Origin of the sequence: Paraburkholderia lebeckiae (assembly GCF_050436325.1) — a bacterium.
GTDB classification, from domain to species: Bacteria; Pseudomonadota; Gammaproteobacteria; order Burkholderiales; family Burkholderiaceae; genus Paraburkholderia; species Paraburkholderia tuberum.
In genome coordinates, this window is the sequence record NZ_JBNDLZ010000003.1 from 1556258 (window position 1) to 1671600 (window position 115343).

104 protein-coding genes, 1 tRNA gene and 3 pseudogenes (1 of these 108 cut by a window edge) are annotated in these 115343 nt (G+C 64.1%); 42 read left to right on the forward strand and 66 right to left on the reverse strand.

Features of this window, described 5'->3' with window-relative positions; all coding sequences use genetic code 11:
* Positions 1-51, reverse strand: the 5' portion of a protein-coding gene (locus OKW44_RS25010) for a nitrate reductase associated protein (RefSeq protein ID WP_018419410.1). 426 nt of this gene lie to the left of the window's left edge; the window shows 51 of its 477 coding nt (coding positions 1-51); its start codon is at positions 49-51; the stop codon falls past the left edge of the window.
* Positions 52-209: 158 nt separating this feature from the next.
* Here OKW44_RS25010 and fdhD point away from each other — a divergent pair, with 158 nt between their 5' ends.
* Positions 210-1094, forward strand: coding sequence for a formate dehydrogenase accessory sulfurtransferase FdhD (gene fdhD / locus OKW44_RS25015; protein WP_018419409.1), 885 nt, complete (start codon positions 210-212; stop codon positions 1092-1094).
* Positions 1095-1161: 67 nt separating this feature from the next.
* Here fdhD and OKW44_RS25020 read toward each other — a convergent pair whose 3' ends face one another.
* The 18 genes from OKW44_RS25020 to OKW44_RS25105 form a co-directional block, all read right to left on the reverse strand.
* Positions 1162-1932 (reverse strand): enoyl-CoA hydratase, encoded by a 771-nt coding sequence (locus OKW44_RS25020; protein ID WP_026225598.1) that lies wholly within the window; start codon positions 1930-1932, stop codon positions 1162-1164.
* 116 nt (positions 1933-2048) lie between these two features.
* Complete coding sequence (locus OKW44_RS25025) at positions 2049-3248, reverse strand: acetyl-CoA C-acyltransferase (protein WP_018419407.1); 1200 nt, start codon at positions 3246-3248, stop codon at positions 2049-2051.
* A gap of 28 nt (positions 3249-3276) precedes the next feature.
* On the reverse strand, positions 3277-5712 hold the full coding sequence (locus OKW44_RS25030) for a 3-hydroxyacyl-CoA dehydrogenase/enoyl-CoA hydratase family protein (RefSeq protein ID WP_018419406.1): 2436 nt from the start codon (positions 5710-5712) through the stop codon (positions 3277-3279).
* 85 nt (positions 5713-5797) lie between these two features.
* On the reverse strand, positions 5798-7585 hold the full coding sequence (locus OKW44_RS25035) for an acyl-CoA dehydrogenase C-terminal domain-containing protein (protein ID WP_018419405.1): 1788 nt from the start codon (positions 7583-7585) through the stop codon (positions 5798-5800).
* Between the two features lie 98 nt (positions 7586-7683).
* Complete coding sequence (locus tag OKW44_RS25040) at positions 7684-8283, reverse strand: TetR/AcrR family transcriptional regulator (protein ID WP_018419404.1); 600 nt, start codon at positions 8281-8283, stop codon at positions 7684-7686.
* Between the two features lie 282 nt (positions 8284-8565).
* The gene (clsB, locus tag OKW44_RS25045) at positions 8566-9825 is read right to left on the reverse strand and encodes a cardiolipin synthase ClsB (protein WP_018419403.1); all 1260 of its coding nucleotides are present in this window, start codon (positions 9823-9825) and stop codon (positions 8566-8568) included.
* Entirely contained in the window at positions 9822-10337 is a 516-nt protein-coding gene (gene nudB / locus OKW44_RS25050; RefSeq protein ID WP_018419402.1) for a dihydroneopterin triphosphate diphosphatase, read from the reverse strand. The genes clsB and nudB overlap by 4 nt, the downstream gene beginning before the upstream one ends.
* Positions 10338-10557: 220 nt before the next feature.
* Complete coding sequence (aspS, locus tag OKW44_RS25055) at positions 10558-12357, reverse strand: aspartate--tRNA ligase (RefSeq protein ID WP_018419401.1); 1800 nt, start codon at positions 12355-12357, stop codon at positions 10558-10560.
* A gap of 75 nt (positions 12358-12432) precedes the next feature.
* Positions 12433-13089 carry a DUF502 domain-containing protein gene (locus OKW44_RS25060; protein ID WP_026225597.1) on the reverse strand — a complete coding sequence of 219 codons (657 nt, stop codon included), beginning with the start codon at positions 13087-13089 and terminating at the stop codon, positions 12433-12435.
* Positions 13090-13164: 75 nt separating this feature from the next.
* Entirely contained in the window at positions 13165-13482 is a 318-nt protein-coding gene (locus OKW44_RS25065; protein WP_018419399.1) for an FmdB family zinc ribbon protein, read from the reverse strand.
* Positions 13483-13655: 173 nt separating this feature from the next.
* On the reverse strand, positions 13656-14276 hold the full coding sequence (locus OKW44_RS25070) for a methyltransferase domain-containing protein (protein ID WP_018419398.1): 621 nt from the start codon (positions 14274-14276) through the stop codon (positions 13656-13658).
* A gap of 6 nt (positions 14277-14282) precedes the next feature.
* A complete protein-coding gene (gene ubiB / locus OKW44_RS25075; RefSeq protein WP_018419397.1) occupies positions 14283-15860 on the reverse strand; it encodes a ubiquinone biosynthesis regulatory protein kinase UbiB in 1578 nt (525 codons plus the stop codon).
* 15 nt (positions 15861-15875) lie between these two features.
* Entirely contained in the window at positions 15876-16520 is a 645-nt protein-coding gene (locus OKW44_RS25080) for a ubiquinone biosynthesis accessory factor UbiJ (RefSeq protein ID WP_018419396.1), read from the reverse strand.
* 174 nt (positions 16521-16694) lie between these two features.
* Positions 16695-17696 carry a Tim44 domain-containing protein gene (locus OKW44_RS25085; RefSeq protein ID WP_026225596.1) on the reverse strand — a complete coding sequence of 334 codons (1002 nt, stop codon included), beginning with the start codon at positions 17694-17696 and terminating at the stop codon, positions 16695-16697.
* A gap of 37 nt (positions 17697-17733) precedes the next feature.
* A complete protein-coding gene (ubiE, locus tag OKW44_RS25090) occupies positions 17734-18465 on the reverse strand; it encodes a bifunctional demethylmenaquinone methyltransferase/2-methoxy-6-polyprenyl-1,4-benzoquinol methylase UbiE (protein WP_018419394.1) in 732 nt (243 codons plus the stop codon).
* A gap of 66 nt (positions 18466-18531) precedes the next feature.
* Complete coding sequence (locus tag OKW44_RS25095; RefSeq protein ID WP_018419393.1) at positions 18532-18945, reverse strand: gamma-butyrobetaine hydroxylase family protein; 414 nt, start codon at positions 18943-18945, stop codon at positions 18532-18534.
* A gap of 98 nt (positions 18946-19043) precedes the next feature.
* Positions 19044-19472 carry an HIT family protein gene (locus OKW44_RS25100; protein ID WP_018419392.1) on the reverse strand — a complete coding sequence of 143 codons (429 nt, stop codon included), beginning with the start codon at positions 19470-19472 and terminating at the stop codon, positions 19044-19046.
* Positions 19473-19505: 33 nt separating this feature from the next.
* Positions 19506-23609 carry a DUF3683 domain-containing protein gene (locus OKW44_RS25105; RefSeq protein ID WP_018419391.1) on the reverse strand — a complete coding sequence of 1368 codons (4104 nt, stop codon included), beginning with the start codon at positions 23607-23609 and terminating at the stop codon, positions 19506-19508.
* 554 nt (positions 23610-24163) lie between these two features.
* Here OKW44_RS25105 and ilvA point away from each other — a divergent pair.
* Genes ilvA through queF form a run of 3 tightly spaced genes read left to right on the forward strand, consistent with a single transcriptional unit; the run spans position 24164 to position 27434 of the window.
* Positions 24164-25687: a threonine ammonia-lyase, biosynthetic gene (gene ilvA / locus OKW44_RS25110; RefSeq protein WP_018419390.1), complete on the forward strand. Its 1524-nt coding sequence runs from the start codon at positions 24164-24166 to the stop codon at positions 25685-25687.
* A 23-nt stretch (positions 25688-25710) separates the two neighbouring features.
* The gene (locus tag OKW44_RS25115) at positions 25711-26613 is read left to right on the forward strand and encodes a 5'-nucleotidase (protein WP_018419389.1); all 903 of its coding nucleotides are present in this window, start codon (positions 25711-25713) and stop codon (positions 26611-26613) included.
* Positions 26610-27434, forward strand: a complete 825-nt coding sequence (gene queF, locus OKW44_RS25120; RefSeq protein ID WP_018419388.1) for an NADPH-dependent 7-cyano-7-deazaguanine reductase QueF — start codon at positions 26610-26612, stop codon at positions 27432-27434. The genes OKW44_RS25115 and queF overlap by 4 nt, the downstream gene beginning before the upstream one ends.
* Before the next feature lie 92 nt (positions 27435-27526).
* Here queF and OKW44_RS25125 read toward each other — a convergent pair whose 3' ends face one another.
* From OKW44_RS25125 to OKW44_RS25135, 3 genes are all read right to left on the reverse strand, one after another.
* A complete protein-coding gene (locus OKW44_RS25125; protein WP_008923846.1) occupies positions 27527-27913 on the reverse strand; it encodes a RidA family protein in 387 nt (128 codons plus the stop codon).
* A gap of 71 nt (positions 27914-27984) precedes the next feature.
* Positions 27985-29466 carry an N-acyl-D-amino-acid deacylase family protein gene (locus OKW44_RS25130; RefSeq protein ID WP_018419387.1) on the reverse strand — a complete coding sequence of 494 codons (1482 nt, stop codon included), beginning with the start codon at positions 29464-29466 and terminating at the stop codon, positions 27985-27987.
* Between the two features lie 3 nt (positions 29467-29469).
* Positions 29470-30360, reverse strand: a complete 891-nt coding sequence (locus OKW44_RS25135; RefSeq protein ID WP_018419386.1) for a MurR/RpiR family transcriptional regulator — start codon at positions 30358-30360, stop codon at positions 29470-29472.
* 153 nt (positions 30361-30513) lie between these two features.
* Between OKW44_RS25135 and OKW44_RS25140 the strand changes: the two genes are divergently transcribed.
* A complete protein-coding gene (locus OKW44_RS25140) occupies positions 30514-31791 on the forward strand; it encodes an amino acid deaminase (protein WP_018419385.1) in 1278 nt (425 codons plus the stop codon).
* Positions 31792-31895: 104 nt separating this feature from the next.
* Here OKW44_RS25140 and OKW44_RS25145 read toward each other — a convergent pair whose 3' ends face one another.
* Entirely contained in the window at positions 31896-32396 is a 501-nt protein-coding gene (locus OKW44_RS25145) for a MarR family winged helix-turn-helix transcriptional regulator (protein WP_018419384.1), read from the reverse strand.
* A gap of 30 nt (positions 32397-32426) precedes the next feature.
* Positions 32427-34022, reverse strand: coding sequence for an MDR family MFS transporter (locus tag OKW44_RS25150; protein ID WP_026225595.1), 1596 nt, complete (start codon positions 34020-34022; stop codon positions 32427-32429).
* A gap of 138 nt (positions 34023-34160) precedes the next feature.
* Between OKW44_RS25150 and OKW44_RS25155 the strand changes: the two genes are divergently transcribed.
* Positions 34161-35000 (forward strand): EcsC family protein, encoded by an 840-nt coding sequence (locus tag OKW44_RS25155; RefSeq protein ID WP_018419382.1) that lies wholly within the window; start codon positions 34161-34163, stop codon positions 34998-35000.
* Here the strand turns inward: OKW44_RS25155 and OKW44_RS25160 are convergent.
* The 8 genes from OKW44_RS25160 to OKW44_RS25195 form a co-directional block, all read right to left on the reverse strand.
* Positions 34967-35935: an alpha/beta hydrolase gene (locus tag OKW44_RS25160; protein WP_018419381.1), complete on the reverse strand. Its 969-nt coding sequence runs from the start codon at positions 35933-35935 to the stop codon at positions 34967-34969. The genes OKW44_RS25155 and OKW44_RS25160 overlap by 34 nt on opposite strands.
* A gap of 132 nt (positions 35936-36067) precedes the next feature.
* Positions 36068-36502: a CHRD domain-containing protein gene (locus tag OKW44_RS25165; protein WP_026225594.1), complete on the reverse strand. Its 435-nt coding sequence runs from the start codon at positions 36500-36502 to the stop codon at positions 36068-36070.
* Between the two features lie 352 nt (positions 36503-36854).
* Entirely contained in the window at positions 36855-41267 is a 4413-nt protein-coding gene (locus tag OKW44_RS25170) for an ATP-binding protein (protein WP_018419379.1), read from the reverse strand.
* A gap of 245 nt (positions 41268-41512) precedes the next feature.
* On the reverse strand, positions 41513-42259 hold the full coding sequence (aqpZ, locus tag OKW44_RS25175; RefSeq protein ID WP_018419378.1) for an aquaporin Z: 747 nt from the start codon (positions 42257-42259) through the stop codon (positions 41513-41515).
* Between the two features lie 242 nt (positions 42260-42501).
* Positions 42502-43146 carry a response regulator gene (locus OKW44_RS25180; RefSeq protein ID WP_018419377.1) on the reverse strand — a complete coding sequence of 215 codons (645 nt, stop codon included), beginning with the start codon at positions 43144-43146 and terminating at the stop codon, positions 42502-42504.
* A 108-nt stretch (positions 43147-43254) separates the two neighbouring features.
* A complete protein-coding gene (locus tag OKW44_RS25185) occupies positions 43255-43944 on the reverse strand; it encodes a response regulator (RefSeq protein ID WP_018419376.1) in 690 nt (229 codons plus the stop codon).
* Between the two features lie 136 nt (positions 43945-44080).
* The gene (locus tag OKW44_RS25190; protein ID WP_018419375.1) at positions 44081-44749 is read right to left on the reverse strand and encodes a response regulator; all 669 of its coding nucleotides are present in this window, start codon (positions 44747-44749) and stop codon (positions 44081-44083) included.
* Between the two features lie 267 nt (positions 44750-45016).
* Positions 45017-46381, reverse strand: coding sequence for an MFS transporter (locus tag OKW44_RS25195; RefSeq protein ID WP_018419374.1), 1365 nt, complete (start codon positions 46379-46381; stop codon positions 45017-45019).
* A 95-nt stretch (positions 46382-46476) separates the two neighbouring features.
* Between OKW44_RS25195 and OKW44_RS25200 the strand changes: the two genes are divergently transcribed.
* The gene (locus tag OKW44_RS25200; RefSeq protein WP_018419373.1) at positions 46477-47364 is read left to right on the forward strand and encodes a LysR family transcriptional regulator; all 888 of its coding nucleotides are present in this window, start codon (positions 46477-46479) and stop codon (positions 47362-47364) included.
* An 81-nt stretch (positions 47365-47445) separates the two neighbouring features.
* A pseudogene (locus OKW44_RS25205) lies at positions 47446-47976 on the forward strand (c-type cytochrome); the annotation flags it as partial.
* A gap of 45 nt (positions 47977-48021) precedes the next feature.
* Here the strand turns inward: OKW44_RS25205 and OKW44_RS25210 are convergent.
* The gene (locus OKW44_RS25210) at positions 48022-49668 is read right to left on the reverse strand and encodes a methyl-accepting chemotaxis protein (RefSeq protein WP_018419371.1); all 1647 of its coding nucleotides are present in this window, start codon (positions 49666-49668) and stop codon (positions 48022-48024) included.
* A gap of 261 nt (positions 49669-49929) precedes the next feature.
* On the opposite strand from OKW44_RS25210, the gene OKW44_RS25215 reads away from it, so the two are divergent.
* On the forward strand, positions 49930-50730 hold the full coding sequence (locus OKW44_RS25215; RefSeq protein ID WP_018419370.1) for a bestrophin-like domain: 801 nt from the start codon (positions 49930-49932) through the stop codon (positions 50728-50730).
* A 152-nt stretch (positions 50731-50882) separates the two neighbouring features.
* Here the strand turns inward: OKW44_RS25215 and OKW44_RS25220 are convergent, their stop codons facing one another.
* Together OKW44_RS25220 and OKW44_RS25225 are read right to left on the reverse strand one after the other, a co-directional pair.
* Complete coding sequence (locus tag OKW44_RS25220) at positions 50883-51416, reverse strand: single-stranded DNA-binding protein (RefSeq protein ID WP_018419369.1); 534 nt, start codon at positions 51414-51416, stop codon at positions 50883-50885.
* Between the two features lie 146 nt (positions 51417-51562).
* The gene (locus OKW44_RS25225; RefSeq protein WP_085952326.1) at positions 51563-52750 is read right to left on the reverse strand and encodes an MFS transporter; all 1188 of its coding nucleotides are present in this window, start codon (positions 52748-52750) and stop codon (positions 51563-51565) included.
* Positions 52751-53048: 298 nt separating this feature from the next.
* Between OKW44_RS25225 and uvrA the strand changes: the two genes are divergently transcribed.
* The 3 genes from uvrA (at position 53049) to OKW44_RS25240 (ending at position 58553) form a co-directional block, all read left to right on the forward strand.
* Complete coding sequence (gene uvrA, locus OKW44_RS25230) at positions 53049-55922, forward strand: excinuclease ABC subunit UvrA (RefSeq protein ID WP_018419367.1); 2874 nt, start codon at positions 53049-53051, stop codon at positions 55920-55922.
* 34 nt (positions 55923-55956) lie between these two features.
* Positions 55957-57042, forward strand: a complete 1086-nt coding sequence (locus OKW44_RS25235) for an AI-2E family transporter (RefSeq protein ID WP_018419366.1) — start codon at positions 55957-55959, stop codon at positions 57040-57042.
* Between the two features lie 284 nt (positions 57043-57326).
* The gene (locus OKW44_RS25240; RefSeq protein ID WP_018419365.1) at positions 57327-58553 is read left to right on the forward strand and encodes a PepSY-associated TM helix domain-containing protein; all 1227 of its coding nucleotides are present in this window, start codon (positions 57327-57329) and stop codon (positions 58551-58553) included.
* A gap of 58 nt (positions 58554-58611) precedes the next feature.
* Here the strand turns inward: OKW44_RS25240 and purU are convergent, their stop codons facing one another.
* The 5 genes from purU to OKW44_RS25265 form a co-directional block, all read right to left on the reverse strand.
* Positions 58612-59481, reverse strand: coding sequence for a formyltetrahydrofolate deformylase (gene purU, locus OKW44_RS25245; protein WP_018419364.1), 870 nt, complete (start codon positions 59479-59481; stop codon positions 58612-58614).
* 84 nt (positions 59482-59565) lie between these two features.
* Positions 59566-60474: an NUDIX hydrolase gene (locus OKW44_RS25250; protein WP_018419363.1), complete on the reverse strand. Its 909-nt coding sequence runs from the start codon at positions 60472-60474 to the stop codon at positions 59566-59568.
* A 73-nt stretch (positions 60475-60547) separates the two neighbouring features.
* Complete coding sequence (locus tag OKW44_RS25255; RefSeq protein WP_018419362.1) at positions 60548-61162, reverse strand: LysE family translocator; 615 nt, start codon at positions 61160-61162, stop codon at positions 60548-60550.
* Between the two features lie 174 nt (positions 61163-61336).
* Positions 61337-61903: an adenine phosphoribosyltransferase gene (locus OKW44_RS25260; protein WP_018419361.1), complete on the reverse strand. Its 567-nt coding sequence runs from the start codon at positions 61901-61903 to the stop codon at positions 61337-61339.
* Between the two features lie 81 nt (positions 61904-61984).
* On the reverse strand, positions 61985-63982 hold the full coding sequence (locus tag OKW44_RS25265) for a monovalent cation:proton antiporter family protein (protein ID WP_026225593.1): 1998 nt from the start codon (positions 63980-63982) through the stop codon (positions 61985-61987).
* Positions 63983-64188: 206 nt separating this feature from the next.
* On the opposite strand from OKW44_RS25265, the gene kdsD reads away from it, so the two are divergent.
* The 11 genes from kdsD (at position 64189) to OKW44_RS25320 (ending at position 73634) form a co-directional block, all read left to right on the forward strand.
* On the forward strand, positions 64189-65172 hold the full coding sequence (gene kdsD / locus OKW44_RS25270) for an arabinose 5-phosphate isomerase KdsD (RefSeq protein WP_018419359.1): 984 nt from the start codon (positions 64189-64191) through the stop codon (positions 65170-65172).
* Positions 65172-65732, forward strand: coding sequence for a KdsC family phosphatase (locus OKW44_RS25275; RefSeq protein WP_026225592.1), 561 nt, complete (start codon positions 65172-65174; stop codon positions 65730-65732). The genes kdsD and OKW44_RS25275 overlap by 1 nt, the downstream gene beginning before the upstream one ends.
* A complete protein-coding gene (lptC, locus tag OKW44_RS25280; protein ID WP_018419357.1) occupies positions 65729-66316 on the forward strand; it encodes an LPS export ABC transporter periplasmic protein LptC in 588 nt (195 codons plus the stop codon). Before OKW44_RS25275 ends, lptC begins: the two co-directional genes overlap by 4 nt.
* A gap of 39 nt (positions 66317-66355) precedes the next feature.
* Positions 66356-67027 (forward strand): lipopolysaccharide transport periplasmic protein LptA, encoded by a 672-nt coding sequence (gene lptA, locus OKW44_RS25285; RefSeq protein WP_018419356.1) that lies wholly within the window; start codon positions 66356-66358, stop codon positions 67025-67027.
* A 17-nt stretch (positions 67028-67044) separates the two neighbouring features.
* Positions 67045-67821, forward strand: coding sequence for an LPS export ABC transporter ATP-binding protein (lptB, locus tag OKW44_RS25290; protein ID WP_085952330.1), 777 nt, complete (start codon positions 67045-67047; stop codon positions 67819-67821).
* A gap of 195 nt (positions 67822-68016) precedes the next feature.
* A complete protein-coding gene (locus OKW44_RS25295) occupies positions 68017-69534 on the forward strand; it encodes an RNA polymerase factor sigma-54 (protein WP_018419354.1) in 1518 nt (505 codons plus the stop codon).
* Positions 69535-69703: 169 nt separating this feature from the next.
* On the forward strand, positions 69704-70060 hold the full coding sequence (gene hpf / locus OKW44_RS25300) for a ribosome hibernation-promoting factor, HPF/YfiA family (RefSeq protein WP_008921708.1): 357 nt from the start codon (positions 69704-69706) through the stop codon (positions 70058-70060).
* Positions 70061-70402: 342 nt separating this feature from the next.
* Positions 70403-70918, forward strand: coding sequence for a PTS sugar transporter subunit IIA (locus OKW44_RS25305; protein ID WP_084754016.1), 516 nt, complete (start codon positions 70403-70405; stop codon positions 70916-70918).
* An 80-nt stretch (positions 70919-70998) separates the two neighbouring features.
* On the forward strand, positions 70999-71967 hold the full coding sequence (gene hprK, locus OKW44_RS25310) for an HPr(Ser) kinase/phosphatase (RefSeq protein ID WP_008921706.1): 969 nt from the start codon (positions 70999-71001) through the stop codon (positions 71965-71967).
* Positions 71968-72065: 98 nt separating this feature from the next.
* On the forward strand, positions 72066-72959 hold the full coding sequence (gene rapZ, locus OKW44_RS25315) for an RNase adapter RapZ (RefSeq protein ID WP_026225590.1): 894 nt from the start codon (positions 72066-72068) through the stop codon (positions 72957-72959).
* A gap of 39 nt (positions 72960-72998) precedes the next feature.
* On the forward strand, positions 72999-73634 hold the full coding sequence (locus OKW44_RS25320; RefSeq protein WP_026225589.1) for an LON peptidase substrate-binding domain-containing protein: 636 nt from the start codon (positions 72999-73001) through the stop codon (positions 73632-73634).
* Positions 73635-73702: 68 nt separating this feature from the next.
* Here OKW44_RS25320 and mutY read toward each other — a convergent pair whose 3' ends face one another.
* Together mutY and mutM are read right to left on the reverse strand one after the other, a co-directional pair.
* The gene (mutY, locus tag OKW44_RS25325) at positions 73703-74836 is read right to left on the reverse strand and encodes an A/G-specific adenine glycosylase (RefSeq protein ID WP_018419350.1); all 1134 of its coding nucleotides are present in this window, start codon (positions 74834-74836) and stop codon (positions 73703-73705) included.
* Positions 74837-74843: 7 nt separating this feature from the next.
* Complete coding sequence (gene mutM, locus OKW44_RS25330) at positions 74844-75674, reverse strand: bifunctional DNA-formamidopyrimidine glycosylase/DNA-(apurinic or apyrimidinic site) lyase (protein ID WP_026225588.1); 831 nt, start codon at positions 75672-75674, stop codon at positions 74844-74846.
* 87 nt (positions 75675-75761) lie between these two features.
* On the opposite strand from mutM, the gene OKW44_RS25335 reads away from it, so the two are divergent.
* The 8 genes from OKW44_RS25335 to hisC all read left to right on the forward strand — a co-directional run bounded on the left by OKW44_RS25335 (position 75762) and on the right by hisC (position 83021).
* On the forward strand, positions 75762-77603 hold the full coding sequence (locus OKW44_RS25335) for a tetratricopeptide repeat protein (RefSeq protein ID WP_018419348.1): 1842 nt from the start codon (positions 75762-75764) through the stop codon (positions 77601-77603).
* Entirely contained in the window at positions 77603-78235 is a 633-nt protein-coding gene (gene lolB / locus OKW44_RS25340) for a lipoprotein insertase outer membrane protein LolB (RefSeq protein WP_018419347.1), read from the forward strand. The genes OKW44_RS25335 and lolB overlap by 1 nt, the downstream gene beginning before the upstream one ends.
* Before the next feature lie 91 nt (positions 78236-78326).
* Complete coding sequence (ispE, locus tag OKW44_RS25345) at positions 78327-79208, forward strand: 4-(cytidine 5'-diphospho)-2-C-methyl-D-erythritol kinase (RefSeq protein ID WP_018419346.1); 882 nt, start codon at positions 78327-78329, stop codon at positions 79206-79208.
* 52 nt (positions 79209-79260) lie between these two features.
* A tRNA-Gln gene (locus OKW44_RS25350) sits at positions 79261-79337 on the forward strand.
* A gap of 62 nt (positions 79338-79399) precedes the next feature.
* On the forward strand, positions 79400-80356 hold the full coding sequence (locus OKW44_RS25355; RefSeq protein WP_018419345.1) for a ribose-phosphate pyrophosphokinase: 957 nt from the start codon (positions 79400-79402) through the stop codon (positions 80354-80356).
* A gap of 163 nt (positions 80357-80519) precedes the next feature.
* Positions 80520-81137: a 50S ribosomal protein L25/general stress protein Ctc gene (locus tag OKW44_RS25360; protein WP_018419343.1), complete on the forward strand. Its 618-nt coding sequence runs from the start codon at positions 80520-80522 to the stop codon at positions 81135-81137.
* 148 nt (positions 81138-81285) lie between these two features.
* Positions 81286-81891: an aminoacyl-tRNA hydrolase gene (gene pth / locus OKW44_RS25365; protein WP_018419342.1), complete on the forward strand. Its 606-nt coding sequence runs from the start codon at positions 81286-81288 to the stop codon at positions 81889-81891.
* Positions 81892-81941: 50 nt separating this feature from the next.
* Positions 81942-83021, forward strand: a complete 1080-nt coding sequence (gene hisC, locus OKW44_RS25370) for a histidinol-phosphate transaminase (RefSeq protein ID WP_018419341.1) — start codon at positions 81942-81944, stop codon at positions 83019-83021.
* 78 nt (positions 83022-83099) lie between these two features.
* Here hisC and OKW44_RS25375 read toward each other — a convergent pair whose 3' ends face one another.
* Together OKW44_RS25375 and OKW44_RS25380 are read right to left on the reverse strand one after the other, a co-directional pair.
* On the reverse strand, positions 83100-83357 hold the full coding sequence (locus tag OKW44_RS25375) for a YfhL family 4Fe-4S dicluster ferredoxin (RefSeq protein ID WP_018419340.1): 258 nt from the start codon (positions 83355-83357) through the stop codon (positions 83100-83102).
* A gap of 33 nt (positions 83358-83390) precedes the next feature.
* On the reverse strand, positions 83391-84161 hold the full coding sequence (locus OKW44_RS25380; protein WP_239499027.1) for a hypothetical protein: 771 nt from the start codon (positions 84159-84161) through the stop codon (positions 83391-83393).
* A 1424-nt stretch (positions 84162-85585) separates the two neighbouring features.
* On the opposite strand from OKW44_RS25380, the gene OKW44_RS25385 reads away from it, so the two are divergent.
* Positions 85586-85933, forward strand: coding sequence for a transcriptional regulator (locus tag OKW44_RS25385; protein WP_026225587.1), 348 nt, complete (start codon positions 85586-85588; stop codon positions 85931-85933).
* A gap of 35 nt (positions 85934-85968) precedes the next feature.
* Here OKW44_RS25385 and OKW44_RS25390 read toward each other — a convergent pair.
* From OKW44_RS25390 to rsmD, 3 genes and pseudogenes are all read right to left on the reverse strand, one after another.
* Positions 85969-86111: pseudogene (locus OKW44_RS25390) on the reverse strand (porin); the annotation flags it as partial.
* Positions 86112-86778: 667 nt separating this feature from the next.
* Positions 86779-87288 (reverse strand): pantetheine-phosphate adenylyltransferase, encoded by a 510-nt coding sequence (coaD, locus tag OKW44_RS25395; protein WP_018419336.1) that lies wholly within the window; start codon positions 87286-87288, stop codon positions 86779-86781.
* 100 nt (positions 87289-87388) lie between these two features.
* On the reverse strand, positions 87389-88003 hold the full coding sequence (gene rsmD / locus OKW44_RS25400; protein WP_018419335.1) for a 16S rRNA (guanine(966)-N(2))-methyltransferase RsmD: 615 nt from the start codon (positions 88001-88003) through the stop codon (positions 87389-87391).
* 250 nt (positions 88004-88253) lie between these two features.
* Here rsmD and ftsY point away from each other — a divergent pair, with 250 nt between their 5' ends.
* Positions 88254-89405 carry a signal recognition particle-docking protein FtsY gene (gene ftsY, locus OKW44_RS25405; protein ID WP_018419334.1) on the forward strand — a complete coding sequence of 384 codons (1152 nt, stop codon included), beginning with the start codon at positions 88254-88256 and terminating at the stop codon, positions 89403-89405.
* A 105-nt stretch (positions 89406-89510) separates the two neighbouring features.
* On the opposite strand, the gene maiA is transcribed toward ftsY, so the two are convergent.
* Positions 89511-90155, reverse strand: coding sequence for a maleylacetoacetate isomerase (gene maiA, locus OKW44_RS25410; RefSeq protein ID WP_018419333.1), 645 nt, complete (start codon positions 90153-90155; stop codon positions 89511-89513).
* 34 nt (positions 90156-90189) lie between these two features.
* Positions 90190-90888 carry a fumarylacetoacetate hydrolase family protein gene (locus OKW44_RS25415; RefSeq protein ID WP_018419332.1) on the reverse strand — a complete coding sequence of 233 codons (699 nt, stop codon included), beginning with the start codon at positions 90886-90888 and terminating at the stop codon, positions 90190-90192.
* Between the two features lie 222 nt (positions 90889-91110).
* On the opposite strand from OKW44_RS25415, the gene ybiB reads away from it, so the two are divergent.
* Positions 91111-92082 (forward strand): DNA-binding protein YbiB, encoded by a 972-nt coding sequence (gene ybiB / locus OKW44_RS25420; RefSeq protein ID WP_018419331.1) that lies wholly within the window; start codon positions 91111-91113, stop codon positions 92080-92082.
* A 29-nt stretch (positions 92083-92111) separates the two neighbouring features.
* Positions 92112-92335: pseudogene (locus OKW44_RS25425) on the forward strand (hydroxymethylglutaryl-CoA lyase-like TIM-barrel protein); the annotation flags it as partial.
* 197 nt (positions 92336-92532) lie between these two features.
* Here OKW44_RS25425 and OKW44_RS25430 read toward each other — a convergent pair.
* Positions 92533-92916, reverse strand: a complete 384-nt coding sequence (locus tag OKW44_RS25430; protein ID WP_008921685.1) for a nuclear transport factor 2 family protein — start codon at positions 92914-92916, stop codon at positions 92533-92535.
* Between the two features lie 41 nt (positions 92917-92957).
* Positions 92958-93530, reverse strand: coding sequence for an acyloxyacyl hydrolase (locus OKW44_RS25435; RefSeq protein WP_026225584.1), 573 nt, complete (start codon positions 93528-93530; stop codon positions 92958-92960).
* A 352-nt stretch (positions 93531-93882) separates the two neighbouring features.
* On the opposite strand from OKW44_RS25435, the gene rpoH reads away from it, so the two are divergent.
* From rpoH to cydB, 4 genes are all read left to right on the forward strand, one after another.
* Positions 93883-94818: an RNA polymerase sigma factor RpoH gene (rpoH, locus tag OKW44_RS25440; RefSeq protein ID WP_026225583.1), complete on the forward strand. Its 936-nt coding sequence runs from the start codon at positions 93883-93885 to the stop codon at positions 94816-94818.
* A gap of 408 nt (positions 94819-95226) precedes the next feature.
* Complete coding sequence (gene cydP, locus OKW44_RS25445; protein WP_018419327.1) at positions 95227-95487, forward strand: cytochrome oxidase putative small subunit CydP; 261 nt, start codon at positions 95227-95229, stop codon at positions 95485-95487.
* Positions 95477-97069, forward strand: a complete 1593-nt coding sequence (locus OKW44_RS25450) for a cytochrome ubiquinol oxidase subunit I (protein ID WP_018419326.1) — start codon at positions 95477-95479, stop codon at positions 97067-97069. The genes cydP and OKW44_RS25450 overlap by 11 nt, the downstream gene beginning before the upstream one ends.
* Positions 97070-97103: 34 nt before the next feature.
* On the forward strand, positions 97104-98240 hold the full coding sequence (gene cydB / locus OKW44_RS25455) for a cytochrome d ubiquinol oxidase subunit II (protein WP_018419325.1): 1137 nt from the start codon (positions 97104-97106) through the stop codon (positions 98238-98240).
* Positions 98241-98386: 146 nt separating this feature from the next.
* On the opposite strand, the gene nagE is transcribed toward cydB, so the two are convergent.
* The 5 genes from nagE to OKW44_RS25480 all read right to left on the reverse strand — a co-directional run bounded on the left by nagE (position 98387) and on the right by OKW44_RS25480 (position 105852).
* Positions 98387-100201: an N-acetylglucosamine-specific PTS transporter subunit IIBC gene (nagE, locus tag OKW44_RS25460; protein WP_018419324.1), complete on the reverse strand. Its 1815-nt coding sequence runs from the start codon at positions 100199-100201 to the stop codon at positions 98387-98389.
* Positions 100202-100333: 132 nt separating this feature from the next.
* Positions 100334-102901: a phosphoenolpyruvate--protein phosphotransferase gene (gene ptsP / locus OKW44_RS25465; RefSeq protein WP_026225582.1), complete on the reverse strand. Its 2568-nt coding sequence runs from the start codon at positions 102899-102901 to the stop codon at positions 100334-100336.
* Positions 102902-102939: 38 nt separating this feature from the next.
* On the reverse strand, positions 102940-103956 hold the full coding sequence (locus OKW44_RS25470) for an SIS domain-containing protein (protein ID WP_026225581.1): 1017 nt from the start codon (positions 103954-103956) through the stop codon (positions 102940-102942).
* The gene (gene nagA, locus OKW44_RS25475) at positions 103940-105043 is read right to left on the reverse strand and encodes an N-acetylglucosamine-6-phosphate deacetylase (protein WP_018419321.1); all 1104 of its coding nucleotides are present in this window, start codon (positions 105041-105043) and stop codon (positions 103940-103942) included. Before nagA ends, OKW44_RS25470 begins: the two co-directional genes overlap by 17 nt.
* A gap of 74 nt (positions 105044-105117) precedes the next feature.
* Complete coding sequence (locus OKW44_RS25480) at positions 105118-105852, reverse strand: GntR family transcriptional regulator (RefSeq protein WP_026225580.1); 735 nt, start codon at positions 105850-105852, stop codon at positions 105118-105120.
* Positions 105853-106218: 366 nt separating this feature from the next.
* Here OKW44_RS25480 and OKW44_RS25485 point away from each other — a divergent pair, with 366 nt between their 5' ends.
* Positions 106219-107145 (forward strand): bifunctional helix-turn-helix transcriptional regulator/GNAT family N-acetyltransferase, encoded by a 927-nt coding sequence (locus OKW44_RS25485; protein WP_018419319.1) that lies wholly within the window; start codon positions 106219-106221, stop codon positions 107143-107145.
* Between the two features lie 77 nt (positions 107146-107222).
* Here the strand turns inward: OKW44_RS25485 and OKW44_RS25490 are convergent, their stop codons facing one another.
* Positions 107223-108035, reverse strand: coding sequence for a MetQ/NlpA family ABC transporter substrate-binding protein (locus OKW44_RS25490; protein WP_026225579.1), 813 nt, complete (start codon positions 108033-108035; stop codon positions 107223-107225).
* A gap of 272 nt (positions 108036-108307) precedes the next feature.
* Between OKW44_RS25490 and OKW44_RS25495 the strand changes: the two genes are divergently transcribed.
* Entirely contained in the window at positions 108308-108598 is a 291-nt protein-coding gene (locus OKW44_RS25495) for a YciI family protein (RefSeq protein WP_018419317.1), read from the forward strand.
* Positions 108599-108673: 75 nt separating this feature from the next.
* Here the strand turns inward: OKW44_RS25495 and OKW44_RS25500 are convergent, their stop codons facing one another.
* Genes OKW44_RS25500 through OKW44_RS25520 form a run of 5 tightly spaced genes read right to left on the reverse strand, consistent with a single transcriptional unit; the run spans position 108674 to position 112793 of the window.
* Positions 108674-109303 (reverse strand): SCO family protein, encoded by a 630-nt coding sequence (locus OKW44_RS25500; protein WP_018419316.1) that lies wholly within the window; start codon positions 109301-109303, stop codon positions 108674-108676.
* Between the two features lie 4 nt (positions 109304-109307).
* Complete coding sequence (gene cyoE, locus OKW44_RS25505; RefSeq protein WP_026225578.1) at positions 109308-110213, reverse strand: heme o synthase; 906 nt, start codon at positions 110211-110213, stop codon at positions 109308-109310.
* A 5-nt stretch (positions 110214-110218) separates the two neighbouring features.
* Entirely contained in the window at positions 110219-111328 is a 1110-nt protein-coding gene (locus OKW44_RS25510) for a COX15/CtaA family protein (RefSeq protein WP_018419314.1), read from the reverse strand.
* 22 nt (positions 111329-111350) lie between these two features.
* Positions 111351-112025 (reverse strand): SCO family protein, encoded by a 675-nt coding sequence (locus OKW44_RS25515; protein ID WP_018419313.1) that lies wholly within the window; start codon positions 112023-112025, stop codon positions 111351-111353.
* A gap of 51 nt (positions 112026-112076) precedes the next feature.
* Positions 112077-112793, reverse strand: coding sequence for an SURF1 family protein (locus OKW44_RS25520; RefSeq protein ID WP_018419312.1), 717 nt, complete (start codon positions 112791-112793; stop codon positions 112077-112079).
* 111 nt (positions 112794-112904) lie between these two features.
* Between OKW44_RS25520 and OKW44_RS25525 the strand changes: the two genes are divergently transcribed.
* Positions 112905-113114, forward strand: a complete 210-nt coding sequence (locus OKW44_RS25525; protein ID WP_008921867.1) for a twin transmembrane helix small protein — start codon at positions 112905-112907, stop codon at positions 113112-113114.
* 160 nt (positions 113115-113274) lie between these two features.
* Here the strand turns inward: OKW44_RS25525 and OKW44_RS25530 are convergent, their stop codons facing one another.
* The 4 genes from OKW44_RS25530 to OKW44_RS25545 form a co-directional block, all read right to left on the reverse strand.
* Entirely contained in the window at positions 113275-114132 is an 858-nt protein-coding gene (locus OKW44_RS25530) for a cytochrome c oxidase subunit 3 (RefSeq protein WP_018419311.1), read from the reverse strand.
* A 125-nt stretch (positions 114133-114257) separates the two neighbouring features.
* Positions 114258-114467, reverse strand: a complete 210-nt coding sequence (locus tag OKW44_RS25535; protein WP_018419310.1) for a DUF2970 domain-containing protein — start codon at positions 114465-114467, stop codon at positions 114258-114260.
* A 50-nt stretch (positions 114468-114517) separates the two neighbouring features.
* Complete coding sequence (locus OKW44_RS25540) at positions 114518-115156, reverse strand: cytochrome c oxidase assembly protein (RefSeq protein ID WP_018419309.1); 639 nt, start codon at positions 115154-115156, stop codon at positions 114518-114520.
* Between the two features lie 42 nt (positions 115157-115198).
* A complete protein-coding gene (locus tag OKW44_RS25545; RefSeq protein ID WP_018419308.1) occupies positions 115199-115333 on the reverse strand; it encodes a cytochrome oxidase small assembly protein in 135 nt (44 codons plus the stop codon).
* Between the last annotated feature and the right edge of the window lie 10 nt (positions 115334-115343).

The following is a 115343-nucleotide window of genomic DNA, read 5'->3' on the forward strand; positions in this document are numbered from 1 at the left end:
CGAAGACGCGACTTCGAAGTCGAACAGAAGCGGTGCTTCGTTGAGTCCCATGTCAGTGCTCCTTGTCGGTGACGGACAGCGTGCGGGCGTCGCTTGAGGTATTTTAGAACCTTATTCGCGCGACGGCGCCCAGCGCGGCGGCCGCCGCGAAGCATACGGCGAGGCCGGCGCACCCTTTGACGCGCGGCATGATACAGGAGTAAAGCAGCTTGAACGGACAGGAAAACGATCGCGCAACCGTGGGGGCGAAGGCCCAGCCCCACGCCCGGGACAGCGACGAACAACCCGGCGTAGTGCAACTCGAAGTGCGCCGCCATCGTGGCGCGGCGGTTGAAACCGCCACCGATCACGTCGGCCAGGAGTGGCCCGTCGCGCTCGTGTTCAACGGCATCTCGCACGCGGTGATGATGTGCACGCCGCGCGATCTCGAAGCGTTCGCGGTCGGCTTCGCGATTTCGGAGGGGATCGTCGAGCGCGGCAGCGACATTCAGGACATCGAGGTCGAACTGCACGAGGACGGCGAGCTGCCGCATGCCGAGGTGCAATTGCAGGTCGTGCAGCAGGCATTCGCCGGTTTGAAGGAAAAGCGCCGCGCGCTCGCCGGGCGCACCGGGTGCGGCGTGTGCGGCATCGAAAGCATCGATCTGCTGGATCTGAAACCGCAGCGTGTACCCGACACTGGCTTCTTGCAGCGGCTCGCGCCTGATGCGATCGCACGCGCCGCGCGCGCGCTGCCCGAGCACCAGGCGCTCACTCGTTTGACGGGCGGACTGCACGCGGCCGCGTGGTGCGACGCGCAAGGCGCGATCCACCATGCGTTCGAGGACGTCGGCCGCCACAACGCGCTCGACAAGCTGATCGGCCAGCTCGTGCTCGATCGCGCCGATACGCGTGACGGTTTCGTGTTTCTGTCGAGCCGCGCGAGCTACGAGCTGGTGCGCAAGGCCGCGCGCATCGACGTGCCGATGGTCGCGACGATCTCGGCGCCGTCGTCGCTCGCGATTGCGATCGCGCGTGAGGCGGGCGTGCGGCTCGTGAGCTTCTGCCGCGAAGGCAGCTACGTCGATTACGACACGTGGCACCAGCAAGTTTGAGCGATTGACGCGGCGCAGCGACGATTCACGGCTAACCCACACGAAGCCCGCCTGCGTCGCACACCCCTCAGTCGAACCGCCGAAAATCCGGCTTGCGCTTCTCGAAGAACGCCTTGAACGCCTCGCGCGCTTCGGGCGCAAGCAGCATCTTGCCGAAGTGCACGGCTTCCTCGGTCATCTGGGTCTGCAGTTCCTGCTGGCTCGCGCGCTTCATCAGGCTCTTCGTCACGCGCAACGACGACGCCGGCAGCGTCGCCAGCTTCGCGGCCTGCGACGCCGCGAACGCGTCGACTTCGCCCGCCGGCAGCACGCGATTCACGAAGCCCATGCGGTGCGCTTCGGCCGCGTCGAACGCCTCGCCGAGCAGCAGTTTTTCCGCCGCCGCCTGATAGCCGGCCACGCGCTGCAGCAACAGGCTCGACGCTGCTTCCGGGCACAGCCCGAGCTGCGTGAACGGCAGCGAAAAGCTCGCGGTGTCGGCCGCGTAGACCAGATCGCAATGCAGCAGCAGCGTCGTGCCGATGCCGACCGCCGGCCCCGCGACCGCCGCCACCACCGGTTTTTCCGCAGAACCCAGCGTGCGCAGGAACTGGAACACCGGCGAGGTTTCGCCAACCGGCGGCGACTTCATGAAGTCCTCGAGATCGTTGCCCGCGCTGAACATGCCCGCGCTGCCGCGAATCAGGATCGCGCGCACCGACGCGTCGCCCTGCGCTTCTATGAGCGCGTCGGCCATCGTCTGATACATCGCGGCCGTGATCGCGTTTTTCCTGGCGGGCCGGTTGAAGCTGATGGTCAGCACCGCGTCGGCGCGCTCGACCAGAATATCCGTCGTCATCCCGTTCATCTCCTTGTGCTCCTGCTGAATGTAAAAACGGTTCGCAAGCCGGGCGGCCTGCGAACCGTTGCGCGGTCCCTGGTGGATCACAGAGGGATCCCCGTTCGATCAGCGGCTCACAGACGCTCGATGATGCCCGCCGCGCCCATGCCGGTACCGACGCACATCGTCACCATGCCGTACTTGTAGTTGCGGCGGCGCAGGCCGTGCACCACGGTCGCCGCACGAATCGCGCCGGTCGCGCCGAGCGGATGGCCCAGTGCGATAGCGCCGCCGAGCGGGTTGATCTTCGACGTATCGAGGCCGAGGTCCTGGATCACCGCGAGCGACTGCGCGGCAAACGCCTCGTTCAGCTCGATCCAGTCGAGGTCGTCCTGCTTCAGGCCGGCGGCTTTCAGCGCGGCCGGAATCGCTTCCTTCGGGCCGATGCCCATGATTTCCGGCGGCACGCCGCGCACCGCGAAGCTGACGAAGCGCGCGAGCGGCGTCAGGTTGAACTGCTTGAGGATTTTTTCCGACACGACGATCAACGCGCCCGCGCCGTCCGACGTCTGCGAGCTGTTGCCGGCCGTGACCGAGCCTTTGTTCGCGAATACCGCGCGCAGCTTCGCCAGGCCTTCCATCGACGTGTCCGTGCGCGGACCTTCGTCAAGCGACACGTCGCGCGCCTTCACGCTGATTTCGCCGGTCGCGAGATCGGGAAACCGCTCGGTGAGCGTGTACGCGGCGATTTCGTCGTTGAATTCGCCGGCTTGCTGCGCGGCGATCGCGCGGCGGTGCGATTCGACCGAGAACGCGTCCTGCGCTTCGCGGCTGATCTTCCAGCGCTCGGCGACCTTCTCCGCGGTCAGGCCCATGCCGTACGCGATGCCGACGTCTTCGTTGCGATCGAAGATATGCGGCGACAGCGACGGCTTGTTGCCCATCATCGGCACCATGCTCATCGATTCGCAGCCGCCCGCGATCATCGCATCGGCCTCGCCGACGCGGATGCGGTCCGCGGCCATCGCGAGCGCGGTCAGACCCGACGCGCAGAAGCGGTTCACCGTGACGCCGCCGACCGTGTTCGGCAGGCCCGCGAGCAGCGCGCCGATTCGCGCGACATTCAGACCCTGCTCCGCTTCCGGAATCGCGCAACCGACGATCGCGTCTTCGATCACGCCGGTGTCGAGGCCGGGCACCTGAGCGACGGCCGACCTGATCGCGTGAACCAGCAGCTCATCCGGACGTGTGTTCCTGAACATGCCGCGCGGCGCCTTGCCGATCGGCGTACGGCTCGCGGCGACGATGTATGCGTCTTGCAATTGCTTTGCCATTTGGGAATCTCCTTTGTCGGCAAGTCGCTCAGTTGCGCACCGGCTTGCCGGTCTGCAGCATGCCCATGATCCGTTCCTGCGTCTTCTGCGTGCCGAGCAGCTCGACGAACGCGCGACGCTCGAGTTGCAGCAGCCATTCTTCGTCGACGAGGCTGCCCGCTTCGACGTCGCCGCCGCACATCGCTTCCGCGATGCGGCTCGCGATCAGGAAATCGTGCTCGCTGATGAAGTGGCCGTCGCGCATGTTGACGAGCGACGCCTTGATCGTCGAAATCGCCGAGCGGCCCGCGACCGGCACTTGCGTCGCGCGCAGCGGCGCACGGTAGCCCGCCGCGGCGAGGGCGCGCGCTTCCTTCTTCGCGACGTCGAGCAGTTCGAACACGTTGAAGACGATCGTGTCGGAAGGCTTCAGGTAGCCCATCGCGCGGGCGTCGAGCGCGGAGGTCGACACCTTCGCCATCGCCGCGTTCTCGAACGACTTCTGCATGAACTTCAGCAGATCGTTCGTCGCGCCGACCTGGCTTGCCGCTTCGGCCGCGCGCAGCGCCGCTTCCTTCAGGCCGCCGCCCGCCGGCACCAGACCCACGCCGACTTCGACGAGACCCAGATAGCTCTCGATGTGCGCGACGCGCTTCGCGCTGTGCAGCGCGAGTTCGCAGCCGCCGCCGAGCGCGATGCCCGAGATCGCCGAAATCACCGGCACGTTCGCGTACTTCACGCGCAGCATGCCCTGCTGGAATTTCTTCACGAACGGCTCGATGCCCTTCGCGCCACCCATCATAAACGCGGGCATCGCTTCTTCGAGGTTCGCGCCCGCCGAGAACGGACCGCCCGGCGTGCCGAGCTTCAGCGATGTGGGCTGCCACACGACGAGGGCCTTGTAGTCCTTCTCGGCCAGTTCGATCGCCTGCGTGAGCCCTTCGATCACCGCCGGTCCGATCGTGTTCATCTTGCTCTTGAACGACACGATCAGCACGTCGTCCTCGCCCGCGCGATCGTCGACCCATGCGCGCACTGCATCGGTCTCGAACAGCGTCTTGCCGTAGGTCTTCGGATCGGCGCCGGTTTCGCCGACGAGCGGCGCGCGGAACACCTGCTTGCTGTACACGTCGAGCGACGAGCGCGGCACGAAGGTCTGCGTGGCCGGCGACCATGAGCCTTCAGCCGTGTGCACGCCGCCCTTCTCGTCAACCGCGCCTTCGAGCACCCATGACGGCAGCGGCACGTTGGCGAGCGCCTTGCCCGCCGCGATGTCTTCCTGCACCCATTCGGCGACCTGCTTCCAGCCGGCCGTCTGCCAGCCTTCGAACGGACCTTCGTTCCAGCCGAAGCCCCAGCGGATCGCGAGATCGACGTCGCGCGCGTTGTCGGCGATCGATTCCAGATGGACGGCGATGTAGTGATAGACGTCGCGGAAGATCGACCACAGGAACTGCGCCTGCGGGTGCTGCGTTTCGCGCAACAGCTTCAGCCGCTCGGCAGCCGGACGCTTCAGGATGCGGCCGACGAGTTCGTCTGCCTTCCCGCCTCCGTCGATATACGCACCCGTGTTCGGATCGAGCACCTTGATCGCCTTGCCTTCCTTCCTGTAGAAGCCGGCGCCGGTCTTCTGACCGAGTGCGCCCTTCTTCGCCAGTTCGGCGAGCACGGCCGGCGTTTCGTAGACCGGCAGAAACGGATCGTCCGGCAGCGTGTCCTGCATCGTCTTGATCACGTGCGCCATCGTGTCGAGACCGACCACGTCGGCGGTGCGGAACGTCGCCGACTTCGCGCGGCCGAGGCGCGCGCCGGTCAGGTCGTCCACTTCGTCGAAACGCAGGCCGAACTTCGCGGCTTCGGCAATCACCGCAAGGATCGAGAACACGCCGACGCGGTTCGCGATGAAGTTCGGCGTATCTTTCGCGCGCACGACGCCCTTGCCGACCACGCTGGTCAGGAAGGTTTCGAGCTGATCGAGAATTTCCGGACGCGTTGTCGCGGTCGGGATCAGTTCGACCAGATGCATGTAGCGCGGCGGATTGAAGAAGTGCACGCCGCAGAAGCGCGCCTTCAGTTCGTCCGCGAAACCTTCGGACAGTGCGGTGATCGACAGCCCCGACGTATTGGTCGCGAAAATCGCGTTCGGGCCGAGGAGCGGCGCGACCTTCCTGTACAGGTCGTGCTTCCAGTCCATGCGTTCGGCGATCGCTTCGATCACGAGGTCGCATTCGGCGAGCTTCGCGATGTCGTCGTCGTAGTTCGCGGGCTGGATGTATTGCGCGTCGTCCTTCACGCCGAATGGCGCCGGCGACTGCTTTTTCAGATTCTCGATCGCCTTCAGCGCGATCCCGTTCTTCGGGCCTTCCCTGGCGGGCAGGTCGAACAGCAGCACGGGCACCTTGGCGTTGATCAGGTGCGCGGCGATCTGCGCGCCCATCACGCCGGCGCCGAGCACGGCTACCTTGCGAATGATCAGATTGCTCACGTCGTTTCTCCGGAGAGTTGTGCGATGGCGCGAAGCGTCAGTCATGCTTCGCGCGATGTGTGTGGCCTCGCTCGATGTGCGAGCGTCAGAACAACGCTTCTTCGACGTCCATCATCGGCTTCGAACCGGCGCGCGCCTGGCGGATCGTCATCGCCGTTTCGGGCAGCAGCTTCGCGAAGTAGAAACGCGCGGTCGCGAGCTTCGCCTTGTAGAACGGATCGCCCGACGCCTGTTTGTCGAGCGCGATACGAGCCATGCGCGCCCAGAAGTACGAGAACACCAGATGGCCGACCGTGCGTAGATACGGCACCGCCGCGGCGCCGACTTCGTCCGGGTTCTGCATCGCCTTCATGCCGATTTCCATCGTCAGTTTCTGCACCTTTTCGCCGATGTCCGCGAGCGGGTTCACGAACTCCTGCATCTCCGGCTTGATGCCTTCGGCTTCGACGAATTCGGCGACGAGCTTGCCGAACTTCTTCATCTTCGCGCCCATGTCGCCGAGCACCTTGCGGCCGAGCAGGTCGAGCGACTGGATGCCGTTGGTGCCTTCATAGATCATGTTGATGCGCGCGTCGCGCACGTACTGTTCCATGCCCCATTCGGCGATGAAGCCGTGGCCGCCGTAGATCTGCATCGCGTGATTGGTGCCTTCGAACGCGTTGTCCGACAGGAACGCCTTCAGGATCGGCGTGAGCAGCGCGACGAGGTCGGCGGCTTCCTTGCGCTCCGCTTCGTCGGCGTGCGACAACTCCTTGTCGATCTGCAGCGCCGACCAGTACGTGAACGCGCGGCCGGCTTCGGCGTAGGCCTTCTGCGTGAGCAGCATGCGGCGCACGTCCGGATGCACGATGATCGGATCGGCGGCCTTTTCCGGCGCCTTCGGGCCGGTCAGCGAACGCATCTGCAGCCGCTCTTTCGCGTACGTGAGCGAGTTCTGATATGCGACTTCGGTGAGACCGAGGCTCTGCATGCCGACGCCAAGACGCGCGGCGTTCATCATCACGAACATCGCGTTCAGGCCTTTGTTCGGCTCGCCGACCATCCAGCCCTTCGCGTTGTCGAGATTGATCACGCAGGTCGCGTTGCCGTGGATGCCCATCTTGTGCTCGATCGAGCCGCACTTCACGCCGTTGCGCTCGCCGGGCTCGCCCGCTTCGTTCGGCACGAACTTCGGCACGATGAACAGCGAAATCCCCTTGGTGCCCTTCGGCGCATCCGGCAGACGCGCGAGCACGAGGTGAACGATATTCTCCGCCATGTCATGCTCGCCGCTCGAAATGAAAATCTTCGTGCCGCTGATCGAGTACGAGCCGTCGCCATTCGGTTCGGCCTTCGTGCGCAGAATGCCGAGGTCGGTGCCGCAATGCGGCTCGGTCAGACACATCGTGCCGGTCCAGACGCCTGCGACGAGCTTCGGCAGATAGCGCTGCTGCAGTTCCGGCGTGCCGTGCGCGTGCAGGCATTCGTACGCGCCGTGCGACAGGCCCGGATACATCGTCCACGCCTGATTCGCCGAGTTCAGCATTTCATAGAGCGCGTTGTTGACGAACGCGGGCAGCCCCTGGCCGCCATATTCCGGGTCGCAGCCAAGCGCCGGCCAGCCGGCTTCGACGTATTGCCGATAGGCTTCCTTGAAGCCCTTCGGCGTGGTCACGACGCCGTCGCCGGCATACGTGCAGCCTTCCTGGTCGCCGCTGTGGTTGAGCGGGAACAGCACTTCGGAACAGAACTTGCCCGCTTCCTCGAGCACCGCGTTGATCGTGTCGGCGTCGAGTTCGGCGTGCTTCGGCATTTGCCGAAGTTCGGCCTCGACGTTGAGCAGTTCGTGCAACACGAATTGCATGTCGCGCAGCGGCGCGGCGTACTGTCCCATGACTCTCTCTCCCTAGTTTGACAAAAAGCCAGGCCGTTGCCCGGGTCCGTGGTCGGACCTTCTGCGCCGCGCGTTTCCGGTAGATTCCGGCGACGCCGCTAACGGCTTTCGCTTTGATACGAATCAATCAGTTTTTCCAGCGCGGCCCACGTGAGACGCACCGCATCCGGCAGATGCAGAAAGCGCGCGTCGTGATGCAGGCCGAGCGTGACGCTATACAGTTCGAATAGCATCAGCTGCGGGTCGGTATCGGCGCGCAGATGCCCTTCTTCCACCGCTTGCGAGATCGCGCGCGTGAGCGCCGCACGCCACGTCGTCACGCTCGACACCAACTGCTCGCGCACCTGGCTGTCCGCGCGGTCGTCGTATTCGACGGCGCCGCTGATGTAGATGCATCCGGTCGTGACTTCCTGAATGCGTTTCTCGATCCAGCGGGAAATCATCGCTCGCAAGCGCGGCAGACCACGCGGCTCGCGCAGGCTCGGGAAAAACACCTCGTCTTCGAAACGGCGGTGGTATTCGCGCACGACCTCGATCTGCAGATCCTCGCGCGACCCGAAATGCGCGAACACACCGCTCTTGCTCATCTGCATGCGCTCGGCCAGCAAACCAATCGTCAGACCTTCGAGTCCGTCTCGGCCTGCCAGATCGAGTGCTGCGTCAAGAATCGCGGCTCGGGTTTGTTCGCCTTTTCGCATAGCTGTTTTACCGTTCTAATGTGACCGAATTGAAAATCGAACGGCCGTACTATTATTGAATGCTTGCCGTCCGCGAAACAAGGACTTTATTAGAAACCGGTTTCTAACCGGCTTCTAATTTTGCGGCTTTCGACCATCAGATCAATCAGATTTTTAGAGGCGTTTGCCTTGAATCGATGGTTGCCGATTGGCGCGCGCGTGTTCTATTTTTTCGCCCCGGTTCGCTGGCGCCGATTGATGGCCGACATGATGCGGCAAGCGCGGGCTCTCGTGCGAGCGGTATTAGTCGTAGCCGCCCACCGTCAGCAGCTTCATCGCGATGCGGTAGCTCGTGTACGCGATCCAGCTCAGCGCACGCACGCGCGCCGGTCGCGATTCGTAGTGCGCTTCATCGATTGGGCGCGCGTCCGTGAACGCGTCGAGGATCGCGTCGCGCAGTTTGGGGATCGACGGATCGTTCACGAGCACGACGTTCGCTTCGTTGTTCAGCATCAGGCTGAGCGCATCGAGATTCGACGAACCGACCGTGCCCCAGTTCGAATCGACCACCGCGACCTTGCCGTGCAGCAGCGTCTTCTCGTATTCGGCGATCTGCACGCCCGCGCGCAACAGCGCGTGGTACAGGAACGGCACGGCGTAATCGAGCGCCTTGAACTCCTTGCGCCCGATGATCAGCTTCACGACCACGCCGCGCCGCGCCGCGAACACCAGCGCGCGACGCAGTTTGCGCCCCGGCATGAAGTACGGATTCGCGAGCAGGATTTCGTGGCGTGCCTGGCCGATCGCGGCCAGATAAGCTTTTTCGATCGCGCGGCGGTTGATCAGGTTATCGCGCGCGACGAATGCGACGCACGGCTCGCCGCCGGCCCACAGTGCCTCGTTGCGGCGTCGCCGGCGTCTGCGCAGACTGCCAAGCGAGTTGGCGTCCTGCGGCGACAGGTCGGGCTTCATCGAATCGAGCGGCCGATGGCCGACGCGAATCCGCCGCCACTGCACCTCGATTGCATCGCGCACGTCGGCGACCACCGGCCCGCGCAGCTCGACCGCGAAGTCCCAGCGCCGGTACGGCAGCTTCTCGCCGTTGTTCTCGTAATCGTCGACGATATTGATGCCGCCGCAATACGCGATCTGATCGTCGATCACCGCGAGCTTGCGGTGCGTGCGAGAAAAGCCGAAGCGGCCGAACAGATGCGGGTTGTAGATGCGATGCTCGATGCCGCCAGCCGGCCATTGCTCGAACATCTTCAGGCGCGCGGTGCCGACGCCATCGGTGATCACGCGCACTCTGACGCCGCGCGCGGCAGCGCGAAGCAGCGCCTCGCTGACCGCGTGGCCGGCTTCGTCGTCGCAGAAAATGTAGGTTTCGAGCGCGACGTTGTGCTCGGCCGCGTCGATGCGCTCGATCAGCGCATCGAAGAAATCGTCGCCGGAGCGCAGCAGCTCGACTTCGTTGTTACTGGTGAAGCGGTAGCGCTGCCAGTAACGACGGCCGAGCAACGTGTGGCGCAGACGCGCGAAACGGCCCGAGCCGCCTGCGCTCACTGGCCACGCTCCCCGGCCAGCGGGCCGGATTGCGGGTCGACCAGGCGTGCGGCGAGCCGCCGCGGCAACTGCAGGATCGCATCGGCATTCGACGACGAAAAGCAGCGCGATGCGGCCTCTTCATATGGCAGCCACATATACGCGGTGTGTTCGCGCGGCGCGAGCGTCACGTCGATGCACTCGGGGACCTGCAGGCTGAACCAGTGCTCGGTGTTGTAGAGCACGCCCGCTTCGTAGCGGTAACGAAATTCCGGGTAGATCTCGTAGTCGATCGAGTACTGCCAGTCGAACAACCCGCTGCGCGGCACCAGTGCGCCGCCGATCATGATGCCGGTTTCCTCGCCGACTTCGCGCACCGCGGTGTCGGCGAGCGGTTCGTCGAGCCGGTCTTTCGAACCCGTCACCGACTGCCAGAACGCCGCATGATCGGCGCGCTCGAGCAGCAGCACGTCGAGCGCAGGCGTATGAATGATGACGAGGACGGACTGCGGGATTTTCGGCGGTTTCGGCATGGCTCAAACTGGGCGCGACGAGACGCGCGGTACATGTCGGATGACGGTCGAAAGGGTCTGGAAAGCGGCGGCTTCACTTTAACGCAAAAAATGAAAAAGGCGCTGAGGTGGAGATCACCTCAGCGCCTTTTCGTTTCGCTCGTGTGGTTTTTTTGCGGCCGCCGGCCCGCTGGCCGGCACACGCAAGACCGCTGGCTGGCCGCGCGCGGCGGCCGCGGTTTTACGCCTTCGGTTCCGGCGTACGCAGACGGATGTGCAGCTCGCGCAGCTGACGCTCGTCGACTTCGCTCGGCGCCTGCGTGAGCAGATCCTGCGCGCGTTGCGTCTTCGGGAACGCGATCACGTCGCGGATCGAGTCGGCGCCGGCCATCATCGTAACGATGCGGTCCAGACCGAACGCGATACCGCCGTGCGGCGGCGCGCCGTATTGCAGCGCGTCGAGCAGGAAGCCGAACTTTGCCTGCGCTTCTTCCGCGTTGATCTTCAGCGCACGGAACACCTTGCTCTGCACTTCCTCACGGTAGATACGCACCGAGCCGCCGCCGATTTCCCAGCCGTTCAGCACCATGTCGTAGGCCTTCGCGAGGCAGCGCGCGGGGTCCGTTTCGAGGTACTCGAGGTGCTCGTCCTTCGGGCTCGTGAACGGGTGATGCGCGGCGACGTAGCGGTTATCTTCCTCGTCGTATTCGAACATCGGAAAGTCGACGACCCACAGCGGCTTCCAGCCGGACTCGACGAGACCGTTGGCCTTGCCGAATTCCGAATGACCGATCTTCAGACGCAGCGCGCCGAGGCTGTCGTTGACGACCTTCGCGCGATCCGCCGCGAAGAAAATGATGTCGCCGTCTTGTGCGCCAGTGCGCACGACGATCGCCTTCAGCGCTTCGTCGTGCAGGTTCTTCACGATCGGGCTTTGCAGACCGTCACGGCCCTTCGCCGCTTCATTGACCTTGATCCATGCGAGGCCCTTCGCGCCGTAGATGCGCACGAATTCCGTATAGCTGTCGATGTCGCCACGCGACAGCTCGCCGCCCTTCGGCACGCGCAGTGCCGCGACGCGCCCGTCCTTCGTGTTGGCCGGGGTGCTGAACACCTTGAAGTCGACGTCGCGCATCGCGTCGGTCAGCTCGGTGAATTCGAGCTTCACGCGCAGGTCCGGCTTGTCCGAACCGAAGCGGCGCATCGCTTCCGCGTATTCCATGACCGGGAATTTCTCGTCGAGCTCGACACCGATCGTCGTCTTGAACACGTGACGGATCATCGCCTCGAACAGATCGCGGATTTCCTGTTCCGACAGGAACGAGGTCTCGCAGTCGATCTGCGTGAATTCCGGCTGACGGTCGGCGCGCAGGTCTTCGTCGCGGAAGCACTTGGTGATCTGATAGTAACGGTCGAAGTTCGCGACCATCAGCAGCTGCTTGAACAGCTGCGGCGACTGCGGCAGCGCGAAGAACTGGCCCGGGTTCGTACGCGACGGCACGAGGTAGTCGCGCGCGCCTTCCGGCGTGCTCTTCGTCAGCATCGGCGTTTCGATGTCGATGAAGCCCTGCTCGTCGAGGTACTTGCGCACTTCGATCGCGACGCGGTAGCGCAGACGCAGGTTGTGCTGCATCTGCGGACGGCGCAGGTCGAGCACACGATGCGTGAGGCGCGTGGTTTCCGACAGGTTGTCATCGTCGAGCTGGAACGGCGGCGTGACCGACGCGTTCAGCACGATCAGCTCGTGGCACAGCACTTCGATCTTGCCGCTCTTCAGCGAGGCATTGGTCGTGCCTTCCGGACGGCCGCGCACGACACCCTTGACCTGCACGCAGAACTCGTTGCGCACGCCTTCGGCGACCTTGAACATGTCCGCGCGATCCGGGTCGCAGACGACCTGAACGAGCCCTTCGCGATCGCGCAAGTCGATGAAGATGACGCCGCCATGGTCGCGGCGGCGGCTTACCCAGCCGCACAGCGAGACGGATTGGCCCAGCAGTTCTTCGGTCACCAGACCGCAGTATTCAGATCTCATCGACATGATGTTTGTCTTTCGTTTTACATTGGTTGAACAGCGCGCCGCGGACGATCCTGCATGTAGCGTTGCGCGCCGGCATTAGAGCGGAGGCTCGACGGTGGCGCGGCGCACCGGCGCCGGCGGCGGCGCGGACGGCGCCACGACGCCCATCGAGACAATGTACTTGAGCGCAGCGTCGACCGTCATGTCGAGCTCGATCACTTCGCTTTTCGGCACCATCAGGAAGAAGCCGGACGTCGGGTTCGGCGTGGTCGGCACGTATACGCTGACGTAATCTTCCTTCAGATGGTTGGCCACGTCGCCGCCCGGGATGCCGGTCAGAAACGCGATCGTATAGGACCCGCGGCGCGGGTACTCGATCAGCAGCGCCTTGCGGAATGCATTGCCACTGCTCGACAGCAGCGTGTCGGACACCTGCTTCACGCTGGTGTAGAGCGGGCCGACCACCGGAATGTGCGCGACCAGCAGTTCCCACCACTTCACGAGCTTCTGCCCAATGAAGTTCTGCGTCAACAGCCCGACGACGAAGATGAACGCGAGCGTGAGCACCGCGCCGAGGCCCGGCAAGCGATAGCCGATAGTGCGTTCCGGCTGCCACGAGGTAGGCAGCAGCAACAGCGTCTGGTCCATCGTGCCGATGATCAGACCGAGCACCCACAGTGTGATGGCCAGGGGCACCAGCACCAGCAGGCCGGTCAGAAACACCGATTTGAGTGTGAATTTCTTCGTCGTCATGTGTACCGCCAGAAAGCTGCGCGGGCCGAAGCCCATGCGCGGTAGATACGCCGCCCGCGGGGGGCGGCAGTCCCACTAGGCGCTGCCGGAACCGCTCGGGCTCGTGGCGGCGGGCGCTGCGGCGGGCGCCGCGGGCGCGGCAGCCGATGCAGCCGGGGCAGCGGCTGCGGCCGGCTCGGACTTCGCTTCCGACGCGGCCGGTGCGCTCGTGCTGCCGCGGAAATCGGTCACGTACCAGCCGGAGCCTTTCAACTGGAAGCCGGCGGCCGTGAGTTGTTTGCTAAAGGTGTCTTTTCCGCACTCGGGACACTGCGTCAACTGGGGGTCGCTCATCTTCTGGAGCACGTCCTTCCCGAAACCGCATGACCCGCAACGATAAGCGTAGATCGGCATGATCCTTTCTTACTCCAAATGCCTGCTGAAATCTTGTAAACGCTTGCAAAGCCTTGAATTATAGCCGCAAACGATGTCCGTTCCCCGGATTTCGGGAAGCGGACGCACTACGCGCCCGCCACCGCGCCAGATGGGGACGCCCTCCGGACCTCTCAAGAGCGGCGCGCGTGGCGTTAGCCGCGACGCCGCCAGGCGAGCCAGCGCTCGCGTCCGGCGAATACGGCGATCGAGTCGTCGACCGCTTCGTCTTCGACCAGCTCGAAGTATGGCGTGAGCAGCGCATCGAGCTCGCCGCGTTCGACGCCGAACGGCGGCCCTTTCGGCGTCGCGCCGATGAAAAAGATGCCCGCCAGCAACCCGCCGGCCGGCAGCAGTTCGCCCATGCGCTGCGCGTAGTCGGCGCGGCGCTCCGGCGGCAGCGCGCAGAAGAATGCGCGCTCATAGATCCATGCCGGTGCGAACGGTGGCGCATAGGTGAAGAAATCCGCCTGCTCGACCAGCGATGCATGCGCGCCGAGCTGCTCGCGTGCCGCCGCGACGGCGGCTGCCGAGAAGTCGATCGCGCGTACCGGGATGCCCCGGCGCGCGAGCCATACCGCTTCGTGCGCGCTGCCGCAGCCTGGAATCAGCACGGCGACGTCGCGGTGCCGGTCGGCGAACGCGCGAAACGCGGACGGCACGCCCGCCTGATCCCACGGCGTGAAATGACGCTCGAAGCGTTCGTCCCAGAACTCGGGCGAGCTGGGATCGCGGGTCGCGAAATCGGGCGCGGAGGGTTGGATCGGATCGCTCATCGGAATCTATCCTCCATAAGCCAGTACCAGGAACGCACGCGCCAGCATCGCGCCGACGCCGACCGCCACGCCGAACAGCAGCAGGCCTTGCAGCAGACGGTTGGTGCGCTTTTGCTCGAGCAGGATCTGGCGGATCACGTCGTCGTTCGCGCCGCCCACCGGATGATGGTGCTCGGCCAGCATGTTATGGACGAGGCGCGGTAACTGCGGCAGCGTCTTGCTCCACTGCGGCGCCTCGATCTTCAGACGCTCGTACCAGCCGCGCAAGCCGATCTGCTCGTTCATCCAGCGCTCGAGATAGGGCTTCGCGGTCTTCCACAGATCCAGTTCGGGATCGAGCGAACGGCCGAGGCCTTCCACGTTCAGCATTGTCTTTTGCAGCAACACGAGCTGCGGCTGGATCTCGACGTTAAAGCGCCGCGACGTCGAGAACAGACGCAGCAGCACCTGGCCGAGAGAAATGTCCTTCAGTGCGCGATCGAAGTACGGTTCGCAGACCGCGCGGATCGCGCTTTCGAGCTCCTCCACACGGGTGGTCGGTGGCACCCAGCCCGACTCCAGATGCAACGTCGCGACGCGATGGTAGTCGCGCTTGAAGAACGCGAGGAAGTTCTGCGCGAGGTAGTTTTTGTCGAAGTCCGACAACGCGCCGATGATGCCGAAGTCGAGCGCGATGTAACGGCCGAAGTGCGCGGGATCGAGGCTCACCTGAATGTTGCCGGGGTGCATGTCGGCGTGGAAAAAGCCGTCGCGGAACACCTGCGTGAAGAAAATTTCGACGCCCTCGCGCGCGAGCTTCGGAATGTCGACGCCCGCCGCACGCAACGTATCGACCTGGCTGATCGGCACGCCGACCATGCGCTCCATCACCAGCACCGTGGGCGTGCAGAACTCCCAGTACATCTCGGGCACGAGCAGCAGGTCGAGCCCCTGGAAGTTGCGCCGCAACTGGCTGCCGTTGGCGGCCTCGCGCATCAGGTCGAGCTCGTCGTGCAGGTATTTGTCGAATTCGGCGACCACCTCGCGCGGCTTCAGGCGTTTGCCGTCGGCCCACAGACGCTCGGCCCACACGGCGATGTCGCGCAACAGCGCGAGGTCGGAATCGATCACCGGCAGCATGTTCGGGCGCAGCACCTTCACCGCGACCGCCTTGCCCGCATGCTGGCCAGCCTTCACCTTCGCGAAGTGGACCTGTGCGATCGACGCGCTCGCGACCGGCACCCGCTCGAAATCGTCGAACAGTACGTCGACCGGCGCGCCGAGCGACTTTTCGACGAGCGCGATCGCGACCGCCGAATCGAACGGCGGCACCTGGTCTTGCAGCTTGGCAAGTTCGTTGGCGATATCGACCGGCAGCAGATCGCGACGGGTCGACAGCACCTGACCGAACTTGACGAAGATCGGCCCGAGGCTTTCGAGCGCGAGCCGCAGACGCACGCCCGGCGGCGCATCGAACTTGCGACCAAGCGTCGTGATGCGCAGCAGCAGACGCACGCGCCGGTCGTTGATGCGGCTCAACATCATTTCGTCGAGGCCGAAGCGGATGACCGTGAAAAATATCTTGAGAAAACGCAGAAAACGCATGGCTGGGCCCGGTGACTAGCGCGTGGCGCGCGACGTGGCGGCGCCGCCCGGCGTTTGCGCGCCGCGGGCTTCGACCTTCTGTTCGATGCGCTCGATGCGCTTTTCGACGCGCGCGAGCGAATCGCGCGCGCGCGCCAGCTCGACGCTGAAGTCAGCGAGCGCGGTGCGGCGCACCAGCTGCGGATTTTCGTCGAGCAGGTACTCGGCGGCGGTATCGAGCAGATTGCGACCGGTGCGCTGCACATGCTCGCCGACTGAGCGGACTAGCGACGTGATGCGCCACGCGGGTCCATCACCGATCAGCTTCGCGAGATCTTCCTCCGGCTCCCAGCGCAGATGCTCGGCGAGCTTCGCAATCACGGTCGCGAACTCGGCGTCGCCCTCGATCTTCACGTGCTTCATCACCGCGGCCTGGCCACCTTGCAGGAAGGCCGGCAGTGCGTCGGACGGCACCGAGATCGTCACGTCGAACTGATGCGCATCGGCTTCATCGAGCGTACCGAGATAGCCGTCGGGCTGCACGAGCAGCGCGAGCACAACCGGCTGACATGACAGGCGAGCGGTCTTGCCCGCGTACGGGGCGAGGCGCTCGCGGGCCCACGATTCGCGGAGGAGCAGATGATTGACAGCAGCAGCGAAGGGCTTGGCGGCGAGGGTCATCGAAGGTGGCAAGAAAAAACCCGCGCGAGCGAGGTGCTTGCGCGGGCTCCCATTGTAACGTCCGTTCGCTTCGCGGCCTGCTATGCCGAACGGCCTAAGCCATGCGCGAAGTCAGGAATCGCTATGCCGTGGCCGGCTCTTTTCGAGGCAAACGCGACTCGATGCTTCGGCATGTCAGTGTTGCTCGACCTGCTGGATGCCGGCAAGCAGCCAGCCTTCGCCAGTGCGGTTCGCCTTCGTCAGATTCCAGACTTCGACGAACGGCTCGGCCGCCGCGCCCGGCTCCTCGCGGATCAAACCGGAGAAGCGCACGCTCGCGAAGTATTCGTTCGCGCGCTCCTCGACGCCGAGCAGCTCGGCGTTCAACTGCACGACGTCGGTCTGGTTCGGCTGCGTGCCGCGCGACGCGAGATCGACGCGCACTTCGGCGAACATTTCCGGCGTCGTGAATTCGCGGATGTCCTCGACGTTGCCGACGTCCCACGCCGCCTGCAGGCGCACGAAGTACACCTTGGCATTACGCAGAAACGCTTCCGAATCGAAGCCGGCCGGCACCGACGGCGTCGCGCCGAGCGATGGCGTGGTCAACGGGTTGCCCTGCGGTTCGAGATACGAGCCGGTGGGCGGCGCCGTGTAACGCGGCTCCTGAATATAGTCGGTGCCTTTCGTGTTCAGCGACGGCGCCGTGCCCGCGTAGGCAGGCTGCGCCGCATCGCGCTTACGGCCGGTGAAGCGGCGGATGAGCCAGATCACCACAATCGCGATCAACGCGATCACGATCACGTTCGCGAACATGCCGGCGAACGCCTCGCCGAGCCCGAAATGCGACAGCAATGCGGCGATGCCGAGACCGGCCGCGAGACCGGCGATGGGCCCGAGCCAGCGATTGCGGTTCGGCGCGGCGGGCGGCGTGGGCTTAGTCGCAGGCGCCGCCTGCGCGCTCTGCTGCGTGGCCTGATTGTTCTGCGCCGGCTGGGACGGCGGCGTCGTCTGGCGCTGCTGCTGCAGACTGTTCGATTGACGGCCGAAGCTGCGGCCTCCGCCCATGCGGCGTGCTTCGGCGTCGAGAGAGGCAAGAGTGCCGGCCATCAGCAGACCGACCATCGCGATCAGTCCGATTCTTCTCGCCAGCGCCCCCTTAACCTTACGAGTGGATAACAAATTCGAATCGGACATTTCGCACTTTCCTTTAAAAATCGATGGGTTAGGGACTCTAGTATTTGGTCCCCACATGCAAAGCTACCACGCCAGCTGACAAATTGTAATATTTGACGCCATCGAGACCAGCTTGTTCCATCATAGTTTTCAAAGTTTCCTGGTCCGGATGCATGCGGATCGATTCCGCCAGGTACTGGTAGCTTTCCGCGTCCTTGGCGAAGCGCTCGCCGAGCCACGGCAACACCTTGAACGAATACAGATCGTAGACCTTCTTCAGCGGATCCCATACCTTCGAGAACTCGAGCACGAGCAGCCGCCCGGCCGGTTTCAGCACACGACGCATCTCGGCGAGCGCGATGTCCTTATGTGTCATGTTGCGCAAGCCGAACGCGACCGTCACGACGTCGAAGTAGTTGTCCGGAAACGGGATTTTCTCGGCATCGCACAGCAGCGCCGGCGTGATGATGCCCTTGTCGATCAGCCGGTCGCGGCCCACGCGCAGCATCGATTCATTGATGTCGGTATGCCAGACCTCGCCGGTTTCGCCCGCCTGTTTCGCGAATGCTTTCGACAGGTCGCCCGTGCCGCCCGCGATGTCGAGCACCTTGTAGCCCGGCCGCACGTTCGCCTGGGCGATCGTGAACACCTTCCACGCCCGGTGCAATCCGCCCGACATCAGGTCGTTCATCAGGTCGTAGTTGGCGGCCACCGAGTGGAACACCCCCGCCACCTTCTGCGCCTTGTCCTGTTCGTCGACCGATTGAAAGCCGAAGTGGGTTTTGCTCATCGCGCTCGTCCTTTCGCGTGTTCTTGAATGTTGCGCCGCTCGAGCGGCGTTCGGGGGCGAATCGTATCAGTGACAGTGCCCGTGCGCAGCGGCGGCGGGCACCATCGGCGTGTCGCGGTCGATGCCGGCCGCTGCCAGCTTGGCGAGATACGCGCGCCAGAGTTCATCCTGACGCACGGCCATGTCGTACAGCAGGTCCCACGAATAGATGCCGGTGGCGTGTCCATCGGAGAAGGTCGGCTGCAGCGCGTAGTTGCCGACGCCTTCGATCATCGTGATCGTCACGTCGCGCTTGCCGGTCTGCAGCGTTTCCTGGCCGGGCCCGTGGCCCATCACTTCCGCCGACGGCGAATACACGCGCAGCAGTTCGAACGGCAGCCGATACGCTTCGCCGTTCGCGTACTGCAGTTCGAGCACGCGCGACTTCGAATGCAAGATCACGCCTGTCGGCACCGGCGTCTCGGGAGTCAATCCGCTCATGTTGGCCTCATCAGATAAACGGCAGGTGATAACGTCGGATCGGCCGCCTCGCACGCCGACGGCAGTCCGGCGATGCGCGGCGACGGATTCAGCGACGCTCAGCCCAGCGCCTGTTCGATTTCCTGCCGCACGGCTTCGCGCAGCAGCGTGGCTTGCGCGCGGCGCGACGACAACATCGCTTCGGACACCGTGCGCTGGCGCGGCGCCCAGATCGGCAGGGGGAAATGCGCGTCGTTCGAGAAACGCGGAATCACGTGCCAGTGCACGTGCGGCACCTGGTTGCCGAGGCTCGCGAGATTGACCTTCGCGGGCTGCATCACGCGTCGCTGCGCACGCTCGACCGCGTACACGGCCTTCATCACGTGATCGCGCTCGTCGGCAGAAAGATCCGAAAACTCGGCAACGTGAGCGTTCCAGATGACCCGGCAAAAGCCCGGGTAGTCGTGTTCGTCGGCGAGGACGACTCGCAGCGCGTCGCCCTGCCACAGCACATCGCCGCCGTCTTCACGGCAAAAAACGCAGTCCATCGTCGTCCTCGGCAAAAATCGTTGGTCGTGCCATTAAACCAGCACGCGCTCGATTCCGCCATTGTTCGCCCGTTGAACGTAGTCCGCCATCCAGTTTTCGCCGAGCACGTGACGTGCCATCTCGACCACGATGTAGTCCGCCTCGGTACCCGCGTCTTCGTTGTAACGCGACAGCCCTTGCAGGCACGACGGGCAGCTCGTAAGGATCTTGACGTCGGTCGAACCCGCGTTTCCCTGATTAGGCTGCGGACCGTCGCCGGCCTTCAGCACCGAACCGTTCGGCGCGCCCGCGGCGCCGGCCGATGCATTGGCCGGATTGATCGCGTTCGCGCCCGCTTCGGCGACGAGAGGGATGCCGCGCAGCTTCGCCGCGCCCTTGCGGATTTCTTCTTCCTTGCGGAAGCGCACCTGGGTCGAGATGTCGGGACGCGTGACCGCGAGCGTGCCCGATTCGCCGCAGCAGCGGTCGTTCTTCTCGATCTTGTAGCCGTCCTGCTCCGAACCCATCAGCTGATTGACGAGCTTGACCGGGTCCATCGTCTTGATCGGCGAATGGCACGGGTCGTGGTACATGTAGCGCACGCCGTTCACGCCATCGAGCTTGATGCCTTTTTCCAGCAGATACTCGTGGATGTCGATGATCCGGCAGCCCGGGAAGATCTTTTCGAATTCGTAACCGGCGAGCTGGTCGTAGCACGTGCCGCACGACACCACCACCGTCTTGATGTCGAGGTAGTTCAGCGTATTGGCGACGCGGTGAAACAGCACGCGGTTGTCGGTGACGATCTGCTCGGCTTTGTCGTACTGGCCCGAGCCGCGCTGCGGATAGCCACAGCACAGGTAGCCCGGCGGCAGCACGGTCTGCACGCCCGCCTCCCATAGCATTGCCTGGGTCGCGAGACCAACCTGCGAGAACAGCCGCTCGGAGCCGCAGCCCGGGAAGTAGAACACCGCTTCGGTGTCGGCGGTGGTCGTCTTCGGATTGCGGATGATCGGGACGATCTTGTTGTCCTCGATATCGAGCAAGGCGCGCGCGGTCTTCTTCGGCAGGTTGCCCGGCATCTTCTTGTTCATGAAGTGGATCACCTGCTGCGTGATCACCGGCTTGCCGACCGTGGCGGGCGGATGCGCGGTCTGCTTCTTCGCGAACTTCTTCAGCACTTCGTTGCCGAGGCGCTGCGCCTTGTAGCCGACGCCCATCATCGCGGTGCGCGCGAGGTTGATGGTCTGCGGGTTGGTCGCGTTCAGGAAAAACATGCCCGCGGCGTTGCCCGGGTTGAACTTCTTCTTGCCCATCTTGCGCAACAGGTTGCGCATGTTCATCGTCACGTCGCCGAAGTCGATCTTCACCGGGCACGGCGTCACGCACTTGTGGCAGACAGTGCAGTGATCGGCGACGTCGTTGAACTCGTCCCAGTGCTTGATCGACACGCCGCGGCGCGTCTGCTCTTCGTACAGGAACGCCTCGACCAGCAAGGACGTGGCGAGAATCTTGTTGCGCGGGCTGTACAGCAGGTTCGCGCGCGGCACGTGCGTCGCGCAGACGGGCTTGCACTTGCCGCAGCGCAGACAGTCCTTGATCGACTCGGAAATCGCGCCGATATCGGACTGCTGCATGATCAGCGATTCGTAGCCCATCAGGCCGAAGCTCGGCGTGTACGCGTTGCGCAGGTCCGCGCCTTCGAGCAGCTTGCCCGCGTTGAAGCGGCCATGTGGATCGACGCGCTGCTTGTACTTGCGGAATTCGCCGATCTCGTCGTCGGTCAGGAATTCGAGCTTCGTGATGCCGATGCCGTGCTCGCCGGAGATCACACCGTCGAGCGAACGCGCGAGCTTCATGATGCGCGCGACCGCCGTGTGCGCGTCCTGCAGCATCTCGTAGTTATCGGAGTTGACCGGCAGGTTCGTGTGGACGTTGCCATCGCCCGCGTGCATGTGCAGCGCGACGAACACACGGCCGCGCAGCACCTGCTTGTGGATCGCCTGGGCTTCGTCGAGAATCGGCTCGAACTCGCCGCCGTTGAAAATCTGCCGCAATTCGGCGCGGATTTCCTGCTTCCACGACACGCGAATCGTGCGGTCCTGCGCGAGGTGGAATACGGTTGCGTCAGGTTGCGCGTCGACGCGATCAGCGAACTTTTCGGCGAGCGACTCGTAGCCGAGGCCGACCAGGTAGTGCTGCGCCTCGCGCAGCGACAGGTCGAGCTTGCCGCGCACGAATTCCCAGCGCGTGCGCACGCGCGCGAGCAGGTCGAGCGCCTGCTGCACGCGATCTTCGAGCAGCTCGGCGCTCGGAATTTCGTTCGCGTCGTCGCTCTTGCCGAGCGGCAGCTTGCCGCCCTTGAAGAACGCTTCGAGCGCGTCGACCAGTTGCAGCTTGTTCTTCAGCGACAGCTCGATATTGATGCGTTCGATGCCGTCCGTGTATTCGCCCATGCGGTCGAGCGGAATCACGACGTCTTCGTTGATCTTGAACGCGTTGGTGTGCTTTGCGATCGCGGCCGTACGGCTGCGGTCGAGCCAGAAGCGCTTGCGGGCCTCGGCGCTGACGGCGACGAAACCTTCGCCGCTCTTGCCGTTGGCCATGCGCACGACTTCCGAGGTGGCCTGAGCGACCGCGTCCGCATCGTTACCGACGATATCGCCGATCAGCACCATCTTCGGAAACGCGTTGCGTTTGCTCTTGGTCGCATAGCCGACCGCGCGCAGATAGCGCTCGTCAAGATGCTCGAGACCCGCGAGAATCGCGCCGCCCTGGCGCGACGTCTCGAACAGGTAGTCCTTGATTTCGACGATGCTCGGAATCGCCTCGCGCGCCTGGCCGAAGAACTCGAGACAGACGGTGCGCGTATGCGCAGGCATCTTGTGCAGCACCCAGCGCGCGGACGTGATGAGGCCGTCGCAGCCTTCCTTCTGCACGCCCGGCAGACCGGCGAGGAATTTGTCGGTGACGTCCTTGCCGAGGCCCTCCTTGCGGAACACACGGCCCTTGATGTCCAGCGCTTCGGTGCGCAGCAGTTTCTCGCCCGGCGCGTAGTTGCCGTCGAACCATTTGAGCTCGAAACGCGCGACTTCAATGTCGTGGATCTTGCCCATGTTGTGCTCGAGACGCGTGACTTCGAGCCAGTTCCCTTCCGGGTCGACCATGCGCCACCACGCGAGGTTATCGAGCGCCGTGCCCCACAGCACCGCCTTCTTGCCACCCGCGTTCATCGCGACGTTGCCACCGACGCAGGACGCGTCGAGCGAGGTCGGGTCGACCGCGAACACGAAGCCGGCCTGCTCGGCCGCTTCGGTCACACGTCGCGTGACGACGCCCGCGCCCGAGAAAATCGTCGCCACCTTGCGATCGACGCCCGGCAATTCGGTCATTTCAACCGGGCCGAGCTGTTCGAGCTTTTCGGTGTTGATGACGGCCGAGAACGGCGTGAGCGGCACCGCGCCGCCCGTGTAGCCGGTGCCGCCGCCGCGCGGAATCACGGTCAGGCCGAGTTCGAAGCAGGCCTTGATCATGCCGGCGATTTCGGCCTCGGAGTCCGGCGTCAGCACGACGAACGGGTATTCGACGCGCCAGTCGGTCGCGTCGGTCACGTGCGAGACGCGCGACAGGCCGTCGAACTTGATGTTGTCTTTCTGCGTGACCTTGCCGAGCACGCGCGTGGAACGGCGGCGCAGGTCGTAGGTCTGCTGGAATTCGCTGGCGAATTGGTCGATCGCGCGGCGTGCGGCCTGCACCAGTTTTTCGACGCGCGCGGCGCGATCGACGCCGGCTTCGTCGCCGTGTTCGCGCAGATCGGCGCGGCGGCGCTTTTCGATTTCGGCGAGGCGGTGATTGAGCGCCTCGATCAGCAGCGCGCGGCGCTTCGGATTGTCGAGCAGGTCATCCTGAAGATACGGATTGCGGCGCACGACCCAGATGTCGCCGAGCACTTCGTACAGCATGCGCGCCGAGCGGCCGGTACGGCGTTCGGCGCGCAATTCGGCGAGCGCATCCCAGGCTTCGTTGCCGAGCAGCCGGATGACGATTTCGCGGTCGGAGAACGACGTGTAGTTGTAAGGAATTTCGCGCAGACGCGCTTCGGGATCGGCGGCCACCGCGGCGGCGCCGTGCGGATCGAAAACTTGAGGTGCGTTCATGTTTGGACGACTCGGTAGGTCGGCCTGGCGCGCTCGTCACGAGGCGTCGGCCAACAATGCGCGTGGGGCGCAATGCTTGAAATCTTCTAGGGCTTCCAGGGGCGCGAACACGACCGGCGGCCAACTCACGGCAGTCGCTTCGCGGCGCTCAGAGACAGCTACACGATCGCGCGTGGCGGATATGCCGCTCCGCCGCGGGGCACGATTCGCGCGGAACGGGCATTAAATGGGCGATCCGAGGCTGCCAGTGCATCTTCCGATCCTTATTCCAAAATGGAATTCTACCGCATCATCCTGCCACGCGTTGCCGGCGGGAATCGGGGCGGCGGCGGGGGTTCGGGGGATTTGGCGGTGAGTTTGGCGCTATTTCGCACGCCGTCTCATTGGCCGACCGGACGGCTTGGCAAACTTCGATCATGCAGTTCACAAACGTTCACAAAAGGCCGGGCTAGGGGCGTGCCACCCTTCCCCGGCGCGCGCGGAACGGCCGGAGCGGGCACCGTTGGCGCTATCATTGACGTTTTCCCGTCTTAACAGCGCACCGCGCCACCCGCATGGCTTCCCACGACTACCTGAAAAAGACCCTGACCGCGCGCGTCTACGATGTGGCGCGCGAGACCGAACTCGAACGCGCGCCGAACCTGTCGGCGCGGCTGCGCAACCCGGTCTATCTGAAGCGCGAGGACAATCAGCCGGTGTTCTCGTTCAAGCTGCGCGGCGCATACAACAAGATGGCGCATATTCCGGCCGAGGCGCTCAGTCGCGGCGTGATCACCGCGTCGGCGGGCAATCACGCGCAGGGCGTGGCGTTGTCGGCGGCACGCATGGGCGTGAAGGCGATCATTGTTGTGCCGGTGACGACGCCGCAGCTCAAGGTCGACGCGATCCGCACGCACGGCGGGCCGACCGTCGAGGTCGTGCAGTTCGGTGAGTCGTATAGCGACGCCTATGGTCACGCGGTCAAGCTGCAGCAAGAGCGCGGCCTGACTTTCGTGCATCCGTTTGATGATCCCTACGTGATCGCCGGCCAGGGCACCGTCGCGATGGAAATCCTCAGCCAGCACCAGGGCCCGATTCACGCGATCTTCGTGCCGATCGGCGGCGGCGGTCTCGCGGCCGGTGTCGCTGCATACGTGAAATCGGTGCGCCCCGAGATCAAGGTGATCGGCGTGCAGACCGATGATTCGTGCGCGATGGCCGCGTCGTTGCAGGCGGGCGAGCGCGTGACGCTGAACGAAGTGGGCCTGTTCTCCGACGGCACCGCGGTGAAGCTCGTCGGCGAAGAGACCTTCCGTCTGTGCCGCGAATATCTCGACGAAGTGCTGCTGGTGAACACCGATGCGCTGTGCGCCGCGATCAAGGACGTGTTCCAGGACACGCGCAGCGTGCTCGAACCGGCGGGCTCGCTCGCGGTGGCCGGCGCCAAGCAGTATGCCGAACGGGAAGGCATCGAGAACCAGACGCTGATCGCGATCACGTCGGGCGCGAACATGAACTTCGACCGCATGCGCTTCGTCGCCGAACGCGCGGAAGTAGGCGAAGCGCGCGAAGCGGTCTTCGCGGTGACGATCCCCGAAGAGCGCGGCAGCTTCAGGCGCTTCTGCGAGCTGCTCGGCACGCGCAGCGTCACCGAGTTCAACTACCGGATCGCCGACGCGAACTCGGCGCATATTTTCGTCGGCGTGCAGATCCGCAATCGCAGCGAATCGGCGCAGATCGCCGGCGCCTTCGAAGCGCACGGTTTTGCCACCGTCGACCTGACCTTCGACGAACTGTCGAAGCAGCACATCCGCTACATGGTCGGCGGCCGCTCGCCGCTCGCGCGCGACGAACGACTGTTTCGCTTCGAGTTTCCCGAGCGTCCGGGCGCGCTGATGAGATTCCTGTCGTCGATGGCGCCGAACTGGAACATCAGCCTGTTCCATTACCGCAACCAGGGCGCGGACTACAGCTCGATTCTGGTCGGCATTCAGGTGCCCGGGAGCGACCATGTGGCGTTCGAGCGCTTCATCGAAACGCTCGGCTATCCGTGCTGGGAAGAGACGAAAAATCCCGTCTACCGTCTCTTCCTCGCCTGATCTCTTCGGACCGGAACGCAACGATGGCGCTTTCGCTCGTCGACAAACTGGTGGTCGCAATCTCGTCGCGCGCGCTGTTCGACTTCGAGGAGGAGAACCGTGTCTACGAGGCCGGCGACCTGAAGGCTTACGAAGCGTTGCAGCGCGAGCGTCTGAACGTGCCCGCGAAACCGGGCGTCGCGTTTCCGCTGATTCGCAAGCTGCTTGCGCTGAACGCCGGCGGTCATCGCGTCGAAGTGGTGATCCTGTCGCGCAGCGATCCGATCAGCGGTCTGCGCGCGTTTCATTCCTGCCGCGAACACGGGCTCGCGATCGAGCGCGGCGTGTTCACGCGCGGCCGAGCGCCGTTCGGTTATCTGAAGCCGCTGAACGCTTCGCTGTTTTTGTCGGCGAATCAGCAGGACGTGCGCGATGCGCTCGCCGCTGGCTTCCCAGCCGCACGCGTGTTGCCGGAATCGGCGAAAATGGCGAGCAAGTACCCGGACGAAATCCGCATTGCGTTCGACGGCGACGCGGTCTTGTTTTCCGACGAAGCGGAACGCATCTTCCAGCAAGACGGCCTGCGCGCGTTCGTCGGTCACGAGATCGACAACAAGCATCTGCCGCTCGCGGACGGTCCGCTCAAGCCGCTGCTCGAAGCACTGCACCGGTTGCAAAAACTCGCGGACGCGGCCGCGCCGATGCGCATTCGCACGGCGCTGGTGACGGCGCGTTCGGCGCCCGCGCATGAGCGAGCGATCCGCACCCTGATGGCATGGAACATCGAAATCGACGAAGCGATGTTCCTCGGCGGCCTCGACAAAAGCGCATTCCTGCGCGAGTTCGAGCCCGACTTTTTCTTCGACGACCAGATCGGCCACTGCGAATCGGCCCGCGTCGTAACGGCGACAGGGCACGTGCTGAGTGGCATCGTGAACGCATCATGACACCCGAACAATCCCCGCTCGGCAAGTCCTCGACTTACACCGAACAATACGATCCGACGCTGCTGTTTCCGATTGCGCGCAGCCATGCGCGCGAGGCGATCGGCATTACCGCGCGACTGCCGTTTTTCGGCACCGACATCTGGAACGCCTACGAGCTGTCGTGGCTGAACGCGCGCGGCAAGCCGCAGATCGCGGTCGCGACGTTCTTCGTGCCGGCCGACTCGCCGAACATCGTCGAGTCGAAATCGTTCAAGCTGTATCTGGGCTCGTTCGCGCAGACAGCGTTCGCCTCGGCCGAGAGCGTACGCGACACGATCAGGCGCGACGTGTCCGCGTCGTGCGGCGCGACCGTGTCGGTACATCTGAGCACACCGCATGAATTCGGCAAGCTGAAAATGGAAGAATTCGACGGCCTGTCGCTCGACCGGCTGGAACTCGAGGCGAGCGTCTATCAGCCGGACGCGTCACTTTTGAGCGCGGCGCACGACGAAGCGCCGGTCGAGGAAACGCTGTTCTCGAACCTGCTGAAGTCGAACTGCCCGGTGACCGGTCAGCCGGACTGGGGCAGCGTGCAGATCCACTACACAGGCCCGCAGATCGATCACGCGGGCCTCTTGCGATACATCATCTCGTACCGCAATCACACCGGGTTTCATGAGCAATGCGTCGAGCGAATCTTCGTCGACATCATGAAGATGTGCAAACCGCTGAAGCTCGCCGTCTATGCGCGCTACACGCGTCGCGGCGGGCTCGACATCAACCCGTTCCGCACCAACTACAACCTGCCGATGCCGGACAACATGCGGCTCGCGCGGCAGTAATTCCAAGAAAAAAAACAGCGGTAAACGCGACGAGGGCACCGCAGGCCATTACGACCTGCGGCGCCCTCGTCACATGAAAGCCATCAAAGCGATCAGGCCGCCGGCTTCTTATAAGCGACGCAATCCACCTCGACCTTGCAGTCGATCACCATCGACGACACCACGCACGCCCGCGCCGGCGGATTCTCGCCAAAATACTCGCGAAACACCTTGTTGAACGACGCGAAGTCGCGCGGATCGTCGAGCCACACGCCGCAACGCACGACGTGCTCGGCGCCATAGCCCGCTTCCTTCAGAATCGCGAACACGTTCTGGATCGCCTTGTGCGATTGCTCGACGATGCCGCCGTTGATCACTTCGCCGTTTTCCATCGGCGTCTGGCCCGACACGAACAGCCAGCCGTCCGCCTCGACCGCGCGCGCGAACGGCATCACCTGACCGCCCGTTCCCTTTCCGCCTTCCACGCCATATCGCTTCATCGTCACACTCCTTAAAAAGTCGGGCACGCGCGGCGCCCTCGCCGCGCGTGCCGCCATCAATCGATAAAAAATCAGAACGCGCCCTGCGCATCGCCCTTCGACGGCGCGCCGCGCGTGACGAACCGGCCAGCCCGCTCGCCCGTCACCGCGCCATCGCGATACGACAGCACGCCGTTGACCCACACCGCGTCGATGCCGGCAGCGGGCTGCTGGGGCTTGTCGAACGTCGCCACGTCATGCACTTTCGCCGGATCGAACAGCACGAGGTCGGCGTGATAGCCGATATGCACTTCACCGCGTTGCGCGAGTCCGAAGCGGCGCGCGGACAGGCTCGTCATCTTGCGCACCGCTTCCTCGAGCGGCAGCAAAGCGGCATCGCGCGCATAGTGACCGAGCACGCGCGGAAACGCGCCCCACAGTCGCGGATGCGGCAGCGGGTCGTTCGGCAGGCCGTCGGAACCGACCATCGTAGCCGGATGCGACAGGATGCGCCGCACGTCGTCTTCGGACATGTTGTGATAGACCGCGCCGGCCGGTTGCAGGCGCTTGCCCGCCTCCTGCTGCGAGACGCCCCATTCGGCCGCGACTTCCTTGATCAGCTTGCCCGCCATTTCCGGATGCGGCTCGGACCACGTGATCGTGATGTCGATGTCGCCTGTCACCTGCTTCAGATCGAGCGTCGACGAGCTGCGGTTGTACGGATAGCAGTCGCAACCGACCGGCTGCCCGCCGCGCGCGCCTTCGAGCGACTTCAGCACTTCGACGCTGCGCCCCCAGTTCGACGGCCCCGCGCACTTCAGATGCGAGATCACGACCGGCACACGCGCATGACGACCGACGCGGTAGGCCTCGTCCATCGCCTCGAGAATCGCGTCGAACTCGGTGCGCATATGGGTCGTGTATAGCGCGCCCGCGGCCGCGAGCGGCTCGGCGAGCGCCATCACTTCCTCGGTCGGTGCGGCGAACGCCGAACCGTATGCGAGCCCCGAGCTGAGACCGAGCGCGCCGTGCGCGAGCGCTTCCTCGAGCTGCGCGCACATGCGCTCGATTTCCTCGGCAGTCGCCGCGCGATCGAGCCGGTCCATCTGGTTATTACGCAACGCCGTGTGGCCGATCAGCGCGCCGACGTTCACCGCCGGCCGCGCGGCGTTCACCGCGTTCACATAGTCGGCGAAGGTCGGGTACTGGAACGCGTCGCGCTCGCCGAGCAGGTTCATCGGATCGGGCGGATCGCCCTTCAGCGATACCGGCGACGCGCTGATCCCGCAATTGCCGACGATCACCGTCGTCACGCCCTGGGTGATCTTGGGCAGCATCTGCGGCGAGCGGATCACATGCGTGTCGTCGTGCGTGTGTACGTCGATGAAGCCCGGCGCGAGCGCGCGCCCGTCGGCCTCGATCACCTCTTCGGCGAGCCAGTTCGACAGATTGCCGATCGCGGCGATGCGCCCGTCGCGGATCGCCACGTCGCGCTCGACGGGCGGCGCGCCCGTGCCGTCGTACAGTTGCGCGCCGACGATCAGCGTGTCGGCGGCTTCGGGATGCGAATGCATGGATCAATCTCCTAACGGTTGTCGATCGCCGCCGCCGCGGTGCGCGTCGAGCGCGTGCTTCATGCGGCGCAGCAATTCGCGGCTTTCGTCGCCCTGACTGACGGCAAGTTCGGTGACGAGCACATCGAGCGCCATCATCATCGCGTAACGGGACGACGACGGCTTGTAAATGAAATCGGTTTCGAACGCTACGATCGGGATCAGCCAGTTGGCGAGCTTCGCCAGCGGCGACGCGGGCGCAGTCAGCGCGACCACCGTCGCACCGTAGCTGCGCGCGATCTTGCAGTTCTCGACCATCTCGGGCACGCGCCCCGTGGTGGACAGCGCGATCACGACGCACTCGCGCGACACCGTGCTAGCCACCATGCGCTGCAACAGCCCGTCCTGATAGGTTGCGACCGGGCGGCCGAGGCGCACGAGCCTGAAACGCATTTCGTCAGCGAGCGCGGTCGAGCCGCCGCCCATGCCGAACACGTAGATCATGCGCGCATTGCGCAGCGCGGCCGCCGCTTCGGCGAGCGGCGCCTGGCGCAGCAGTTGATGATTGTGCGCGAGCGCCGTTTGCAGCTCGTCGAAGACCCGCGTGGCGATCGGCTCGGGTGCGTCGCTCGCGGTGTCGCGCTCGAGAAACCGCTGACCGACCGCGGCCGCCTGCGCGAGCCGCAGCTTGAGTTCGCGCACGTCGCGGCAGCCGACCGCCTTCGCGAAGCGCGTGACGGTCGCGATGCTGACCTCGGCCTGCTGTGCCAGCGCGCCGATGCTCGCGCGCGACGCGCCGGTCAGATCGTCGAGGATCAGCGCGGCGACCTTGCGTTCGGCCGAGCGCAACTCTGGCGCGCACTCGGCAATGCGCGCGACGATGTCGAAAGCGAGCGGTTCGGCGCTACGGTTCATGGCAGGCGGTGGGGTTCGCGGCACGGCTTTCGCGGCCCTCCGGGGGCCTTCGAAACCCATGGTACTAAATAACATTCTTTCAGACATCGTACTTTCGATAACATGGTAAAGTCAAATCTGACTCAATTTACCCGGACGATGGAGCACGGAGACATGAAAGTTACAAACTATCAGGGCGCGACGATTGATCCTTATAGCAAGGGCTTGGGCATGGTTCCGGGCACGAGCGTCCAGTTGAAGGACGCCGCGCGCCTCGAGTGGAACCTGCTCGCCGAGGACGTCAGCCTGCCGGCTGCCGTACTGTACGAGGATCGCGTCGAGCACAACCTGAAGTGGATGCAAGCGTTCGTTGCCGAATACGGGGTCAAGCTCGCGCCGCACGGCAAGACCACGATGGCGCCGCAACTGTTTCGCCGTCAGCTCGAAACCGGTGCGTGGGGCATCACGCTCGCCACCGCTCATCAGGTGCGCGCGGCGTACCACGGCGGCGTCTCGCGCATCCTGATGGCGAATCAGCTGGTGGGCCGTCACAACATGATGATGATCGCCGAATTACTCAGCGATCCGGATTTCGAATTCTTCTGCCTCGTCGATTCGGCTGAAGGCGTCGAGCAACTCGGCGAATTCTTCACCTCGGTGAAGAAGTCGCTGCAGGTGCTGCTCGAACTCGGCGTGCCGGGCGGACGCACCGGCGTGCGCGACGAAGCGCAGCGCAACGCGGTGCTGGACGCGATCGCGCGCTATCCGGACGTGCTGAAGCTTGCGGGGGTCGAACTGTACGAAGGCGTGCTGAAGGAAGAACCCGAGGTGCGTGCGTTCCTGCGAGGCGCGGTCGCGGTCACGCGCGAGCTCGTCGAGCAAGGGCGTTTCGCGCGCTCGCCCGCTGTGCTATCGGGCGCGGGATCGGCGTGGTACGACGTGGTCGCCGAAGAGTTCGCGCAGGCGACGCAAACCGGCAAGGTCGAGGTCGTGCTGCGCCCGGGCTGCTATCTGACGCACGACGTCGGCATCTATCGCAAGGCGCAGACCGACATTTTCAAGCGCAATCCGGTCGCGAAGAAAATGGGCGAAGGCTTGCTGCCGGCGCTGCAATTGTGGGCGTACGTGCAGTCGATTCCCGAGCCGGATCGCGCGATCATCGGCCTCGGCAAACGCGACTCCGCGTTCGACGCAGGCATGCCGGAGCCGGCGCGCCACTATCGCCCGGGCCAGCAAGCGCCGCGCGACATCGCCGCGAGCGAAGGCTGGGAAATCTTCGGTCTGATGGACCAGCACGCGTATCTGCGGATTCCCGCCGGCGCCGATCTCAAAGTGGGCGACATGATCGCGTTCGACATCTCGCATCCGTGCCTGACGTTCGACAAGTGGAAGCAGGTGCTGGTCGTCGATCCGCAGTATCGCGTGAAGGAAGTGATCGAGACGTTCTTCTGATCGGACCACGCCGCGCTGACTGAAGCGCGATCTGTTCCGCTAAAGAAAAAGGCTGTGCGCCCTTGGGCTCACAGCCTTTTTTATCGCCACGCGCGAAGTAGCGATCACATGCGTTGCGCCGCCTCGTCGCCAGCGGTATCCTGCGGTGCGGCGGCCACGGTCGCGACGCTGGCGTTGGCCGTCACCTCGCCGATGCGCGTCTCCAACATTTTCAGCGCGCCCGACAATGCCGCGAGCGCCTCATCCGGCAACCCGGCCATCGTGTCGTGCAAGAACGCATTGCGACGCGGCAGGCTCGCTTCGGTCGCGGCGTTGCCCGCTTCGGTCAGGCGCACGTTGGTCACGCGGTTATCGCGCGTATCCATGCTGCGCGCGATCCAGCCCAACCCTTCGAGCGCCTTCAGCTGTCGCGTGAGCGCGCCAGGATCGACGCGCAACCGCTCGACGAGCCGCTTCTGCGACGACTCGCCGGCCTGCTCGCGCAGCGCGAGCAGAATGCGCCAGCGTGGCAACGGATGCCCCACCTGGGCCTCGAATGCCGACATGAACGCCCGATACGTGCGACCAAATTGCTGCATGACTGCAACGCGGTCCTGTTCTTCCATAATCTGCCCGTCCAACACCAAGTCCAAAAATCAATCTGCGTGAATCACCGGCTCGAGCTTGCGCTGCAGCTTGACCCGCGGAACGCGGCGGGTTTGCCACACCGACACGACGGCGATCACCGCGGCCATCGCGAGACCCAGATGAATCGCCCCGACCAGCGACTCGCGCGCGCTTTCGAGCAGCATCGCGCCGTTGTGGCCCGCGTGCGTCAACTGATTGACGAGCGTGGTCTGCGCATCGCGGTTGATCAGAATCTGCGGATCGCCGAGATCGGCGAACCAGTGCGACGCGCCCGCGCCTTCGAGCGCATTGCGCACACCGCTCTTGTACATGTGGGTCACGAGCGTGCCGGTCAGCGCCGTGCCGATCATGCCACCGATCATCCGCAGCGACTGCAGCAGCGCGGTCGCGATGCCGAGGTGTTCGCGGCCCGCGGTCTGCTGCGCGAAGATCGTCAGGTTCGGCATCACGAAGCCGAGCCCGAGGCCCCCGACGACCATGAACGACATCAGCACCCATTGCTGCATCGAACGGGTCGCGACGACGATGCCAAGGCATGACAACGCGACCATCGCAAAGCCGATGTACAGCATCAGGTTCGGATTCTTCACCCGCGACACGACGCGCCCGTTCGCGATACTGCCGATCGTGATGAACACGACGAGCGGCGTGATCACGAGGCCGGCCTCTTTCGGCGACATGCCGAAGCCGCCCTGGAACAGCAGCGGTGCGTAGAACAGCAGCGAGAACATCGTGAAGCCGCCGAGCACGGCCAGCGTGAACAGCGCGGCCAGACTGCGGTTGCGGAACATGTCGACGGGCAGGATCGCGGTCGGGCAGCGCTTTTCCCATTTCCACAGCGAGATGGCCGACGCGACGGCGAGCCCGAGCAGCGCGAACGCGCTCAGCGTGATGCCGTGCTTCGGCAGCAATTCGACGGACAGCTGCAGTGAGCCAAGCGCGATCGCGATCAGCAGCGCGCCGGGCCAGTCGAGCCGCATTTTGCCGGTATGTTCGACGTGTCGCAGATGCGGCAGGAAACGCCAGACGAAAAACAGCGACAGCAGCCCGACCGGCAAATTCACATAGAACACCGAGCGCCAGCCGTAGTACTGCGTGAGAAAACCGCCGAGCGACGGGCCGACCGCATTGGCGATCCCGAACGCCGAGCTCATCAGCACCTGCCAGCGCAGCCGCACGACGGAATCGGGGAACAGATCGGGAATGCATGCGAACGCGGTGCCGACGAGCATGCCGCCGCCAATGCCCTGCAACCCGCGCGCGAGCACGAGAAACAGCATGTTGTTGGCCGCGCCGCACAGCACCGAGGCGCCGGTAAACACGACGATCGAGGCAATCACGAATGGCTTGCGCCCGTAATAATCGCCGAGCCGCCCGAAAATCGGTACGGTGATCACCGAGGTCAGCAGATACGAGGTTGCGACCCATGCGTACAACTCGAAGCCTCGGAGTTCGGACACGATCGTGGGCAGCGCGGTGCCGACCACGGTCTGGTCGAGCGCGACCAGCATCGTGACGAATGAGATGCCGAGCATGGCCAGCAGGGATTCGCGGAACGGTAAGACTTGCCCACTCGAATGGTGGGCGGCGGTATGGACAGCCATTTTTGATGGAGCAAAAGTTGACGTGTCAAAAGATTGGGCATCATACCACGGTGCGACGCTCCAACCGGGACGGAACGCGTCTTGCAACGCGGTAGACTGACCTTGAAGTATCCAGGACACAACATGCCAGGGAGACCCATGCAGCCGAGTTCGCTCGCAGCACCATCCTTATCGGAGCAGGATCTCGCCGCGCTGCGGCGCGCGAAACACCAACTCGAAAGCCCCGCGCTCACGATGAAGCTCGCGAGCGTCGTCGGCGCGCCGATCGAGAAGCTGCTGTCGCGCATTCCGGCGTTCGCCAACCAAAAAGTGTCCGATGCGACGCAGGCCGCGTTGCGCAAATGTCTGTCGATCGCGCTACGCACGCTCGGCCGGCGCGACGACGCCAAGCTTCTCGCGCCCGACAAGCCGAACAACCTGCTGCACAAGTTCGCGGTCGCGACCACCGGCGCGGCCGGCGGCGCGTTTGGATTGGTCGCGCTGCCGGTCGAGCTGCCGGTCACGACTACGCTGATGTTCCGCTCGATCTGCGACATCGCGCGCAGCGAGGGCGAGGACCTAAGCTCGGTCGACACGCAGCTGCAATGCCTGACCGTGCTCGGCATGGGCGGTACATCGAGTGAGGACGACGACGCCGACCTCGGCTACTTCTTCATGCGCGGTGCGCTAGCGCAGGCGGTGTCGAAGGCGTCGTCCGAGGTGGCCAGCAAGGGCTTTACTACCCACGGCTCGGCGGCGCTGCTGCGGCTGCTCAACGCAATCGCCGCACGCTTTTCGGTGCAGGTCAGCGAACAGATCGCTGCCAAATCGATTCCCGCGATCGGCGCGGTGCTCGGCGCGATGGTCAACACCGTGTTTATCGATCACTTCCAGCAGGTCGCGCATGGGCACTTCACCGTGCGGCGGCTCGAGCGGCAATACGGCCACCAAACGATCGAAGCCGTCTATCGGACGCTCGACGTCACGCTCGACGCCTGAGCCCTGTTCGCGGCGCGGCTCGTCGCGCGCCGGACGAACGCGGCCGCGCGATCGAGCGCGCGGTTCGCCTCCGGCATGAACGGCGCGAACATCGGCCACACGTGCGGCAGGTTTTTCCACACCTCGCATTCGCAATCGACTCCTGCCGCGCGTGCGTTGTCGGCGACGCGGCGCGCGTCGTCGAGCAGCACCTCGGTGCTGCCCGCCTGCAAGAACAGCGGCGGCAGACCGCGCAGGTCCGCGTAAACCGGCGACGCGTACGGATGCGTGGCCGGCGCGTCGCCGAGATAGACCTTGGCCGCGCGCCCGATCGAGGCGCCACAGAACATCGGATCGACGCTGTCGTTGGTGCGCAGGCTCGCGCCGGTCGTCGCCAGATCGGTCCACGGCGAGAACAGCAGGCCGCCAGCGGGCATCGGTGCGCCGGCGTCGCGCAGCGCGACCAGCGTGGCGAGCGCGAGGCCGCCGCCGGCCGAGTCGCCGGCGACCACGATCGAGCTCGGTGCGATGCCCATCGCGAGCAGTTGTCGATAGGCGGCGGTGGCGTCGTCGAGCGCGGCCGGAAAGCGATGCTCGGGCGCGAGGCGGTAGTCGAGGGAGAAGAGCCGCGCGTCGGCGCGGGTAGCGAGAGCGAACGTTAGCGACCGATGCGTGCGCGGCGAGCAGAAGTAGTAGCCTCCGCCGTGGCAATACAGGACCGTCGGCTCCGCGCCGCCGGCCGTGCCGCCGTCCACGCGTTCCAGCCATTCGCCGACGAGCGGCGCGTCGCCCGCGCCATACGTTTCGCGAAGATGCCAGCCGCGCGGCACGCGTGGCGACCACACGCGCTTCGAGGTCAGCGCGCGCGCCCTTTCGACGTTGATAGACGGTTTGAGGGTTTCGGGCCGGAACTGCCTGCGCAAATACCAGCAAGCGAGCGCGCTTTGCCAACTCATCGGGACATGCTCCTTCGTTGAAGTCCCGTCATGGTACGGGCAGTGGCGGGGACGCCGTCGGTTGGCGGGTTCTAACGGTGTGAAGCTGCTTGTGGCCGCGGCACGCACGCTCGGCCCACGCGAGGCCCACGCCTAGTTCGCCGGCAACACCTGCCCGCGAATTTCGCCCGTCGGATTCTGCGCGGTATGAACATTGAAGTACCACTGCCCCGCCATCAGATCCGTGACCTGCTGCTCGGTCAGCTTCGCCGTGCCTTTGATCGGACTCGCGAGGCCATTCTTCTCGATCGGCACCTGGACCTTCCCGTTCTGGCCAACCGGCGCGGGACCGTGGAAATGCGCGGCGGTGACCGGACTGCTCAAGCCTTCGTAAGTAACAGTCCACTGCAGCGATTGGGTGGACGTGTCGAAGGTCGCATTCAGCACGCCGTGCCCGTGACTCACGCGCGGCGGCACTTCGCTCGACGGCTGGAGATTCGCCTTCAGCGCGACCGTATCCGCGAACGCAGCGCCCGACGCAAGCGCCCACACCACCAGGGCCAGATTCAATTTTCGCAGCGAAATCATGGTCTTCTCCGGACATTGACGCGCCGTCGCGGCACCCGTGTCGGCCGTGCGGAGCTTCCACATACTAGTGCAAATCATTTGGAGCCGGTGAGGTTGGGGTGGTGGCTTGCGCGGGCCGCCTTAATTCGAACCGGACTGTGATTAAAACAGAAGGCCCGATGGGCAAACTGCGCAATGCGCAAAGGCGTTCGTCAGATATGCCTAAAATACAGGCGAAAACGTAGCGCGAAATCGTTCTAATCGATTTGATCGAAAAGTTAATTGCGCGATTTGTAATAAATAAATGACGCTATTCCTGGTATGCTTCGATTTGCGAGAAGTGACTCCTTCATCGAAGGATGTCTCCAAACCTTTAACGCGGCTTCGGCCGCGTTTTTTTTCGTCCCGATTTTGGTCGCGGCCGTTTGAATCGGCCGCGTATTCGCGCGAGGTCACCGCCCGCCGCCTGCTCGGCGAGCAATGCGGCCTGCTGTTCGATGCCATCGAGCATCGCCTCGCATTGGCGGATTAGCGCATGCCCCTCGTTACGCAACTGCTCGGCCGACTTCGCGACAATGTCGCGACGATAGGCTTCGAGCGCGTGTACGAGTGGCTGATACTGCAGCACGCTGGCCGCCCCCATCACCCGATGCAGCCACTCGGGCACCCGCCCCATGTCTTCGCGTTCGAGTAACGTCGCAAGCGCGTTGAAGTCTTCGCGCATCGACGAGACGAATGAACCGAGCAACGCCTTGACCGTCGACCCGCTTCCCCATAACTGCGTCATGTGTGCCAGTTCGATGGGCACGTACGGTTCGACACCGACGCGCCGAGTGATCTGCCGCTCGCCGGCCAGCGCAGACGATTCGCGACCGCATGTTTCTGCCGGCTCGGGGTGCCGAACGGTGTCGGTGCCAAACCAGCGGCTCAGGTGGTCGCGCAACGTGGCGAGCCGAGTCGGCTTGATCAGACTGTCGTCCATGCCGGCTTCGCGACACAAACTCAGGTCGTCGGGCGCGGTGTTGGCCGTGATGCCAAGTATCGGCAGACGCTGCGCGCCGCCGCGCAGTGCCTCCGCTTCGCGGATACGGCGAGTCAGTTCGTAACCGGACAGGTTCGGCATGTGACAGTCCGTGATCAGGCAGCCATAGCTCGTGCGCTCCAGTGCGAGAAGCGCTTCGGCGCCGTCGTTCGCGACGTCGCACGCGAACCCCAGCAGGGCGAGTTGATGGCGGATCAACTCCTGATTGACTGGGTGATCTTCCGCGACAAGAATCAGTCGCCCGCTCGCGATCGCGCGTTCACGATCAAGCCGCGGCGCGACGCCATCGGTCGAGAACGGCACGCCTGTCGCTCGCGGTGTCATCGGGGACATCGACGAGAGGCCCGTCATCGCGGCCGCGCATGCGGCGCCGAGGCCGCGCCACGAAATCGGATTGACGCTCACGCGCACCTTGTCGTCGAGGATGCGGTAACCCGTCGGCTTCGGTTTTTCGGTCAGCGTGACGACACGCGCATTTGCGCCGATCTGTACGGGCAACGTGACGTCCTCGCCGACAAACAGCAGATCCGCGCGGCTCAGCACGTCGCTTTTGCCCTGCGTCGCCGCAGCGGCCGAGAGGCTGCGCAGTTCGAGCCCGAGCGCCTCGCCGAAGTGTACGAGGGCTCGGCCGATGCGCGGATCTCGCGTGATCACGACGGCGCTTTTGCCGCGCAGACCGTTGATCGAATAACGCTGTTCGACGATCGGCATCGTCAGCCGCACGATCATCCTCGTGCCATGGCCGGGTTCGCTGCGCAGCGCGAGCGTGCCGTTCATCAGGTCGATCAGCTTGCGGCAGATCGTCAGCCCAAGGCCCGTGCCGCCGAAGCGCCGCGTGGTGGACGACTCGGCCTGCACGAACGGCTCGAACAGGCCCGCCTGCACGTCCGGCGCGATGCCGATGCCGGTGTCCTCAACGGTCAGCTCCAACGTCTGCGAATCCGCGCGATCTTCGACGACCGCTACGCTCACACCCACCTCGCCCTTCGGCGTGAACTTGATCGCATTGCCGAGCAGATTGAACAGAATCTGGCGCAGACGCACGCTGTCGCCACGGAGCGTCGCTGCGGCGTCGGTCGCGATTTCGACGCGCACTTTCAGCCCTTTTTCGTGGGCGCGCCCCGCAAGCAGGCCGACCGCGTTATCGACGAGCTCGCGCAGATCGATCGGCTCGGCTTCGAGCGTGAGCCGCCCCGCCTCGATCTTCGAATAATCGAGCAAATCATCGAGAATCTGCAGCAGCGCGCCCGCCGACTCATGGATCATGCCGAGCATTTCGCTCTGATCGGTACTGAGCGGCGTGCGCTCGAGCACTTCGACGAGACCGAGCACACCGTTCATCGGGGTGCGGATTTCGTGGCTCATCATCGCGAAGAAGTCGTCCTTCGCGCGCGAGGCCGCCTCGGCCACATCGCGTGCCCGCGCGAGTTCCTCCGAACGCGCGCGCTCGACGCTCGCATCGACCCAATAGCCGCTCCAAACGACGCTGCCATCGGCTTCTCGCCGCGGCACCAGCTCGGCCCGCACCCACTTTAGTTGACCGGCGTTTTCCAGGCGGAACTCCATATGCACTGGGGAGGCACAGCTCGCGGAACGCTCCAGCTCGGCGACAACGCGCGGCCGATCCAGCTCCGACACTCGTTGGAAATCGACTCGTGCCCCCCCATGCCAATCACCCTCGCCGAGCAGATGCCGCGTGTCGCCGCCGATGTACGGGAAGGAATACGCGCCGGATGGCGAGCGCCGCAACTGGAACACGACGGCGGGCAACGAGCGCGTGACGTCGAACAGGCGCCGTTCGGTCTCGCGAGCACGCATTTCAGCGCGCCGGATGTCGGTGATGTCGACCATCGTGCCAAGCACGTACGCCGGCTGCCCATCGCTGGCCTCGCAGACGCTCGTCCAGAAAATCCCATGCCGCGTCTCGCCAGCGCCGTCCTCGAACTCGAGTTCGACTTTCGCGATGCCGCCGCCGCGCAGGATCTCGCCCGTGATGTCGTCTAGCACGCGGCTGTTTGCGTTACCCCATGTGCCGACCTCGGTCGTCGTGCGCCCGAGCACGTCCTTCCGCTCCAGCCCGCACGCTTTCTCATAGGCCTCGTTGATCGCGATGTACCGTCCGTCCAGGCCTTTCGCGATGAGCGGATACGGCACCGTCTTCATCATCGTTTCCTGGAAGTTCAATTGCAGTGCGAGTTCGCGCTCGGTCTGCTTGCGTAGCCGGACTTCGCGTTGCAGCAGCACGTACGCGCGCAACGTGACCAGCAGCACGACGCCGATGCCGATCAGCACCGGCAGCAGCCGCACCGCAGTCACGCTCCATACGGCGTTGTCCGGCGCGGCGGGACTCACCCACTTGCGCCGGATGCGCTGCTTTTCGGCTGCCGGCATCGCCTGCAATGCGCGATCGATCAGCTTGACGAGCGGGCTCAGATCCTCGCGCACAGCAAAATACAACGAGTCGGATTCGCCGAGCGAGTCGAGCACCCTGAGCGCGCCGACGTAGTGCTGCCGCAGTTGCACGTTGATCGCGGCCGCGTTGCCGACCAGCACGTCGGCCTCGCCGCTCGCGACCATGCGCAGCGCCTCGCCCAGGCTCGCCGCGACGACGATGTGATCGACCGGCACCGCTTCCAACGCGAGCGGGACCGAGCCGGCCACGTGCGGCGACATCACAACGCGGCACGACGTGATGTCGTCGAACGAGCATGGGGGCGGCGCGCCGCTCCGCCCGACGATCACCAGCGGATCGCTCTCGTACACACGGCTATGGTCGGCGCCTACCAGAAGCGCGCCGCGACTCGATGTGGAGGACAGCATCGCGAGGTCGCCACGCTGGAACGCTTCAACGGCGGCGGCCCAGTCGGCCATGCGCGCGCGGTTGAACACGACACCGAGCGTGCTGCTCAGGTACGCGAGGTAATCGGCGGTCAGACCGACGGGGCGACCTGCGGAATCAATATAGCTGAAGGGCGCCCAGTCGTTGTCGAAGCCGACCTGCAACGGCGGCAGCGAACGCAGCCAGTTCTTCTCGTCGGGTGTCAACGTGAAGCGTGGTGCATCCGGCGCGGGCGCCGCGTTGAAGTTGCCCGACAGCCAGCGCGCGCGTATCGCGGCAGTCTCGGCGGGATTCATCGACACGAGCGCGCGGTTCAGCTGATCGCGCAAAGCAGGCTGGCGAGGCGATACGGCAAAGCGCAGGTCGAGCGCTTTGCCGCCTTGCTCGAACGCTACGCGCAGATTGCGATACGCGTCGGTCGCCAGTTCGTATTGCACGACCGGCGTGAAGCCGAAGTAGACGTCTGCATCGCCATGCAGTAGCGCGTTCAGCGCTTCGTGCGTGCTCCCGAACGAGACGATACTCGCGCGAGGAAAACCTGCGCGCAACAAACGCTCACGCGCAAAACCGCGCTCGATCGCGATACGCGCGCCAGCGAGGTCAGTGGGGTTCACATGCCGGGTGTCGTCGCGACGCACGACGGCCGAGGCGAACGAGTGGAAGTAAGGAGCCGTAAAGCTGAGGCAGCGCTCGCGCTGCGGTGTGCGCGCTATGCTCGTCAGCAGGTCGACCTCGCCGGCGCAAGCCGCGGCGACCAGCTTGGCCATATCGGGAAAGCTCTTCGTCTCGATGACGACGTTCGGCCCCACGAGCGCGCGCAACAGGTCGCCGCTGACGCCGGCGAGCCGGCCGCCCAGCGGAATGTCGAACGGCGCCCAGCCTCCTTCGAGAATGCCGACCGTCAATCTGGCAGGAAATGCAATGGGTGACGACGCGGAAGAACCCGCTCCCACTGCGGAAATTACGGGTGACTGTGACGCAGCGCCGGCAGGCCCGGCCATGCAGACCGCATCCGTAACCGCCAGCAGAAAAAACGCGAGCCAACGCGTCATTGAGTAGCGTTGCGAGCGCGGCCACAGACACCGCGACAAACGCCGCAGCCCCGATGTCAGCACCGCATCGACCGGAAGTGGTGAGTACCGTCCCTCGCTCACGAAACGTCACCCTGCCCGTCCACCAGCGACACCGAGGACGAATCGGCTCCGCCGTCCAGAAACGAAAACAGCGCGCCAGCCACGATTGCTCCAGCCAACGGCGCGGCCCAGAACAGCCACAACTGATCCAGCGCCCAGTTGCCGACGAACAGCGCCTGCGCGGTCGAGCGTGCGGGATTGACCGCTCCATTGGTGATCGGAATGGACACCAGGTAGACGAGCATCAGACATGCGCCGGTGATGAACGGCGCAATCGTTGCCACCTCTTTTCGAACGACGACCAGCAGGCATACTCCGACGAACACGAACGACAGCACGAATTCCACGACGAGCGCCGCATGCAATGGATAGTCGGCGGGCGAATGAGCGCCGAAGCCGTTCGCCGCGAATTCACTCGCGGAGAGTTCGAAACCTGGCCGGCCGCTGGCGAGGTAGGCGAGAAGCGCCGCGGCGACTATTGCGCCCCAGATTTGCGCAGCGATATAGGGCAAGACATCACGCACGGGAAAGCGCTGCGCGATCGTCAGGCCGATGGTGACGGCAGGATTGAAATGCGCGCCGGAAAACTTGCCGAAGACATAGCTGCCGATAGCAAGCGCAAGACCGAACGCCAACGACATTTGCAACGCGCCAGTGGCCTGCAGCACGCCTGTGGTGTCCAGCACCGTACTGCCGCAGCCGACGAACACGAGCCATGCCGTACCCACACCCTCGCTGCACAATCGCTTGCCTAGCGCAACCATCTCTATCCCGTCCATCAAGTATGAGGCACAGACGCCAAACGATCGCGCGAAGACGTCTGCACCGGATTCCCCTGATCCATTGGTAATCGGATCACGGACTCGCCACTTGGCAGTTGCGGCGCAAGGCGCGCAATGACAGGCGGCCAAGATTATTGGGTGCTCCCTACGTCACGGCAATCAGATAAGTCTGATAAGGGTTACCTCAAAGCCATCGAGAAAGAATTTGTGACCATTGCTGCGCCTCATATCAGCCCAACCTGAGTGGCGTAGTTGATCAGGTCGGCTTCTGTTTCCAGTCCGAGCTTGCGCATCGCGCTGCGTTTTTGCGTGCTGATGGTTTTGTCGCTACGTCGCAGACGTGTGGCGATCTCGTGCACCGCGAGACCTCGCACATAGAGTTGAAACACCTCCCACTCGCGTGCGCTCATCACACCGCCGCGCCGGGGCGGAGCAGGCTCCGCGGCTGCGAGTGCGGCCCGAACCTGTTCCGATAGATGGGTGCCCCCGGCGGCAACGGCTTCGATTGCGTCGATCAATGCGTCCACGGCGTCGCGCTTGTCGACGATTCCAGTCACGCCGATATTGCGCAAGCCGGCCAACACATGCGCGCGCCCAATCATGGTCAGCACGACCACGTGGGGATGCGGCGTGCGCCGTAGCAGCCGACGCAATAGCGGCACCGCGCTGGTGTCTCCGTCGAGTCCCGGCATGCCGATGTCCGACACGACGACGTCGCATGCGCAGGCATCGAGCAGCTTCGCGAGACCACGGGTGTCGGCAGCTTCGCCGACAATTTCGATATTCGGCTTGTCGCGCAGCAGAGATCGGACGCCCGCGCGAATGGAGTCGTGATCGTCTGCCACGACGACGTGAATCTTGTTTGTCATTCTTTTCCGTGACTTTTTTATGGTGTCGATCGGGCATACCGCACGAAATGTGTCCCCCGGTTATGCCGATATATTCGCCGCGCGCCTGCGCAGAATGTTGCCGCCCGCTTAACGGCTTTGACCAAGCCCTTCTGGCACTACGCCATACTGGACTGCGAAGCGAAACAGTTCGGCGTCGCTATTGAGCGACAGCTTGCGCATGGCCGTGCACTTCTGCGCGCTGATCGTCTTCACACTACGTCCCAGCCGCGCGGCGATTTCCGTGACGCCGAGTCCTGACGCGTACTGCGTAAAAACCTCGAACTCTCGGCGAGACAGGGTGGCGCGCACGAAGTCGAGACGTTGCGTCAGCGTGACATCGGCCAGCATGGCGCGTACCGCCGGACCGACAAAACATTCGCGCGCCAGCGCCATGACCACCGCCACGTGGATCAGATCGATACGATCACGTTTGCTCAGCAGCCCATCCACGCCGAGCGACATCACTTTGCGCAGCGTCGCCGCCTCCGTCTCCATTGTCAGAATGACGAGCGCCACGTTGGGATAGCGCGCCTTCAACTGCCTGACGACGTCGAACCGGTTGTCGTTGTTCCCTCCTGGCATGTAAAGGTCCATCAGCACGATATCGCAAGGACTGCGATCGACTTCGATGAACAGTTCGGCGACATCCGCCGCACGGCCAACCACCTTCAGGTTCGGATAGTTGCCAATCAGATTTTCTATAGCCAGCAGAACCAGCGGATGATCATCCGCAATGATCGTTCGAACAGGCGTTCCTGATGCAGCCATGAGGTTCATCGTCTGGCGCTCCTCGATACTTTCATTTCTCGACACCTTGTTATGAGTGACCGGCGCTCACGCAATGGTCGAGCAATTCTTTTGCGACAAACATCAGAGCGCTCTGAAATGGAACGAACAACCGTATGCCTGATGCTTAGTCTTCCGATTCGAGGAGGACCGTGCCGCAGGCGCGCACACAGGAAAAAAGCGCGGGGTCGTCGTTGACGCCAAGCCGCGCCATCGCTTCGCGCTTGTGCCGGCTCACCGTGCGGCGATGGCAGCCGAGCGCCGCCGCGATCTGCACGATGGACTCGCCGTTCACGAGCCTGCGCAGAATGTCGGTCTGCCGCTTCGACAGCAGCAGGGCCGACACGAACCGACCGTTGTCCGGCTGCAAACGCGCGAGCGTTTCGACTACCGAGCGGCCCAGGTAGCGCGCGCCGCGCGCACTGTCGCAGACGGCTTGCGGCAGTTCCTCGAGCGACTCGGCTTTGCCGATCACACTGACCGCAGCATCGGCGACGACGACACGCAACATCGCGGCATTCGTCTGCCCGGTCACGACGACGACGCGCAATGACGGCCACTCGCCACGAATGCGCTGGATTAGGCCGCGTCCGTCGCCAATCTCGCCGGCAGGTTCCGGCATGGAAAGATCGACGACGAGCACGTCGCACGGTGTGTGTTGCAGCAATGCGATCAACGCAGTGGGAATCTGCGCCTGACCGACGACGGACAGACCTTCGTGCGCCTCCAGTGTCGACTTCAGGCCAAGCAGGACGAACGGGTGATCGTCCGCCAGAATGATTCGAAGATTTGCCACGATTAGTCTCGCTCGTTACAAGAATGGTCGAAATGCGCGCGGCAGTAGCTGTGCAGGCGGCAGGCGTCGACCTGCGTCGTGGCACTCAAGCAACGTGCCGCAAAAGCCATCTGATCACCCTCGCAAATTCACGACAATCGGAGCGCTCCTAATCCAGCTCAATCATCGGGATAATTTACAGTTCTACCAAGCAATATGCGCACCGTGATTCGAATCGAATCAAAATCAATTCGGCCACGCAAAGCGGGCGCTGTTCGCCCCCACGTCTCACGCTGCATCGCAAGCACGCGTCGCGCGCATCGCACGCGTCGACGCGGCGCGCGGAAACACCGGCAATGCGAGCAACGCGCAAGCGCTCGCCACCGTCCACACCAGCGGCCATGCTCCGATAGACAGCAGCGCCGGAATCGCGAGCGGCGTCACGAACAGAGTGAGGAACACGCAGGTGTTGCCCAGTGCGAGCGCGGTGCCCGCGCGGCGAGTACCGGCGAGCGTCGCGAGTTCGGTGAACGCGACGCCGTGCCACGCCGACGCGCTAACTCCGCCGAGTACGATCATTAGCGCGAACGGCGCGACCGCCCCGGCGCGACGCAGGCCGATGAGCCCGGTCGCGAGCGCGAGCAGCACGAACAGCACGGCGGTCAACAGACTGCATGCCCGCATATACGCGCGGCGATTGCCGCGCCGGTCGGTCCACGCGCCGCTCCAGACCCGCGCGATCGCGGCGCCAGTCTGCACCGCGGCCATCGTCGCGCTGATCGCGAACACGCCTGCACGCCCGAAGTCGTGCAGGAACACCGTGCCGAATGTGATCACGGCAATCTGCGGCATGCATAGCGCGCCCGCGCCGAGCGCGACGCGCCAGATCGCGATGTCGCGCAATGGGGAGATCATCGGCTGCGGTGCGCTGACGCTCAAGGAGTCCAACCCCCAACCGTCCGCCGCCGCGGCACGGGCCGTCGCAGCCGCGCGCGCTCCTTTGGGCGCCAGCGTATCGTCCGCGTGTGCAGGCTCGTGCAACCAGCGCCACGCGAACCATGCTGTGATCGCGCACGCCAACGCCAGCACCGCATAGGCGCTCGCAAAACCAAAGTGCGAGGCGAGCACCGTCAGGACCACTGCGCCGAGTCCACCGCCCGCCGGCACGGCGGTTTGGCGGATGCTCATCGCGAGGCCGCGCTCGCCTTCGCGAAACCACGCCATCACCGCTCGGCCGCTCGATCCGTTGACGCTGCCGCCCAGCAGTCCGACCAACAGCAGCCCGAGCGCGAGCGGGACGATGCCGGGCACATGCGCGCCGCCCGGCGACACGAACAGCGCGAGACCGGCGAGCGCGACCGCGGTCGACAGCAAGCCGAGCAGCAGCACCCGGCGATCGCCCCAGCGGTCGGTCAACAGCCCCCACGGCAACTCGCTGACCGCAATGCCCAGGCCGAGCATGCCGAGCACGAGGCCGAGCCCGTGGTTGCCCAGGTGGTAGTCCGAGCGCAGGAACACCGCCGTCGTCGGAATCCCCGAAAATGCCGCCGAAAAGCTCGCATTCGCGGCAAAACCAACGCCGAGCACCTTCCAGCGATGCCGCGCGCCGCGCTCGCCGGTGCCGGCCAACGCTGTCATCGATCCGTTTTCCATCACACCCTCCGCGTGTCATTCGGGGGTATGCTACGGCTGGACATTCCATCGGCAAAGCCGGAAATTTAGATCTCCACCATCGGATAAACCGAATCATGAGCCAGCGTGGTTTCGACCTTGCGCAGTTGCGGACCTTCGTCGCCGTCGCCGAATCGGGCGGGGTGTCGGCAGGCGCGGAGCGCGTGTTCCTGTCGCAGTCGTCGGTAAGCGAGCAGCTGAAGAAGCTCGAGGAGCGCGCCGGCCAGCCGCTCCTCGTGCGCGGCCGGCAGGGTGTGAGTCCGACGTCCGCGGGCGAGCGCCTGCTCGAGCATGCGCGCCGCATCATCGCGATGAGCGAAGCGGCCTTCGACGACCTGCAAGGCCGCTCGCTCGACGGCGAGCTGCGCATCGCGATCACCGATTACTACCGGCCGCACGATATCGCGCGCATCCTCAAGACGTTTTCGGAACAGCATCCGCGGCTGAAGCTGCACGTGACGGTGCTGCCGAGCGCGGTGATCGACAGCGGCGCGGACGATTACGCGTCGTTCGACATCGGTTTGTCGGCGCGGCTCGTCACAGGCCAGCTGCGTGCACGCGGCGCGGGTGCCGGTGCCGCGAGCATCGTCGTGCGGCGCGAAAGGCTGCTATGGGCCAGTTGCGCCGATGCCGCCACCCGCCCCACCGCGCCGTATCAACTGGTGCTGCTGCCGTCGACGTGTCAGTTGCAGCGCTTCGTCGTCAAGCTGCTCGACGAACACAAGGTACCGTACGTGGTGTCGCATTCGGCGTCGGGCGTCGCGGGCCTGCAACTCGCATTGAAGGCGGGGCTCGGGATTTCCTGTCTGAACGAGTCGTCGCTCGGCGGCGGCGTGGTGGCGTGTGCCGCGAACTTCGGCTTGCCACCGCTGCCCGCCATCGAGTTTCATCTGCTGCCGCGGCGTCCGGGCGAAAGCGAGTTGGTCAGCAATGCACGTGATGCGCTCGTGCGGCTGTTCGCATGACGCACAAATGAAATTCACAGCAAAATTTATCGATCGACATCAGCTAATCACATTTACATGATGCATTGCGATCGATAAAGCCGCGGCGCGACGATCGCGACGCAGCACTGCTCGATGTGCGACGGCGTACTCGGCACCGTGCAGGTCACCGCGCCGGCGCTCGCCGGGCAGTACGCCGACGTGACCTACAAGGAATTGCGCGACTTCCAGAGCGGCCAGCGGCAAAGCGCGGTCATGCAGGCAATCATCGCGGGACGCAGCGATCAGGATCTGCACGATCTGGCGGCGTACTACGCGTCGCTCCCGCTCCCCGCGGCGGCCGAGAAGACCCGAGCCGGCGAAGGACCCGATGCGACCGCAACCAGGCTTGTGATGCAGGGCGACCCGCGACGCAATATCGCACCGTGCGCCGCATGTCATGGCCAACTCGATCGCAAGGGCTCGGCGCCGTGGCTCGGCGGACAGTCGGCGGCCTATCTGGCCGCGCAGTTGCAGGCGTTCGCGTCAGGCGCGCGGCGCAATGACATCAACGAGCAGATGCGCAATGTCGCGCGGCAAATGACGCCCGAGGAAATCAATGCCGTGGCGAGGTATTACGCGGCCATGCAGTAGTGGGACGGCGAGAGGTCGCGGGTTGACGCGGCGCAACGGCTCGCGTCACGCCGCGACAAACTCGCTGTCCAGTCTCCGCTCGTCGGCAACACCGGCCAGCTTCGCGCCGGGCGCTGGAGCACGGCTGCGCGATTCGCTGCCGGTCCGGAACACCGCCACCGCCGTCGACAGGCGCCGCGCCTGATCTTCCAGCGAACTCGCCGCCGCGGCCGCCTGCTCGACGAGCGCCGCGTTCTGCTGCGTGACCTCGTCCATCTGACCGACCGCGCGATTGACCTGATCAATGCCGGTGCTCTGTTCGAGCGCCGCCGCCGCGATCTCGTTCATGATGGAACTGACGCGCGCGATCGCGCCGACGATGTCGTTCATCGTCGTGCCCGAGCGCTCGACGAGCTGCGAGCCCTGCTCCACGCGGGTGGTCGACGCGTCGATCAAGCCCTTGATCTCCTTGGCCGCCGCCGCGCTGCGTTGCGCGAGCGAGCGCACTTCGCTCGCGACAACCGCGAAGCCGCGTCCCTGCTCGCCTGCTCGCGCCGCCTCGACAGCGGCGTTCAGCGCGAGGATGTTGGTCTGGAATGCGATCCCCTCGATTACGCCAACGATATCGGCAATCCGCCGCGAATCGTCGACGATGCCGTGCATCGTGCCGACCACCTGCTCGGTCAGCTCGCCGCCCTGCGCGGCCAGCGTCGAGGCGCCCTGCGCGAGCGAGCTCGCCTCTTTCGCGTTGTCGGCCGTCTGCTTGACCGTCGTGGTCAGCTCTTCGATGCTCGCGGCCGTTTCCTCGAGCGCCGCCGCCTGCTCCTCGGTGCGTTGCGACAGATCGGCGTTGCCGGCCGCGATCTCGCTGACGCCGGTATCGATCGATTCGGTACCTTGACGAACCGCGTTGACGGTCGCGATCAGCGACTCCTGCATCTTGCGCAGCGCGGCCGCGAGACGGCCCATTTCGTTGTCGCTGAGCACCTCGATGCGGCCGCTCAGGTCGCCGTTGGCGATGCGCTGGAACTGCGCGATCGTCGCATCGACCGGCGCGACGATTGCACGCACGAGCACGAAGCGGGCGAGCAAGCTGCCGACCAGCGACAGCGCAATGCCGATCGCCACCGCCGTGCTGATCGCATAGAACAGGTCCTGCGCATCCTTGTAGCGCTGTGCGCCGTGATCGAGCTGCAACTGCTCGAGCGCGAGCATGGCCTTCTCGTACGCGCTGTACAGCGACGGCAATTTATGCGCCTGCAATAGCTGGAAGGCGTTGGTATCGCCCGACTTCAGCGCGGCGAGCGTCGGGTCGACGCCGTCGTGCAGGAACGCGTCGCGCTTCTGCTGCATGTCGGCGATCAGACGCTGCTCATCGGCATCCGTGCCCGCATGGCTCAAATAGTGGGCAAGCCGCTCGTCAGAGGCTTTGCGGTACTGATCGAAGCGCTTGAGCACGGCGCTTGCGCCGTCCTGATCGTTCAGCGCGACGAGCGACGCGTACGTGGCGAGCGCGAGCCGCAGGCGCAGCAGTTGGCCGGCGCTGCCTTCGAGGTCGGCGACGGCGGGCGTGTCGACCGTGTACATCTGTTGCAGCGACGCGTTCGACGAGCGCAGCGACAACAATCCCGCGGCCGCGCCGAGCAGCAGCACGATGCCGAAGAACACGATCATCAGGGTGAGGCTGGTGCGAATCGACAGCTTTTTCAACATCGGACTGGTCTCCTTGGGCTGCCCGGCCGTTCGTTCAGTATCGTTGACGATAGCTGCACGGCCACGCAGGCTGCGCCCACGCCGTTCGGCCCGGTCCGCAACTTATCTGAAAATTAAGCAAACAGCACATTCGGGACAACGGCGTATCGGCCGAAAACTTTATGGTTGATCGCTCGCCCGGCTTGCGTTACATCAATAAAGTCTCGAAGCCCGTTTGCTGAAGCTCTTCTGTCGAAGCCCCTTCCTGCCCGGAGCGCGCCCATGTCGGAAATCGGTTCGGCCGTACTCGTGTTCGCGCTGCTACTGATCGCCACCGGCCTCGGCGTCGGGGTGCGGCCGCTGCTGCCGGAAGAGCACAAGGCACACGAGACCGTACAGCTCGTGCAGCTCGTGATCGGCATGCTGGTGACGTTCGCCGCGCTGGTGCTGGGTTTGATGACGGCATCGGCGAAAGCGAGCTTCGATACCGCGTCGAACGATATGCGCAGCTATGCGGCAGAGCTGATCGAATTCGACGCCACATTGCGCGAGCTCGGCAGCGCGGCCGACGAATCGCGGCGCCTGTTGCGCCAGTACACGGCGGCGGCGATCGCTTCGACGTGGCCGCACGAGCCCGCGCCGAGCGGCGACTATCCGCACGATCTTGGTCCGCCGGACAATCCGCAGCAACTCGAAAACGTGCGTTTGGGCGACATGCTGACCACGGTGGGGCGGCAATTGCGACAACTGCGCACGCAGGATGCGTTGCAGCAACGTGCGCTCGATGACGCGTTGACGCAGTACCGGCGCGTCATCGACGCGCGCTGGAAAATCATCGAGGAAGCGCACAGCTCGATTTCGCGGCCGTTCTTCAAGACGTTGACGTTCTGGCTAAGCGTGATCTTTCTGAGCTTCGGGTTGATCGCGCCGCGCAATGCGCTGGCGCTGGTGACGATATCGCTGGGAGCGGTGTCGATTGCTTCGGCGGTTTATGTGATCGTCGATCTCGACACGCCGTTCACCGGGCCGATCGTGATTTCGAGCCTGCCGTTGCGGGATACGTTGGAGCATTTGAGGCGGTGAGTTTCTGACGGAATGCTCCATCCGCGCGTGTGACGTAAAAAAAAAAGCCGGCAAACAGAAGGCAGAAAGGCCCGCTTTCCTGGCGGAAAGCGGGCCTGTGTTTTTGTTTCGATCAGCGGGATGGTGGCCGGCTCGGCATCGAGCCGGAACGATCAGAACGGAATATCGTCGTCCATCTCGTCGAAGCCGCCGCCAGCCGGCGCGCTCGGACGGCTCGCACCGCCACCGCCGCTACCGCCACGCGAACCGCCGCCCGACGACATCGCGCGACCACCACCACCGCCGCCGCTACGCTCCGACGGCTCGCCACGGCTATAACCGCCTTCATCGCCGCCACCCATCGACGCGCCGCCGCGGCCGCCGAGCATCTGCATCTGCTCCGCGACGATCTCGGTCGAGTAACGATCGGTGCCGTCCTGCGCCTGCCACTTGCGCGTGCGGATGCGCCCTTCGAGGTACACGGACGAGCCCTTCTTCAGATATTCCGCCACGATTTCCGCGAGGCGGCCGAAGAACGCGACGCGGTGCCACTCGGTGGCTTCCTTCATCTCGCCCGACGCCTTGTCCTTGTAGCGGTCCGTCGTCGCAAGGCGGATGTTCGCCACTGCGTCGCCGCTCGGAAGATAGCGGACTTCCGGATCGGCGCCGAGGTTGCCGACCAGAATGACCTTGTTCACGGATGCCATGAATTTCTCCTGTTGATTCCTGTTGCAGGCGGCGCGGCACTACTCAGTTCGCGTCTCACGGCCGGCAGGCCCGAGACCAGAAGAGCGCCTCTGCCCGCCGCCGGGTGAGTTCTGGATGATTCGGGAGGTGCCCCGAGTACGCTGTGTTATGCCTTGCGCGGCGGCTGTTTCATCTTTGCGGCGATTATAAGCCAGCAAAATACCAGCCCGGAGCAGGCGAAGAAAACCGCGCTCTGGCCGTTCACCTTCAGCAGCCAGCCGCCGACCATTCCGCCCAGCGCAAGACCGATCGACTGCGTGGTGTTGTACACGCCAGCCGCGGCTCCCTTGCGGGTACCGGGCGCGAGCTTCGACACCAGCGAAGGCTGCGAGGCCTCGAGAATATTGAAGCCGAGAAAGTACACGAACAGGATCGCCGCCACACTCAGAATCGTATGCGGAGCAACGCCCAATAACAACTGGCCGATCAGGATAAGAGCGATCGCCGACAGCAGCACGATCTTCATCTTGCCGCGCTTCTCGGCGGCGATGATCGCCGGCACCATCATCACGAACGACAGCCCCATCACCGGCAGATACACCTTCCAGTGTGAAGCGACCGGCAGCCCGCCCGCTTCGAGAATGCGCGGCACGACGAGGAACAGCGCGGTTTGCGTGGCATGCAGCACGAGCACGCCGAAATTCAAACGCAGCAACTCGACGTTGTGCAGCACTTCGGCGAACGGCGCGCGCACATGCACCGGCTTCGGCGCATTGGGCACGACCCATATCACGACGCCGATCGCGAGAATCGAGAACACGCCGACCAGCGTGAAGAGCCCGCTCATGCCGAGCCAGTGGAACACGATCGGCGCGCCGACGATCGCGACCGCGAACGACACGCCGATGCTGCCGCCGACCATCGCCATCGCCTTCGTGCGATGTTCCTCCGAGGTCAGATCGGCGATGAACGCGATCACCGCCGACGACACCGCACCCATCCCCTGAATCACCCGGCCGACGATGATCCACGTCATGTCGTGCGCGGCCGCCGCGACGAAGCTGCCGATCGCGAAGATCAGCAGGCCCGTCGCGATCACCGGCTTGCGGCCGACCTTGTCGGAGATCCAGCCATAGAAGATGTAGAGCATCGACTGCGTGACGCCATACGCGCCGAGCGCGATGCCGACGAGCAGCACGTTTTCGCCGCCGGGAATGGTCTTCGCGTAGATCGAGAACACCGGCATGATCATGAAGAGACCCAGCATGCGCAGCGCGAAGATGGCGGCAAGCGACACGGTCGCGCGCAATTCGGGCGCGCTCATGCGTGTGGAGATGGCGGACGGATTGGACATCGAAGCGTTGTTTGAATGAACCGGGCGGCGAGCCCGTGGGGACAGCCTTGGCCGCCCGCACAATGGAGCGGAACGAACAGGCGGGCGGCCAGCCCCGGCATATCGGCGGGTCCGCGCCGACGAGACGCGCAAAGCCCGTGCCCCACCGACCCCGCCCCTCGCGGCATCTTGTACTCACGGAAAACGGCCCCAGTTACGCCTTTTTCCCGCTGTCAGCACGCCGTAACGGCGGTCTGGAAAAGTCGTTATAGTAGCAGGTTTGGCCTCTTTCCCTTTCCGCAGTTCATGGAATAAATCCGTGGAACAAATCCGTATTCGTGGGGCTCGCACCCACAACCTGAAGAACGTCAATCTCGACCTACCGCGTCACAAGCTCGTCGTTATCACGGGGCTTTCGGGCTCCGGCAAATCGTCGCTGGCGTTCGATACGCTGTATGCGGAAGGCCAGCGGCGCTACGTCGAAAGTCTGTCCGCCTATGCGCGGCAGTTCCTGCAGCTGATGGAAAAACCGGACGTCGACCTGATCGAAGGCTTGTCGCCGGCTATCTCGATCGAGCAGAAGGCGACCTCGCACAATCCGCGCTCGACGGTCGGCACCGTCACCGAAATCCACGATTATCTGCGCCTGCTGTTCGCGCGCGTCGGCACGCCCTACTGCCCCGATCACGAGATTCCGCTCGAAGCGCAAAGCGTGTCGCAGATGGTCGACGCGGCGCTCGCGCTGCCTGAAGAAACGCGCGTGATGATCCTCGCGCCCGTCGTCAGCGATCGCAAGGGCGAGCACACGGATCTGTTCGAGGACATGCAGGCGCAAGGCTTCGTGCGCTTTCGCGTGCGCTCGGGCGGCGGCACCGCCAACGAAGGCACCGCGAAAATCTACGAAGTCGACTCTCTGCCGAAGCTGAAGAAAAACGACAAGCACACGATCGACGTCGTGATCGATCGTCTGCGCGTGCGCCCCGACGTGAAGCAGCGCCTCGCCGAATCGTTCGAAACGGCGCTGCGTCTCGCCGACGGCCGCGCGATCGCGCTCGAAATGGATACGGACAAGGAGCACCTGTTCAGCTCGAAGTTCGCCTGTCCGATCTGCTCGTATTCGCTGCAGGAACTCGAGCCGCGCCTGTTCTCGTTCAACAACCCGATGGGCGCGTGCCCCGAATGCGACGGCCTCGGCCAGATCACGTTCTTCGATCCGAAGCGGGTGGTCGCGCATCCGTCTCTATCGCTCGCAGCGGGCGCGGTGAAGGGATGGGACCGGCGCAACCAGTTCTACTTCCAGATGCTGCAGAGCCTCGCGGCGTTCTACGACTTCGACATCGACACCGCGTTCGAGGATCTGCCGGAGAAAGTCCGCAAAATCCTTCTGTACGGTTCCGGCAAGCAGGAAATTCCGTTCTCGTACATCAACGAGCGCGGCCGCACGTCGGTGCGCGAGCACGTGTTCGAAGGGATCATCCCGAATCTGGAGCGGCGCTACCGCGAAACCGATTCGTCCGCGGTGCGCGAAGAGCTCGCCAAATACCAGAATAACCAGCCATGCCCGGCGTGCGCGGGCACGCGGCTGCGTCGCGAGGCGCGCTTCGTGCGCATTGGCGCGGACGGCGACGCGCGCGGCATCTTCGAAATCAGCGGCTGGCCGTTGCGCGACGCGCTCGGCTACTTCCAGACCCTGCGCCTCGAAGGCTCGAAGCGCGAGATCGCCGACAAGGTCGTCAAGGAGATCGTCGCGCGTCTGATGTTCCTGAACAACGTCGGGCTCGATTACCTGTCGCTCGAACGCAGCGCGGAAACGCTGTCAGGCGGCGAAGCGCAACGCATTCGCCTCGCTTCCCAGATCGGCTCGGGGCTGACCGGCGTGATGTACGTGCTCGACGAACCGTCGATCGGCCTGCATCAGCGCGACAACGACCGCCTGATCTCGACGCTCAAGCATCTGCGCGACCTCGGCAACTCGGTGATCGTCGTCGAGCACGACGAGGACATGATCCGCATGGCCGACTACGTGGTCGACATGGGCCCGGGCGCGGGCGAGCACGGCGGCATGGTGATCGCCGAGGGCACGCCGAAAGAGGTGCAGAAGAACGCGGCGTCGCTGACGGGCCAATACATGTCCGGCGCGCGCACGATCGAATACCCCGACGAGCGCAAAGATCCCGACGAGCGGCGCCTGCGCATCGTTGAGGCGTACGGCAACAATCTGCACAACGTCACGCTCGATCTGCCGGTGGGTCTGCTGACCTGCGTGACCGGCGTGTCCGGCTCGGGCAAATCGACGCTGATCAACGACACGCTGTATCACGCGGTCGCGCATCATCTGTACGGCTCGGCCACAGAGCCGGCGCCGTACGAGTCGATCGAGGGCCTCGAGCACTTCGACAAGGTGATCAACGTCGACCAGTCGCCGATCGGCCGCACGCCGCGCTCGAATCCGGCCACCTACACGGGCCTTTTCACGCCGATCCGCGAGCTGTTCGCGGGCGTGCCGGCCGCCAAGGAGCGCGGCTACGATCCGGGCCGCTTCTCGTTCAACGTGAAGGGTGGGCGCTGCGAATCGTGCCAGGGCGACGGCGTGCTGAAGGTCGAAATGCACTTCCTGCCCGACGTGTACGTGCCATGCGACGTGTGCCACGGCAAGCGCTACAACCGCGAAACGCTCGATATCCAGTACAAAGGCAGCAACATAAGCGAAGTGCTCGACATGACGGTCGAGCACGCATACGAGTTCTTCAAGGCCGTGCCGGTCGTCGCGCGCAAGCTGAAAACCCTGCTGGACGTGGGCCTCGGCTATATTCGCCTAGGTCAGTCGGCCACCACGCTGTCGGGCGGCGAGGCGCAGCGTGTGAAACTGTCGCTGGAACTGAGCAAGCGTGATACCGGTCGCACGCTATACATCCTTGACGAACCGACTACCGGCCTGCACTTTCACGATATCGCGCTGTTGCTGGAAGTCATACACCGGTTACGTGACCAGGGTAATACCGTCGTGATCATCGAACATAATCTCGATGTAATCAAAACTGCGGACTGGGTCATCGATCTCGGCCCCGAAGGCGGCGCCGGCGGCGGGCAAATCGTCGCCCAGGGCACGCCCGAGCAGGTCGCGAAGTCGAAGGCCAGTTTTACCGGCAAATATCTGGCGCCGCTGCTCAAGCGCGCCGCCACCACAAAGTAACGCTGCACTACCGAGGTTGGAGACGGGATAAGCCATGACCAAGCGTAATCAGGCGCGCGAAGAAGATCGGGTGCAGGACCTGCGCCCGCGCCCGGTCAGGCTGACCAGCGACATGAGTCTGCCGAAGCTGTCGGCGGTCGAGATCGGCAGCTACGTGGTGATGCTGTTCGGCATGTGGGCGGTGATCGAACTGAAGTTGCTCGGCGCGCTGCTCGCCGGGCTGCTGGTGTTTCAGCTCGTGCATACGATCGCGCCGCGCATCGAGCGTCACATGTCGAGCAAGCGGGCGCGCTGGCTCGCGGTGGTGATTCTGTCGACGGTGATCGTCGGCGCGCTGACGGGACTCACGCTCGGCATCATCTCGCATTTCGAGAACGACGTGCCGAGCGTGCAGGCGCTGCTCGATCAGGCCATGCAACTGGTCGACCAGGCGCGCGGCAGGATTCCCCAATTCGTCGCGAACTATCTGCCGGTCGACACCGAGCAGATGAAGACGAAGGCCGCGGAACTGATGCACACGCACGCGAACATGCTGCAGCAAAGCGGCACGACCGTGGCGCGCGCGTTCACGCACGTGCTGCTCGGCATGATCATCGGCGCGATCATCGCGGTCGGCGCGCAGAAGCATATCCAGCGGCTGCCGCTGTCCACCGCGTTCGTCACGCGCGTCACGCGTTTTGCCGACGCGTTTCGCCGCATCGTGTTCGCGCAGGTGAAGATCTCCGCGCTTAACACGGTGTTCACCGCGATCTTCCTGCTCGTGATCCTGCCGGTTTTCCATGACCGGCTGCCGCTGTCGAAGACGCTGGTGCTCGTCACGTTCATCGTGGGTCTGCTGCCGGTGATCGGCAATCTGATCTCGAACACGATCATCGTCGCGGTCGCGTTGTCGGTGAGTTTTCCGGCGGCGATCATGTCACTTGTGTTCCTGATCCTGATTCACAAGCTCGAGTACTTCCTGAACGCGCGGATCGTCGGCGGGCAGATCGAGGCGCGCGCGTGGGAGCTGCTGATCGCGATGCTGCTGATGGAAGCGGCGTTCGGTCTCGCCGGGGTCATCGCGGCGCCGATTTTTTATGCGTACATCAAGCGGGAGCTGATTTATTTGCGGTTGGTGTGAGTTGGGCCGAATCGAGTACCAAAAGTCAGCACTCACTAGCGCTCTGCAGCACACGCGGCAGTCCACGCAGGCGACGAATGCGCAAGCGGCACTTCGGTGCCGCTTTTTTTTGCTTCCCGCGACCTTTCATCGTCGCCTCTTGCTGACAGAAAACTTGCAGCCGACCGCGCCAACCCCTAAGATGCGAACAATTCCTATTTACACCCAGTCCGCATCGTGACGTTTCGCCTGATCTCCCAACCGCGTCTCCGCCTAGGTCCCTGTTGCGCGTTGCCGGCTCGCGCATGAGACGCCAGCTTGTCCGCCTGCACCGCTGGTTCGGCGTCGCGACCGCACTGTTTCTGTTCGTCGCGGGCCTTACGGGCGCGATCATCGCGTGGGACCACGAGCTCGATGCCGCGCTGAACCCATCGTTTTACCAGGCTCGCACGGCCGGGCCGACGCTGTCCGGCCTCGAACTGGCGAATCGCGTCGAAGCCGCCGATCCGCGTCTTCGGGTGACCTATCTGCCGCTCGCGGTCGAACCGGGCCACACGCTGCAGATGATGGTGCTGCCGCGCACCGATCCGGCGACGAAGCAGCCCTATCCGCTCGATTTCAATCAGATCGCCGTCGATCCCGTCACCGGCGAGATCCAGGGACGCCGCGAGTGGGGCGCCGTGTCGGTCGCGCGACTCAACCTGATTCCGTTCATCTACAAGCTGCACTACACGCTGCAGCTGCCGTTTACCGGCGGTGTCGACCTTGGCACCTGGCTGATGGGGATCGTCGGCATCGTGTGGCTCTTTGACAGCGTGATTGCGCTGTGCCTGTCGTTTCCGAGCCTGAAGGCCTGGCGCAAGTCGTTCACGTTCCGCCTGAAACGCGGCGGCTATGCGTTGACGTTCGATCTGCACCGCTCCGGCGGCGTATGGATCTGGGGCCTGCTGGCGATCGTCGCGCTGACGTCGATTTCGATGAATCTGTCGTCCCAGGTGGTGCGGCCGATCGTGTCACGACTGTCGACGCTGACACCCGATCCGTTCAGCAACCCCGAAATCCTGCGCGCGCCGCAACCCGGCGATCAGGTGCTGAGCCGCGAGCGCATCGTCGAACTCGCCGGGCAGGCCGGCAAGGAAATGCATGTCGCCGCGCCGCCGGGCGGGCTCTACTACGCCGAATTCATGCACGCGTATGGCGTCGGCTTCTACACGTCCGGCAACGACCACGGCGACACCGGCCTCGGCAACCCGTGGATGTATTGGGACGCCGCCACCGGCAAGCGGCTCGCCGCGCGGATTCCCGGCCAAGGCACGGCCGGCGACATCTTCCTGCAGGTGCAGTTTCCGCTGCACTCGGGGCGCATCCTCGGTCTCGGGGGCCGGATTCTGATCAGCGCGGTGGGGGTGGCGGTGGCCGTGCTAAGCGTCACGGGCCTGCTGATCTGGCTGAAGAAGCTGAACGCGCGGCGTCGTTCCGCGCAAAACGCGAATCTCGCGAGAAGCACGGGCGGCGCGGCAGCGCGTTCGTAACACGAGCAGGTAAAGGGCCGCGCCGACCTCGACCGGCGCAGTGTTACTGGCGCGGCTCCTAGCGGAACACCACCGTCTTGCTGCCGTTCAGCACGACGCGATGCTCCACGTGCCACTTCACCGCGCGCGCGAGCGTCACACACTCGACGTCGCGGCCGATCGCCGTCAGTTGTTCCGGCGTCATGCTGTGGTCCACGCGCTCGACTTCCTGCTCGATGATCGGGCCTTCGTCGAGATCGGTCGTCACATAGTGGGCGGTTGCGCCGATCAGCTTCACGCCGCGGTCGAACGCCTGGTAGTAAGGCTTCGCGCCCTTGAAGCTCGGCAGGAACGAGTGGTGGATGTTGATCGCGCGGCCGGCGAGCGCCTCGCACAGACTCGGCGACAGAATCTGCATGTAGCGCGCGAGCACCACGAGGTCGGCCTGATGCTCGTTGATCACTTCGAGCACGCGCGCTTCCTGCGTCGTTTTCGCTTCGGGCGTGCCGCCGAGCAGCGGGAAATGATGGAACGGGATGTCGTAGCTCGCGGCGAGCTGGTAGAACTCCTTGTGGTTCGAGATGATCGCCGGGATGTCGATGTTCAACTGACCGGTGCGGTAGCGGAACAGCAGATCGTTCAGGCAGTGGCCGATCTTCGACACCATGATCACGACGCGCGGCTTCACGTTCGCGTCGTGCAATTCCCAGCTCATGCCGAACTGCTCGGCGAGTGTCACGAACGACGCGCGCAGCGCGTCAAGCCCCGGATCGCCGCCCACCTGCTGAAAATGCACGCGCATGAAGAACTCGCCGGTGCGGCTGTCGCCGAACTGTGCGGAGTCGAGAATATTGCTGCCCCGCTCGAACAGAAAGCCCGACACGGCGTGAACGATGCCGGGCCGGTCGGCGCACGACAGTTTGAGGATAAAGCTGTGATCGGTCGACATGACCTCGGTGACTCCCTTCTTCAATGCGTGGTTTGTTTCAGTGGGTACTGGCTGCACGGGTTGAGCTTGACTGATGAGCCTGAGCTAGGCCAGCGCCGGCGGCGCGAACAGCGCGTCGATGCCCTCGCACGCGTCCTCGTCGATCCAGCGGCGGCGCAGCAGGCAATCGAGCGTCGCGAGGCTGGCATCGACGGTCAGTGCGCCTTCCTCGATCCAGCGCGCGACTTCGTCGATGCGCGCGAGCCGGTGTTCGCCCACTTCGCCGTCCTGGTTGCACGGCGCGAAGTCGGCGGGCAGCGCGAGGTCGTAGATGAAGATCTGCTCGGCCTGCGTGCCTTCCGGCAGCGATTGCAATACATGCGCGGTGCGGCCCGCGACCGCGCTCGCCGCGATCTCCGCCGGAATGCCCGCCTCTTCCCAGCACTCCTTGACGATCGTCTCGGCGATGCCGAAACCCCAGCCGATCCCGCCTGCGACGACGTTGTCGAGCATGCCGGGGTCGGTCGCCTTGGTGTCGCTGCGGCGCGCGATCCACAATTGCGGCGCGCCACGGGGCGCCCCGCCAAAGGGCGCTCCGCCAAAGGACGCCCCGCCAAAGGACGCCCCGCCATCCGTATATTCTACGACGCCGTTCAGATGCACCGCGTAGGTCATCGTGCCGAAAAAGCGCGACGCCGCGCGCTCGATATACGCGAGCGGCGGCGCGTCGAACGCATCGCGGATCGCGTACGTCTCGTTGCGCCAGCCGGGGATGCGACCATCGGCGGCAAGCGCGCCGATCACGGAAGCGAGCGCCGCGCTGCGCAGATCGACGGTATCGAACGTGGCGGAGAGCGTCACGCCGTCGTTCGCCATCTCGAAAACGTCGGGCCAGCGCGCGAGCAGCGGCACGTCGCGCTCGCGAATCCACCCGACCGGTTCGGCGCCGATCAGAAACGGCCGATGCGCGTTCGCGTCGAAGCGGCGCGCGGAGGTGATGCAAGGCAAAGTCATCGGAAAACTCCAAACTGTCCGCCGTCGTGGCGAACCGGGGCAAAGCAGGAGCGGGCGGATTGCATGACGAGTGTCAGTCGCGCAAGGCGACGCGAATCCCGATCGCGATGAACGTCGCGCCGGCCACGCGATCGAGCCACAGGCCCACGCGCGGCCGCCGTCTGAGCCAGCCGCCGATGATCCCCGCGCACACGCCGAATAGCGAAAACACCACGACGGTCTGCAGCATGAACAGCGCGCCGAGCTCCAGCATCTGCACGGTGACGCTCTGCGCGCCGTCCGGCTGCACGAACTGCGGCAGAAACACGACGAAGAACAGCGTGACCTTCGGATTCATCAGATTGCCGAGCACGCTCTGGCGAAACACCGTCGAAAGCGGCTGCGGCGCACGCTCGTGCGCGGTCGCGAGGCCCTGGCTGCGCAGCGCCTTGATGCCGATCCACACCAGATACGCGGCGCCGGCAAGCTTGATCGCTTCGAACGCGAGCGGCGACGAGCGCAGCAGCGCGGCGACGCCGAGTGCCGCGAGTGTCGTATGAAACATGATGCCGGCGGCAAAGCCGAGCGCGGCGACCAGGCCGGCCGCGCGGCCCTGCGAGATGCCGCGCGCGAGCACCTGCAGATTGTCCGGGCCGGGCGCCACGGTGATCGCGATCGAGGTGGCAAGAAACAGCAGGAAATTGGGCATCGTGGTGGCCTTCTGGTTGGGCGACTGGTGAACCCTGATGGGTGAGCCATATCGTTGAGCCCGGTTGGCTTTGCTCGGCCAACGGGGCTTGTGCGGCTCGTGCGAATTTAGCCGCTGGTCCGGCGGGAAACGCTACCGCGCGTCACGGCACGCGCCGTGACTACCTACCCCGGTTCAATGACCGTCGAAACTCGTCACGGTATAGAGCGCAAGACCGCCCTCGCCCAGCAGCTTCGAGCCGCCCAGCTCCGGCAGATCGACGATCGCCGCGCCTTCCACGACGACCGCGCCGAGCCGATCGAGCAGCAGTTTGCCGGCCATCATCGTGCCGCCGGTCGCGATCAGATCGTCGATGATCACGACGCGGTCGCCCGGCTCGCACGCATCCTCGTGAATCTCGACGGTCGCGGTACCGTATTCAAGTTCATACGATTGCGAGATCCGCTTGTACGGCAGCTTGCCCGCCTTGCGAATCGGGATGAAGCCAATGCTCAACTCATGCGCGACGATCGGCCCGATGATGAAGCCGCGCGCATCGAGCCCGGCAATGTACTCGAGCTTCGCGTCGATATAGCGCTGCACGAACAGATCGATCAGCACACGCAGCGACTTCGGCTCGCGCAGCAGCGGCGTGATGTCGCGGAACTGCACGCCCGGCTGCGGCCAGTCGGGCACCGTGCGAATGTGACTTCTGATGTAGTCGGCCGCATCGAGCGGCGCGCTCGCGAGCGCCTTGGACATGATGTCTCCGGATGGACCTCGACAGGTCCGGTGAAAAGCTTGAATCAGGGTCGCCCGGCAGAACGGGCCCGGCTCACGGGTTCAGGCCGCGGCCGCGCGGCGATGCTTCGACAGCCGCTCCTCGGCTTGCGCCAGTTGTTCGGGCAGACCGCGCAGCACCACGATGTCGCTCGCGCGCAGTTTCGTCGACGGGTCCGGTTCGACGCCGCGGATGCCGTGCCGGCGGATCGCGGTCACTTCGACACCGAGTTCGTACAGGCCCACCTCGGCGAGCGTACGGCCCACCGCGTCGGCGCTCTCGTCGACCGGCACCGATTGTAGCCGCACCTGCTCGTGGCCGTCGTCGTCGTCGATATCGTCGGCGCCGTGGAAATAGCCGCGCAACAGCGAATAGCGTTCGTCACGCATCTCCTCGACGCGCCGCACCACGCGCCGCATCGGCACACCCATCACGACGAGCGTATGCGACGCGAGCATCAGGCTGCCCTCGACGATCTCCGGAATCACCTCCGTCGCGCCGGCGGCGAGCAGTTTCTCCAGATCGGCATCGTCGACGGTGCGCACGATGACCGGCAGCGTCGGCTCCATCTCGTGAATGTTGTGCAGCACGCGCAGTGCCGACGGTGTGTTCGCGTAGGTGATTGCGATCGCGGCCGCGCGATGCAGGCCGGCGGCCAGCAGCGACTCGCGCCGCCCCGCGTCGCCGAACACGACCGATTCGCCGGCTGCCGCGGCCGCCGCGACACGGTCGGGATCGAGGTCGAGCGCGACATACGAGAGCCCTTCATGCTCGAGCATGCGTGCGAGGTTCTGCCCGGCGCGGCCATAGCCGCAGATGATTACGTGGCCGCTCTGCTTCAGGCTTTGCGTGGCGATGCGGGTCATCTGCAACGACTGCATCATCCATTCGGTCGACGACAGCCGCAGCACGACACGATCCGCGTTCTGGATCATGAACGGCGCGGCGAGCATCGACAGCAGCATCGCGGCGAGAATCACCTGCAACAGCGTCGCGTCGACGAGATGCCGGTCGAGGATCAGGTTCAGCAGCACGAAGCCGAACTCGCCCGCCTGCGCGAGACCGATGCCAGTGCGCATCGCGACGCCCGGCGTCGCGCCAAACAGCCGTGCAAGGCCGGTAATCATGACCATCTTCAGCAGTACCGGGCCGAGGAAAAAGGCCAGCACGACGAGCGGATGCTCCCAGATCACGCGCGGATTGAGCAGCATGCCGGTGGTCACGAAGAAGAGCCCGAGCAGCACGTCGCGAAACGGCTTGATGTCCTCTTCGACCTGATGCCGATACGGCGTCTCGGCGATCAGCATGCCGGCGATGAACGCGCCGAGTGCGAGCGACAGCCCGAATTTGTCGGTGATGAACGCGGCGCCGAGCGTCACCAGCAGCAGATTGAGGACGAACAGCTCCTGCGAGCGGCGCCGCGCGACCACGTTGAACCAGCGCGTCATGAAGCGCTGCCCGACGATCAGCAGTAGCGCGAGGGCCACGACGATCTTGATCGCCGCGACGCCGAGCGCGCTGACCAGATTCTCGGAGCGGCCGCCGAGCGCCGAAATGATGATCAACAGCGGCACCACCGCGAGATCCTGAAACAGCAGCACGCCGAAGATATTGCGGCCGTGCTCGGTTTCGATTTCGAGCCGCTCCGCGAGCATCTTGCTGACGATTGCCGTCGACGACATCGCCAGCGCGCCGCCCAGTGCGACGCTCGCCTGCCACGTGATATGCACCCAACGCTCGAGCAGGAAGCCGAGCGACACGGCCACCGCGACCGTGCCGATCACCTGCAGCAAGCCGAGTCCGAATACGAGCCGGCGCATCGTGCGCAGCTTGGCGAGCGAAAACTCGAGCCCGATCGAGAACATCAGGAACACGACGCCGAATTCCGCGAGATTCTGCGCCCCCGCCGAATCGGGAATCAGCCCGAACGCATGCGGCCCGACGACGATGCCGACCGTCAGGTAGCCGAGCATCGGCGGCAGATTCAGGAAGCGAAAGATCACCACGCCCGCCACCGATGCCAGCAGCAGAAACAGCGTCATTTCGAGCGGGGAAATCATCGGCAAAAACGCATGGGTGAAGCGTCCTCGTTCGTCAGCGGAACCGCGCACGAGAACGCCGTGCGACATGATTGATTGGGCCGGCAAAAAAGCTGCAAAAAGGCGGCAAAGCAGCTGAAAAAGGGATTGTCGACAGGCCGATGCAGACAGCGGCTCGGCACAGCAGGCCCGGCGCGGCGAACAGGCGCCTTTGCTATACTCCGCGAATGATAGCGAAAATCAATGGCGACAGGGCACTCACGCTTGCTCGCGACGTACTCGACATCGAAGCGGACGCCGTGCGCGCGCTTCGCGACCAGCTCGACGGCAGTTTCGTCGGCGCGGTCGATTTCATCCTGGGTTGCCGTGGACGCGTGGTCGTCTCCGGCATCGGTAAATCCGGCCACGTGGCCCGCAAGCTCGCGGCCACGCTGGCAAGCACCGGCACTCCCGCGTTCTTCGTGCATCCGGCGGAAGCAAGCCACGGCGACCTCGGCATGGTCACCGCCGACGACGTATTTGTCGCGCTGTCCAATTCGGGCGAAACCGAGGAGCTGATGGCGATCCTGCCGCTCATCAAGCGGATCGGCGCGAAGCTGATCGCAATGACGGGCCGCCCGGGTTCCAGCCTCGCGCAACTCGCGGACGTGCATCTGAATTCCGGCGTCGCGAAGGAAGCCTGCCCGATGAATCTCGCGCCCACCGCCAGCACCACCGCCGCGCTCGCGCTCGGCGATGCGCTCGCGGTCGCGGTGCTCGACGCGCGCGGCTTCGGCCGCGACGACTTCGCGCGCTCGCATCCGGGCGGCGCGCTCGGCCGACGCCTGCTCACCTACGTGCGCGACGTCATGCGCACCGGCGACCAGTTGCCGCAGGTCACCCCCGAGGCAACCGTCAGCGATGCCCTCTTCCAACTGACCGCGAAGCGCATGGGCATGACCTCCGTCGTCGACCGCGAGGGCCGTGTAACGGGAATCTTCACCGATGGCGACCTGCGCCGCGTGCTCGAACGCGACGGCGATTTCCGCCAGTTGCCGATCGCCTCGGTGATGACCGCGGGCCCGCGCACGATCGGGCCGGATCATCTCGCGGTCGAAGCCGTGGAACTGATGGAGCGCTATCGTATCAATCAGATGCTGGTCGTCGACGAAACGGGCAAGCTGATCGGCGCGCTCAACATGCACGACCTGTTTTCGAAGAAGGTGATCTGATGGCCGTTGCTCCCCCTACCGCTACCGAACGCGCAAGCCGCGTGAAGCTGATGATTTTCGACGTCGACGGCGTACTGACCGACGGCGGCCTGCTGTTCACGGCGGAAGGCGACACGATGAAAGGCTTCAACTCGATGGACGGCCACGGCATGAAGCTGCTGCGCCAGGCCGGCATCGAAACGGCGCTCATCACCGGGCGCAAGTCCGGCATCGTGGCCGCGCGGGCGAAAGAAATGAACATCGCGCACGTCTACCAGGGCGTGCAGGACAAGCCACAAGCGTTCGCCGACCTGCTGCGGCAAACCGGCCTCACCGCCGAGGACTGCGGCTACATGGGCGACGACTGGGTCGATCTCGCGGTGATGCTGCGCGTCGGCTTCGCGGCCGCGCCGGCCAATTCGCATCCCGAAGTGATCGCGCGCGCCCACTGGGTAAGCGAGTCGCGCGGCGGTTACGGCGCGGCGCGCGAAGTGTGCGACACGCTGCTGCGTGCCCAGCACAAATATGAAGCACTGCTCGCGGCGGCGTGCAGCGGCGAGCAACGGGGCCTCGTGGGATGAACCAGTTTCGCCTGACTTCGCTGATCCCGCTCATCGCGATGGCGGCGCTCGCCGGCATCACATGGTGGCTGCTGCAAGCCACGTTGCCGCGCAAGACCGACGACGAGGTGCGCCCGAAGGAACACACGCCGGACTACTTCGCCGACAACTTTTCGGTGTCCGAGCTCGACCAGTCGGGAGCGACGCAGTACCGGCTGACCGCGCAGTCGCTGGTCCATTACGAGGACGACGAAATGAGCGACCTCGTCAAGCCGGCGATGCGTGCGTTCCAGCCCGGCAAGCCGATCGTCACCGCGACCGGCGACACGGGCACGGTCAACGCGGATGCGTCGATCGTCAATCTGTACCAGAACGCGCGCATCCTGCGCGCGCCCGGCGGCGGCGATCCGCAGATGCAGGCCGATTCCGAGCATTTCAGGGTCCTCGTCAACGACGATGTGATCGAGACTGAAAAGCCAGTTAAACTTCAGCGCGGCATGTCCGTGATGACTGCCAGCGGCATGAAATACAACAATGTCACCCGGTTTATGCAACTGTTCGGCAATGTAAGAGGCGCAATCGCCGCGTCCGATTCCGGCCACTAAGCCAACGCATACCGGGTAATCCATTCCAGGCGTGACTGCATGAACGAATCGCACCCCCGTTTTGATACCGGCCGTTCGCGCGCGTTGTCCGCGTGCCGCGCCGCACTCGCTGCGCTCGTCGTCGCGCTGCCGCTCGTCGGCTTCGCGCCGCTTGCGCACGCGGACCGCGCCGACAAAGACAAGCCGCTGAACATCGAAGCGGACAACATGACTTACGACGACCTGCGTCAGGTCAGCATCTTCACCGGCCACGTGGTGGCCACCAAAGGGACGATCCTGATCAAGGCCGATCGCGTCGAAGTGTCGCAAGACCCGCAGGGCTACCAGTTCGCGACCGGCACCTCGAGCGGCGCCAATCTGTCGTATTTCCGCCAGAAGCGCGAAGGGCTCGACGAATACATCGAGGGTACGGCCGTCCGTATCGACTACGACGGCAAGCAGGATCTGACCACGCTGACCACCAACGCGACGGTGCGCCGCCTGCAGAGCATGACGACGCTGCTCGACCAGGTGCACGGCAGCGTGATCACCTACGACGGCCAGAACGACTTCTATACCGCGAAGGCAGGCAAGGACGTCGCAGGTCCGGGCAACCCGACCGGTCGCGTGCGCGCGATGCTGTCGCCGCGCAACGCCGGCGCCGCGCCGCTGACCGGCGCGTCGGCCACGCTCACACCGTCCAACTCGATCCAGGGAGCGCCGAACCAGTGAGCACCATGAGCAGCACCATCGCGCCCCTCCCCCATCGGAAGCCGGCCGGCACCAGCAGTTCGCTGGTCGTGCGCAATCTGAAGAAGCGCTATGGCTCGCGCACGGTCGTCAAGGACGTGTCGCTCGACGTGAAGAGCGGCGAAGTGGTCGGCCTGCTCGGCCCGAACGGCGCCGGCAAGACCACGTCGTTCTACATGATCGTCGGCCTCGTGCCGCTCGACGCCGGCGAAATCGATCTGGACGGCAAGTCGATCAGCCTGCTGCCCATTCACAAACGCGCATCGCTCGGCCTGTCATATCTGCCGCAGGAAGCGTCGGTGTTCCGTAAGTTGAGCGTCGAGCAGAATATTCGCGCGGTGCTGGAATTGCAGCACGACGAAAACGGCAAGCGCCTCGGCAAAGACGTGATCACGTCACGCGCCGAAGCGCTGCTCGACGAGCTTCAGATCGCGCATCTGCGTGAAAATCCGGCGCTGTCGCTGTCGGGCGGCGAGCGTCGTCGGGTTGAAATTGCGCGCGCGCTGGCAACCAATCCGAGCTTCATTCTGCTCGACGAACCGTTCGCCGGCGTCGACCCGATCGCGGTGCTGGAAATCCAGAAAATCGTCAAGTTCTTGAAGCAGCGCAATATCGGCGTCCTGATTACCGACCACAACGTGCGCGAAACGCTAGGTATCTGCGATCACGCATACATCATCAGCGACGGCAGCGTGCTGGCCGCCGGCGCGCCTAGCGACATCATCGAAAACGAAAGCGTGCGGCGCGTCTATCTGGGCGAGCACTTTCGCATGTAAGCACACACGGCGTCCCCGGCCACGCAAGCGCGCGCGGCCGGCCGCGGCGCCATTTTTTTGCGGCACCTGCACATTCGTTGTCTGGCGGCGCAGGGTGGCGCCGCGCGGCGCGCCAAATTGGGTGTACCCAAAAATTGCGAGTGCCGCAAGGTATCGCGGTCGTGGCAAACTCTCTACAATGAAACTCAACTTGCCATGAAAGCCAGCCTCCAACTCCGCCTATCGCAGCATCTTGCGCTGACGCCGCAACTGCAACAGTCCATCCGGCTGCTTCAGTTGTCGACGCTCGAACTGCAGCAGGAAGTCGCCATGGCGATCTCGCAGAATCCTCTCCTCGAAAACGAAGACGAGTGGATCGCGAGCCCGTTGCGGGTGGCAGCCGACGGTTCCGTGATCGCCCAGACACCGGGCTCCTTGGCGCCGGCCGATCCGATGGCCGGCAACGGTTCGGCATCGTCCGAGGGCAGCGGCGAGCGAGCCGAAAGCGGCGAGCCGCAGGGTGTCGACGAATACAATGGTCTTTCGGGCGACGGCGGCGGCGATACCTCGCAGTGGAACCTGGACGACTACGGCCGCTCCGGCAACGCGTCGGACGACGACGACCTGCCCCCGCTGCAAATCCACGAATCGAGCACGTCGCTGCGCGACCACCTGATGGCGCAACTACGTGTGACCCAGGCGAGCCAGCGCGACCGCGCGCTCATCACGTTCCTGATCGAATCGCTGGACGACGACGGCTATCTCGCCGCCACGCTCGAAGAAGTGCTGGCCGACCTGCCCGAAGAACTCGAAGTCGACGTCGACGAGCTGAACGCCGCGCTTGCGCTGCTGCATAGCTTCGACCCATCTGGTGTCGGCGCGCGCTCCGCGTCCGAGTGTCTGAAGCTGCAGTTGCTGCGGCTCGAGCCATCGCCCACGCGCACGCTTGCGCTAGACATTGTCGGCCACTACCTGGAGTTGCTCGCCGCGCGCGACTTCACGCGGCTGCGCAAGCACCTTAAGGCCAGCGACGACGATCTGCGCGACGCGCATGTGCTGATCCGCTCGCTCGAACCATTTCCGGGCGCGGCCTACGGCAAGGCCGAGGCGGACTACGTGGTGCCCGACATCATGGTGCGCAAAACGGCACAGGGCTGGCAGGTGGAGCTGAATCCCGAGGTAGTGCCAAAGCTGCGGATTAACCATCTGTACGCGAATATTCTGCGCAATAACCGCGGCGATCCGGGGAGCGGTTCGTTGCGCCAGCAACTGCAGGAAGCACGCTGGCTGATCAAAAATATCCAACAGCGTTTCGAGACGATCCTGCGAGTTGCACAGGCAATTGTCGAGCGTCAAAAGAGCTTTTTTGTGCACGGCGAAATTGCCATGCGCCCCTTGGTTTTGCGGGAAATAGCTGATACGCTGGGCCTACACGAGTCGACTGTCTCGCGTGTGACAACCGGTAAATACATGCTGACCCCATTCGGGACGCTGGAATTCAAGTACTTTTTCGGCTCACACGTTTCGACGGACACCGGCGGCGCGGCCTCCTCCACGGCCATTCGCGCGCTGATCAAACAACTGATAGGAGCGGAAAACCCGAAATCGCCACTTTCAGACAGTCGCATAGCCGAACTGCTGGCGGAACAGGGCTTCGTGGTCGCACGGCGCACCGTTGCGAAATACCGTGAGGCGCTCAAAATCCCGGCAGTCAACCTGCGCAAGTCTCTGTAGCCCGCCGCGTTTTGCAGCGGGCATTTCCGGCCGCTCCGCACCTGGCGGACAGGCCGGCCGCTGCGACCTGCCAGATGTCCGTCACCGGGGGGCGACACAGGCAAGCCGTCAGATCGACCGGACCTTTGTCATTGTGCGGACCAAGCGGCCATTAGCTTGGAGAAGCACTATGAATCTCAAGATCAGTGGACACCACCTCGAAGTAACGCCTGCGTTGCGCGAATACGTGATCACCAAACTGGACAGGGTGCTAAGACATTTTGATCAGGTCATCGACGGCAGTGTGGTCCTCTCGGTCGACAACCATAAGGAAAAGGAAAAGCGTCAAAAGGTGGAAATCAACCTCCATCTAAAGGGTAAGGATATCTTCGTCGAGAGTTGTGACAGTGATTTGTACGCTGCGATCGATCTGATGATCGACAAGCTCGACAGGCAGGTGATACGCCACAAGGATCGTCTGCAAGGCCATCAGCACGAAGCGATCAAGTATCAGCCGGCGCCGCAACTGGACGTGCCGCCGCAATAGGAGAAATTAGAGGGAATTCCTCATTTCCCTTGAACTCGTCGAGCCGCCCGCGACCGGGCGGTTTTTCGCTTCAGGGCCCGGTTCCCCGCTCACCACCGGTGCGTCTCGCCGAGGCCGACCCCAACCATTCCCGCAGACGTTTGCGCAGCGCGACATGTGCCGCAGCGCAAGCGCTGAAAAACCTGATACGCATAGATGGCGCGCCGCACCATCGGCCGTCACCCTGTTCTATAATGTTCCGGTTACCATCGGGGTCAAGCCAGCTCTGATGAAGTACGGCCGATCGAAATCTAACGCTTTCGCGATCGACTCTGACCGTCCGTCTTCGCCAGCATCGAACGAATGGAACGTCACTCAACCGCCCCGGTGGGGAGAACTCAGGCCACGTTTTCGCCTGTCAACATGAATCGTTTAGCCAAATTTCTTCCCCTCGAGAACGTCGTCATCGGACTATCGGTCACCAGCAAGAAACGCGTGTTCGAGCAAGCGGGCCTGATCTTCGAGAATCAGAACGGCATCGCCCGCAGTACCGTCACAGACAATCTTTTTGCGCGAGAACGACTCGGCTCGACCGGGCTCGGCGAAGGCGTCGCGATTCCGCATGGGCGGATCAAGGGCCTCAAGCAGCCGCTCGCCGCATTCGTCAGACTCGCCGAACCCATCCCCTTCGAAGCGCCGGACGGCCAGCCGGTCTCGCTGCTGATCTTCCTGCTCGTCCCCGAACAGGCCACTCAGCAGCACCTCGAAATTCTTTCCGAGATTGCGCAATTGCTGTCCGATCGCGACGCCCGCGAGCGGCTGCACACTGAAGAAGAACGCGAGTCGTTGCATCGCCTGCTTACTCAGTGGCAACCTTGATGCAACGGCGGCGGTAGTTCATGCACGCACACACACGCAGGTAAGGCCCGGCAAGCGGCTCACACTGGAGTCACTGACTCATGGATACGTCCAGCATCAACGCCCAGAGCATTTTCGACGACAACGCCGCCATGCTGAAGCTCAGCTGGCTCACGGGGCATGAAGGCTGGGAGCGCGGCTTTTCTTCGGAATCGGTCGCCAATGCCACGTCGAGCGCCGACCTCGTCGGCCACCTGAACCTGATCCACCCCAACCGGATCCAGGTGCTCGGCGACGCTGAAATCGACTACTACAAACGTCAGACCGACGAAGACCGCTCGCGCCACATGGCCGAGTTGATCGCGCTGGAGCCGCCGTTTCTCGTCGTCGCGGGCGGAGTCGCGGCGCCGCCGGAGCTGGTGCTGCGCTGCACGCGCTCGTCGACGCCGCTATTCACGACGCCGACCTCGGCGGCCGCGGTGATCGATAGTCTGCGTCTTTACATGTCGCGCATTCTTGCGCCGCGCGCGACGCTGCACGGCGTGTTTCTCGACATCCTCGGCATGGGCGTGTTGCTGACCGGCGACTCGGGCCTCGGCAAGAGCGAGCTCGGCCTCGAACTGATCAGCCGCGGCCACGGTCTCGTCGCCGACGACGCTGTCGACTTCGTGCGCCTCGGCCCGGACTTCGTCGAAGGACGCTGTCCGCCGCTGCTGCAAAACCTGCTCGAAGTTCGCGGCCTCGGTCTGCTCGACATCAAGACGATCTTCGGCGAAACGGCGGTGCGCCGAAAAATGAAACTGAAGCTGATCGTGCAACTGGTGCGCCGCCCCGACGGCGAATTCCAGCGGCTGCCGCTGGAAAGCCAGACCGTCGACGTGCTCGGCCTACCGATCAGCAAGGTGACGATCCAGGTGGCCGCCGGCCGCAACCTCGCGGTGCTGGTCGAAGCGGCCGTGCGCAACACGATTCTGCAGCTGCGCGGTATCGACACGCTGCGCGATTTCATGGATCGGCAACGTCTCGCCATGCAGGATCCCGATAGCCAGTTTCCCGGCAAGCTGATCTGAAGCCCGCCACAGCGCCATGAAGCGCCCGCAGAAGGCAGGCCGCGGGCACGCGCATGGAGGCCAGATGCTATGATGAAATCTACGCTTTCGACGACTCCATGCGCATAATCCTGATCACCGGTATCTCCGGCTCCGGCAAATCCGTTGCCCTGAACGCGCTCGAAGACGCGGGTTATTACTGCGTCGATAATCTGCCGCCGCGTTTCCTGCAGCAACTCGCCACCTACCTCGCCGAGGACGGCCAGGATCGTCTCGCGGTCGCGATCGACGCGCGCTCCGGTTCGTCGCTCGACGAAATGCCCGCGATGATTCGCGACCTCAAGCGCTCGCACGACGTGCGCGTGCTGTTCCTGAGCGCGAGCACGCAGTCGCTAATTCAACGCTTTTCCGAAACGCGTCGCCGCCATCCGCTGTCCGGCTCGCCTGCACACGACGCGGACGTTGGCCTGCTCACGTCGCTCGCTGAAGCGATCGAACGCGAGCGCGAACTGGTCGCAGGACTTGCCGAATTCGGCCATCAGATCGACACGAGCAATCTGCGCGCGAACGTGCTGCGCGCATGGGTCAAGCGCTTCATCGAACAGGAGGACGCGGGGCTCGTGCTGATGTTCGAGTCGTTCGGCTTCAAGCGTGGCGTACCGCTCGACGCGGATTTCGTATTCGACGTACGCACGCTGCCGAACCCTTACTACGATCATGAATTGAGGCCGCTCACCGGCCTCGACAAACCGGTCATGGATTTTCTCGATGCGCAGCCGGTCGTCCACGAGATGATCGACGACATCGAGAAGTATCTGTCCAAGTGGCTACCGCATTTCCGCGACGACAATCGCAGCTACCTGACCGTCGCAATCGGTTGCACGGGCGGCCAGCACCGCTCGGTATTCATCGCGGAGACGCTTGCCGCGCGTCTCGCAACATCGGCGAATGTGATTGTGCGGCACCGCGATGCGCCGGTCGACGTCGGCGAATCATCGAAGCTGGTGGCTTAACCGGCCGCATCGCGCGGCCTTAACCCGAAGCGTTGCGCCATGTCCTCTACGCCTACTGTGTACGCCGATTTGCCGCTGTTTCCGCTGCATACGGTGCTATTTCCCGATGGCTTGCTGCCGCTCAAAATCTTCGAAGCGCGCTACCTCGACATGGCGCGCGACTGTCTGCGCGAAAAAACACCGTTCGGCGTTTGCATGCTGAAAAGCGGCGCCGAAGTCGCGCGCGAGGAAGAACCTTCGGTACCCGAAACGATCGGCTGTCTCGCCGAAATCGACGAGTGCGACGTCGAAGCATTCGGCATGCTGCTGATTCGCGCACGCGGCACGAAGCGCTTTCGTCTGTTATCGCATCGCGTCGAAGCGAGCGGTCTGCTGGTCGGCATGGCCGAGCCGCTCGTCGATGATCTCCCGCTCGAGGGCAATGAGCTATTGGCCAAATTCGGCGCGTGCGCGGAAGTGCTCGAGCGGATCATCGCAACGATCCGCGAACGCGATCCGGACAGCCTACCGTTCGCCGAGCCGTTCCGGCTCGACGATCCGTCGTGGGTGTCGAACCGTCTCGCCGAGGTGCTGCCAATCGCGTTGCGCGCGCGGCAAAAGCTGATGGAGTTAACCGATGCCGGCGCGCGCATCGACGTCGTGCATCACTACATGCAACAGCATCAGTTGCTGTGAAATCCTGAAGTCGTGAAGGCTGCCGCACCGGACTCAAGTCGCTCGCTCAGCACCTCCGATCCATTCCGCTAGAGCAACGAACCATGCAGACTGGCGAGCAGCTTGCGCACCGGCGCCGGCACGCCGAACGAATCCAGATCGCTGAGCGCAACCCATGCGGTGTCCGCATCGTTGAGCGCGGCCAGGGCGCCGACACCGCGATCAAACTCCGCAAGCCGCGGTTCGATATCGAGCTTGAAATGCGTGAATACGTGCGAGAACGACGCGAGCGCGGACACTTCGCCGTCGCCGCCGAACGCGCGCGCCCGCTCGGCCAGCGATGCTTCGTCGGCAGCTTCGGGCAGACTCCACAGCCCACCCCAGATGCCCGACGGCGGACGCCGTTCGAGCATCACCGCATTGCCGTCGCGCAGCACCAGCATCCACGTACGGCGTGTCGGCACCGCTTTCTTCGGGCGCGCGGTCGGCAATTCACGTTGACGTCCGGTGACGTTGGCAACGCAGTCCGGCGCGAACGGACAGCGCGTGCAATCGGGTTTGCCGCGCACGCACAATGTCGCGCCGAGATCCATCAAGCCCTGCGTGTACCCGCTGACCTCCGCGTTCGACGCATTCGACGGCAGCAGTGATTCCGCGAGCGTCCACATTGCATTCTCGACTTTCTTCTCGCCCGGAAAGCCTTCGACGCCGAATACGCGCGCAAGCACGCGCTTCACGTTGCCGTCGAGAATCGTCGCGCGCGCGCCGAACGCGAACGACGCGATCGCCGCGGCCGTCGAGCGGCCAATGCCGGGCAACTCGGCGAGCTCATCGACCGACGCGGGAAACGTGCCACCATGCTGCTCGACGACGACCTGCGCGCAGCGATGCAGATTGCGCGCGCGCGTGTAGTAGCCGAGGCCGGCCCACAGCGCCATCACGTCATCGGACGGCGCGGCGGCGAGCGCGGCGACATCCGGGAAACGCGCGAGAAATTTCGCGTAGTACGGAATCACCGTCGACACCTGGGTCTGCTGCAGCATGATTTCGGACAGCCAGATGCGATACGGATCGCGCGTGTTCTGCCACGGCAGATCGTGGCGGCCGTGCTGGCGCTGCCACGCGATCAGCCGCGCGGAAAACTCGGGCATCGGCGCAAACGCGGGCGTGGTGTAGGACGCGCTGAAGTGCGCGCCGGTCGTTGGGGTCAGGCGGGAAGGCATCGAGAATCTAGCGCTGGCAAGTGGGACAGAAGTACGTGGAGCGTTGTCCCTGCACGATCTGTTTGATTGGCGTTCCACACACGCGGCATGGCAGGCCCGCGCGATCATAGACGAAGTAGTCGAGCTGAAAATAGCCGCTTTCGCCGTCGCTGCCGACGAAATCGCGCAGCGTGCTGCCGCCCTTGTCGATCGCGGCGGCGAGCGTCACGCGCACGGCATCGGCCAGCAGTTCATAACGCACCAGCGACACGCGGCCCGCCGCGGTGGTCGGCCGGATGCCCGCGCGAAACAGACTCTCCGACGCGTAGATATTGCCCACGCCGACCACGATGTCCCCCGCCAGCAACGCCTGCTTCACCGACACCTTGCGCCCGCGCGTCGACCGATGCATCAGCGCGCCCGAAAAAGCCGGCGAGAAAGGCTCGACGCCAAGGCTCGCGAGCAGCGGATGTTCGAGGATGTCGCCTGCTTCGCGCGGATGCCACAGCACCGCGCCGAAGCGGCGCGGATCACGATAGCGCAGGATAAAGTCGTCGAAGATCCAGTCGACATGATCGTGCTTCGCCGCGGCCGGCGGATGCGGCACATGACGCAGAACGCGCAACGTGCCCGTCATGCCGAGGTGCACGATGAACCACCCTGCGTCGATTTCGAACAGCAAATACTTGCCGCGTCGCTCGACTTTGTGCACCACGTGGCCACGCAAGGTTTTCGCAAGGTCGGCCGGAATTGGCCAGCGTAGCGCGGCCGTCCGCACGTCGACGCGCTCAACCTTGCGCCCGGACACATACGGTTCGATCCCCCGTCGGGTAACCTCGACTTCTGGCAACTCTGGCATGGCTGATTGGTCTGCTACTTGCGTGAGTGGTTGTGCGCGTATTGTAGCGAGCGCGTTACAATCGACTGAAACATTGAACGGATTTCCATGAACGTGTCCTTCGTGAAGCTGCTTTCAAAGCGCCGCGCGCGCGTGTCCAACGTGCCGCTCGCCGTGTTCGCTCGCCGGATGCTCGGTGCAGCCGCGCTCGGATTGTGGGCGCTGGCCGCCGTGCCCGCGCATGCGCAGGACCCGTCGCCGGATTCCGACGACACGTCGGTCACGATGCCGGACCCGCTGGGTCCGGCAACATCTGAAGAAGAAAAGTCGCTGCCCGGCGTACCGCTGTCGAGCCAGATCGTCTTCCAGGTGCTGGCCGCCGAGATCGCGCTGCAGCGCGACCAGCCGGCACCGGCCTATCAGACCTACCTCGCTCTCGCGCGCGACACTCACGACCCGCGCATGGCGCAACGCGCCACCGAAATCGCGCTGGCCGCGCAAAGCCCGTCGGACGCGCTCGCCGCCGCGCAACTGTGGCAACAGTACGCGCCGAGTTCGGAACGCGCCGCCCAGCTCGACGCGTCGCTGCTCGTGCTGTCTGGCAAGCCTGACGATGCGTCGCCGATCCTGTCGCAAGAACTCGCGAAGATACCTGAGGAAAATCGCGGCAGCGCGATCCTCGCGCTGCAACTGCTGTTGTCGCGCGGCCCGAACCGCGTCGGTGGCCTGCACGTGTTGCAGGACCTGCTGAAGAACGACATGAACCGGCCGGAGGCGCAACTGGCCCTCGCACGTCAGCAGCTGCTGGCCGACGACGCGCCGGGCGCGCACAAGTCGCTCGAGCAGGCGCTCACGATCAAGCCCGACTATCTGCCGGCGGCGTTGATGCTGTCGCAAATGGGTCCGGAGGAGCGCAAGGAAGGCATCGCGTCGCTCGAAAAGTACGTGCAGCAGAATCCGAAATCGCATGACGCACGGCTCGCGCTGGCGCAGATGTATCTTGCCAGCGACCGTCTCGACGACGCGCAGAAGCAGTTCGAGCTCATGCGCAAGACAAACCCCAACGACTTGACACCGCTGATGGCGCTCGCGCTGATCAAGATCCAGCAGAAGAATCTCCCCGAAGCGCAGACGTATCTGATGCAGTACGCGCAGCAGGCCGAGAAGACGCCGGGTGCCGATGCGGGCCAGGCCTACATCTACCTCGCGCAGCTAGCGCTCGAACAAAAGAATGAGGCGGGCGCAAGCGACTGGCTGAACAAGATCTCTCCAGCGAGTCAACAATACCTGGCCGCGCAGATTACCCGCGCGCAACTGCTCGCGAAACAGGGCAAGACCGAAGAGGCGCGCCAGTTGCTCTCCAACTTGCAGACCTCCGATCCGCGTGATGTGGCGCTGATCGCGCGCACCGATGCGGCGATCCTGTTCGACGCGAAGCGCTACCCCGAGGCCGAAGCGCGTCTGGAGCAAGCCACGGCGAGCTTTCCCGACGACCCCGACCTCACCTACGACTACGCGATGGCCGCCGAGAAAACCGGCCATTACGACGTCATGGAAGCGCAGTTGCGCAAGCTGATCCAGACGCAGCCGGACAATCCGCAGGCGTATAACGCGCTCGGCTATTCGCTCGCAGATCGCAACCAGCGCCTGTCAGAGGCGGACAAGCTGGTCGAGAAGGCCTCGGCGCTTGCACCGAACGATGCGTTCATCATGGACAGCGTCGGCTGGGTCAAGTACCGGATGGGTAATACGGCCGATGCGATCAAGCTGCTGCGCAAGGCATACAGCCTCCAGCCGAACGCGGAAATCGGCGCGCACCTCGGCGAAGTGCTGTGGAAGGCCGGCGAGCAGGAACAGGCGCGCGCCGCGTTTCGCGAGGCTCGCAAGCTCGAACCCGACAACGAGACGCTCGTCAAAACGTTGCAACGTCTTCAGGTAAACAATCTTTGATGCGTCTTTCCCGTTTGATTTCTTTTTCCAGGGCGCCTCGCGGCATCGCGGTTGGTTTCGCGGCGGCGGCGGTTGTCGCGTTGGCCGGCTGCGCGTCGGTGAAGCCGCGGGGGCCGTCCACGTCGAACGCCGCCACCGAAGTCACCGCGCAGACGAGCCGCTCGTATCAGGGCCGCTTCGCGATCCAATACAACGATCAGAACGGCCAGCAGCGCAACGCTTACGGCAATTTCTCGTGGCAGGAAACGGGCGACACGGTCACGCTGCAGTTGCGCAATCCGCTTGGCCAGACGCTGGCCATCGTGACTTCGTCGCCGGCTTCGGCCACGCTCGAATTGCCGAACCGCCAGCCGCTCACCGCCGATAACGTGTCGACGCTGATGCAGAACGCGCTCGGCTTCACGCTGCCGGTCGAAGGGTTGCGCTACTGGCTGCAACCATCGCCGGCGCCGACTTCGCGCGCGAAGACCGAGAAGGATCCGGAGCAACCGTCGCGCCTGAAGCAGATCACCCAGGACGGCTGGACGATCGACTATGTGGCCTATGCCGATGCGCCAGCCACCGGCGTGAAGCGCCTCAATCTGAGCCGCTCGGAGCCGCCACTTGACATCAAGCTCGTGCTGGATCAGTGAGTCGTTCTTGCTGGCGCCTTTTGTCACAGCATCCGCTCACGTAACCTTGCTACCCGTTTGGGGCGCCACAGTGGCGCAGTAGCCTTCACTCATGATCGAAACAACCAATTCGCTGCGCGACTGTCTCGCGCCAGCGAAACTCAATCTCTTCCTGCACATCACCGGCCGTCGGCCGGATGGTTATCACACGCTGCAGACGGTCTTCCAGTTGCTTGACTGGGGCGACACGCTGCACTTCACGCGACGCGACGACGGTCTCATCACGCGCCGCACCGAAATCGCCGACGTGCCACCCGAGCAAGACCTGACCGTACGCGCCGCGACGTTGCTGAAGGTACATACGGGCTCCCGCGAAGGCGTCGATATCGGAATCGACAAGCGCCTGCCAATGGGCGCGGGTCTCGGCGGCGGCAGTTCCGATGCGGCGACGACGCTGCTCGCGCTCAATCGTCTGTGGAAGCTCGATCTGCCACGTCAAGAGTTGCAGGATCTTGCGTTGAAGCTCGGCGCGGACGTGCCTTTCTTTGTATTTGGAAAAAATGCGTTTGCAGAGGGTGTCGGAGAATCATTAGACGTTGTACAATTGCCGCCGCGTCACTTCCTGGTAGTGACGCCGAGGGTGCAGGTTCCGACTGCAGCGATTTTTTCCGAAAAAGCGTTGACAAGAGATACAAAGCCCCTCAAAATTACGGACTTTCCTGCAAAACGCAGCTGCAACACTGAATGGCCAGAAAGCTTCGGCCGGAATGACATGCAGCAGGTTGTCGTAGGAAAGTACGCGGAAGTAGCGCAAGTGTTGCGGTGGTTTGAAAGCATCGCGCCAGCGCGGATGTCCGGATCGGGCGCCAGCGTTTTTGCAGCGTTCCGTAGCAAAGCTGAAGCAGACGCGGCGCAAGCCAAACTGCCCGGCGAGTGGAACAGTGCAGTAGCAGCGGGCTTGGATCAGCATCCACTCTTTGCTTTCGCGTCATAAGTTTTGCATCGTCGAACGAAACTCCACGTTCGGCGGAGCTCAAAGTTAGTGTAGGGGAGTCGCCAAGCTGGTTAAGGCACCGGATTTTGATTCCGGCATGCAAAGGTTCGAATCCTTTCTCCCCTGCCAAAAATTCTCGCAGTTCGCTGTAGTTCGCATTTCTCCCGCCCCCAGCCTGAAGTAGGTGCACGATGAGCAGCCATGACGGCCTGATGGTTTTTACTGGCAACGCAAATCCCGCGCTTGCACAGGAAGTCGTCAAAAACCTCGGTATTCCCCTCGGCAAAGCAATGGTTAGCCGTTTCTCGGACGGCGAAATCCAAGTCGAGATTCAGGAAAACGTGCGCGGCAAGGATGTCTTCGTCCTGCAATCCACGTGCGCGCCGACTAACGACAATCTGATGGAACTGATGATCATGGTCGATGCGCTCAAGCGCGCATCCGCAGGCCGGATCACCGCAGCCATTCCCTACTTCGGTTATGCCCGTCAGGATCGTCGCCCGCGTTCGGCGCGCGTCGCCATCTCGGCTAAGGTCGTGGCGAACATGCTGGAAATCGCCGGCGTCGAGCGGATCATCACGATGGATCTGCACGCCGACCAGATTCAAGGCTTCTTCGACATCCCGGTCGACAACATCTACGCAACGCCCGTGCTGCTCGGGGATCTGCGCAAGCAGAACTACGACAACCTGATGGTAGTTTCGCCGGACGTCGGCGGTGTGGTCCGCGCCCGTGCATTGGCGAAGCAACTCAATAGCGATCTCGCGATCATCGACAAGCGTCGCCCGAAGGCGAACGTCGCCGAAGTAATGAACATCATCGGTGAAGTCGAAGGCCGCACCTGCGTGATCATGGACGACATGGTCGACACGGCAGGCACGCTGTGCAAGGCCGCGCAAGTTCTGAAGGAACGCGGCGCGAAGCAGGTATTCGCGTACGCCACCCACCCGGTTCTGTCGGGCGGCGCGGGTGAGCGTATCGCCGCTTCCGCACTCGACGAACTCGTTGTCACGGACACGATTCCGCTCGGCGAAGAAGCCCGTTCGTGCGCGAAGATCCGTTCGCTGACGAGCGCCGGTTTGCTCGCCGAAACGTTCTCGCGCATCCGCCGCGGCGATTCGGTGATGTCGCTGTTCGCTGAAAGTTAAGCATTTGCGAAGACGCCGCGTACCGCTTCATGCGACACGCGGCGTTTTTGCACAATCGGCATGAACGAACGAAGGTTCATGCCGCTATCCTGGGCCTCAGCCATTACGGCTTCGAGGCCCTGTTTTTACTGCCTGGTCGCGGGCAGTGCATTGGAGATTCAACATGAAAGTAGTCGCTTTCGAGCGTTCCCTGCAAGGTACGGGTGCGAGCCGCCGCCTGCGTAACTCGGGCAAGACCCCGGGTATCGTTTATGGCGCTGGTGCTGACACGCAACTGGTCGAACTCGATCACAACGCCCTATGGCACGCGCTGAAGAAAGAAGTTTTCCACTCGTCGATCCTCGATCTGGAAGTGGCAGGCAAGTCGCAACAGGTTCTGCTGCGCGACGTGCAATACCACCCGTTCCGTCAGCTCGTGTTGCACGTGGACTTCCAGCGCGTCGACGCGTCGAAGAAGCTGCACACCAAGGTGCCGCTGCACTTCTTGAACCAGGAAACCAACCCGGCAGTGAAGCTGTCGAGCGCGGTGATCTCGCACGTCCTCAACGAAATTGAAATCGAGTGCCTGCCGTCGGCACTGCCGGAATTCATCGAAGTCGACCTCGCGAAGATCGAAGCCGGTCAATCGGTTCACGCGAAAGACATCCCGCTGCCGGCAGGCGTGGCACTTGTCGCCCACGTCGACGCGGAAAACCCGGTGGTCGCTGCTGCAACGATCCCGGCTGGCGCAATCGCTGAAGACGCAGCTGCTGCTGAAGGCGGCGAAACGCCGGCCGCTTAAGAGCCTTCCGGTTCGAAGCAAGCAATCCTCTCGATCCGTTTCCTATGAAACGGTCGATGTGACCCGCCGAGGTTCGCCCTGGCGGGTTTTTTTTCGGCTTTTTTAGTCCGGTACGTTTCACTTCCGGACTTGGTGGACTCACGCAATCATGATCAAGCTGATCGTCGGGCTCGGCAATCCGGGCGCCGAATACACCGCGACGCGTCACAACGCCGGCTGCTGGCTGGTCGATCAACTCGCGCGCGAGGCTGGCACCGCGCTGCGCGACGAGCGGCGATTTCACGGCTTTTACGCGAAAGCGCGGTTGCATGGCGAGGAAGTGCATCTGCTCGAGCCGCAGACCTACATGAACCGCTCTGGTCAATCGGTCGTCGCGCTCGCGCAATTCTTCAAGATTCTTCCCGACGAGATTCTCGTCGCGCACGACGAGCTCGACATGCCACCCGGCAGCGTCAAGCTGAAGCTCGGCGGCGGCAGCGGCGGGCATAATGGGCTGAAGGACATCAGCGCGCATCTGTCGTCGCAGCAATACTGGCGGCTGCGGATCGGCATCGGCCATCCGCGCGATCTGATTCCCGAGAGCGCGCGCGCCGGCGCGAAGCCGGACGTCGCGAACTATGTGCTGAAGCCGCCGCGGCGAGAAGAGCAGGAGGTCATCGACGCGTCGATCGAACGCGCGCTCGCGGTGATGCCGCAGATCATCAAGGGCGAGCTCGAACGCGCAATGATGCAACTGCATCGCAATAACCGCTGACGTGCGCCGCATCCATCGACACCCGCAATCGACCCCGCAAGGAGAATCGCTTGAGCCGCTACTGGAGCGACATTGTTCACCGTCTGACGCCGTACGTGCCGGGAGAGCAGCCCGCGCTCGCGCATCCGGTGAAGCTGAATACCAACGAGAATCCGTATCCACCGTCGCCGCGCATACTAGACGCGATCCGCCGCGAGCTCGGCGACACGGCCGAGGCACTGCGCCGCTATCCCGATCCTGGCGCACACAAGCTGCGCGAAACGGTCGCCGCGTATCACGGCATCCGCGCCGAGCAGGTGTTTGCGGGCAACGGCTCGGACGAGGTACTCGCGCTAACGTTCCAGGCCTTGCTCAAGCACGACAAGCCGCTGCTGTTTCCCGACATCACTTACAGCTTCTATCCGACCTACGCGAAGCTGTTCGAGGTCGACTACCGGACCATCCCCCTCGACGACAGCTTCGCGATCAACGTCGACGACTACACGGTGCCCAACAGCGGCATCCTGTTTCCGAATCCGAACGCGCCGACCGGCCGGCCGCTGCCGCTCGCGGAAATCGAGCGCCTCGTTGCGAGTCATCCTGATTCGGTCGTGGTGATTGACGAAGCGTATGTCGACTTCGGCGCCGAGTCGGCGATTGCGCTGATCGAGCGCTATCCGAATCTGCTCGTCGTGCAGACCGTGTCGAAGTCGCGTTCGCTCGCCGGCATGCGCGTCGGCTTTGCGTTCGGCGATCCTGCGTTGATCGATGCGCTCAATCGCGTGAAGGACAGCTTCAATTCGTACCCGCTCGACCGCCTCGCGCAAGTCGCGGCCACCGCCGCCTACGAAGACGACGCGTGGTTTCGCGAATGCTGCGCGAAGGTGATCGCGAGCCGCGAACGGCTTGCGGCGGAATTGACCGCGCTCGGTTTCGAGGTGGTGCCATCGGCCGCGAATCTGCTGTTCGCGCGGCATGAGGGGTACGACGCGGCGACGCTCGCGTCGCGGCTGCGGCAAAAGGAAATTTTCGTGCGGCATTTCAACGCGCCGCGCATCGACCAGCATTTGCGGATCTCGGTCGGCACCGACACCGAATGCGACATACTGCTCGACGCTTTGCGCGGCATTTTCAGCGCTTACGTCGGATAACGGAAACGCCGCCCCCAAAAGAAAACGGCGAAGGCCCGCAGGCCTTCGCCGTTTTCTTTTGCGCGTCACCCGCGAACGTCAGGTGCGCTTGGCGGCCTGCAAGGCGTGATATTTCGCCATCAAACCTTCGCGCGTTTCCAAGTGGTTCGGGTCACGCGGAATGCACTCGACCGGACACACCTGAATGCATTGCGGCTCGTCGAAATGACCGACGCACTCGGTGCACTTCTTCGGGTCGATCACATAGATTTCCGGGCCCATCGAAATCGCGTCGTTCGGGCACTCGGGCTCGCAGACGTCGCAATTGATGCACTCGTCGGTAATCATCAGGGCCATTCTGCCACCCACTTTCCTAGACAAAACAATACATTATAGCTTTTTCGCCCTCGCACGGCCGCGCAATCCCGCGCCAGGATCGTGGACGGCTGCGCTTCTCGGCCAGGTAGCCTTCGTCGCAAACTGGTTGGCGTATGCGCTGTTCAACGCCAACTGGATGCTGAACATGCCATTCGACACGCGGGAATTGCCGGGCTGTTTCGGCAACAAGGCCAGCAGTGCCTTCATCACATACAGAATGATTAGCGCCCCGGCGAGGTCACCCACAAACATCGTGAAGAAGCTTTCGAACCAGTTCTTCGTCGTACCGACCAGTGCGAACCACAGGTGGTGAAACAGCGCATTTGCTCCCGAATAGGCGACAGCCAGAACAAGCAGCCGCTTCGGCGTCAGGTTCGTCAGCGATGCGCGCAGATCGAAATACTCGAGCGCAAACCGGTAGACCAGATACGGTGCCAGTGACCCAAGCAAAGCGCCTGCTATTGCACGCACCGGGTCATGCGGAAACCAGTACAGAAAGTCTGTAATCAGTCCGGCAAGCAGCAGGCCGATTGCACCATCGAACCCAACCAGCAATGTGCTGAGAAGCCGAACACCAGACGGCAGGAAAATCCAGTTGACGCCTCGCACGAAAGACGTGTGCGTAAACACCTCCTGATTGACCCACAGCGACGCCAGGAACGCGATCAGGGTCCCAGCGATCGACCAAAAATGCAAACGTAAGCTAGACATTGCGGTGAGCCATCCTCGGTTGCTTTTGCCGAATGCATCATAGCGTGCCCGTATGGCGTTCCGCGAGCACAAGCAGCAGGCTTTCGTTCACAGATATCGTGACGCTCACGGAAAAAATTTCGCGAGGCCCTCAAGTTCTGCGCGACGCGGCCGAAAAACCATGTATAGCTTTATGCCCGGCTCGACTAGCATGCAGAGCAGCGTCCATATTGATATGCTTTTTATAGCGATGAACCTGAGAGAACAGGCTGGAACGGAACGCGCTATCCAGACGAACCGGTCGCTATCGGCACGCCGACCAGTAGGCCGTCCGCCTGCTGCAGGGCTCGCGTGCTATCCCGTCTTTCAAGATGCGTTGCTCGGCTGTGAAACAAGGTTGGGGGCGCTTCCGGACTTCGTCAGGCGCGCTGCTTTGGAAAGACTGGGTGGCTCCAATTATTCGTGTGTGCCCACTTCAGTACTTGATGAAGTCCGCGCCTCTTACCTGGAACTTCGCAGCACATGCGTCGCAGAAGAAGTACGTCGATACCTGTCTGATACCGAGGACAGTCTGCTGGCGTCACACGAATCGTCGGACGCCCTTGAAACCCTGGCGGCGGGAATGCCGCGGATGCTGGTTCCGCCTGTCGCTCGCCCTCCGTGTCTACTGAGTTCTGGCAACGGAATGTTTCTCGGGGGCTGGGCGCGGTTTGTTGCGTACTGGTGTCGGAAAGACCCAACGATTCCGTTACTCGCGGTAGATTGGCCGATCCTCTATGGGCACGTAGCGGCCTACAGCCTTCGCCACTTGATCGACGATCATAGTGTTGCATCGAGCGGTTGAATCCGCGTGCGGAAAGCAGCCAATCGTCCTCCAGCGATGGCTCGAGCTGATCACCCGCACGAACCTTGCCAACGCGGGACTTTATCGTTATAGTTTTTGTAACGGTCAAACCTGAGAGAAATGGTTCGCGTGGAATGCGCTGTCCGGACCGACCGGTTTTCTGGCTCGCGCCGACCGGTCGGTTACGGCAAAAGCCCATGCTCAACCTGCTTTTTCCATGAGTAGTCGCTTCACGGCGAGGTTGGTCAGCAAAGCATTCAACCCCATACCGCTCCCTCGCGAAGCGATACACCGCATACGGCGCCACCATAGCGATGATTCCGGCGGCGATTGACAGCACAGGGTCGTACGGGAAGAAATAGAAGAGGTCGACGAGCAAGCTCGCTAATAGCAAGCCAATTGCGCCATCGCCCCCCTGAAGCAAGGTGCTCAATAGTCTGACTCCTGACGGCAGGTAGATTCAGTTCACGCCCCGGACGAGCTCGATGTGCGTGAAGACTTCCTGACTGATCCAGAGCGACAGCGCGAACGCGATGGCCGTGCCCTCGACCGGGAGCAAATGCAAACGTAAGCTGGACATGGAGATAAAATAGGCAAGCCCGGTTGTCGCTGGGCAGCATCAAGGTTCGCTTTTCGCGCTCGGGTGAGCGGCGTTTTCGTTGGAGCGATGGTCATGGCCCGCCCTGCTGATATCTATCTTCGATTTCTTCAATTGACCGAAGCACTGCGAGGTCTTCCCTCACTTCCCGCGCTCGATCCGCTCGAAGAAAAGATCCTGGAGTTCGTCGCTCGCATGAGGCAAAAAAACGAACGCCTGTCGGTTCGAGACATGATGGCCCAAAGTGCGCTGGGGTCGCCGGCTACCTTGCATGCCCGTATCACGTCAATGCGCGAAAAGGGCTGGCTCCTGCTCAACGACACCGAAGACGCTCGCCGCAAACAGGTCGAGCTGACGCCCGCGGCACTCCGGCACTTCGACAAACTTGCCGAGGCGTTCACCAAAGCCGCAAAGGGAAGCTGACATTGTTCTGCTTCGGTTAAGCCGGCACTATCCGGTTAGGAAAAACTCGTCATTCCTATTGCAATGCCCGTCTGGTTGCTCCGCCCCGGCAATTCCACGTATGCGGCACCTGTCACCCTGTTGAAATCCGTCGTACCGTACTGGTGCGCTTCGTCAGTTCATACTCGGCGAATTGGACAAAGATATATTGATTGCCCACGCCCGTATCGATCAACCCCGTTTCGTTTTGCGAATGCCGCCAGCCGGCATAGAGCTTCACCCGGCACAACTCGTGCATGGCATTGACGTTGAAAATCTTTTGGTGGTTATTCGCGTCGTCGCGAAGCTGCTGGACGCCGGCCGCAACATTGAACGGACCATCAGAATTGGAAGCGAGGAAGTTCGCGAGGCTTCCGGCCGGGAAGTGACCCGGTATCTGCCCCGAGAAGCCATTGGCGCCGCTTATCTCGTTGCTGCGGAACGAGTGCATCGCGCCGGATGTACAGCCGATCGAACTGGCCAGCGTACCGGATCGAGTTTTCGGCCGCGAGCCCCGCTTCGAGTGCCCACTGCAGTCGTGACGTTTTCCGGATAGGGTTCCGTAGGAAGCTGACAAGCCGGCGTGACTATTGATGATCGCCCCGTTTGCGATGAAGAGACGATTCTTGTTCTTCGCATCATCATTGACATCACAGCTTGCGCGAACCATCGAATACACCGATGCCCGTGCGTAACGACAGGATCGACGTTCGCCGCCAATACGGCTCGCCAACATTACTTGGAACAGCCGACTGATGCACCTGGCGCCGATCACCGAGGCCTGGCCGGTCTTGATCCGTCAAAACCGGCATTCGCGCGACTCAGGCTCACGTCCCCTGAGCGCCGTCCTGCGAATCCAGCGAAGCGACCTTCTCCTTCAGCCATTTTTCGACGGACGGGAACACGAACTTGCTGACGTCGCCGCCCAATTGCGCGATCTCGCGCACGATCGTGCCCGAGATGAACTGATACTGATCGGACGGCGTCATGAACATCGTCTCGACATCGGGCAGCAGATAACGGTTCATGCCCGCCATCTGGAACTCGTACTCGAAGTCCGACACCGCGCGCAGCCCCCTGACGATCACCCGCGCGTTGTTGGTCCGCACGAAGTCCTTCAGCAGCCCCTTGAAGCTCATCACCTGGACGTTCGGATAGTGGCCGAGTACCTCGTGCGCAATCGCGAGGCGTTCTTGGAGAGTGAAAAACGGCTTCTTGGCACGGCTGTCGGCCACACCCACCACCAGCGTGTCGAAAATGCTCGACGCGCGCCGAACGAGGTCTTCGTGACCGCGCGTCAGCGGGTCGAACGTGCCCGGGTACACGGCGACTACCATGAGACTTCTCCTCTCTTCAGACAAAAGGGCACGTCCGGGCGACACATTTCGCACCGGCGCGGATGACGATAAACCGCCCGGCCCTTTTTTGGAACGCGCATTATTCCTTATTTTCGCGCTGCAGCAAATGAAAGTGCACAGCGCCCGCTTTGCCCTGCCGCACGAGTTTCCAGCCTGACAGCAGCTCGTGAGCGGCCGGTTCGAGCGCTTCGCCGGCCTCGACATAAAGATAGCCGTCGGCGCGCACGAGCGGCACGGCCACCGCGAGCGCCTTGCCGAGCAGGTGGGCATCGAACGGCGGATCGAGGAACACGACGTCGAACGAGCCTGGCGCGAGACTCGCCGCAAGACGCAGGCCGTCCGCCTCGGCGATTTCGATCATGCGGGCATCGAGCCGCTGCTGGTTTGCGCGCAACTGGCTGGCAGCGCGCGCATGGCGCTCCGCCATCAGCACGCGAGCGGCGCCGCGCGACGCGGCCTCGAAGCCGAGCGCCCCACTACCAGCGAACAAATCGAGGCAGTGCTGGCCGTCCAGACGCTGGCCGAGCCAGTTGAACAGCGTTTCGCGGACGCGGTCGGGCGTCGGGCGCAAGCCGTCCAGATCGAGCACGGGCAGCGGCGTGCGTTTCCAGTCGCCGCCGATGATGCGAATGGCATGCGGTTTGCCACTTTTGGACGAAGCGCCAGCGGCGCGTGAAGGTGCTAAACGAGGCATGCAGTATCGTGCAGTTTCAGCTAGGTGATGAACACGCCCGCGGCGTCGATGCGCGCGGGCCGGAGCGCTCACGTTACCACAGGGGTGGCGCGCGTCCAGCCTGGCCGAGCGGCCGATACGACGCGCCACGGCACGCCTGATAAAATGTGCGGCTGCCAGCGCCCCGCCTTTTCGCATCCCGGCGCTGCCCACCGCTTCGCCGGTCCCGTGCCGGCTGCGCGCATCGGCGCGCTCTCCCATACGTCAGATCATGTTCAGCTTTTTCAAACGATTTAAGGGCTCGAAAGAGTCCGATACCGCCGCAGACGAATCGCTGGCGGCGCAAGACGGCGCGGCACCCGAGGCCGAGGCCGCACCCGTTGCGCCCGCCGAACCCATCGAGCCTAACGCGCCCCCCGTTCCGCCTGCGGCCACGACCATCATCGAGCCGCAGCCCGAGCCGCCAGAGGCCGCGCTCGATACCGTTGAAATCGTCCCACCGCCCGTGCAGGACGTCGGCGCGAAGCGCTCCTGGCTCACGCGCCTGAAGAGCGGCCTCGCGAAAACCAGTTCGAACCTGACCGGCATTTTCGTCGGCACGAAGATCGACGAGGACTTGTACGAGGATCTCGAAGCCGCGCTGCTGATGTCGGACGCCGGCGTCGAGGCGACCGAATTCCTGCTCGAAGCGCTGCATGAGAAAGTGCGCAGCGAACGCCTGACGGATCCCCTGCAGGTCAAAACCGCCTTGCGCGCACTGCTCGTCGAATTGCTCAAGCCGCTCGAAAAATCGCTGATGCTCGGCCGTGCGCAGCCGCTCGTGATGATGATCGCCGGCGTCAACGGCGCGGGCAAAACCACGAGCATCGGCAAGCTCGCGAAGCATCTGCAGAGCTTTGACCAATCGGTGCTGCTCGCCGCCGGCGACACGTTCCGCGCCGCCGCGCGCGAGCAACTCGCGGTGTGGGGCCAGCGCAACAACGTGACCGTGGTCGCACAGGAAAGCGGCGACCCGGCCGCGGTGATCTTCGACGCGGTCGGCGCCGCGCGCGCGCGCAAGATCGACGTGTTGATGGCCGACACGGCCGGCCGCCTGCCCACGCAACTGCATCTGATGGAAGAACTGCGCAAGGTGAAGCGCGTGATTGGCAAGGCGCAGGACGGCGCGCCGCACGAAGTGCTGCTCGTGATCGACGCGAACACCGGCCAGAACGCGCTCACACAGGTCAAGGCGTTCGACGACGCGCTCGGACTCACCGGCCTGATCGTCACCAAGCTCGACGGCACCGCGAAGGGCGGCATCCTTGCGGCGATCGCGCGGCAGCGGCCCATTCCGGTGTATTTCATCGGCGTCGGCGAAAAGGTCGAGGACCTGCAGCCGTTCAGCGCGGAGGAGTTTTCGGACGCGCTACTGGGCGGCTGATCGCGTGATCGTTGCGGCGCTCGCGGCGAACCAAAGGAAAAGGGCACTCCGCGGAGCGCCCTTTTTTCGTTTCAAGCTGCCGTCGACGTGTCAGCGATCCCGGGCTCACTCCGCGTCCGGCTGCACGCCCGGCGCCGCGCGCGCGAACGCATCGAGTTGCATCGCGTGATCGTAGATGCGCTGGATCGTCGGAAACTTTGCGGTGTCGACCTTGAAGCGCTGCGCGTTGAATACCTGCGGAATCAGGCACGCGTCGGCGAGTGTCGGTGCGTCGCCGAAACACAGTTTGCCGGTGCGCGCGTCGCCGGCGAGATGCGTCTCCAGGGTCGCGAAGCCCGCGTCGATCCAGTGCCGGTACCACGCGTCCTTCGCGTCGTCGTCGACTCGCAGCGTGTGCTTCAGATAGCGCAGCACGCGCAGATTGTTCAGCGGATGAATCTCGCACGCGACCTGCAGCGCCACCGAGCGCACATACGCGCGATCGAGCGGCGCCTTCGGCAGCAACGGCGGCTCGGGATGCGTCTCCTCGAGATACTCGATGATCGCGAGCGACTGCGGCAGCAAATGACTGCCGACGGCGAGCGTCGGCACGATGCAGTCGGGGTTGATCTTGCGATACTCGGGCTTCAGCTGCTCGCCGCCTTCGCGCACGAGGTGCACGGGTACGTAGTCGTACGACAGGTTCTTCACGTTCAGCGCGATGCGCACGCGATACGACGCCGAGCTACGGAAATAGCTGTAGAGCTTCATGTTGTCTGCCTCCTCCACCTGCACGCAAGCCGTCTCAGACGACGCGCACGCTGAACTCGCCGAGCCCATCCACGCCGCCCTTCATCAGGTCACCCTTCGCGACCGCGCCGACGCCTTCCGGCGTGCCGGTGAAAATCAGGTCGCCAGGCCGCAGTTCGAACAGGGTCGACAGATACGCGATCGTCTCGGCCACCGACCAGATCAGCTGCGACACATCCGCGCGCTGCCTGTCCTCGCCATTCACCGACAGCCAGATCTCGCCCTTGCCGATATGACCAACCGTCGAAGCCGGATGGATCGGGCCGAGCGGCGCCGAGTGATCGAAGCCCTTGGCGGTATCCCACGGACGACCCATCTTCTTGGCTTCGCCTTGCAGGTCGCGGCGCGTCATGTCGAGACCGACCGCGTAACCGTAGACGTGGTCGAGCGCGCGGTCGACGGGGATGTCTTTGCCGCCCTCGCCGATCGCCGCGACCATTTCCATTTCGAAATGGACGTTCCCGGTCTGCGACGGATACGGGAATTCGCCGGTCGTGCCCGGCGCGACGTACACGATCGCATCGGCCGGCTTCGTGAAGAAGAACGGCGGCTCGCGGTCCGGGTCGTGGCCCATTTCACGCGCGTGCGCCTCGTAGTTGCGCCCAACGCAGTAGATGCGGCGCACCGCGAACTGCTCGCTCGACCCCACGACCGGCACCGCGACCTGCGGTGCGGGTGCAAATACGTAACTCATCCCGTTCTCCGTTTTCCGATGTGCGCCGCCGAGGCGGCGAGAAACATCGAGTGTAACGCGCGGCACGGCGCGGGTGCGCGTCAGGCGGCCCGTCGCGCGCCACTGAGTGGCCGCTTCGTTGCTGTTCGCCCGCTCGCCATAGATGCGATACTCACACCGAACTGTTCCCCGAATGGCGTAGCGAACCGCCAGGCGCGGCACGCCACCCGCCTCTTGCGCAAGATGACCGACTCCACCGATACCACTTCCCCCTTCCCCTGGGCCCGATTCATCAAGGAAATCGGCCGCGGCCCGAATGGCGCCCGCGCGCTGACCGCCGACGACACGCGCTCGCTCTACACCGCGATGCTCGACGGCCGCGTCGACGATCTCGAACTCGGCGCGGTGCTGCTCGCGTATCGCGTGAAAGGCGAAACCGCCGACGAACTCGCCGCGATGCTGGCCGCCGCGCATACATCGTTCGAGCCGGTGCGGCTGCCGCACGGCGCGTTTCGGCCGGTGTCGATTCCGTCGTACAACGGCGCGCGCAAGCGGCCGAACCTCGTGCCGCTGCTCGCACTGCTGCTCGCACGCGAAGGCGTGCCGGTGCTGGTGCACGGCGTCACCGAAGATCCGGGTCGGGTGACGAGCGCGGAAATCTTCACACATTTGCGCATTGCCCATGCGCAGTCGCACACGCAGATCGAAGCTGCACTTGCGGAGCGCCGCGTCGCGTTCGCCTCGATCGACGTACTGGCGCCCAAGCTCGCGCGCCTGCTGGCGCTGCGCCGGCGCATGGGCGTGCGCAATTCGACGCACACGCTCGTGAAGCTGCTGCAGCCATTCGCGCCCGCGGGATTGCGGCTCGTGAACTACACGCATCCGCCATATCGCGACAGTCTCGCTCAGCTGTTCGTCACGCATCCCGATGCGGCCGTGGGCGGTGCTCTGCTGGCGCGCGGCACCGAAGGCGAGGCGGTCGCCGATACGCGCCGCCAGGTGCAGGTCGACTGGCTGCATGACGGCATCTGCGAGACGCGGCTGCCGCACTCGCGCTCGTCGCCCGATGCGCCCGAAGTCGAGCTGCCCGAAGCGCGCGACGCGGCGACCACGGCCGCCTGGATCGACGCCGTGCTGCGCGGCGAAGCGCCGGTGCCTGGCGCGATCGAGCGGCAGGTCGAGCTGATCGTCGATATCGCGAAGACGGCGGCCTGACGGCCGCGGGTTGACAGGCCAACGCACGCGCCGTGCAGTTCGCGCTGCTGGCGGGCGTGGATCGCATCGAAGGCTGTCTGTTCGGGAATGGCGGGCGCACCGGCAATGTCGATCTCGTCACAGTCGCGATGAATCTCGACGCGATGGGTATCGATAGCGGTCTGGATTTCTCGGATCTCGCGAGATCAGGCGCGTGGCGGAACGGTGCACGCGGCTTCCGGTGGCGGCGCGGCATCCGTATGCGGGAGAGGTAGCGATGCGCGGCACGTGCGAGGCGCGCGACGCGGATGCCGATGTAGACGAGCACGGCGCAAACAGCCGCGACAAAGCTGGCGAATGCGCGACCGCGTGAATTCGCGTTGGGCCTCGAGCCTGCGGCAGCGGAGTACACACCCGCATTCCGCTGCCGCCGGAGACGCGCTCACGAGGCGCACCCGCGCGATGAAAATCTCACTCGAGCGCGCAACGCGTCGCCTGCCACGCGATCAGTCGCCACTGCCCGTCTTCGTGCGTGTGAATCGCGGTATAGGCAATCGGAAACAGGAGCGCGCCGTTGTTCGCCTCCATCTCGATCAGCGCGCGGCCCGTGACGACGTAGGTCTCGCGCCCGGCCGGCAAGACATCCTGCGACTGCACCTCGATTTGCCGATAACGGCGGCGCCCCGCGGTGATCCCGTCGATGAACTGCCGCTTCGTCTCGCGCTTGCCATTCGTATGGACGTAGCTCACGTTGTCCGCGAGCAGCGTGTCGAGCGACTGCCCATCGCCATCGACCATCGCGCGAAAACGCTCTCGCTCGAGCCCGCGAATCGCTTCGATCATCTTTGCCGCCATTGCAGAGCCCCTCGAACACCGCGAGCCGCAGGCGGCCACGGTCAGAAGTGATATTGCAAATATAGCTGGCTGAAATTTATACCAGGATTCGGCTCTTTGATACCGCCATTGGAGACATGCTGGAAGCGGTAGCCGGCGACATACTGCTCACGAGCGCCGAACTGCAGCCCGACGCCCGCCATCTCGGCTAACTGGAACGCCGTGCCCAACGTGAAGTCGGAAGAAATGCGTGGGCTGGTCAGCAGCCGGACGCCGGCACCCACCTCGATGAATGGCCGCACCGAACCCGACGACCTGATTAAGCGGATCACCGGCGTCACGCCGATCTCGCCGATGTTGTCGTGAACGTTTCCTTCCTTGATGTGCCACCAAGCGACGTGCGCCTCGCCGGTCAGCGCGAAATGCCAGTCGCCGATCTGCCACCAGGTCAGGTTTGGATCCCAGACCGCGCCGAGATCGAGCGTCCTGACGTGATGATCGCCGACGCCAGCGGCCACCTGCACGCCGAACTGCTCAGCTTGGGACGCGCCCGCCGCGCCCAATAGCAGAACGAGCGGAACGGCAAACGTGCCTTTTAGAGTAAGTCCACGCACCACAAGATTTTCCTTGTGCATCTGCCCCATGCTGCCGAGTATTAAGCGAGCGCCCCCTTTATTTCAAGGACGAATTCAAGGGCAAGTATCTCCCAGATAATGGCACCGATAAGCAATTATTCTCTTTTAATCTGGGCGATATCAGTCAATTATTACCCCGCAAGGGCTAAGAACGGTACTTTGTACAGGTCCGACGCGCAAGGCAAATAGAGCGTATGATGACTATCAAGATTCGAAACCCAATAGGATTTTCGGGAACTCGCATGTCCCTGCGACCTCTAAGTATTAGCACTCGGCAGATCTGAGTGCTAACATCCATCGCTGGAGTCGTTTACTGAGTACGCTATTGTCTGATTCCAAAGGAGCTTCACACGTGAGCCATGCAATGACCCTTCCGAGTACTTTGAGCCCGTCGTCGGCTAAGGCCGCTCCGGCAGGTGCACTGGCGCTCTCGCATTCCTCGCTGCTGTCCGGTCAACTGGGCAACATTGACGCCTACATCCAGGCGGTCAACCGGATTCCGATGCTGACGCCGGCGGAAGAACGCCAGTTCGCCACCGAATTGCGCGAACACGACAATCTGGAGGCCGCGCGCCGCCTGGTGCTGTCGCACCTGCGACTCGTCGTGTCCATCGCGCGCAACTACCTCGGTTACGGGTTGCCGCACGCCGACCTGATCCAGGAAGGCAACATCGGCCTGATGAAAGCGGTCAAGCGCTTCGATCCCGAGCAAAACGTGCGCCTCGTGTCGTACGCGATGCACTGGATCAAGGCCGAGATCCACGAGTACATCCTGCGCAACTGGCGCATGGTGAAGGTCGCCACCACCAAGGCGCAGCGCAAGCTGTTCTTCAACCTGCGCAGCCACAAGCAGGGGCTTGCCGCGTTCACGCCGGACGAGATCGACGGTCTCGCGAAAGAGCTGAACGTGAAGCGCGAAGAGGTCGCGGAGATGGAAACGCGTCTGTCGGGCGGCGATATCGCGCTCGAAGGTCAGGTCGAAGACGGTGAAGAGTCGTACGCGCCGATCGCCTATCTGGCCGACTCGCATAGCGAGCCGACAGCCGTGCTGGCTTCGCGTCAGCGCGACCGGCTGCAAAGCGACGGCATCGCAAGCGCGCTCGACGCGCTCGATACGCGCAGCCGCCGCATCATCGAAGCGCGCTGGCTGAAGGTGGCCGACGACGGCTCGGGCGGCTCCACGTTGCACGAGCTGGCCGACGAGTTCGGTGTGTCGGCCGAACGTATCCGCCAGATCGAAGCCAGCGCGATGAAGAAGATGCGCGGCGCGCTGACCGAATACGCGTAAAGCGTCGAAGCCATGGGCGCGTCAATTGTGTCCCGCCCATGACATAGAAAAAAACGACACGCGTTGATCGGTCGCGCCATTTAGCGACCATCGCGCTCAAGCCCCGCCCTCGCAAGACGGCGGGGCTTTTTCATTCTTTTCGCCCTTTCTTGCGTCCCCGCGGCCGCCCTTCGCGTCGGCCCGCCAGCAAGCCGGCCTGTCGAGGCCGGTAAGCCTTTCTTGACGTATCGCAAGTCCGGTAGCAATACTGCACAGACGCGGCAAGTTTCGCGACGTGTTGCCGCATGGCTAAACCTGAGCGCGCGAGGTTCACCTCCTACAATCGGCATGCATTCGCCAGACTGCCTGACGGCCAGGGCGGTCTGGATCCAGCCGGAGTCACCGGCGTGAAGTCGTCTTCGACCGATCATGACCATAGCCCTCAATCGCAGCAGCACTGTCCGGTCGCGCTTGCGCGGCCGATTCACCAGGTGGGTGCGCGGTCCAACGCTGGCGCGCGATATCGCCATCATCCTCGCCATCAAGTTCGTCCTACTGATGGCGCTCAAGTACACATTCTTCAATCATCCACAGGCGCAGCACATGATGCTGCCGCCTGAACAGGTCGCGCAGGCGCTGCTGTCGGTGCCCGCCCCGCATCCGTCTCGAGGTGATCAACATGCCCGTTAGCGAAGTCGTAGAACTGTCGCGGTTCCAGTTCGCCATCACGGCGCTTTATCACTTTCTGTTCGTGCCGCTCACGCTCGGTCTCGCCTGGTTGCTCGTCATCATGGAATCGGTCTACGTGATGACCGGCAAGCAGATCTACAAGGACATGACGCAGTTCTGGGGCAAGCTGTTCGGCATCAACTTTGCAATGGGCGTCGCGACGGGCCTCACGCTCGAGTTCCAGTTCGGCACCAACTGGGCTTATTACTCGCATTACGTCGGCGACATTTTCGGCGTGCCGCTCGCCGTCGAAGGGCTGATGGCGTTCTTCCTCGAATCGACGTTCGTCGGTCTGTTCTTTTTCGGCTGGAACAGATTGTCAAAAATCCAGCATCTGATCGTCACGTTCTGTGTCGCGCTCGGTTCGAACCTGTCGGCGCTGTGGATTCTGATTGCCAACGGCTGGATGAACAATCCGGTCGGCGCGAAGTTCAACTATCAGACGATGCGCATGGAGCTCGACAGCATCGGCTCGGTGATCTTCAACCCGGTTGCACAGGTCAAGTTCGTGCACACGGTATCAGCTGGATATGTGACCGCGGCGATGTTCGTACTCGGCGTGTCGTCGTGGTATCTGTTGAAGCGCCGCGACACCGAGTTCGCGCTGCGCTCGTTCGCGATCGCCGCCGGCTTCGGCCTCGCGTCGGCGCTGTGCGTGATCGTGCTGGGCGACGAATCCGGCTATCGCACCGGTGAAGTCCAGCAGATCAAGCTCGCCGCGATCGAATCCGAATGGGAGACCGCGCCCGCGCCGGCACCGTTCACGATATTTGGCATCCCCAATCAGAAAGAGCAACGCACCGACTATGCGATCCGTGTGCCGTACGCGCTCGGCATTATCGCGACCCGCTCGCTCAACGAACCCGTGGTCGGCCTGCGCGAGCTGATCGCCCGAAACGAAGGTCGCATCAAGGACGGCATGCTCGCCTATTCGGCGTTGCAGCGGTTAAAGGGCGGCGACTCCAGCGACGAGGCGCATGCGGAGTTCGACAAGTACAAGGACGATCTCGGCTACGCCCTGCTGCTCAAGCCGTTCACGCCGAACGTTGTCGACGCGACGCCAGACCAGATCGCCGCGGCGGCAAGAAGCACGGTTCCGCCGGTGTTGACACTGTTCTTCTCGTTCCGCACGATGGTCGGCCTTGGCCTGCTGTTCCTCGCCACCTTCGTGCTCGCCTTCTGGTTCTGCGCGCAGCGCACGTTGCTGCTCGAAAAGCGCCGCTGGTTTCTGCGCTGGGCGGTCATCGCGATTCCGCTGCCGTGGCTCGCCGCCGAGCTCGGCTGGATCGTCGCGGAAATGGGCCGCCAGCCGTGGAGCATCGCGGGCATTCTGCCGACCAACCTGGCCGCGTCGACGCTGACGCCGCGCGATCTGTATCTGAGCATCGGCGGCTTCGTGCTGTTCTACACGGGGCTGTTCGTCATCGAGATCATGCTGATGTTCAAGTACGCGCGGCTCGGCCCTTCGTCACTGCATACGGGCCGCTATCACCACGAGAACGGACAGCCGGTGACGCAGCCACTGTCGAACACGGCCGCATGACGCACCGCTGCACCGCCCCGAAGGAGAAACCCATATGGACTACGCAGTTCTCAGACTGATCTGGTGGGTATTGATAGGCGTACTGCTGATCGCCTTCGCGCTCACCGACGGCTTCGACATGGGCGCGGCGATCCTGCTGCCGTTCATCGCCAGCACTGACTCCGAGCGACGCATCGTCGTGAACACGGTCGGCGCGACGTGGGAAGGCAACCAGGTCTGGTTCGTGACCGCGGCCGCCGCGATGTTCGCCGCGTGGCCGCTCGCCTACGCGGCATCCTTCTCAGGCTTCTACTTCGCGATGCTGCTCGTGCTGTTCGCGCTGTTCTTCCGCCCGGTCGGCTTCGACTATCGCGGCAAGCGCGAGGATCCGCGCTGGCGCAACGCGTGGGACTGGGGCCTCTTCATCGGCGGCTTCGTGCCGGCGCTGGTGTTCGGTGTCGCGTTCGGCAATCTGCTGCAAGGCGTGCCGTTTTCGTTCGATACCGATCTGCGCGTCACCTATCACGGCAGCTTCTTCGGCCTGCTCAATCCGTTCGCGCTGCTGACGGGACTCGTCAGCGTGGCGATGCTGGCCGCGCACGGCGCCGCGTTCGTCAAGTGGAAGACCGACGGCGTGGTTCACGAGCGCGCATCGAAGGCGCTGCGGCTCGCGGCGCTGTGCACGGTGGTGCTGTTTCTCGTGGCGGGCGCGCTCGTCGCGACGATGATCGGCGGCTATCAGATCGTCGATGCGCCGCCGCTCGACGCCGTCTCCAATCCGTTGATGAAGACCGTGATCGGCGCGCCGGGTTTGTGGCTGACCAACTACGCGCTTTACCCGTGGATGGCGATTGCGCCGCTCGCGGGTCTCGTCGGCGGGGTGCTCGCGGTGCTGCTCGCGCGTTCGCGCTTCGAGGCGACGGCGTTTCTGTCGACGTCGCTGATGATCGTCGGCTTGATCTTGACCGCGGGCTTCTCGATGTTCCCGTTCATCATGCCTTCGTCGCTCGACGGCCGCAGCAGCCTGACCATGTGGGATTCCACATCGAGCCGCATGACGCTCGAGATCATGCTGTTCGCGGTGATCGTGTTCCTGCCGGTCATCCTGCTCTATACGGGCTGGGTGTATCGCGTGATGCGCGGCAAGGTGACCGCCGCGGCGATCAAGGAAAACCACCATTCGATGTATTGACCGGCGCGACGCTTCAACAGAAAACTCGCCAGGCGCCACACTCTGGTCGTAAACGCGAAAGCGGCACCTTGGGACCAGGTGCCGCTTTTTGATTGGCGTGCTGCGATCGCCGTGCAACTCAACAGCGCTCGACAACCATCAACCGATCACGCCGGCACCGGCGCCGCGCCCGCGCCGCCGCCTTGCGACGACAGGCGCTCGGCCAGCTTCTGCACATAGCGCTGCGCGGCCTCGCCGACGACGATATGGAACGTGTCGGTCGACACCCACGCGGTATCGAGCGTCGCGAGCCGCTGACGATCGACCGCCGACGGATCGCGCACGACCACGCGCAGACGCGTCGCCGCGACCGCATCGAGCGACACCACGTTGTCCGCGCCGCCGAGCACGGCGAGCCAGCGCAGCGGATCGGGATCGAGCGGACCGCCTTGCGCGTCATCGGCGTACCCAGCGTTTCGCGCGACCGGCGCGGCAGCGGTACCCGCCGCGGCAGCAGCCGGCGCCGATACAGCAGCACCCGCCACCTTCACCGCGTCGCCCTGACGCTGCGCGATCGCCGTACGCATCTCATCGGCGATGATGTCCGCCTCCGGTCCGATGATCACCTGCACGTTGTTCGCGCCGCGCTTGAGCACACCGCGCGCACCAATCGACTTCAGTTCGCTTTCGGAGACCTTGTCCGCATCGACGACAGACAGACGCAGACGCGTCGTGCACGCATCCACGACCGACAGATTCGCCGCGCCACCGAGCGCCGCGATATAGCGCTGCGCGCGCGGCACGGCCGCCCCAGCCGCCGGCGCGACGAAACCGCCCGCCGCGAACGACTCGACCTGCTCGTCGGCAGCGGCGGGCTCACGGCCCGGCGTCGCCATGTTGAACTTACGGATGAAGAAGCGGAACAGACCGTAGTACACGACCGAGTACACGATGCCGAGCGGAATCGCCCACCAGCCCTTCGTCGACAGACCGAAGTTCAGCACGTAGTCGATGAAGCCCGCCGAGAACGTGAAGCCGAGGTGAATCCCGAGCGCCGAGCAGATCGCGAGCGACAGACCTGTCAGCAGCGCGTGGATTGCATACAGCACCGGCGCGAGGAACATGAAGCTGAACTCGATCGGCTCGGTGACACCGGTCAGGAACGACGTGAGCGCCATCGAGAACAGCAGGCCGAACACCATCGCGCGACGCTCTTTCGGCGCCTCGTGATACATCGCGAGACACGCGGCCGGCAGGCCGAACATCATCACCGGGAAGAAGCCGGTCATGAAGGTGCCCGCGGTCGGATCGCCAGCGAAGAAGCGGTGCAGGTCGCCCGTGACGGGCGCACCGCCCGCCGGCGTGAAGGTGCCGAACACGAACCACGTCAGCGAATTGAGGATGTGATGCAAGCCCGTGACGAGCAGCAGCCGGTTCAGCACGCCGAACACGAAGGCGCCGAGCGCGCCGGCCGTCGTGAGCCAGTGGCCGGCCACGTCGATCGCGTTCTGCACCGGCTCCCACACATGCCCGAATACGATGCCTAGCACCACGCAGACCACCCCTGTAACGATCGGCACGAAGCGTTTGCCGCCGAAGAACGCCAGGTAGTCGGGCAGCTTGATGTCCTTGTAGCGGTTGTACAGCAGCCCAGCGACGATGCCCGCGATGATCCCCGACAGCACGCCCATGTTGAGCTTGTCGTTGATGTCCTTCATCACCGCGATCTGCACCAGATAGCCGATCGCGCCAGCCAGACCCGCGACGCCGTTGTTGTCTTTCGCGAAGCCGACCGCCACGCCGATTGCGAACAGGAGCGGCAGGTTGTCGAAGATCGCGCCGCCCGCATCGGCAATCATCTTGATGTTGAACACGTCGGGCTGGCCGAGCCGCAGCAACAGGCCGGCCACCGGTAGCACCGCGATCGGCAGCATCAGCGCGCGTCCCAGGCGCTGAATCTTCAGAAACGGATTTCCATCCATCGGTATCTCCAATTTTGTCTCGTAGGGGTACGTCTTGGTTGAGTGGTGCAGCTATACGGAGAATCGCGCCGCGCGTGAAGGCAGACGTGCTGCCGGGCGCACGGCGTGCGGGTTCTCAAATTCGTTAGTGTTTCAGTCGAGGGGCCACGTGGCGCGGCTTGCGGCTCTGACCGCCTGCGCCGAGTCGAGCGCTAGCGCATCGCGGGCGCGCTGGCGACACAGCTGATAGTCGAGCGTGCGCACGCGTGCCTTGATGCCTGGCACGGAGACCGGATCGACCGACAGCTCGGTCACACCGAGGCCCACCAGCAGCGGCATCGCGAGCGGGTCGCCGGCGAGCGCGCCGCACACGCCGACCCATTTGCCGTGCTTCGCGGCACCTTCGACGGTCGCCGCGATCAGGCGCAGCACCGCCGGATGCAGGCCGTCCGCCTGCGCCGCGAGATCGGGCTGGCAGCGGTCCATCGCGAGCGTGTATTGGGTCAGGTCGTTGGTGCCGATCGACAGGAAATCGGCGTGCTGCGCGAGCTGATCGGCGAGCAATGCAGCCGACGGCACTTCGATCATCACGCCAACTTCGACCGGCTCCGATCTACCCGCTTCGCGTGCAAGCTCGTCGATGCGCTTGCGGATGCGGATCAGTTCACCCGCATCGGTGACCATCGGCAGCAGGATGCGTACTGCGCCGACCGGACGCACCGCGAGCAGGCCACGCAGCTGGTCGTCGAGCAGATCGGGGCGCACCTGCGCGAGGCGCACGCCGCGCAGGCCGAGCGCGGGGTTCGGCTCGGGCGGCAGCGTCAGATAATCGACTTCCTTGTCCGCGCCGACGTCGAGCGTGCGGATGATCGCGGTGCGGCCGCGCAACGCATCGACGATCGCCTGATAGCTGTGGCGATGCTCGTCCGCACTCGGCGCGGCCGGGCGGTGGATGAACAGCAGCTCGGTGCGCAGCAGGCCGACCGCGTCCGCGCCGTTGTCGACCGCGGCGTTCGCGTCGTCGAGTGTGGCGATGTTGGCGGCCACTTCGATCGCGCGGCCATCGGAGGTCGCCGCTGCCTGCTGCGACGTGCGGCGATTCGCTTCGCGCACGTCGGCGAGGCGGCTGCGTTCGCGTCGCGCGCGTTCGACGTCGAGTTCGATCGGCGCGAATTCGAGCCGGCCGGTGCTCGCGTTCACCACCACCTGAGTGCCCTCGGGTATCGCATGCAACGCGTCGCCGAGCGCGACCAGCGTCGGAATGCCCGCCTGACGCGCGAGAATCGCCGCGTGCGAGGTCGCGCCGCCACGCGCCATCACAAGCGCGGTCACGCGCGTGCGATCGAGCGACGACAGATCCGACGGCGTGAATTCGTCGGCTGCGAGCACCGCCTCGTCCGGCAGCGTGCGAGCCGCGCTGCTCGCGTAGCCGAGCGCGCGCTGCACGCGCTTTTCGATGTCGCGCAGATCGGCGGCCCGCTCGGCGAGCAGTGCGTCCTCCACATTACTCAGAATGCCTGCTTGCGCGCGGATCGCTTCGCGCCACGCAAAACCGGCGCTCTTGCCGAGGCTGATCAGGTTGCGCGCGGCGTCGAGCAGTGTCGGATCTTCGAGCAGCACGCGATGCACCGCAAAAATCCCCGCCTCGCCGACCGAGCCCCGTTGCGACGCATCGCGCACGATCGTATCGAGATCGGCGTCGACGGTCGCGATGGCCTTGTCGAGCAGACGGCTTTCCGCCGCCGACGTGCCGCTCGCCTGCTCCGGCGGCTCGAGATGCGCGTCGTCCCAGCGCACCAGCTTGCCGAGCGCGATGCCCGGCGCCGCGCACACGCCCGCGAGCGTGTTCGGCGCGAGCGGCTCGCCCGCGGCGGGCGCCGCAACGACTGCCGCCGGTGCGGCCGCTTTCTGTTCGCGCTTCTGTTCGACCTCGCCGCGCGCTTCGCGCGTCAGTTCGTCAGCGATTGCATCGACCGCCGCCTGCGCCTGCGGACCGACGCCGAGCAGCTCGACGCTTGCGCCTTCGCCGGCACCGAGTCCCAGCAGACCCACCACGCTTTCGATCGGCGCCTTGCGCCCGTCGTAGCGCACCTCGACCCGTGCGTCGAAGCCCCGCGCCGCTTCGCGCGCCCGGGCCGCGGGCCGCGCATGCAGGCCGCCCGCGTGCGTCAGCGTGATCTGCCGGCGCGCTTCGTCCATCACGTGCGCGGCGCTCGCCTCGCGCACCGCGTCGTGGCTGACGCCCTCGCGCGCGCGCAGCACCAGCAGCGGCGTTTCGCCGGCCTTGACATGCCCGTTCGGCGCCCGCTCGATGATCTCGAACGCATCCGAATTCGCAATCGCGATCACCGAGACGAGGCTCGGCGCATTCAGCGCGATCTGATCCTGATCGAACTCGATCAGCACGTCACCGGCGCGCACCTGCGCGCCCTGCTCGACCATCGGCACAAAACCCTTGCCGTTCAGCCCGACTGTGTCGATACCGATATGCAGCAGAATCTGCGCGCCCTCGGCGCTCTCGAGCGTTACCGCGTGGCCGGTGCGCGCGAGATGCCTGACGACGCCGTCGCATGGCGCGACGAGCCGACCCTCGAGCGGATCGACGCCGATGCCGTCGCCGAACATGCCGCCCGAAAACACCGGGTCCGGCACCTTCGCGAGCGGCACGACCGGGCCGGTCAGCGGTGCAAGCAAAACAATGTGATTCTCGGAATGGCTCATCAAGTTGGACTTCTCGACACGTCGCATCGTCATTCTCGTCAGTGAGTTTCGGTGACTTTGTTGAGATGGCGAGGCGCGTCGGGATTGCGCCCGCGCGCGGCGGCAAGATCCGCGGCCATCACGTAAAAGGACAGGATGGCGGTGATCGGATCGAGCGCTGCGTGTGCGGTGGCGACGAGCGGCAGCGAGGCTTGCGCGACATCATCGGGCGCCGCGAGCAGCACGCGCGCGCCGCGCGCGCGCATATCGTGCGCGAGCTGCAGCAGACCCGCCTGCTCCGGGCCGCGCGGCGCGAACACGAGCAGCGGATAGTCGCGGTCGATCAGCTCCATCGGCCCATGACGCACTTCCGCGCTCGAAAACGCTTCGGCCTGGATGCCGGAAGTTTCCTTCAGCTTCAGCGCGGCTTCCTGCGCGATTGCGAGGCCAAGACCGCGGCCAATCACGATCATCCGTTCGATACCGCGCAACTCGTTCACGGCCATCGACCAGTCGAGCCGGCCCGCGCGTTCCAGCGCGTCGGGCAGCGTATTCAGTCCATCGAGCAAGTCGGCGTCGTTCTGCCAATGCGCAACCAGCTGCGCGGAGATCGACAGCATGGCGATATAGCTCTTGGTCGCCGCGACGCTCAGTTCGGGACCGGCTACGAGCGGCAGATGCCATTCGCACGCGTCGGCCAGCGGCGAGCCCGGTGCGTTCACGGCGGCGACCGTCAACGCGCCGGCCGCGCGCAACGCGTTCATCGTGCCGACGAGGTCAGGGCTCTTGCCCGATTGCGAAAACGCGAGCGCAAGCTGGTCGCGCACCTGCAGCGGCGCCTGCTGCAGCGTCGCGACCGACATCGGCAGCGACGCGACCGGCACGCCGAGGCGGCTCATCGTCAGGGATGCAAAGTAGCTGGCGGCATGGTCCGAGCTGCCGCGCGCGACGGTCAGCGCGACATGGCGCGGCTGTTGCGCGAGCTTCGCGGCGAGCGCCGCGACGCGCGAGGTGTCCTTGAGCTGCTCGGCTACTGTTGCGGCGGACGCGAGCGCTTCCTTAAGCATATTCGACAATGGCTTCTCCTTCGACGTAGGTCGCGCTCAGCGCCAGCTCGCGGTCGAATACGACCACGTCGGCCCACGCACCGCGCGCGATGCGGCCGCGGTCCTCGATGCCGAGATAGTCGGCGGCGTAGCGTGACAAACGGTGGGATACATCGGCGATCGGCAGGCCGATCGAGACGAGATTGCGCAGCGCCTGATCCATCGTCAGCGTGCTGCCCGCGAGCGTGCCGTCGGCCAGACGTACGCCGCCGAGGCACTTGGTTACGTGCTGGCTGCCGAGGCGGTATTCGCCGTCGGGCATGCCGGTGGCCGACGTGCTGTCCGTCACCACATACAGGCGCGGAATCGCGCGCAGCGCGGTGCGGATCGCCCCCGGATGCACGTGCAGCAGGTCGGGAATGATTTCGGCGTATTCGGCGTGCGCAAGCGCAGCGCCGACGAGACCAGGATTGCGGTGATGCAGCGGCGACATCGCGTTGAACAGATGCGTGAAGCCGCACGCGCCGTGCTTGAGCGCGGCGACCGCGTCGTCGTAGGTGCCGAGCGAATGGCCGAGCTGCACGCGTACGCCGCGCGCCGCCATCTCCGAGATGATCTCCATGTGGCCGGCGATCTCGGGCGCCAGCGTGACGACGCGGATCGGCGCGATCGACAGATACTTGAGCACCTCGTCCATCACCGCCGATACCGCCGCGTCCGGCTGCGCGCCGAGCTTGCCGGGGTTGATGTACGGCCCTTCCAGATGCACGCCGAGCACGCGGGCGCAGCCCGGCGTGCGCACCCGCGTGACGTTGCCGAGCCCCGCGACGACGTTCATCAGCTCGTCGCGCGGCGCGGTCATGGTCGTTGCGAGCAGGCTCGTGGTGCCGTAGCGCGCATGCGTGCGGGTGATCGTTTCGATCGCGTCGCCAGCTTCCATCACGTCGGCGCCGCCGCCGCCATGCACGTGCAGATCGATGAAGCCGGGCAGGATGTACGGTGCGTCGTTTGTCGACGGATCGACGCGCTCGCCGGACAGCGTCGTGATGCGGCCGTTTTCGTATTCGAGCGTGCCGTGGATCCACCCTTCGGTGGTGAGTATGTTTCCGGTCAGCATGAGTCTCTCTGGTGCGTGATACGTATGCGGCAAATGGCGTCCGCCGGACTTGCGGCCGGGGAGGGTCGCGCAGCTCAGGTCCGCAATTCAGCGACGAAGTCGTAGTAGTCGTCGCGGCAATAGGTGTCGGTCAGCTCGATCGCGCGTTGATCCGCGCTGTAGCCGATCCGGGTGATGACCAGCAGCGCGGTGCGCGGTTCGATGTCCATCAGCGCGGAGATTTCGCTCGACGCGTTGACCGCGCGGAAGTGCTGCAACGCGCGCACGACCGCCGCGCCGCGCTGCTCGAGATAGCTGTACAGCGAGTCGCCGATCACGAGCGGATCAGGCACGATCGCGACCGGCAGCGCCGAATGTTCGACCGCCATCACGATGCCGTCCGCGCGCCGCAACCGCCGCAGGCTCGTGACGGCCGCGCCGGGTGACAAGCCGAGGCGCAGCAGCTCGTCGCGATTGGCGGTGCGCACGTCGCGTTCGAGCCAGACCGAATCGGGCCGGAAACCGCGCTGCTGCATCTTCTTCGTGAAGCCGGTGAGACGCGACAGCGGATCTTCGACGCGCGGCGTGATGAAGCTGCCCGCGCCGCGCGCGCGCCGGATCAGCCCCTGCTCGACCAGCAGTTCGATCGCCTTGCGCGCGGTGATGCGCGACACGCCGATCGCGTCGGACAGCGTACGCTCGGAAGGCAGCGCCTCGCCGGCGGACCAGACGCCGCAATGGATCGCCGTCGCCAGGTTGCGCGCGAGCTGCAGGTAGAGCGGCGTGACGTTGCGCACGTCAGGCATCAATGCGGACCAGCGAGTTTCCATGGGGCTCCAAGGACGCCGTGAGCAGTACAGCCCGGAAAGTTGAGAGCCCATTATATAACCAACATAATACCAGTCAACGGACTGGTTCCATGGCGGTCCGGCTCGCCGAAAAGCCTTACTACGTGGGGATCACAGCGGGATTCAAGGGCTCCGCGGGAGGGATTTGCAGACCAGGGCTTTCCCGTATCGCACGCATTTGACGATACCAGCGAGTCGTTATCGGCTCCTGGTGGTATCAAAACAGTCCAATAATCAATACCTGTTTAATACCAGTTGGCGTCTCGCTGCAATGGAGTGGCTTTGTAAATAAGGGTCGTGCCGATATAGTGCGCTGTACCGACCATAAAAAGTCCCGGGGAGCCGCCCTTGACAGATTCCGAGGCGCTGCGGCGCGCTCAGGCCGTCCGCCATTTCAATCGCTTCTATACCCAATGCATCGGTGCCCTGCACGAACATCTGGCTCGAAGCGAGTTCTCGCTGACGGAAGTGCGCGTGCTGCACGAGCTATCACGCGCCCGCGCGCAGACCGCGTCGGTGCTCGGGCGCGCGCTCGGGCTCGATAGCGGCTATCTGAGCCGCCTGCTGACCAGTTTCGAGCGACGCAAGCTGATCACGCGCCGTCCGTCCGACACCGACGCACGCCAGTCGCTGATCGCGCTCACCGAGCACGGCCACGCGATCTACGCGCCGCTCGAAGCCGCCGCCATCCACGAAGCACTCGGCCTGCTCGACAGACTCAGCGCGCTATCGCAGGAGCAGTTGATCGCCGCGATGAAGCTGATCGAGCGCCTGCTTGGTGACAAGCCGAAGCACGAGCTCGTGGTGCTGCGTCAGCCGCGCGCCGGCGAATGTGGCTGGCTCGTGCATCGTCAGGCGCAGTGGTTCGCCGCGCAGTACGGCTGGGATCACACGTTCGAGGGCTTGCTCGCGCGCGTCGTCGCCGAGTACGCGCAGCGCAACGATCCGCTGCGCGAGAAGTGCTGGATCGCCGAACAGGAAAGCCTGGTGGTCGGCTCGGTTTGTCTCGTCGGGGTCTCGACGACGGTCGCGGGCGTGCGCCTGCTGTGGGTCGAACCGGACGTGAGGAGGCTCGGCATCGGCACGCAGTTGCTCAGCGAATGCGTGCGCTTCGCGCGGCGCGCGGGCTACACGAAGCTCACGCTGACCACCGCGAGCGCACTGGCGGAGCCACGGCGGCTTTGTGAGCGCGCTGGGTTCGAGTTGGCCGGCAGCGCGGCGCAGCGCCGCTTCGGCCAGGATCTGATGATCGAAAGATGGGAGCTGGAGCTATAAAAAAAGCACGCGCCTGTACGGCGCGTGCCCTTCCTGATGCCATGCGGCTGCGCTTGCGATCGCGCTGAACGCGTCGCTTAGAACGACGGCACCATCGAACCCTTGAACTGCGTCTTGATGAACTGGCGCACGTCTTCCGACTGATACGCCGCGACCAGCTTCTTCACCCATGGCTGATCCTTGTCCTTCGCGCGCACGGCGATCAGGTTCGCGTACGGGCTGTGGATGTCTTCGAGCGCGATCGCGTCCTTGGTCGGCTGCAGGCCGGCGGCCAGCGCGAAGTTCGTATTGATGACGGCGGCGTCGATGTCGGCGAGCGAACGCGGCAGTTGCGCGGCGTCAAGCTCGACGAACCTGATCTTCTTCGGATTGTCGACGACATCGAGCGGCGTCGCGTTGTTGCCTCCCGTGGCCGCGCCGTCTTTCAGCTTGATCAGCCCTTGCGCCTGCAGCAACAGCAGCGCGCGATTTTCGTTCGACGGATCGTTCGGCACCGCGACCTTCGCGCCCTGCGGCAGGTCCTTCAACGACTTCAGCTTCTTCGAGTACGCGCCGAGCGGCGAGATGTACGTGAGGCCCGCGTTGACGAGCTTGTAGCCGCGCTGCTTGATCTGGCTATCGAGGTACGGCTGGTGCTGGAAGCTGTTGGCGTCGAGGTCGCCCGCGTCGAGCGCGGCGTTCGGCTGGATGTAGTCGTTGAACTCGAGGACCTTCACGTTCAGGCCTTCGCGCTTCGCGACCTTGGTGACGACTTCCCAGATCTGCGCGTCCGGGCCGCCGATCGTGCCGACCTTGATGACCTTGTCGTCGGCGTGCGCGCCGAAGCTGGTCAGGATTGCCGCACCAGCGACGACTGCGGTGAGGGCTTTGAGGATATTTCTGCGCTGCATGTGATTCTCGCTGTTGCGGTTCGACGTTTGAGTCGATGGCTCGATCGATGTCGGAGCCGGATGAAAAATGGGCGGCGCTCCGGTTCGTGCTGGCGCGCCGTCGGCCAAGCCCAAAATTGTTTCATATGGGCGGCAAGTTTGGGAAATACCCTTACCGCATATGGTTATGCGGAGCGCAAGCGCAATGGCTTGCGCAACGCAAAACCCGCGGCTGACCGATAATCCAGAGCCGTAGCCGCGCACGGCCCATTCACTCACCACTGAGAACGACCATGTACGTGATCAACCTGATCTACACCGCCCCGCTCGATCGTATCGACGACGCGCTCGACGCGCATCGCGCGTTTCTCGCGGAGCAGTTCGACGCGGGCATCTTTGTCGCGGCCGGCCCGAAAGTGCCGCGCGACGGCGGCATCATCCTCGCGGTTCGTATCGAGCGCGACAGGCTGGATCGCATTCTCGCGAGCGATCCGTTCGCACTGCAACAGCTCGCGCGCTACGAGGTGACGGAGTTCAAGACGACGCGTCTCGCGCCGGGGCTGAATTTGCCGATTCCGGTCTGAGCGCGAGTTGCGAAGAGGAGATGGATGCGGGGAGGCGTGAGCGGGGCCGCTTTAAAAAGCCGCCTGCGATGCGCGTCAATCGAGCAGCAGCTTGATGTCATGCACCCATGGTGTCGCGCCTTGGCCATCGCGCGCGAACAGACGCAGCTTGCCGTCCGTGTCGAACACATAGCTCGCGGCCGTGTGGTCCATCGTGTAGCTATCGGGCGTCTTGCCCGGGACCTTCGCGTAGTACACGCGGAAGTCTTTCGCGACCTTCGCGAGCTGTTCTTCGCTGGCGGGACGCAAGCCCACGAAGCTCGGATTGAACGCCGGCACGTATTGCGCGAGCAACTGCGGCGTATCGCGCTCGGGGTCGACGGTGACGAACAGCACCTGCACGCGCTTCGCGTCCTCCGGACCGAGTTGCTGCAACGCCTGTGACAGCTCGGCCATCGTCGTCGGGCAGACGTCCGGGCAATGCGTATAGCCGAAGAACAGCACGACGACCTTGCCTTTGTAGTCGGCAAGCGTGCGGACCTTGCCGGACGTGTCGGGCAACGAGAAATCGCTGGCGAATTGCGTATTGCCGGTGATGTCGACATTCGTAAAAGCCGGCGGCTGCTTGCCGCAACCCGTCATCAGCAATGTGCCGCCCAGCGTGGCGCCGAGCGCGCAAGCCATCACAGCGGCGCGCGCGATGCGCGCAAAGCGATTGTTGAGCATGGTGTTACGCGCCTATCACGACGCGCGCGTAGTGGTCGATCAGCAGCGCGGCGAACAGCAGCGACAGATAGACGATCGAATAACGGAAGGTTTTGCGCGCGAGCTCGTCCGAATACTCCCGGTAGATCTTCCACGCATAAGCGAGAAACACGGCGCCGAGCAGCACCGCCGACGCGAGATACACAACGCCGCTCATGCCGGAGATGAACGGCATCAGCGTGACCGCGAACAGGATGACCGTGTAGAGAAGGATATGCAGGCGCGTGTACTTTTCGCCGTGCGTGTTCGGCAGCATCGGCAGGCCGGCGTTTTCGTAGTCCTTGCGGCGATACAGCGCGAGCGCCCAGAAATGCGGCGGTGTCCACACGAAGATGATCAGCACGAGGATCCACGCGTCGCCGGGTACGTGGCCCGTTACCGCGGCCCAGCCGAGCGCGGGCGGCATCGCGCCCGACGCGCCGCCGATCACGATGTTCTGCGGCGTGACTGGCTTCAGCAGCAGCGTATAGATGACCGCATAACCGACGAACGTGGCGAGCGTGAGCCACATGGTAAGCGCATTGGCGAACGTGTACAGCGTCCACATGCCGAGGCCGCCGAGCACGGCCGAGAACAGCAGGATCTGCGGGGTGGTGATTTCGCCGCGCGCGGACGGACGCCACGACGTGCGGCGCATTTTGGCGTCGATCTGCTGCTCGACGAGGCAGTTGATCGCGAAGGCGGCGCCGGCCAGCAGCCAGATGCCGACGGTGCCGCCGATCAGTACGGTCCATGGCACCATGCCCGGCGTCGACAGGAACATGCCGATGACCGCGCAGAACACCGCAAGCTGCGTAACACGCGGCTTGGTCAGTGCGAGATATTGGGAGACCCGGCTGCCGGGCGTTTGGGAGAGTGTTGTGCTGTCCATGTGAGTCACGCTGGCGCGGCTTCGCGCGCAGGGAGCGCGGCGCGGCCGGGACGGCTAAAAGCGATCCGAAAGTTTAACATAACGAGCAGCAGCAGCAGGATCGCGGCCCCGCCGTTATGGGCGACCGCAATCGGTAACGGCCATTGCAGCACGATGTTCGACAAGCCGGTGACGAACTGGATCAGCACCACCAGCAGCACGCCGTTGGCGGGTCGCCGCAGTGACTCGAAGCGGCGCATCTTCAACGCGAACCACACCAGATAGGCGATCACAGCGAACGCGAACGTGCGATGCGTCCAGTGAATCGCGACCAGCGCATCCTGCGTAATCATGTCGCCGTCGCCGGTCATGCCGAGCGCGCGCCACAGGTGGAAGCCGTGCGCGAAGTCCATCGGCGGAATCCATTGGCCGTTGCAGGTCGGGAAGTCGGTGCACGCGAGCACCGCGTAGTTCGTGCTGACCCAGCCACCGAGCGCGATTTGCAGCACCAGCAGCGCGAGACCCGCGAGCGCGGCCACGCGCCAGCGCGCGGCCTCGGGCTCGTAGGCCGGCAGCGGCGTCAAACGCGCCGCGAGCCAGCCGAGCGCGCCGAGCAGCGCCAGGCCGAGCAGCAGATGGGTGGTCACGATGATCGGCTGCAGCCTCATGGTCACGGTCCACGCGCCGAACACGCCCTGCACGACGATCAGCAGCAGCAGCGAAGTCGGCCACCACGGCGACACATGCAGCGGACGACGCTTGATACGCGCCGTCCAGGCAATGATCGTCTGCGCGATGATCAGCACGCCGATCGCCATCGCGAAGTAGCGATGGATCATTTCGATCCACGCCTTCGTCATGCTGACGGGGCCGCTCGGCATCGCCTGATAGGCCGCGGAGATCGCCGCATGGGCGATGAACGGCGACGACGTGCCGTAGCAGCCGGGCCAATCCGGGCAGCCGAGGCCCGAATCGGTGAGGCGCGTGAAGCCGCCGAACATCACGAGATCGAGCGTCAGGAAGGTGGTGAGCCAGACCAGCTTGCGGAATTTGTTGTCGTCGGCCTTGACCCACACGTAGGACAACGGCAGCAACGCGATACACACGCCGATCAGGCCCAGTTGCAATACGAACATCTCATTTACCCAGGTTGGGGCGTCAGCCGATGGTCGACCATTTGAGCAGCTTGGCCAGGTCGCCTTTGATCTTGCTCGGGTTCGCGTCTTTCGGAAAACGCATCATCAGATTGCCGTTCGGATCGACCAGGTAGATGTGGTCGGTGATCCGCGTGGCGGTGTCGGCGGGCAGCCACGCGGCGACCTGCGCCGGATCGGCGATCAGCATGTCGGTGTTAGGGTAGGCGGTTTGTATCACGTCCGCGACCTTGTCTGCATCGGTGCGCAGCCACACTTCCATGACGCGCTCGCGTTCCGGGCCTTGAGCTGCGCGAATTTGTCGCATGAAGTAGAGCTTCGTCACGCAGGCTTTATCGCACGCGCTGTTGTCCACTGAGATCATGAGCCAGCGGCCATGCAGCGAGGCGAGCTTGAGCGGCTTGCCGTCCGCGCCGGTGACCATGAGCGAGTCCGGGATCGGCCGTTGCGGCTCGATCAGCGCGCCGTAGTTCGTGCTGCCGCCGGTCGGCTTCACGACGTAGTACATGAAGTACGAGATCGCGATCGGCGCCGCGCAGATCACCGCGAGCAGCAGCAGCACCCAGCGGCCGCGCCGCCACGAGCCCGGGCCGTTCGGTTGGCCGGAGATCGCTTTGGCCGCGGCGGGTTTGCCGCTGGGTTTGCCAGCTTCCGGCGAACGGGGAGTTTGAGTCGACACTACAGAACCTCTTTCAATGTTTGGACGGCGGCGAGCCGTACCTTGCGTTCCTCACGCGCCCGGCGCGTGCTCTTTTTTGCCCGCGCGGCGCGCCGCATACAGACCGAAGGCGAGCGCGGCGGCGGCCATGCCCCACCACTGCAGCATGTAGCCGTAGTTGCGCTCGACGCCGGTGGTCGGCGCGGGCCAGTCGCGCACCAGGCCGTCGCCGACATCGCCGGTCTGCTGGATCACGAACGATTGCAGCGGCAGCCCGGTCTCCGCGGCGTACGAGCCGACATCGAGATTCTGCCGGATCAGGCGATGCGCGGCCGATCCGCCCTCGCCGAGCTCGAACGCGCGCGACGCGTCGGCACGCGCAATCCCTTCGATCTCGACCTCGCCAGACGGCGTCGTGTACGGCGCGATGATCTCGCGATTGCTCAGGTTGCGCGGCAGCCAGCCGCGATTGACGAGCACGTAGCCGCCGTCGGCGAGTTTAAAAGGCATCACGACGTAAAAGCCCGGCTGATCGTTATACGGACGATTATCGAGGTATACGACCTTGTCCGTGACGAAACTGCCGCGCGCTTTCACGCGATGAAACTCGACGTCCTTCAGCGCGAGCGGCGCCGCGCTGACCGGCAATGCGGGCGCGTTCTCGAACTGCGTGATGCGCGCCTCGAGCGCTTCCTTCTGATGCGCGCGATCGCGCTGCCAGAAACCGAGCCGCATCGTCACGACGACAACCAGCAGGATCAGCAGTGCGGGAATCAGGCGAAACTTCATTGCAGGCGCTCCGGCATCGCGCTCAGGGCCGCCGGGAACCGGCGGCAGACGCCCGCTCGCGGTGCGATAATGAATGTCTTGCCACTGCGCTTTCCAGTTTCAGTTGGTTCCATGCACATTATCGTTCCCATCGCCTTTGCTCTCATCATCGCCAGCATGGTGTCGGCGCTGTATTTCATGATGCACGACAAAGGCAAGACCAAGCGGATGGTCTGGTCACTCGCCACGCGGGTGGGCCTGTCGATCTCGCTGTTCCTGTTCATCCTGTTCGCACACTGGATGGGCTGGATTCAGTCGACCGGGATTCCGTACGGGCGCTGACGCTCGCGGATAGGTCGCCGCCGCATCCCCGTCAGCGGCAAATTTTCCTCGCCGCCAAACAAAACGCCGCCCTGAGAGGTCGAGGGCGGCGCTGCATTCAGCCTTGCATACTGCTCGTGCGCGCCGCCTGAACGGCATTGCGCGCACGGACCTGGCCGCATTACAGCCAGTACACGACGACGTACAGACCGAGCCACACGACGTCGACGAAGTGCCAGTACCAGGCCGCGCCTTCGAACGCGAAGTGATGTTCCGGCGTGAAGTGACCGCGGATCAGGCGCACCAACACGACCGCGAGCATCGTGCCGCCGAGGAACACGTGAAAGCCGTGGAAGCCGGTCAGCAGGAAGAACGTCGAACCGTAGATGCCCGAAGCCAGCGTGAGATTCAGCTCGTTGTATGCATGGAAGTATTCGAAGCCCTGCAGGAACAGGAAGCTCACGCCCAGCACGAGGGTCGCCGCAAGCCACGCCATCGCCTTCTTGCGATGGTTGTCGCGCAGCGCGTGGTGCGACACCGTCAGCGTCGCACCCGACGACAGCAGCAGCGCCGTGTTGATGGTCGGCACCGGCCACGGCTGCATCGACTTGTAGGTGCCCACGAGTTCGGCCGGGCCGTTGTTCGGCCACACCGCCGTGAAATCCGGCCAGATCAGTTTGTAGTCGAGGCTTCCGAGTTGATGCAGCGCGATTTCGCGGGCATAAAACAGCGCGCCGAAGAATGCGCCGAAGAACATCACTTCGGAGAATATGAACCAGCTCATGCTCCAGCGGTACGACCGGTCGACGTTCTTGCCGTACATGCCGCCTTCCGACTCCGCGATCGCGTCGCCGAACCAATGCCACAGCGTAAAGAGCAGCCACAGCAGACCGATGAGCACGCCAAGCGGCGCCCAGGTATGGTCGTTGATCCAGGCCGCAAGCGATCCGAGCATAACCAGCAACCCCGTAGCGGCGCTGATCGGATGCCGCGACGGATGCGGTACGAAATAGTACGGGCTCTCGTTTTGACCGCTCATTCTTGATTCTCCACTTCAGTCCAGTTGTTCCGGAATCTCCGGCTGTATCTTCGGCGGCGCGTCGATACCGCACCGCTTCTCTCTAATTCGTGGGCTCTTCTTTGCTGCTGTGCCCTGCTCTTGCCTCAACCGACCACGAGGCGCACGACCAGAATCAGCACCCCGATCAGAACCGCCGCGCCGATCAGCGCCGCCACGATCACATGCAGCGGGTTCAGTTGCGTCGCGTCCGCCTCGAGATCGCGGCGCTTGCGCACGCCGAAAAACGACCAGAACACCGCGCGCATCGATTGACCGAAACTGCTCTTGCGCGGACTGCCGCCGTTATCGTTCATGTCGCTTCGCCTTCCTTCGTTCGTCCGCGGCTCGCGCCGTCAAATCTGCTTCAGGCCGGCTTTGCGGAAGTGGCTGCCGCGCTGGTCACTGCATTGTTCACCGCATTCGCCTTCGGCGCCGCATCATCCGCACCAGGCGCGGCCGGCGTGTTCAACTCGAAAAACGTGTACGACAGCGTGATCGTCTTCACGTCCTTCGGCAACTTCGGGTCGACGACGAACACCACCGGCATCCGCTTCGTCTCGTTCGCGTTCAACGTCTGCTGCGTGAAGCAGAAACACTCGATCTTCCTGAAGTACTCGGTCGCCTGCTTCGGCGCGTAGCTCGGAATGGCCTGCGCACGGATCGTGCGCGACTGCTCGTTGCTGACGTCGTACATGACCGTCGTTACTTCGCCCGGATGCACGTCGAGACTGCGCTGCTCCGGCTTGAAACCCAACAGGCCCCGCGCGTTCGCATCGAATTCGATCGAAATCGTGCGGCTCATGTCGACCTGCGTATTCTTCGCCTCGCGCGCTGAAACGTCGCGCTGCACGAGGTTGTTCACGCCGGTGATCTGGCAGATCGCTCGATACATCGGCACCAGCGCGAAACCGAAACCGAACATCATCAAAGCGACGACAAACAGCTTGATCAGCATCGAACGGTTGAAAGAGCGGTCGGCCTCGGCCGGCGGTTGCGTCGACATCTGAATCCTCAACAGACCTGCACACGGACTGCGAATGCGGCGTTAGCTGAACCAGCATTGCTTCAGAATGGCGCTCGCAAAAAACACCGCGGCGATCGCGAACATCACCAACCCTATCCGCCTGTTGCCCGCGCGAATCTGCTCCGGCGTACGTCTTTCCTGTGGATTGCGCGTCATGCTCGACTTT

Coding starts and splice junctions, on each gene's coding strand:
- cydP (WP_018419327.1), top strand. CDS start 95,227: ATGACCATAGCCCTCAATCGCAGCAGCACTGTCCGGTCGCGCTTGCGC.
- OKW44_RS25195 (WP_018419374.1), bottom strand. CDS start 46,381: ATGGAAAACGGATCGATGACAGCGTTGGCCGGCACCGGCGAGCGCGGC.
- ybiB (WP_018419331.1), top strand. CDS start 91,111: ATGACCGACTCCACCGATACCACTTCCCCCTTCCCCTGGGCCCGATTC.
- pth (WP_018419342.1), top strand. CDS start 81,286: ATGATCAAGCTGATCGTCGGGCTCGGCAATCCGGGCGCCGAATACACC.
- OKW44_RS25130 (WP_018419387.1), bottom strand. CDS start 29,466: ATGCATTCGCATCCCGAAGCCGCCGACACGCTGATCGTCGGCGCGCAA.
- OKW44_RS25510 (WP_018419314.1), bottom strand. CDS start 111,328: ATGTTCGTATTGCAACTGGGCCTGATCGGCGTGTGTATCGCGTTGCTG.
- ilvA (WP_018419390.1), top strand. CDS start 24,164: ATGGCTTCCCACGACTACCTGAAAAAGACCCTGACCGCGCGCGTCTAC.
- OKW44_RS25240 (WP_018419365.1), top strand. CDS start 57,327: ATGAGACGCCAGCTTGTCCGCCTGCACCGCTGGTTCGGCGTCGCGACC.
- OKW44_RS25210 (WP_018419371.1), bottom strand. CDS start 49,668: ATGTTGAAAAAGCTGTCGATTCGCACCAGCCTCACCCTGATGATCGTG.
- OKW44_RS25545 (WP_018419308.1), bottom strand. CDS start 115,333: ATGACGCGCAATCCACAGGAAAGACGTACGCCGGAGCAGATTCGCGCG.
- OKW44_RS25275 (WP_026225592.1), top strand. CDS start 65,172: ATGGCCGTTGCTCCCCCTACCGCTACCGAACGCGCAAGCCGCGTGAAG.
- OKW44_RS25180 (WP_018419377.1), bottom strand. CDS start 43,146: ATGACAAACAAGATTCACGTCGTCGTGGCAGACGATCACGACTCCATT.
- OKW44_RS25540 (WP_018419309.1), bottom strand. CDS start 115,156: ATGTCGACGCAACCGCCGGCCGAGGCCGACCGCTCTTTCAACCGTTCG.
- OKW44_RS25375 (WP_018419340.1), bottom strand. CDS start 83,357: ATGGCCCTGATGATTACCGACGAGTGCATCAATTGCGACGTCTGCGAG.
- OKW44_RS25305 (WP_084754016.1), top strand. CDS start 70,403: ATGGAACGTCACTCAACCGCCCCGGTGGGGAGAACTCAGGCCACGTTT.
- OKW44_RS25105 (WP_018419391.1), bottom strand. CDS start 23,609: ATGAACGCACCTCAAGTTTTCGATCCGCACGGCGCCGCCGCGGTGGCC.
- OKW44_RS25040 (WP_018419404.1), bottom strand. CDS start 8,283: ATGCGAAAAGGCGAACAAACCCGAGCCGCGATTCTTGACGCAGCACTC.
- OKW44_RS25065 (WP_018419399.1), bottom strand. CDS start 13,482: ATGCCGATCTACGCTTATCGTTGCGGGTCATGCGGTTTCGGGAAGGAC.
- OKW44_RS25060 (WP_026225597.1), bottom strand. CDS start 13,089: ATGACGACGAAGAAATTCACACTCAAATCGGTGTTTCTGACCGGCCTG.
- OKW44_RS25165 (WP_026225594.1), bottom strand. CDS start 36,502: ATGATTTCGCTGCGAAAATTGAATCTGGCCCTGGTGGTGTGGGCGCTT.
- nagE (WP_018419324.1), bottom strand. CDS start 100,201: ATGGATGGAAATCCGTTTCTGAAGATTCAGCGCCTGGGACGCGCGCTG.
- nudB (WP_018419402.1), bottom strand. CDS start 10,337: ATGCCGAAACCGCCGAAAATCCCGCAGTCCGTCCTCGTCATCATTCAT.
- OKW44_RS25150 (WP_026225595.1), bottom strand. CDS start 34,022: ATGGCTGTCCATACCGCCGCCCACCATTCGAGTGGGCAAGTCTTACCG.
- mutM (WP_026225588.1), bottom strand. CDS start 75,674: ATGCCAGAGTTGCCAGAAGTCGAGGTTACCCGACGGGGGATCGAACCG.
- rsmD (WP_018419335.1), bottom strand. CDS start 88,003: ATGCCTCGTTTAGCACCTTCACGCGCCGCTGGCGCTTCGTCCAAAAGT.
- OKW44_RS25490 (WP_026225579.1), bottom strand. CDS start 108,035: ATGCAGCGCAGAAATATCCTCAAAGCCCTCACCGCAGTCGTCGCTGGT.
- cyoE (WP_026225578.1), bottom strand. CDS start 110,213: ATGGACAGCACAACACTCTCCCAAACGCCCGGCAGCCGGGTCTCCCAA.
- OKW44_RS25140 (WP_018419385.1), top strand. CDS start 30,514: ATGAAAGTTACAAACTATCAGGGCGCGACGATTGATCCTTATAGCAAG.
- maiA (WP_018419333.1), bottom strand. CDS start 90,155: ATGAAGCTCTACAGCTATTTCCGTAGCTCGGCGTCGTATCGCGTGCGC.
- OKW44_RS25095 (WP_018419393.1), bottom strand. CDS start 18,945: ATGAGCGGATTGACTCCCGAGACGCCGGTGCCGACAGGCGTGATCTTG.
- OKW44_RS25145 (WP_018419384.1), bottom strand. CDS start 32,396: ATGGAAGAACAGGACCGCGTTGCAGTCATGCAGCAATTTGGTCGCACG.
- OKW44_RS25160 (WP_018419381.1), bottom strand. CDS start 35,935: ATGAGTTGGCAAAGCGCGCTCGCTTGCTGGTATTTGCGCAGGCAGTTC.
- hprK (WP_008921706.1), top strand. CDS start 70,999: ATGGATACGTCCAGCATCAACGCCCAGAGCATTTTCGACGACAACGCC.
- OKW44_RS25125 (WP_008923846.1), bottom strand. CDS start 27,913: ATGAAGCGATATGGCGTGGAAGGCGGAAAGGGAACGGGCGGTCAGGTG.
- OKW44_RS25430 (WP_008921685.1), bottom strand. CDS start 92,916: ATGGCGGCAAAGATGATCGAAGCGATTCGCGGGCTCGAGCGAGAGCGT.
- OKW44_RS25495 (WP_018419317.1), top strand. CDS start 108,308: ATGTACGTGATCAACCTGATCTACACCGCCCCGCTCGATCGTATCGAC.
- lolB (WP_018419347.1), top strand. CDS start 77,603: ATGCGTCTTTCCCGTTTGATTTCTTTTTCCAGGGCGCCTCGCGGCATC.
- OKW44_RS25215 (WP_018419370.1), top strand. CDS start 49,930: ATGTCGGAAATCGGTTCGGCCGTACTCGTGTTCGCGCTGCTACTGATC.
- OKW44_RS25025 (WP_018419407.1), bottom strand. CDS start 3,248: ATGGCAAAGCAATTGCAAGACGCATACATCGTCGCCGCGAGCCGTACG.
- OKW44_RS25530 (WP_018419311.1), bottom strand. CDS start 114,132: ATGAGCGGTCAAAACGAGAGCCCGTACTATTTCGTACCGCATCCGTCG.
- ubiB (WP_018419397.1), bottom strand. CDS start 15,860: ATGCGTTTTCTGCGTTTTCTCAAGATATTTTTCACGGTCATCCGCTTC.
- OKW44_RS25500 (WP_018419316.1), bottom strand. CDS start 109,303: ATGCTCAACAATCGCTTTGCGCGCATCGCGCGCGCCGCTGTGATGGCT.
- hpf (WP_008921708.1), top strand. CDS start 69,704: ATGAATCTCAAGATCAGTGGACACCACCTCGAAGTAACGCCTGCGTTG.
- kdsD (WP_018419359.1), top strand. CDS start 64,189: ATGATAGCGAAAATCAATGGCGACAGGGCACTCACGCTTGCTCGCGAC.
- ptsP (WP_026225582.1), bottom strand. CDS start 102,901: ATGAGCCATTCCGAGAATCACATTGTTTTGCTTGCACCGCTGACCGGC.
- ispE (WP_018419346.1), top strand. CDS start 78,327: ATGATCGAAACAACCAATTCGCTGCGCGACTGTCTCGCGCCAGCGAAA.
- OKW44_RS25155 (WP_018419382.1), top strand. CDS start 34,161: ATGCAGCCGAGTTCGCTCGCAGCACCATCCTTATCGGAGCAGGATCTC.
- OKW44_RS25320 (WP_026225589.1), top strand. CDS start 72,999: ATGTCCTCTACGCCTACTGTGTACGCCGATTTGCCGCTGTTTCCGCTG.
- OKW44_RS25385 (WP_026225587.1), top strand. CDS start 85,586: ATGGCCCGCCCTGCTGATATCTATCTTCGATTTCTTCAATTGACCGAA.
- queF (WP_018419388.1), top strand. CDS start 26,610: ATGACACCCGAACAATCCCCGCTCGGCAAGTCCTCGACTTACACCGAA.
- OKW44_RS25220 (WP_018419369.1), bottom strand. CDS start 51,416: ATGGCATCCGTGAACAAGGTCATTCTGGTCGGCAACCTCGGCGCCGAT.
- lptA (WP_018419356.1), top strand. CDS start 66,356: ATGAACGAATCGCACCCCCGTTTTGATACCGGCCGTTCGCGCGCGTTG.
- OKW44_RS25255 (WP_018419362.1), bottom strand. CDS start 61,162: ATGCCCAATTTCCTGCTGTTTCTTGCCACCTCGATCGCGATCACCGTG.
- OKW44_RS25135 (WP_018419386.1), bottom strand. CDS start 30,360: ATGAACCGTAGCGCCGAACCGCTCGCTTTCGACATCGTCGCGCGCATT.
- cydB (WP_018419325.1), top strand. CDS start 97,104: ATGGACTACGCAGTTCTCAGACTGATCTGGTGGGTATTGATAGGCGTA.
- nagA (WP_018419321.1), bottom strand. CDS start 105,043: ATGCTGACCGGAAACATACTCACCACCGAAGGGTGGATCCACGGCACG.
- lptC (WP_018419357.1), top strand. CDS start 65,729: ATGAACCAGTTTCGCCTGACTTCGCTGATCCCGCTCATCGCGATGGCG.
- OKW44_RS25250 (WP_018419363.1), bottom strand. CDS start 60,474: ATGACTTTGCCTTGCATCACCTCCGCGCGCCGCTTCGACGCGAACGCG.
- ubiE (WP_018419394.1), bottom strand. CDS start 18,465: ATGAGCAAAACCCACTTCGGCTTTCAATCGGTCGACGAACAGGACAAG.
- OKW44_RS25020 (WP_026225598.1), bottom strand. CDS start 1,932: ATGACGACGGATATTCTGGTCGAGCGCGCCGACGCGGTGCTGACCATC.
- OKW44_RS25335 (WP_018419348.1), top strand. CDS start 75,762: ATGAACGTGTCCTTCGTGAAGCTGCTTTCAAAGCGCCGCGCGCGCGTG.
- OKW44_RS25355 (WP_018419345.1), top strand. CDS start 79,400: ATGAGCAGCCATGACGGCCTGATGGTTTTTACTGGCAACGCAAATCCC.
- OKW44_RS25260 (WP_018419361.1), bottom strand. CDS start 61,903: ATGTCCAAGGCGCTCGCGAGCGCGCCGCTCGATGCGGCCGACTACATC.
- OKW44_RS25480 (WP_026225580.1), bottom strand. CDS start 105,852: ATGGAAACTCGCTGGTCCGCATTGATGCCTGACGTGCGCAACGTCACG.
- OKW44_RS25185 (WP_018419376.1), bottom strand. CDS start 43,944: ATGAACCTCATGGCTGCATCAGGAACGCCTGTTCGAACGATCATTGCG.
- OKW44_RS25450 (WP_018419326.1), top strand. CDS start 95,477: ATGCCCGTTAGCGAAGTCGTAGAACTGTCGCGGTTCCAGTTCGCCATC.
- OKW44_RS25080 (WP_018419396.1), bottom strand. CDS start 16,520: ATGACCCTCGCCGCCAAGCCCTTCGCTGCTGCTGTCAATCATCTGCTC.
- OKW44_RS25235 (WP_018419366.1), top strand. CDS start 55,957: ATGACCAAGCGTAATCAGGCGCGCGAAGAAGATCGGGTGCAGGACCTG.
- OKW44_RS25525 (WP_008921867.1), top strand. CDS start 112,905: ATGCACATTATCGTTCCCATCGCCTTTGCTCTCATCATCGCCAGCATG.
- OKW44_RS25265 (WP_026225593.1), bottom strand. CDS start 63,982: ATGATTTCCCCGCTCGAAATGACGCTGTTTCTGCTGCTGGCATCGGTG.
- OKW44_RS25085 (WP_026225596.1), bottom strand. CDS start 17,696: ATGTCCGATTCGAATTTGTTATCCACTCGTAAGGTTAAGGGGGCGCTG.
- OKW44_RS25035 (WP_018419405.1), bottom strand. CDS start 7,585: ATGGGACAGTACGCCGCGCCGCTGCGCGACATGCAATTCGTGTTGCAC.
- mutY (WP_018419350.1), bottom strand. CDS start 74,836: ATGCCTTCCCGCCTGACCCCAACGACCGGCGCGCACTTCAGCGCGTCC.
- OKW44_RS25100 (WP_018419392.1), bottom strand. CDS start 19,472: ATGGACTGCGTTTTTTGCCGTGAAGACGGCGGCGATGTGCTGTGGCAG.
- OKW44_RS25520 (WP_018419312.1), bottom strand. CDS start 112,793: ATGAAGTTTCGCCTGATTCCCGCACTGCTGATCCTGCTGGTTGTCGTC.
- purU (WP_018419364.1), bottom strand. CDS start 59,481: ATGTCGACCGATCACAGCTTTATCCTCAAACTGTCGTGCGCCGACCGG.
- ftsY (WP_018419334.1), top strand. CDS start 88,254: ATGTTCAGCTTTTTCAAACGATTTAAGGGCTCGAAAGAGTCCGATACC.
- OKW44_RS25535 (WP_018419310.1), bottom strand. CDS start 114,467: ATGAACGATAACGGCGGCAGTCCGCGCAAGAGCAGTTTCGGTCAATCG.
- OKW44_RS25435 (WP_026225584.1), bottom strand. CDS start 93,530: ATGCACAAGGAAAATCTTGTGGTGCGTGGACTTACTCTAAAAGGCACG.
- OKW44_RS25415 (WP_018419332.1), bottom strand. CDS start 90,888: ATGAGTTACGTATTTGCACCCGCACCGCAGGTCGCGGTGCCGGTCGTG.
- rapZ (WP_026225590.1), top strand. CDS start 72,066: ATGCGCATAATCCTGATCACCGGTATCTCCGGCTCCGGCAAATCCGTT.
- aspS (WP_018419401.1), bottom strand. CDS start 12,357: ATGTCGATGAGATCTGAATACTGCGGTCTGGTGACCGAAGAACTGCTG.
- OKW44_RS25225 (WP_085952326.1), bottom strand. CDS start 52,750: ATGTCCAATCCGTCCGCCATCTCCACACGCATGAGCGCGCCCGAATTG.
- OKW44_RS25295 (WP_018419354.1), top strand. CDS start 68,017: ATGAAAGCCAGCCTCCAACTCCGCCTATCGCAGCATCTTGCGCTGACG.
- OKW44_RS25115 (WP_018419389.1), top strand. CDS start 25,711: ATGGCGCTTTCGCTCGTCGACAAACTGGTGGTCGCAATCTCGTCGCGC.
- OKW44_RS25360 (WP_018419343.1), top strand. CDS start 80,520: ATGAAAGTAGTCGCTTTCGAGCGTTCCCTGCAAGGTACGGGTGCGAGC.
- OKW44_RS25070 (WP_018419398.1), bottom strand. CDS start 14,276: ATGAGCGATCCGATCCAACCCTCCGCGCCCGATTTCGCGACCCGCGAT.
- OKW44_RS25200 (WP_018419373.1), top strand. CDS start 46,477: ATGAGCCAGCGTGGTTTCGACCTTGCGCAGTTGCGGACCTTCGTCGCC.
- aqpZ (WP_018419378.1), bottom strand. CDS start 42,259: ATGGTTGCGCTAGGCAAGCGATTGTGCAGCGAGGGTGTGGGTACGGCA.
- coaD (WP_018419336.1), bottom strand. CDS start 87,288: ATGGTAGTCGCCGTGTACCCGGGCACGTTCGACCCGCTGACGCGCGGT.